Source organism: Pedobacter sp. PF22-3, from assembly GCF_026239555.1.
Lineage (GTDB): Bacteria > Bacteroidota > Bacteroidia > Sphingobacteriales > Sphingobacteriaceae > Pedobacter.
In genome coordinates this window covers 1-115343 of the sequence record NZ_JAPIVP010000004.1, presented here as the reverse complement: position 1 = coordinate 115343, position 115343 = coordinate 1, and the positions used below count along the sequence as shown (strand labels likewise).

The following is a 115343-nucleotide window of genomic DNA, read 5'->3' as shown; positions in this document are numbered from 1 at the left end:
AAGGATTTTGGTCCTGGCATTGATGAAGAAAATCAGCGTCATATATTTAGTCAGTTTTACCAGGCCAAAGAAAATAAAGATGGTTCGTCTGGATTAGGTCTGGGTCTTTTTATCTCAAAAGATATCATTGAACGTCATGGAGGTCAGATTTGGGTAGAAAGCGAGCCTGGTAACGGTGCTACCTTTAATTTTACTTTACCATTAGCCTAAAGTATTTGGGCTTAAAATAATTAGGTGTGTATCGTTTATTAAAGAAGGATTTATAAAGTAAAACCCACTGTATAAACCTGTTTCTTATAGGCACTGGGCGACATACCCGTAAGTTTTTTAAAAGATTTTGAAAAGTAAGAGAGATTGTCAAACCCGGTTTGTATGGCAATATCGGAATAGGTAAGCCTGCTTGTGGCGAGTAAATACTGCGCCCGCTCAATCCGTTTTTCAAGGATATAACTAACAGGGCGCTGGCCGGTAAAGGTTTTGAATAACCGGGAGAAATAATCGGGATGCTGATTCACACGGGAGGCTAAACCGGTTACAGATAATTCCTGATGTAAATTCACCAGGATATAACCAACTGTTTCAACTATTTTGGGCGGAACATGCTGCTCTTCCTGTTTGCGATGTAACTGTGGTTGGATCAGGCGGCCCATCAGTTGAAGCAGTATACCCTGCGTTTCAAGGTAACTGGGCAAACTCTGCATATTGTTAAGCTCCTGATATTCTTTATAATAAATGTTTTTCTCGTAAATTTTAGGATCATCAGATCGGTTAATGCCACGGCCCGGATTTATTTCAAGCAATCGCTTAAAAATATCAATGTCCATCTGCTTCGCTTTAACTTTTGAAACATTACGGTTTCTGGCAAAGAGAGATGAACCATCTACAGATTCTTCAAAAAACTGCACAAAATACTGGCTTAAATATCCATTGCAATGTAAATTACAGAGGGTAAAACTGGGTATAATATACAGGTATCCGGGTTCAAGCTTTAAAGAGCCTGATTGGTCAGATAGCTCACCGCTACCTTCATCTATATAGTATATCCGGTAATAAGGACTGATCACATTCAGGTAGTTCCATTTTTCAGTCAATTTCACATAATCTACATTGAGTAGTGAAAAGGTATTTTGCAATACTCTCTTAATCATTTTTTAAATGTCGGATTTTTACAATAAATAGTCTATTTTATTTAAAAATAGATCGGATAACATGTTTATTTTTGACAATAGTAACCAAATATTAAACTCTTATTACACGAATGAAAAAAAGAATATCCTTAGGGGTTATTGCAATTTCCAGTTTATTAAATGCGCAGGCTCAGCAAAACACTAACCGCTTTTTAATGGACTTGCGGCTTCACTTGCACCTATCATTAAAGATCTTAAAGAGGATACCGAACCGGGAAGTAGTTTAATTATCATGTCAATTGTAGGAGGTGCAATATTACCACGATTTTTTGGATATTTGATTGATGGAACAAGCAATATCCATAATGGATATTATGTGCCGCTGGTTTGTTTCCTGTGATTATGTTTTTTGGCTTAATGGGGCAAAAAATAACCAGAAAAGACATCATTAATCAACCTAATTAAATTTTGTAATTAAAAATGAATAGATACTGTTTGGCTCTCGATCTTGTTGATGATGAGAAACTTATTGCAGAATATGAAGCTTACCATGTTAATGGATGGCCTGAAATTAAACGGAGCATGATCGACTCGGGGATATTAGATATGGAAATCTATCGCATCGCTAACCGCTTGTTTATGGTGATGGAAACAGAAGACGATTTCAGTTTCGAAAAAAAGGCACTTATGGATGCTTCCAATCCAAAGGTGGAGGAATGGGAAACTTTGATGTGGAAATATCAGCAAGCGCTGCCCTTTGCAAAACCGGGAGAAAAGTGGGTATTAATGAAAAACATATTTCAGTTAAATGGTTAACGATAATAAACAGCAAGATCCGGCCCAAAAACTACCTCCGGTTATCTTCGGAACCAGTAGTTTGGGAAATCTCTATCAGGCCGTAGATTATGGCGTTAAACTTGAAGTTGTAAAAGCATGTGTAGCCTCATCAAAACCGGTTGCGTTTTTTGATTCTGCCGGTAAATATGGGGCAGGCCTCGCTTTAGAATCGCTGGGTAAATGTTTGGCAGATTTAAAGGTAGATCCGCAGCAGGTGGTCATTAGTAATAAACTGGGCTGGTACAGAACACCACTTTTAACTCCAGAACCTACATTTGAAGCAGGGATCTGGAAAGATATTGAACATGATGCGGTGCAGATGATCAGTTACGATGGGATATTAAAGTGTTTTGAACAAGGTAATGAGCTGCTGGGCAATTACCAGGCACAGATGGTATCGGTACATGATCCCGATGAATATCTTTTTGCAAGCCATAGTGAAGAAGATTATAAAGAACGTTACCAGCAAATCCTTGATGCCTACATGGCATTGGCCGAACTAAAAGCTGCTGGTTTAGTGTCATCCATTGGGGTAGGCGCAAAAGATTGGAAAATTATCCAGGCCATAGTTGCAGATGTAAAGCTTGACTGGGTAATGATTGCGAACAGTTTAACCATCAAATCGCACCCTGCTGATCTAATTGCATTTATAGCGGAACTTAACCAAAAAAATATTAAAGTTATTAACTCGGCCATATTTAATGGCGGCTTTTTAACGGGTGGAGATTTTTATAATTACCAGCCGGTTGATGGAGATAGTATAAATGGGAAGGCACTTTTAGACTGGAGGGATAAATTTTACCAGATTTGTAAAACGTTTGAGATACTTCCTGCCGAAGCTTGTTTCAGTTTCTCCGCTGGTTTTACCGGCGTAAAAAGTATCGCCTTAAATACTACAAGGCCAGAGAAAGTAGCTATTAATGCTGCGCTGGCCCAAAAAGAAATTCCTGCAGGGTTTTGGCAGGAAATGAAAAAGCAGGGATTGATTTAATTTAAAAATTAAAGATGAAAGCATTAGTTTGTAATACACCAGGAGAATTTAGCTATATCAATAAAGAAATACCATCAGTTGAAGATGGTATGGTATTGCTTAAAATGAGAAGATTGGGGATTTGCGGTACCGATTACCATGCATTTGAAGGAACACAGCCATTTTTCGAATATCCAAGAATCCTTGGGCATGAGATTGCTGCCGAAGTAATAGAGGTAGGAGCAGGCTTGAACTTTAAAACCGGTGACCTGGTTACCATTAGTCCATATTTTTATTGCGGCACCTGTATTGCGTGCAGAAGCGGCAGAACGAATTGCTGCGTAAAGATAAAAGTTTTCGGCGTTCATATAGATGGTGCCATGCAAGAGTACATTACGGTTCCTGCATCTGCAATTGTCAGTGGAGAAGGATTAACTGTAGATGAACTGGCATTGGTAGAACCATTGGCCATTGGTGCACATGGCGTTGGCCTGGCACAGTTGAACAAAGGAGACCATGTGGTTATACTCGGCGCCGGTCCAATTGGTTTGGGTACCATTGCTTTTGCCAAAATAAGTGGAGCTGAGGTGATCGTTATTGATGTAAATGATAACAGGCTATCTTTTTGCAGCGAGCGTTTTGGGATTACACACACCATAAATCCATTAAAAACAGATGCTTTAGCACAGCTATCAAAAATTACCAATGGAGAAATGGCGAAGGTGGTCATTGATTGTACAGGAAATTTAAAGGCCATTAACAATGCCTTCACATTTTTGGCACATACAGGAAAATTTATTATGATAGGTCTTCAGAAGGGGAATATTGAGGTGGTACATCCTGAGTTTCATAAGCGGGAAGCTGTACTGATGAGCAGTAGAAATGCTTTACCGAATGATTTTGCCTATGTAATTGATTGCATCAGAAAAGGCTCGATTAAACCAACTGATTTTATTACCCATAATGTCTCATTTTCAGAGGTAAAAGAAAAGTTTAATCATTTGCTAAATGCTAATGAATCGCTGATCAAAGCATTGATCAATTTCGATGAATAATACATTTTCATGGAGTTCTAAAAAAGAATTAGCATAAATTTAAAGAGCAGGACTAAATTTGCATTTCATATTTAGTCCTGTTTTTTTTATAATCTTAATTCGATCAATATTTACAATTATTGATCAATTTTAGCCCATTCTCCTGAGGCGATAGGATTTAACTATTACGGTTGCTATGCGATAACTATTGATCTCGCTCACGCAGGAACCCCAAATCGCCCGCATTAGATTATTTCAAGCTTATATCCCTTAGCCCTGATTACAACAATATTGATATTGGGATCAGGTTCTAATTTTTTTCTAAGTTTTGATATAAACATATCCAGGCTACGCCCTACAATAATACCTTCATCTTCCCAGATCTCTTTTTGCAATCGGCTTCTCTCTATGGTTTCATTAGGAGATTGTGCGAAAATGAGCAGTAATCTTGTTTCAGTACCGGTTAATTCTATCACCTTTTCATTTATATTGAGTTTGCGATTTTTCGCATCGAACACAACTGAACCCAAGGTAATCAGGTCTACATTTACATCATTATTGGGCAAAGCCCTTCGTGGTTTAACTGATCTGAAAAAAATAAAACCAACAAATGCTAAAAATGGCAGGCCGCCCAGAAGATATCCATTCTTTTTAGTGATTATGCCTGTCGGTTTTAATTTAATGTCGATCATGTAATGAGCTTTTGGCTGTTTTCTGCCTATGCAAGCTATAATTTCATCCTTTTTATGTTGCGATACTGCATACCCGTAGACTACACTGGAATCTTTTAAGTTCAAGACTTTAACCACATAATCATTTGCCAATGGGTCTTGGGCCAACAAACGTTTAGTCGTATTCACCAGGGAGATGGAGTTAAAAGTAAACTCATGCTCAAACCCGATTTGATGCTCATTTTCTGCAACCTTTTTTATAGGGAGTACCCTGGATGTACTATCGCCCGATTGTAACAGCAGTTCATGCCCGATCCGGCGGAACAAAATTTCCCTTCTGGCCAAATCAAAGTCCTCCTCGCCAGTCATGCTGAAAGCTGCACCAATAACAGCGATAAACAAAACTAGCATGAATCCAAAAAGGTATTTACCTTTCCCGGAGAAGCGATTTAAGCTATCAAACATAGTGTCAAGTTTTTATTTACAAAGTTTACATTTTTATTTACAATTCTGCTTCTTCATACGGAAAGATTTGCCGGTAATTTTGTTGCACCAACATTAAATAGATATGAAAAATAAACAAAATGCCTTAAACGAATCTGATTTATCAACAGATAGATCAATGTTAATCAAACCTACAAAAAAGATGAATAAAATGATGTATGTGTTGATCTTACTGCTGGTAGTGGTAAGCGGATTAGTATTTGCTAATCAAGAAATTAAAAATGAATCTACTAAAAGGCCAAGCCCAAAATCTCTTTCTGCTGCACAAAGCGATGCCGAAAAGAAAAAATGGGAGGCTAGCCCTGATGGTGTAAAGTTCAAAGAATGGGAAACCTCCCCAGCAGGTAAAAATGTACGGGCCATTGCTGCTAAAATAAAGGAGGATATAGGTGCCTTTACCACTATGGAGGCTGTGATAACTGCTTTATCTCTTCCGCCTGGATCAAGATTAGGTTTCGGTGTAATGGCCAGGATTAATGGCGCTGATTATATTGTGAATTTTGAAGCGGAAAAGTCTCAACTCGAGCAATTACAGCGCCTAAAAGTTAACGATAAGATAATGGTAAAAAGCCGTAACCTATCATACGCTCCTAAGTATTCATATCCAATAGTATCGGCCGAATATGTAGAACGGGATGGTAAAGTAATTTTTAAACGTGTTCCCCGCCAGGGCGGTTGCTAGGCAAATAATAATGTAATCATTATCCTTGTAATAAACCTTTTGTATAGGGAGCAGTGAGGAATATTAGCGAAAAAATGGAAGACGGTCTCTAAAAACTTTCTTCCATTTTTTACTCATAACTTTTATCAATCAAAAACGAAATGGCATTTTCAATTTCCGATCGGCCAGCTGCACTTTTAAGGTTTAATCCGCAGAAAGTAGAGTCGTTAGTGGTGGCGTAAATGTCAAGGTAGTAAATTCCTGATATCAGCAATGCGATAATGGCCCTGTATCGTTTGGCATTTTCCTTAAAATGTGGATCGGTCAAACCTTCAAATAAGCGTGCCCCATTTTCTTCACGATCGTTTGCGAGTTTTTTTAATGATTTACGGTTCTCTATCAATCCCCAGAGAAGAATTTTTTGTACGTTTTTATTCTTGAAAATATAATCAAATTGAGAGAGAAGCATGGTTTTACAAAATGTTTTTCCTCCATCGTTTACTGAAGTCTCGGCCGAATCATCTTTTATATTGCTCCAGAAATCCTGCGAGCGGATATATTCATCAATGAGGCCGTCCTTTCCACCAAAATAATTATAGATTAATTTCTTGTCCAAACCTGCAGTTTGTGCAATGTCGTTAACCTTTAGGCCTGAGAAACCTTTTGTATGAAGTATCTTTTCTACCGCATCTAAAAATTTCTGTTTGCTTTTTTCTTTGTTTCTTAACGATTTAACCCCTGTTTCCTGTTCCATATCCGTAAAAAATAACCGTGCTGAAAATTACGAAAACATTTTAAATAATTTTATCACTATTTGGTGATATATTGTATATTTGTGTAGTCGGGCAGACATGTAAAATAATGGCGGAGCCCTCCACAAGAACCAAACTATATTAATCTAAGCAAACAATATGAGAAAGGAAGCTTCCCTTACGGAAATATCTATACAAGAGTTGGATAAAAAGAAAAAAGGCCTGCTAGGTGCACTAATCGGACTTGGCGTGGTTTTACTCATTGCGAGTGTAATCATATTTTACCTGGCCTTTACATCTAAAATGCCAAAAGTACTAATTGTGGTTCCGATTTGCAGTTCGCTAACACTTTTGCCAGCTTTCATCAGCTTGTCTCAGATTAATGCTGAACTTAAAAACAGAAAAGCCAAACCATAGTTAGCCATGTCAACAGATTGTCTAAATTGTACAGCTCCCGTTACAAATAATTACTGCGCTAACTGCGGACAAAAATCTTCTACACATCGTTATTCTGTCAAACATTTTATAGTCCATGATTTTGTTCATGGTGTATGGCATGTTGATAAAGGCATATTATTTACCCTAAAGGCACTTTTTACAAGACCGGGCCATAGCGTACGCGAGTATATTCAGGGCAAAAGGGTTCCATTTTTTAGTTTTATTACGCTCATCCTGCTCATTCTGACGGTATCAGGTCTCATAGCGCCATACGCACATGGCAGTATGTCCGATCTGATGCCAAAGGGGAGCAAAATAATGATGAACGATCTCGAAAAATTTATCTCCCATTACCCAAAACTGATACTCATCATCGCTATTCCTATTTATTCATGCTTCAGTTTTATGTGGTTTCGAAAAGCGAAGCTTAATTTTTCAGAACACCTGGTATTAAACTCATACCGTGTTATTGTTGAACTGATTCTCGGACTGTTTGTTTCAGCCCTGACTATTTTTTACCATAATACCCAGGTACTCCTATTTTTGTATTTCGGTGTGATGAGTATTTTAGGCATTGTCTATAGTGTCTGGTTTTATTATCAGTTTTTTTCTGCCTTTAATTACAGTAAAATAGTATTGGTTTTAAGAAGCATCCTTGTTCCGGTATCGTACAATTTACTTACGCTTGTACTTGGAATAGTTTACGCTATTATTGCAAAGAATAGATTTTAAAATGTCAAAGCGATAATACAATTCTATATATTTTACTTGGGATGTAAACTTTTAGAAGTTATAGTGCTTATCTTTGGCGCGCAATGTATAAAAGGCTTGTCGTTATTGTGCTGTTAGCTTCCCTGTTTGGATCAAATATGTCTGCATATTTTATTTATGTAGGATTTGAGGTGAACCAGAAGCAATTGACCGAGAAATTCTGTGTTAATAAAAACAGACCTTGGATGCATTGTAATGGGAAGTGTTACCTGATGAAAAAGCTGAAACAGGCAGAGGAGAAAGAGAAGAAACAGGAACGCGAAAGTCAGCGTGCCGCATTTCAGTTAGCCATGCCTTGTTCTCCGGTTGCATTCCATTTTACACCTATACTTTCAGAACGCCATTATTCTCCAGCTAAGGTAGAAAATCCGATTAGCGGTCATTCCTCCATATTTCAGCCACCAAAGCAAAGCTGTTAACCTTGTTTAATTAGTAATATACCTTTAATTTTCCTGCGCAAAGTATGAAGATTTACATGGGCATGCTAAAAATGGATTACTAATCGAATGAGGGATATTAATATTTGGAGTATATAACTTACTTATACTCCTGAATTCTGATCTTTTTAGAAGCTTAATTATCTTTTAACCTTAATATCAGAACAATAATAATATAAACCAGCTTTTGATAATTCTTATGAAATTTATCTTTTCTTATCTGCCAGCCATGGTAATGGTGTGTTTATGGCTTTCCTGCAAACAGGAGCAGGATTATAAAGACATTAGATTGGAAGTGGTTGCCATACATGATAAAGTGATGAGTGATGCCGACCTGGCGAATAGTCAGAAATCGGTACTCGATTCCATTTATCGCTCATTTAAATCTTCTGGTGAGGATACTGTTAAACTAGCTGAAACAATCAGAAAAGTAGACGAAGCCAACCAGCAGATGGAAAATTGGATGAACCGTTTTGAACCTGATGTTTCGGGGAAAAGTAACGAAGAGGCTTTGCACTATTTCAAATCGGAATTGAAAAAGATAAATGATCTGGATAAACAGTTTAAGACGGTAATTAGCCTTTCAGACCGTTATCTGGATAGCCTTCATATAGAAAACAAGAAAACGCTGCATTAACAGAATTTTTCAGGGACTACTGTCTCCAATAATATGACAAACAGATTTATTCTATTTGCTTTTCTGGCTATGCCTTTTGGTGTGCTGGCGCAGAACGGCAATATAAAAAATACAGATACCGCAAAAACGGATAGTGTTAAACACCTGCATACCGTTGAGGTTAATTCGAGATATTACCGCAGGTATAATATTGGTAAATCATCTGCAACATTAAAGCAGACTACGCCTTTGCTGCAATTGCCACAGAACATTCAGGAGATTGATAAAAGTATTCTTTTGGATCAACAGGCCATTAATATCAACGAAAGTGTAACGCGCAACGTGAGTGGTGCAATCCGTAACAATACGGCAGATTTTTATGGACCATTCATTTTTATGCGTGGTGCTGGGATAAATACGCTCCGTAACGGTGTAGATCTTTCGATGATCTATTATGGCCCCATGCCAGAAGATGCCGGCATTATTGATCGTATGGAATTTATTAAAGGCCCTGCCGGTTTTATGAATGCCATTGGCGACCCGGCTGGTTCTTTTAATATCGTAACCAAAAATCCAACCGGAACAACAAACAACAACGTCAGTTTTACTGCAGGGAGTTTCGATCTTTTTAGGTTAAGTGGCGATTTTGATGGAAACCTGGATAAAAATAAAAAATGGCAATACCGTTTAAATGTTGTCGGACAAAAAGCCAAATCTTTCCAAAAATTTGCCTTTAACGATAAGTTTGTCATCGATCCGGTACTGAAATACAACATCAACAGTCATTCGTCTATTACTGCCGAATACATTTATCAAAAACAGAAGTTTCTACAATACCTGCTTACTGTATTTACACCCGATGGATTTGCTTCGCTGCCGAGAGATTTTAGTATCTCCGACCCCAATAAAGAGCCGGTTAGGGGATCAGAAAACAATGCTTTCCTTACGTATGAAAACCAAATAGCCAAAAACTGGCATTTAACGGCAAAAGCTGTTTTTGCTGGCAGCCATTTGGATGGGAACTACTTTTTTGTATCCAGCTATAATAAGGCTGCTCCAAATTTATTACCAAGGCGGGTAACTTATGAGCGCTTCAACACCGATGTATATGCTTTTCAGGCCTTCGTAAACGGTGAAGTTAAAACAGGAAATATTATACATAAACTTTTGGGCGGCATAGATGCCAACCGTAAAAATCTGTTAGCTTATTCGGGTTATAACGATAAAACGGCTAATCCAACTTTATATTACCTGGATATCAATAATCCGGTTTATGGGATCAATTTCGATCCGAACAAAAGAGAGGGTGCATTAAACGATATTGCCACCAATAAGCAGTCGGTTGAATATTATGCCGGATATGTTCAGGATGAACTGAATTTGCTGAATGATAAATTGAGGATTACTTTGGCGGCAAGGTTAACCGGATCAAAAAGTGCTATTGCAGTTCCAACCGTAAGCGATGTAAAAGATTGGGTGATTACGCCTAGGGCTGGGATGAGTTATTCAATTCAGAGCAATTTTGCCGCTTATGCCGTTTATGATAATACGTATACCCCTCAAAGTGGTTTAAGTAAAACCGGTACAGTTTTTAAACCTTTAAAAGGAGAAAATTTTGAATTCGGGCTTAAAAAAGACTGGGCCAATGGTAAGTGGAATACAACTTTATCTTTTTACAGGTTAACGCGGGATAATATCATTGTAACCGATCCTTCAACTTTATTGCAATCGCAGATTGGGCAGACTAAAGCTAAAGGAATTGAGTTCGACCTGAAAGGAGAAATCGTGAAAGGATTAAATGCGGTGATCAATTATGCTTATACTGATGCGGTTATTTCAAAAGATGCTAATGTAGCAATGGTTGGACTTCCTTCTCCTTACCTCACCAAACACATCCAGAATACCTGGTTGAATTACAGACTTCCGTTGGGATTACCAGGATCATTTACGGTTTCTGGAGGTTATCAGCTTCAATCTGGTCGTTCTGGCCGCTATTCTGTAGAAAATAATTTGGCTATTGCACCAATCTTCAGGTTAGATGGGGGCATTGGTTGGACCAATAAGCATATTACTGTGAACGGCATTGTAAACAATATACTCAACCGCAACAACTACGGCAGTGCCTGGGTTACCCCGGTATCTTCAAATCCAATTGGGTTAAATGCCTATGTGCCATTTGCACCAAGAGAATTCAGGTTAACGGTTGGTTATAATTTTTAATGAGATGAAAAGAAAGAACAGCTTTACAAAATGGGCATTCAATCTGCATGGATGGCTCGGTCTGATGGCCGGGCTGTTCTTTCTCTTTTACGGGATAACCGGTTCGATACTGATGTTCCGCGGTGAATTGGACCGGTATTTCAATCCTGAACTTCATCATCTTACACCACAGGGTAAGGTTCTGGGTGCTGATGCTATTTACAGGGATTTGGTTTGTTCTCATCCTAACCTTAAGAAAATTGTGCTGCATGATTTTCCGGTTAACGCTTTCGATAGCTATGAGTTTATGTTATTCCGGAACCAGCAGCAGATAACTGAAAACTATCTTTACTATATCTGCGTTAATCCCTATTCAGGCAAGATATTGAAAGAAGGTAGTTATGCAGATCTTCAGCCTTCGTTTTTTCGCTGGCTGTATTCGTTGCATTATAGTCTGCAGTTAGGTATGCCCGGCAAGCTTTTTTCAGCCATAATCGGTTTAGTTATGCTGCTTTCATTAATTACTGGCATAATCATTTACCGGAAACATTTCTGGGACGCACTTCGCTTTAAAGCAGGCCTCAATTTTAAAAATTCGAGGACGGCTATTTCCTCCTTGCACCGCATTATTGGAGTATGGGCAATGCTGTTCACCGCATTATTGTTTTTTTCTGGTTTTTGGTTGAACAGGGAGCATTTTAGTCCTGAAACATGGAAAATAAACCCACCAACTGAGAATATTTTGGTAAAAGTAAATATCGACTCGCTTGTTGCTGCCTCGCGGAAGCTGGTAAAAGGCTTTGAACCTATCGCGGTGAACATACCCACTACACCTGGAATTCCAGTACTGGTTCGGGGGCATATGCCGAGTAGCGGAAGTCTGCTTTATAGAGGCAAGGCAAGCGGATTTACTTTCGATCAAAATACAGGGAAGTTAATGAAGACCAACATCATCGAAAAACAACCTTTTGCTGCTCGTTTCGATGTTTGGATGTACCAGTTGCATATTGGTGCTTTTGGTGGCGTAATACTTAAATTATTCTATGTCTTGCTTGGTTTATTGCCAGGATTCCTTTCTATTACGGGGGCATTACTTTGGCTTAAACGGCGAAAGAAATTTAAAAAGCAATATAATTTCTGAATTGGCATCCTGAGGGATAATTTATTGTATAAAAATCAATATGAGTGACAGTAGCATTTAATGGAAATAAACCTTCCTGAGGGATCGTTATTGCTGAGAAGGTTTTTTCAGCCGACGGAGCCTGCCTGCTGCTGGCAGGCAATCTTTATGGCAAGAATCGCTAGCATGAAAGATTGCTTCGTCGTTCCTCCTCGCAATGACGATTTTTTTTGGGAGTCCGTCAATGGTAGCGGAGTCGAATGATCTTTTGACAGTACTTTATTTATAAAAGATTCATTACTGCGTTCAGAATGAAAGCTATGGATTTTAAATAGACTTATAATTGAAACCTCACCTACATCCTATAAGATTTGGTTCATATTTGCTAACTTACAGTTATGATTAATGTTAGTCCAGAAGCAAAGCAAAAAGCGTTGTTGTTTCTTTCAAAAAACCAGAAAATAGCAGCAGTTAAAGTAATTAAAGACCTTAGCGGATGCGGTTTAAAGGAAGCCAAAGATTATGTCGATGGCTTAGAAGGAGTACAGCAACCTATAACCAAAATGGCAGATTTGGATGCAGCGCTATTGGTTATTTTAAATCGAGGCAATAAGTTAAATGCCATTAAACATTATAAGGATGCTACGGGTTTGGGGCTGGCAGAAAGTAAGGACTATGTTGAAAAGCTGATGCAGTTTAAGGTTAGCGGCAATATGGCGCAGCAAAGCAGGGATACCGATATTAAAAATATCATTGCTGAAAATGCAGGGAATAACCAAAATCCATTCAAAAATTTTTTGATAAAACTGTTGATCATTATTTTAGTTGCAGCAGCTTTAACCTACTTTATGTTTAAAATTTAGTAAAAAAAGATGCAATATTTCTGATGGAATTAAAATGCGTGAATAAAAATTCTTAATTTGTTTTTACACACAAATAAATCTTAAGAATATGAAAATCACATTGGATTCCAAATCCCTTCTGTTGGGATTTTTGGGCGCTGGCTTAATGTTCACCGCCATCAGTTTTAAAAATAGTCAGGATCAAGTAGGCGGAAGGTACCGTACCGAAGTAAATGCCACCAACACGGTTGTGATCCTTGATAGCGAGACCGGAAATTACATCATTGCGCCAGAGATAAGAGACTTCGGTAAGGTGCAATGGGTAAAGGGTGAGTTCAATAAGACATTTAGTACTGCAATAGACAATAGAAAGGAAGCGAAATAACACATTGGTATTTTTGCACTGGATATATCCTCTTCTATATAGTCATCCTGAATGCAACGAAAAATCTTTTTACTGTAATTACTATTTTCTAAAAGATTCTTCACTGCGTTCAGAATGACAGTAGGGGACGCTATTTAGCGGAGAAATCTTTTAGATTAGATTTCAATAACCCGGTTCAAAGATCTCTCCATTTCGCTGCGCTAAAGTTGAGACGACGACCGGACTAGTAGATTATGTTAGGATGTAATTGAAAAATTTGTTGAAGAATTTAAGAAAGTTGATGCAACTTACATTAAAGCTTATCCAACTTGAAATAACCTAAATGGATCTCATCTTCAGGTAAATGGCCTGGGGATGGTTTTATTTCAATATGGTATTTTTGTTTTGATTCATCGCTTAAAATATCTTCGATCTTATAAATGTCGTCTACATCGATGCCATATTTTTCGTCGATATGCGAATTAGCACCTTTTATCGAATTGGTTTTAAAGAATACCGTCTTCTTTGCATCCTGTATAGCTTTGGCCCTTTCATCATGTACAGATAGCACAATATGGTGCTGTTCATATAATTGATTAGTTAGATAGCCGCCAAGGTTAATAAAGAACAATTTATGCAGTGATGGAATGGTATGCTCGTCACGCAACCCGATATTGATTTCATAACCATCAACCTTATTTACTTCCCGCCAGCCGTCAATATGCAAACTTGTACCCGTTCCCGGCCAAAATGCTTTAATCTCGGGTACAAGATCTTTAAGCGAATTGGCGATGCCGAAGAAATAATCGTGCTGCTCAACATTTCGTTTTGGGGCTTTTGAGCCCAGTAAAATCATATATAATTTTAAATCGTTCATTAGTATACTAGTTCATTGTTACCTTCCGGCTTTTATTTTCAAGAATTCAATCTCTATAAAACTTATATCTTTTAACAGCATTAAGCTAAATAGGTTCTTGAATTTTACGATTTTCTCTTTTTACCACGGAGGACGCCAAGAAAAGCAGAGCACTACAAACAATGGAAAAGTTAAGGTTTCGCTATCTAACAGTATCTTTATAAGCTGATCTTAACTGATCCTTCGACTCTTCCTCTATTCAAAGCGTCCAATATTATATCTTATCGATTAGTTTATCATCGATTAAATAAACAGCTTATCTGGAAAATGAGCGAATGTGGTTCTTAGCGGTATGCAGTCCCGCCATTCGCTATAGCTCCGATAGAAAAATCGGAGGCTGCCGCTATTGTCGGGTTTAGGAACAAAGGTTTATGCACCCTGCCACCACTAATATGAAATACTGCTAAAGCCACTTAGCCCTGGCTGAAGCGTTACCCTGCAGCAACGAGGCACGAGGGAGCGAAGCGTAAAAGCGAAAGACGGGAACAATCGCCTGCATTTAGCAAAAGCCCTGCGCTCCAGATAAAATTTGATCAAATATTGATGCCAAATAGAAAAAGCCAATCGGCGGCGATGGATCTGTGCCGTTATTGAAATAAATACCGCATTGGGATTACGAACTAGAACGAATATATTATTTAATCAACATCTCATTTTAATTTTCCATCAATCCAAAACAATTTCCTTTTTAAAAGATTGTATGAATTACAAATGGATACGAAAACAGCAAAAAAGAAAATTGCCATCATTGGTGGCGGCCCGAGTGGTCTGTTCATGTATAAAAGATTAGTTGAATCTAAACTTCCCAGCTTCGAAATAGAAATATTCGAACGCAAAGATTACTTAGGAGCTGGTATGCCTTATAGTGCTGAAGGGGCAAATGTAGAACACATTACAAACGTATCTGATAATGAAATTCCGATAATATTCAACTCCATTGAAGATTGGGTGAAAATTGCACCACAGGAAATTTTAAAAAAGTTTGATATAAATGCTGATAAATTTAACGAGTATAAGGTATTGCCACGATTGTTTTTTGGCGAATATCTTTCAGCACAATTTAATCTATTAAAAGAAGTTGCGGAAAATAAAGGCATTAACACCCATGTACACTTAAATTGTGTAGTGGATGATATTATTGATTTGCCTGCAGACAATCAGGTAGCGGTAAGTGTTAAAGGACAAGATAAAGCCTGTTTCGACCAGGTTATTATCTGTACAGGCCATAATTGGCCAAAAAAATATGAAGGTAAAATTCCTAATTATTTCGATTCGCCATATCCACCCAAAAAAATTGCATTACAGGTAAACCACCCGGTTGGTATTATGGGTTCTTCATTAACTGCTATTGATGCCTTAAGAACCCTGGCCCGACAAAACGGAAAGTTTACACATAACGAAGATGGTACCTATTCTTATCAGTTAGCCAACAAAGGTTTTAAAATCGTGATGCACTCGCGCAGTGGGCTGTTGCCGGCAGTTAGGTTTCATCTGGAAGATTCTCATCTGGGCAAGCAAGAAACACTGAGTAAAGCCGAGATCCAGGAAAGCATCAAAATTAATGGAGGCTTTTTGCCTTTGGATTTTGTATTTGAAAAGAATTTTAAAGAAATGTTCATTGAAAAAGATCCTGTTTTTTATCAAAAGATCAAAAATATGAACCTTGAGGAGTTTGTAGGTGCCATGATGGATTATCGCGAAAAAATGGAACCATTCGATCTTTTCAAGAAAGAATATGATGAAGCAGAAAAGTCGATTGACAAAAGGAAATCTATCTACTGGAAAGAAGCACTCGCCATTTTAAGCTTCGCAATGAACTACCCTGCTAAATACCTTTCTGCCGAGGATATGGAACGCCTGCAAAAAGTGTTAATGCCCCTCATTTCAATTGTAATTGCATTTGTACCCCAAAGTTCGTGCAGGGAACTGTTGGCTTTGCATGATGCTGGTATTTTAAGTATTGTAGGTGTTGGCGATGATGCTGAAGTAAAACCTTTAAAAACAGGTGGGGCAGATTACCATTACAAAGTAGAAGATAAAAAGGTAACTGTGCATTTCGATACCTTTGTTGATTGCATTGGCCAACCGCATCTTTCTTTTGAAGATTTTCCTTTTAAAAGCTTAATCACCAATAAGACTATTAGTCCGGCGAAATTAAAATTTCAGTCTGCTAAAATAGGAGAGGAAGAAAGGAAACACAATGATTTAGTAACCAAAAAGGGCGATGATTACCTTTTAACAGTTCCTGGTATTACCATAAACGATCATTTCCAGGTGGTTGATGAAGCCGGACAGGCAAATAACAGAATTTATATTATGGCAGTTCCTTACATTGGTGGTTATAATCCTGACTATTCCGGTATCGATTTCTGTGAAGCCGCATCTGAAGTGGTGCTGGATGGTATCTTGAACTAGAAATTTATTTTTCGCTAAAATAGACTATCATTATTTATACTATAAAATGAATTTGATTTAAAGTGAATTTAAAATAGCTCCTTTACTTATTTAACATGTTCCTTAATGAAATTTTGAGGATTGTAAAACCGTTCATTCAGTTGCTTATTATTAAAGGTTAACCAGCTTGCACAGCCATAATCATCAAATTTTTTCCTGATTTCCAAATGAAGATGATGGTAATCGCCTCCATATTTTTTGCTTTCCTGCGGTGTAAATAACCTGGCTAGTTTGGTATTCTGATCCACCTGCTGACCATTGCTTACATAAACCTCTTTCAGGTGTTTATAAGAAGTGAACATCGTTTGGCCGTTAGGCAGTTTATGCTTAACCACCACAGTACGTTGATTTTCGCCTAAATGTACAGAGCAAACTACTCCGTTGGCCATAGCATAAATGTTAACCAGTTTTGCTTTTGGATGAGCAGGATTAATATCAATAGCGGTGTGGATATGACCTTTAACATAACTATCCCGGTGATCGCCAAAAATGCTGATGATTTTAATGTTACTTACTTTTTTCCGGTTGGCCACATCAAAGGGTAGAAACCATTGATCGGCTGTTTTTGCAGGAGCTGTATCAGTATAATAAGGTTTCCATCGGTCACGGTCTTTCTCAATGGTGGGCGTTTCAAATAATAGCGTCGATAAAAAGAGGAATAATAATGTTTTCATGGCATAGCATAATTTAAGGCAAGATAATGATTTTATTAGAATAAACTATTTTTGTAGTTTAAAAAAGTTAGACCGTCATTGCGAGGAGGAACGACGAAGCAATCTTAATGCGGTCGCTAGTAGCGATAGTTGTAAGATTGCTTCGTCGGCTGAAAAAGCCTTCTCGCAATGACGAAATTTTTAGTGGTGGCAGATGTTACCATCTGCCAGGGAGAAAAATTTATTTGATTTTATAAAATCATCTGAATGCACCTTACGCTAAAACATCTTCTTTCAATGCTTCTGCCGCCGGGTTAACTAATGTCCCGATCAACTCCGGTACCGGTACGTCGGTACTTTCGCTATAACCATGGGTTAACAGCCTGACACGGTTAATGCACACCCTGATGAATTCGGGTACGAACAGATCGAATTTTTGAAATTTAGATCCAAGCTCTGGATTTTCCTGTTGGAATGCTAAAATTACATCTGCCACCTGTCTCCAGAATTGTTTTTCATCCAGGCCAACATAACTGTGAAAAATATTGCTGAGGTATCTGAAAACGGCATCAAATATCCCCGATAGGATAAATAAAGGCGCCAGTTCGTCGTTAATTTCCCTTAAAACATCTACCAGATCATTTGGTAATTTTGCTTTTGATTCTTCTGTTAATACAATTTCCTCTACAAAATCTTTAATGATAATGCGTTCTGGTATGCCATTTTTCATGACTAAAATGGTGTTTTCGCCATGTGGACTAAAGAAAAAAGCATGTTTGTAAAAAATCCTTAACACTGGTTTTAGATAGGCCAATAAATAGGCATTTAACCAGGCTTCGGCAGTTAAACCCGACTTTTCGATCAAGGCCTCAACCATGCTTTTGCCATTGTCATCTATATAAAGCAGGCTTGCCATGGTCATAATGTTTTCACCTTCTAAAAGATAATTTTCAGCACTTTCCCGCCAGATTGCACCTAAAAATTCCTGATATTGATATGGTGAACCTGGTATTTCACTGTATTGCGGATGTGTATAGGCTACCGTTGCTACCTCCCCTAAAAGTACCACCCGGGTTTGTTTTAAATACTCATCGCCTTGCAGCATATCTTTTGCCCACTGGGTTACTTTTGGTGCAATAGCCAGTTTTTTAGGCGATAATCCTCTGAAAATGGATGTATTTAAGATCGAAATGGCCGTTTTTACATAATGCTTTTTAGGCTTACTGACATTAAAGAAGGTGCGGATACTGTTTTGACACATGTATTCATCGTGTCCTACACCAACCGGTACAATTAACTGATGGGCAATATCATGCGCTAGCTGCAATACGATTTTATTGTTCCATTGCCATTCATGCACAGGGATAAAAAAATAATCTTCTGGGTTTAATTCCTGCTGAATCAATACCTGATTAAAATCGTGAACCTGCTTTAAACTTAGTTCTTCATTATAAAAAGAAAATGGAGAAATACTTTCGATACTTTTAAAGGCTGCCCTTGATTTGTGCACGGCTAACCAGGCCAATTGTGTTTTTTGTGCAGCTTCTGGCGCATATTTGCCTTGATCACTGTGGTTAAAACCGATCCGCCCTTTGTTGATTGTGGCCCAGGGATGTCCATCCATCTGGTGTTCAATGGTCTGGTAATCAGCATCAGCCAGTTCATCAGCAGTTAACCGGCCTTTTTCGTGGATATAAGCATCGGCGTATAAAGTGTTAAGCGTTTCTTCAATAAAATGTGCCAGGGTAAAGGGTTTAATCCCAAAGGTTAGCTGTAATTCGGTGTAAAAAGCAGGGGCATTGTTTACTGCTATGCTTTTGCCGTTCACAAACTTTTTAATGCTCTGTTTATCAATATGAAGATAATCTAGCGCACGCAGTTGACCAGAGAAGGTGTAATAAATATCATCAGCATCTGTAGCAAGATGGAAATCAGAATTTCCCTGTTCATCAGTATTGATCAGCTTTGGCTCAGCTAATTTCTCGTGCATCAGCTCCACGATAGATTTTGCAATATAGTTGAGGTTTACCTTATCCCAAACTTCTTTTTTTAAAGGTTTTATATGATTGAAACTGTTGTAATTCATGTTGTTAATTTTTTAAGTTGTTAGTCCAGATTTGTAATCTGGACTTTTCGTATTCCGGATTTTAAATCCGGTTCTCTATGGTCGGGATTACAAATCCCGACCAGCCAATTGTAAATCTGCTTCAGCAAACTCAGCTTCCTGCAGCTCGTCATTTACACTAAACTGCTGGAAAGCAATTCGTTTTTCTACTTTATAAATTTCGAAACCCAAAATGGCATTAATAATGGATGCATTGCGATAAGCCCCCATGCCCAGATCTGGCGTTACGAATCCATGGGTATGCAATTCTGCATTTTGAACAAAAATTTCGTTTCCGTTTACATCAATAGCATAGTTTCTGTGTACCTGGAAAAGTCCATCTGGATTACGCCTTATCCGATCATTGATATCGGATAAAAAGCCTGGTTCATTATATTTGTAACCAGTTGCCAACACCACAAAATCGGTGTCAACAGCAAAGTCTTTTTCGCTTTCGGTATGATAAAAACCGAGCTGGTATTTGCCGTCGGTACCTACTGTTAAGTTGTTCAACTGGCAGTTGGGCATAAGTTGTGCATTAACTTTTTCGCCATCAACACTCAATTCGTAAAGTTTATCGAAAATCTGGTTAATCAGTTCGAAATTTATACCCTTGAATAAAGAATTTTGTTTACCTAACAGTTGTTTGCGTTTGTCATCATTCAAATGATAAAAATGGTCTACATATTCCGGCGAGGTAAGTTCCAGTGTCAGTTTCGAATATTCCATGGGGAAAAAGCGGTCTGGTCGTGTAAACCATTTCAGTTGTAATCCATTTTCAGTTTCTGGCAAAAGATCGTAGAAAATTTCTGCGGCACTTTGTCCTGATCCGATAATCGCTACCGTTTTTTGATTCAGCAACGTAGGCTTGAACTTTAAATATGCTGAAGAATGTATCGCATTTTTGTGTTCGATCGGACGAATAAAACCGGGTACTTTTGGTCCGGTACCTGTTCCAAGTACAATTTTTTTAGTTAGAATGATTTCTGTGGCTCCCGTCGTCTGATCAATTTTTTCTAGCTGATAAATACCATCAACGTAATTGATATGGCTTACTTTCTGCCCGAAATGGCAGTTTTGCAGGTGGTTGATTGCCCATTTACAATAGGCGTTATACTCTTTGCGGAGCACAAAAAAATCTTCCCTAATGTAGAATTTATACAGGCGATCGGTTTGTTTAAGATAATTTAAAAAGCTGTACGGGCTAGTTGGATCTGCCATGGTAACCAGATCAGCCATAAAAGGAACCTGTAAAGTAGCATCGCTCAACATCATGCCGGGGTGCCAGTTAAACTCGCTCGCCTGGTCTAAAAATAAGGTAGATAAACTGTTGATAGGCGCACATAAAGCTGCCAAGCCTAAATTGAAAGGACCGATTCCGATCCCTACTATATCGTATATTTTCTGTTCCTGCATTATATTTCCTCCGTTTCAAATTGTGCTGTTTTCAACATGGCATAAGCTTTGGCTTCAGGAAATTTATCCCAGTACCAATCGCGGTAACAGAAAGTTAGGTTGGCCATTTTATAAGGCATCTGGATCACTTTTTCCAATTTAAATCCTAGTCTGGTTACAAAAATGTGCATGGCACGACTTTCCACTGCGGCTTCACCGATGCATTTACCTACTTCGGGCTGTTCAAAAATGAAATCCATTAAGGCCTGGCCGGTTTCAAAACTGAATTTTTTGTCCTTATCTGTTGGGGCAATCAATAAATGTGCGCCATAATCAGTCGTTAAAGCTTCGTAGCAGGCACCTACGCCATCGCGCATAGGCCAATAGGGCTCTATGGTAAATGTTGGTTCACCATTTATTTCGCCAATAAAACTGTGCGATGAATCGTTGGGCAATAAAGTTCTATAGAATAACTCCAAACCTCTGATCGGGCCATCCATTTTCCAGATCGGTTTCGCATGTTCCTGGTTAAACCAATCGTGAACCATTTCCAGGTCGCGGTCTATATTAAACGGACGGATGTTGATCGTTATATTTTCTTTAGGGAAAAACCTGCTGTATAATACCTCGTTAGTTTTGGGTTTGATCAGGTTTTCGGAGAAGAAATATTTAGATAAGGGATTTGGAAACTCACGGTAAATAGCTGGATTATCGATAGGAGCACTTGCCTCATCAATATTACAGAGATTGGTCAGCAGGTTACCCTTTACTTCCCAGCTTCGGCGATTAATGATATAATCTATCAAACCGGTGGTATCACTATTTTCGAATTGTTTAAATTCGAGGTATACCAGCTCAATCAGAGCTTTTTCATCGGCCAAACCATTGCTGGCAATGGCATTTACCACACCCAAAATATTGTTGATGAGCAGATAATAGGTGAGTTTTGGCAGGATGTATGCATTGGGAACAATTGAGCCGCTTTCTAAAGCAATGCCTGGAGATGCCTTTTCCAATGCTTCAGCTTTGGCATCACTAAAGAAAAAGCCCTGATTATCTCTGAAATAAAGCTTGGCAGGGTAGAAATTTTTATCCAGTTCAACCATCACATTTTGCTGATGGAATTCAAAAGCCATCCCAAAATTATTGTAAAGGCCAACAATTGGTGCCACACAAAGATGTAGGTACTGCTTAAACCAGCTTATAGCGGTCTGTGCAACCGTTTTGTTTTTGCTGATTGCAGCTTCTTCGATCAGATTTACAATTCTTGGCTTTTGGCCTAATAAGGAATCCTGGCAAAGTGCCGCTAATAATGTTACATTTTTTTCCGTTCCTTCTCCTTTAAAAGGATTATGCCTGATGCTGATGTTAAAGCCATCAATGGTTTCACCTTTATAATTTACGGTAATAAAGGCAGGATCGGTAATAAATTCAATTTCCGGGAATTCTGCTCTGGCGGCTTTGCCATATGCAGTTTTTAACAGTTTACTTACATCATAACCACGGTGAAGTTCCCGGACCAGGTTAACCCTTTCTGAGTTGGTTATTTTTACGTGCAATGAAAATTTAAGCATCCAATCACTTGCTGCGTTGTAAACTGTTCTCACTGATGATGTTGGTGTATAGCGTTCTCCAGAATGCCCGAGATAGAAAAGGAGCTTTTCTTCCTGCATCGCTATTACCTTAGGGAGAGTAAGCAAATATTCGGCTTCCCAAGGATGCATGGGTACCACTTTATAATCCGGATGTTGATCGAGCAAACTTACAATTTCTGCGTTATTGCTGTCTAGCAATTCGATTCTGAAAAGATCGGTCATGTCGAAACCCTCAGCATTTTTCTCTACAATGTTTTCTGCTGAAATCAGGAAATGGGCCAGCTGGAAATGCCCCTGTGTTTCTGGCGAATATTTAAAAAGTTCTTCATTATTGTTAAAACCTGCTCTTCCTTTAGGAAAGGGGTGCGCATTGTGGCCTAAAAACAAAGATTGCTCTGCTTCAATAAAGCTCATTTTAGCGAAATTTACAGGTTTGCCATTCTGCTTAAAAAACGATAAAAATGCTTCGAGGTTTTCTACACTATTGGTCAAACGTTGTTTTACCAGATCCGCATCAACAGCATTAAATTCCTGGGCGCTGAATTGAATGGCCAGTTCCGTAAACCTGTAAATGGTGATCGGATTGATGGCATCTGTATCAATATTTCTTTCGATTACAGGAAAATCGAATACATGGCGGCCACTATCGGCATAAAATTTTAAAGGTGCATATACTTCGAAACCAATTGCCGTAAAGTCAAATCTAACATGCAAAAGATCATTTGTTGTAACCAGGTAATTGGCTAGTGGTTCGTCATATTTAGGGATGCCTACATAACGGCTCCAGTTGGTAAATTCTCTGCAGTAACTGTTTAGTAGGGCGTTAAAGTTAGTTTCTTCTGAAATCTGCTGAAACTTGGTTGAGTCTAACGTATTCGTTTCCATGTTTTTTTATGATTTTAATAATGTTTTCAATATCGCTTATGGTAGTTAGCGGGTTAAGTAGGGTAAATTTGAGGTAGAACTGTTGGTTAATCTTGGTACCGGCCACCAAAGCCTTTCCTTGATTGAACATAGTTTTTTTGATGTATTGGTTCATGGCGCAAACGTCTAAGCGCAGGTTTTTGGGACGATAACGAAAAACCAATGCACTGATGTCTGATTCGTTCATTAACTCAAAATCGTGATCTGAATGTAACAAATCGGCGATTTTTGCCGCGGTTTCGATAATTGTATCGAAATAGCCACCGAGTTTTTTCCTACCCATCATTCGGAGTGTAAACCAAAGTTTTAAGGCATCAAATCTTCGGGTGGTTTGTATCGATTTGTTCACTTGGTTTGGCAAACCATCTTCATCATGGTCTTTTGGATTTAAGTAATCAGCATGGTGCGTAATCAGGTTGAAAAAGTTTTTATCCTGTACCAGGAAACCGCTGCTGCTTACCGGCTGGAAGAACGATTTATGATAATCAACGGTAACCGAATGGGCGCATTCGATCCCATCGAGCAAGCTTCTGTACTTGTCTGTCAGCAATAATCCACAGCCATAAGCGGCATCGATATGGAACCAGGTATTGTATTTTTTACTTATACCAGCAAGTTCTTTAAGCGGATCAATATTTCCGAAGTCGGTAGTGCCCGCTGTACCTACAATGGCAATGGGAATATTGCCCTGAGCAATTTCCCGCTTAATGGCATCTTCCAGTAAAACGGTATTCATTCTGAAACCGCGGTCGGTTTTGATCTTGATCACAGCGTTTTCACCCAGCCCCAGGAGCGAGGCATTTTTCTGGATGCTGAAATGCGCTTTTTCAGAAACAAATATCCGGAAACGGGAGGCTTCACGAGGTAATCCTTCAACTTTAATATTGTGGTCCAATGCAGTAATGGAATAATGATCACGGGCCAGTAAAAGCCCCATTAAATTGCTCTGCGTACCACCACTGGTGAAAATACCATCAGCTTTTTTGCTGTAACCAACCTGATCGCAGGTCCATTCGATTAGCTTTTGCTCAATTAAAGTACCACCGGCACTTTGATCCCAGGTATCGATTGAGGAGTTAATGGCCGAAATCATCACTTCTGCAGCTACTGCCGGAATTACGATTGGACAGTTTAAATGGGCGATATAAGCAGGATGGTGAAAGGCAACCGCATGACTGGTATAAAGTTGTTCAACCTCTTTAAGTAAAGCATCGTAGTTGTCGTGCGTTTTTTCAAATTCAATCGAATCAAACAGCGGTCTTAATTTTGCCGGCGATATTCCACTAAAAGGTTGTTGGTTGTTGTTGAGGAATTTTTTTACCGCTTGGGTAACTTTTCCTACAGCATGCAGGTATTCTGCTTCATTTTCGTGATGAAAGATTTCCTTGGTCGGACTTTCCGTAAGGAAATCAATGAATTCATGTTTTTCTAGGTCTGATGTGAACATTAGGTTTTCAATTTTTCAAAAAGTCAAGTTTAAAGGGCAATAAAATTATAGGGCATAACAAGCCCTATTTTTGAAATAATATCTGGTTGGATCGGCTAAAACAGAGTAGCGGTTTCAATTTTAATTCTGACTGCTAAGGTATATTTTTATTTAGATTGATTAAAAATAATTTTAATATTATTTTTAATCAATTTTTTGTAACTGGCTAATTATGCAATGCTTAACCGTTTTAGTATAAGAAAATATAAAAAATTAAAAATTTTATTTGGATTTAATCTAAATAAATTATTGCTTTGCGCAAAAAATAATACCGTACACACCAAATAAATAAGAATGAAAAATCTATACTTAATTGCAATCCTCATCGGTGGATTTATTTTTACCGGTAAAGCGCAAACGGTTACTGGAAAGGTAATAGGCGAAACGGCTCCACTTGCGGGAGCAAATATTAAAGTTGAGGGTAAAAATGCTTCGGCAACCACGGCTGCTGATGGTAGCTTTGACCTAAAGTTAACCGAAGGTTCCTTTCAATTACAGGTTAGTTACGTAGGCTATACCACCATACTACAGAAAGTGAGTTTGGCTAAAGATCAGACGGTTAACCTCACGCTTTATCTAAGCCCTACCGCTAATATGCAGGAGGTTGTGGTGGTTTCATCGCGTAAACCGACCAAAATAAGTGAGATACCGGGCACGGTTTGGGTAGTTGATGGTGCAAAAATCCAGGAACAGGCCAGAGCCGGAATCCCACTTAAACAATCTTTGGCGCAATTGATTCCGAGTTTGGATGCCGGCCCGGAGGGGCGTACCAATTACGGACAGAACCAACGTGGCAGAGATGCATTGGTGATGATTGATGGTGTTTCGTTAAATAGCACGCGTGGTGTAAGCCGTCAGTTCGAATCTATTGATCCATTTAATATCGAAAGAATTGAAGTTTTATCTGGTGCAAGCGCGGTTTATGGCGGTGGCGCAACAGGTGGTATCATCAATATCATCACTAAAAAAGGGCAGGATAGTCAACCCAGTTTTACTACACAGGTTGGTGTACGCAGTGGTTTGAAGGAAAAAAGCGATCATGATGTACGCGTAGCACAGGCTATTTCTGGCGGTAGCAAAGATTGGAACGGGCGTATTGGAATGGCTTTTCAAAAAAACAATGCAGCCTATGGCGCAGATGGAAAGCAGATTTTTACTGATATTACTCAAACCGATTTACAATATAACCAATCGTTCGATTTTTTCGGAAGTACCGAATTTAAATTAACGGATTATCAAAAATTATCAGTGAATGCTCAATATTACAATTCGGGTTACCGTGGCGATAAAGACCTTTTCCTGGGTGCAAATTATGGGGGATTATTATCAAATCCGGCACTCTTAGAAATGAGAAATGGTTATTCATCAGATGTTGACCCAAAAACAAGCAGAGCCAACATTAATGCCAATTATCAGGCAAGCGATATCTTAGGCGGACAAACTTTGTATGTACAGGCAGCTGCCAGGAATGAGCAGTTTAGTTTTCACCCATTCCCGGGGCAAGCGGCTATACCACAGCGACTTTACAGTGGTTCATCCATTCAGAACACCAATTACAGTGCTTTAAAACTGGTATTGAATAAAGATTGGAATAGACTGAATCTTACATACGGTATTGATGCAGATCACGAGAATTTTAACGCGCGGCAAGCTTTGTTTGATAGGGCAAAAGCCTTTGCATCTGGTGGTTTAAATAATACTACAGTGGCTACTATTGCACGTTACCCAAACTTTAGGGTAAATGGTTTATCTGGTTTTTTACAGGCACAGGTTAAAGTAACCGACTTTTTAAGTCTGTCGGGAGGTGTGCGTCAGCAACGTATGTTTGTTAAAGTTGGCGATTTTGTAGGTACTACCGCTTCTGTACCTTTGGCTTATGGTGTAGGTAGAACCGCTACGGCTATTACTGGTGGTGAAAACCATTATGATGTAAACTTATTAAATGGTGGTTTGGTATTTAAAATCAACGCAGCTCAACAAGCATGGGTTAATTATTCGCAGGGATTTAACCTGGCAGATCCAGCTAAATATTACGGACAGGGTACTTATACTTTAGTTGGTACCAACTATAATTTAGGCAACTCAATTAATGTGGGAAGTTCTCCTTTAACCGGTATCAAAACAGCACAATACGAAGCAGGTTACCGTTACCGCACAGGAGTATTTAATGCGCAGGTAGCTGGCTTTTATGCCTTATCTGATAAAAATGTAAAAACCAACAGCACATTCAATATTGAAGTTTTCGATGAAAATGTGAGAAATTTAGGTGTTGAAGGTTCGCTATCATTAAACCTGAAAAATGGTTTTGAAGCTGGCATGAACGGTTTGTACATCAAAACACAAAAACAAAATGCCGATGGTACATGGTCATTACAGGATGTAACTGTTGCAAGTCCGTCAAAAATTGCAGGTTACCTGGGTTATAACGGAAAAGTTTTTGGTATAAAAGCCCAGGCTTTCCATTCATTTGATTCGAAAGGTTATGCTACAGTTGGAAATGTTGTGGTGCAAAATGAGTTAAAAGGCTTTACCACTGTTGATTTATTGGGATCAGTAAAGTTATTTACCGGAAGTTTATCATTTGGTGTACAAAACCTGTTGAACAAAAATTATCAGACCATTTGGAGTCAACGTTCGGTATTTTTGTACCAGGCTTTGGCTAAACCGGAAACGTTTTATTATGCAGGCCGTGGCCGTACGTATAACTTGACTTATACGCTTAATTACTAAGTGGTTCGTCATTCCCAACTTGATTGGGAATCGTAATGCCATAGCCAGGCTTGCAAGCAGCGTTAAGATTCCCGCCTGCGCGGGAATGACGATCACCTAAACAATAATGTCCCAATTTGGGGCATTGTTGTTTATTTCCTCTTCAATTCAATTACCGTAATCTCTGGCCAGATCCCAATCCGGCCCGAAAATCCCAGAAAACCGAAACCTCTGTTTACGTTTAAATACCTGCCATTTTCGGTTTTAATGCCTGCCCAATGTTTGTAACGGTATTTTACCGGGCTCCATTTAATCCCAAAAGCTTCGATGCCAAACTGCATACCGTGGGTATGGCCGGCCAACGACAATTGGATTTTGGAAGGATAATTTTTTACCTGTGCATCCCAATGAGAAGGATCATGAGATAAAAGAACTTTAAAATCGTTCACCCCCGTATTTTGAAGTGCTTTATTGAGATCACCACGTTCCCCAAAACCGACGCCCCAGTTTTCTATTCCGACCAAAATAATTTTCTCGCCGTTTTTATGCAATTCAACATGTTCATCCAGCAAAAGCTTAAATCCCAGTTCTTCGTGGTATGCTTTTAACTGGTTTAAATTCTGGATTTTATCGGCTTCGCTTGGCCATTTGATGTAATCGCCATAGTCGTGGTTACCTAAAATAGAAAACTGTCCGAAAGGGGCCTTAATCTGTGAGAAATGGCCGATGTAAGGCACAATCTCTGCAGCGGCATTGTTGACCAAATCACCGGTAAAAACAAACAGGTCGCTTTTTTGCGCATTGATCATATCGATCCCTTTCTGAACCGCTTTTGGGTTGGTAAAACTCCCGGCATGCACATCAGAGATTTGCGTTAAGGTAAAACCATCAAAGCTTGCAGGCAGATCATCAAAATATAAAGTGTGTTTAATCACCCGGTAAGCATATTTCCCCTGGGTAATGCCGTAAGCAAATAAAGCGATGGTTAAGCAGAACATTACAAAGGCAAAATCGACCCAGTAGTTGCTACGGCCAGCTATATGGAATCCGCCAGGTTCAAAATTAGTAGCAAAGCCAATTAATAAGCGGTAAACATCGCCAAGCAGGAGAAAAAAGGCAAATACAATTTCTGCGGCAAAAATAATCAGAAAAGCGTGACTAACGATCTGGAAAAACTTATTGATGCCCTGAATCCGCATTTGCTGAATGGCAAAAAATAAGGCAAAAGTTAAGCCGATAATAAATACCCAAAAAATTGGACTGAGTAGACTGGATTGATTGATGGTACCCAGGCCAGATAATACATAAGCGTTGAGTGCAAAAAATATTATTGCAACTATTAGGAGCGGCAATAGATTGAGTTTTCTTTTCATTATTAAAATCTGTAATTCAGAATAGGGGGGTAAAAATAGAATTTAAACGCAGAGAATCATCTACTGTTACGATGGTTGGTTATTTTTACGCTTCTTTGATTAAAGCAATCATCATAATTATGCATTATATTTATGAATATGATAGTATGATGAATTAAAATCTACTTACTGTTGCATATTTTATAATTTACTTTCTTTTATTAGCTTTGTACAAATATGCTATCCAAAAAAACAAAATATGCCATAAAAGCGCTTGTTGCGCTGGGTAAAAATTTAGATAAACCACCAATGCAGATTTCGAAAATTGCAGAGGAGGAGCATATTCCTAAAAAATTCTTAGAACAGATTCTGCTCGATCTGCGTAACGCCGGCTTTTTGTACAGTAAAAAAGGTGCCGGAGGTGGTTATAGCCTCAATAAAAAACCCGAAGAGATTTTATTGGTACACGTAATGCGCGTAACTGATGGTCCTATTGCGATGGTTCCCTGCGCGAGTTTAAACTTTTACCACAAATGTGATGAATGTGTGGATGAGAAAACCTGTGGCATTAGAAGTGCCTTTATTGATGTAAGGGATGCTACGCTAAAAGTTTTAACTGAAACGAGCATTGCAGATGTAATCGGTCGTGAGGATAACCTGAAGATCGGTATCGTTAATTTATAGTATTTACTTACTCGATAATGCTTGCGCTCGTTTCCAAACGAGTGCACCAATAGCTACATGATTCTATCGTTTGTAAACGATAAATTATTCAACTCTCGTTAGAACAATCGTTAGCGCTAGATTTTATCGCCACCGATGTACTATTTATTGCATTAAAAATGCAAGTCTCGTGAATCCTCGTTACAAACGAGGACTATTTAACGTAAAGACTTCCGAAGTTTCAAAGAAGTAGAATGTACGTAATTTCCGAAGTCTGGTCATTTTTTGCAATAATTAAGCGTTAGGGATTGTAAGGATTCAGTACCGATTTTTCATCGGTACCGGAGCGAAGCGCAGCCCTGCAAAGCCCGATCCTTGGGGAACGCCCAAATTAGTTGGCAGTTTTCGGTTTTCAGTTGGCAGTTTTCGATTAATAACTTTCATTTTTCAATTGGCAGTTTATTAATCAGCCATAGGAAATAGATCCTGAAACAAGTTCAAGATGGTTTTAAAGCTAAAACCTACGAGGTTTAACAAGATATCGTAATTTTTTTCATAATAAATTACGACTATTCCTATATACTTTATATATTTGACGTATGAACTTCAACTTTATACCTAACCAGTTAACCGCTAAGCAAATGATGTGCTGTTGTTGTAAAACGCAGTAACAGGAGCCTACAGATAATTTTATGTATAAAATATGGAATGCTTCTCGGTAACAGGGAAGCATTTTTTGAATAAAGCTAACAACACATATGCAAAGTTTCAGAACAGAACTCGAAAATCCGATTGTCGAGCAGGACATCATCGATTTAGAGAATAAGATTAAAGCTTTTAGAGATGGAACCATCCACGACGAAAAGTTTAGGAGCCTCCGTTTGGCCCGCGGTGTTTACGGACAAAGGCAGCCTGGCGTGCAGATGGTACGGATTAAATTGCCTTTTGGGAAGGTAACTTTTAAACAGTTGTTGCGCATTGCCGATATTGCCGATGAATATGGAAGCGGTAACCTGCACTTGACAACCCGTCAGGATATCCAGATTCATTATGTAAGTTTAGACCGTACGCCAGAGCTTTGGGCTAAACTGGAACAGGATGATATTACACTTCGTGAAGCTTGTGGAAATACCGTACGTAACGTAACCGCTTCTCCAAATGCTGGAATCGATGCTGAAGAGCCATTTGATGTTTCACCTTATGCACAAGCGGTATTTGCTTACTTTTTGCGTAACCCGATCTGTCAGGAAATGGGTAGAAAGATTAAAATCTCCTTTTCTTCGAGCGATAGAGATACTGCATTTAGCTACATTCACGATTTAGGATTTATTCCAAAAATTAACGAAAATGGCGAACGTGGCTTTAAAGTATTGTTTGCCGGTGGTTTAGGTGCACAGCCATTTTTGGCCAATGCCGTTCACGAATTTTTACCTGAAGATCAGTTAATCCCTTTTACCGAATCTGTTCTTCGTGTTTTTGACCGTTATGGCGAGCGTACGAACCGAAACAAAGCACGTTTAAAATACCTGGTTCAGAAACTAGGCTTAGATGAAGTGCTACGTTTGGTAGCTGATGAGCGTATCGCGAACAAAGTAAAAACCTTTAACATAGATATTAATACAATACCTCAGCCAACGTTACCTTTAGAACAAGAATATCCTGCGGTAGAAATATTAAACGAAGCCCATTACAAACATTGGTTAGCCACTAACGTGATTGAGCAAAAACAGACCGGGTTTTATGGCGTTTATGTAAAAGTTCAGGTAGGTGATATCAAAACAGATAAGGCAAGAGCGTTTGTTGACGCCATCAGATTATATGTGGCTGATGAAATCAGGATTACCCAGAATCAGGGCTTACTGCTCAAGTTTGTACGGAAGGAAGCATTACCGTCTCTGTATACTGCTTTAAATAAAATCGGTTTTACCACAGCAGGTTTTGATAGCTTAGCCGATATTACCACCTGTCCTGGAACCGATACCTGTAATTTAGGTATTTCGAACTCGATGACCCTTGCTGAAGTTTTGGAAGAAGTAATTTATACCGATTTTCCAGAGTTTATTTATGAAAAAAACATCAAGATCAAAATTAGTGGTTGCATGAACTCTTGCGGTCAGCATGGCTTGGCTGAAATTGGTTTCCATGGGAGTTCAGTAAAAGCCGAAGGGAAAGTGGTGCCTGCTGTACAGGTTATGCTTGGTGGTGGTACGGTTGGTAATGGTGTTGGTCGTGTTGCAGAACGCGTAATCAAAGTTCCTTCTAAAAGAGCAACAAGTGTTTTACACTATATTTTAAACGATTTTAAAGCCAACAACCTGGCTGATGAAAATTTCCACCAATATTATGATCGAAAAGGTAAAGACCATTTTTATCAATTATTAAAACCACTAGCCGATTTAACAAACCTGCAGACAGAAGAATTTGTAGACTGGGGACATGTTGAAGAATTTGTAACCGCTATTGGTGTTGGAGAATGTGCAGGTGTAGTGATCGATTTAGTGGCTACTTTACTGTTAGAAGCGGATGAAAAATTCGGTTGGGCAAAACAGAATTTAGATAATGGTGCTTATGCCGATGCCATTTACCATACCTATGCAACTTTTGTAAGTGCAGCAAAATCATTATTGTTGGATAAAGGTGTAAACAGCAGTACACAAGTTGGCGTGATCCGTGAGTTTGATAACCATTATGTAGAAACCGGCGAATTTGATTTACCAACCAATTTCTCTGACCTGGTTTTACAGATCAATAAAAATGAACCAACGGCTGAGTTTGCAAAGAAATATTTTGAAGAAGCCAATCAATTTTTAAATCAGATTAAAGCGAAAAGAGCGGTATTAGCGAAATGAGATTTGAGACAATAGATATGAGATTTGAGAACTGCGGACGCTAAACGCCATGCGCCAAACAACTCTTCATCCAGTCATTCAAAATTCAATAATTAAAAGAAACATGGTTAATCAAAATAAAGAATCAAAAATAACCCTTTTAGGCGCAGGTCCTGGCGACCCGGATTTATTAACCTTAAAAGGGGTAAAAGCATTACAAACTGCTGATGTGGTATTGTATGATGCTTTAACCAACGAAGCTTTATTGGAGCATGCTCCTGCAGAAGCCATTAAAGTTTATGTAGGAAAACGTTCTGGTGAGCATTCTTATCCTCAGGATACCATCAATAAATTAATGATTGATTATGCGTTAAACTATGGTCACGTAGTGCGTTTAAAAGGTGGCGATCCATTTGTTTTTGGAAGGGGATATGAGGAGTTGGATTATGCAGCATCATATAGTATTCCGGTAAGTGTGATTCCGGGTATTTCAAGTTCGATCGGTGTGCCGGGTTTACAGCAGATTCCGGTTACGCACCGCGGCATGAGTGAAAGTTTTTGGGTAATTACCGGAACCACCACTTCTGGAGAAGTTTCGGCTGATATTTATCAGGCAGCACAATCAAAAGCTACGGTTTTAGTACTGATGGGACTTAAAAAATTATCTAAAATTGTAGAGATTTTTAAAGCTGAAGGCAAGAACAATTTACCTGCTGCAGTAGTGCAGAATGGATCTGCAGCAGATGAAAAATTAGTTGTTGGCATGGTTGAAACCATAGAAAGTTTGGTACAGCAAGAAAATATTAAAGCACCTGCTTTATTAATTTTTGGAGAAGTTGTATCATTACACCCATCATTTAAGCAATTAATTAAACAATATGCAAGTATTGCCTAACCAACCTTATGATGCAGCGTCTTTTTCTGAGGAGGAAAAAGGTAACCAGCTTTTTCCGGTTTTTATAAAGCTGAACAAGCTGCGTACATTATTAATTGGAGCAGGAAATATTGGGCTGGAGAAGTTAACCGCTATTGTAAATAACAGCCATAGTGCTACCATTACCATTGTGGCAGAAACGGTATCGCCGGAGGTTTATGCACTTGTTGCAAATTATCCGCTGATAAAAGTTAAGCAAAAAAGTTTTGATGTAGAAGACCTGAATGATATTGATATCGTTTTTGCGGCAACCAATAACTATATTTTAAATGATGAGATCAGAAAGGTGACGCACGAACGTGGTTTGTTGATCAATGTGGCCGATAAGCCAGAACTCTGCGATTTCTATCTGGGATCTATCGTTCAAAAGGGCGATTTAAAGATTGCCATTTCTACAAACGGTAAATCGCCAACCATCGCCAAACGTTTAAAGCAGATTTTAAACGAAGGTTTACCAGCAGAGCTTGATGAGACCTTGCAAAATATGAGTGCTTTGCGCCAAACCTTAAACGGCGATTTTTCTGCAAAAGTTAAAAAACTAAATAAGGTTACCCAAAGTTTAATTAATCCTAAAAAGAGTTTTGCCGAGCGCAATATTAAATGGTTAATCTGGGCGGCTGCAGTTTTACTCGTTTGCGCTATCGGATTTTCTTTGTGGAACACCGAGCCAGAATTTCAAACGTTTTTGATCAATATTGATCCATTATTCTACTGGTTTTTGGGTGCAGGATTTTTATTCGCATTAATAGATGGTGCAATCGGCATGTCTTATGGTGTTACCACCGCATCATTTTCGCTGGCCATGGGCTTACCTCCCGCATCAGCAAGTATGGCCATCCATATTTCGGAAGTGATGAGCAATGGAATTGCAGGCTGGATGCACTACCGGATGGGTAATGTAAATTGGAAGTTATTTAAAATTTTAATTCTTCCTGCCATAATCGGGGCAGTTTTAGGTGCCTACATTCTCTCTTCATTAGAGCATTATAGCAGTTATGTTAAACCAGTTGTTGCCATTTACACGCTATTTCTGGGTGCTGTTATTTTAATGAAAGCTTTTAATATCAAGCGTAAAAAAGCTGATCAAAAAATTAAAAAAATTGGTTTATTGGGCTTTGTGGGTGGTTTTATCGATGCTGCCTTTGGCGGCGGCTGGGGTTCAATCGTATTATCAAGCTTAATTGCAGGTGGCAGGCATCCCTTGTTTTCTTTGGGAACGGTAAAAATCAGTCGCTTTTTTATTGCCACATTAAGTTCGCTTACCTTTTTTACCATGTTGGGTGGCAAACACTGGGAAGCAGTTGTGGGTTTAATTATCGGTAGCGCAATCGCATCGCCAATAGCCGCAAAAGTATCCAACAAAATTTCGGCAAAAACCATTATGGTTGCTGTGGGGATTATTGTGATGATTGTAAGCTTAAGGAGTGTAATTATGTTTATTTTAAAATTAATTTAGTGATGGGGAACTTAGAGGAGATCAAAGCAGCACTGGAAGGTTTAAGTACCATTGATAAACTGAAATTTTTGGCAGATCAATACGCCGGCCGTATTATATTTTCGACCAGTTTTGGCTGGGAAGACCAGGCCATTACTCATTTAATTTTTGCCAATAATATTCCGATCAAGGTTTTTACTTTAGAAACCGGACGTTTGTTTCCAGAAACCTATTACGTTTGGAACCGTACATTAGAAATTTACAACAAACCCATTCATGCCTATTATCCTCAGAACGAACTGTTACAGGATATGGTAAATACAAAGGGCCCCAATAGCTTTTACGAATCGGTAGAAAACAGGAAAGAATGCTGTTACATCCGTAAAATAGAACCTTTAAAAAGAGCATTGAAAGGTAACGAAATCTGGATAACAGGCATTAGGGCAGATCAGAGTGCCAACCGCGAGGATATGCATGATTTAGAATGGGACGAAGGCAATCATTTGATCAAATTTCATCCTATTTTCGATTGGACTTTGGATGACGTAAAAACTTACATTAAAGAGAACAACATTGTGTACAACACTTTGCACGATAAAGGTTTCCCTAGTATAGGTTGTGCTCCGTGTACAAGAGCTGTACAGCCAGGGGAAGATTTTAGGGCCGGAAGATGGTGGTGGGAAGACCAGAGCAAAAAGGAATGTGGCTTACACGCAGCTTCTTAGCAGATGTAAAATGGAAGAGGTAAGATGGAGATATAAGATGTGAAATGGATGAGTGTAAATTATAGTGTCAGAAAATAAATACAACATTTCAACTTTCAAACCTTTCAACTTTACAACAATTTTTAGTAACAAGACAATACTTAATAATGAGTACATATAATTTTGATTATTTAGACGAACTAGAGGCTGAGGCTATTCACATATTGCGTGAAGTAGCAGGCCAGTTTGAAAAACCGGCGCTGTTATTTTCGGGCGGTAAGGATTCAATTACTTTGGTTCGTTTGGCAGAAAAAGCTTTCCGTCCAGGGAAATTTCCTTTTCCTTTGGTACATATAGATACCGGACATAATTTTGAAGAAACCATTACCTACCGTGACCAAATGGTAGAAAGAATTGGCGAAAAATTAATTATTGGTTCAGTGCAAGAATCTATTGATCAGGGTAAAGTGGTAGAGCAGACTGGTAAAAATGCCAGTAGAAATGCTTTGCAGACGGTAACCTTGCTTGATACCATTGCCAAATATCAGTTTGATGCCTGCATTGGTGGAGCACGGAGAGATGAAGAAAAAGCTAGGGCAAAGGAGCGTATTTTCTCTGTCCGCGATGAATTTGGTCAATGGGACCCAAAGCGCCAACGTCCTGAACTTTGGAACATTTACAACGGTAAAATTCATAAAGGTGAAAATATCCGTGTATTTCCGATCAGTAACTGGACAGAATTAGATGTTTGGAATTACATCCGCAGGGAGAAAATAGAACTTCCTAGCATTTATTTTTCGCACGAGCGCGATGTAATTACCAGAAATGGACAGCTTATGGCTGCTTCTCCGTTTTTAAATATGGATGACGAGGATATTGTTGAACGCAAACAGGTTCGTTTTCGTACTGTTGGCGATATGTCTTGCACCGCTGCGGTAGAATCGGATGCATTCTTGATCGACGATATTATTTCAGAAATCAGCGCCTCCAAAATTTCAGAACGTGGTGCACGTTTAGACGACAAAGTTTCTGAAGCCGCAATGGAAGACAGGAAAAAGGGAGGATATTTTTAAGAGAGACGTGTGATTTTAGATGTGAGATTTGAGAACCTTGCATCTGTCTAATCTCATATCTATTATTTTAAGGGAGACGTGAGATTTGAGAATCTTGCATCCGTCTCATATCTATTATCTCATATCTCAAATCTAAAAAAAAATGAACATATTAAAATTTTTCACAGCAGGCAGCGTAGATGATGGTAAAAGTACCTTAATTGGCCGTTTGTTATATGATACAGATTCTATTTTAGCCGATCAATTAGAGGCTTTGCAGAGCTCTAACCGCAAAAATGACGATGGAACAATAGATTTAGCCATTCTTACCGATGGTTTAAGAGCAGAGCGCGAGCAGGGTATTACCATTGATGTAGCTTACAAATACTTTCAGACAGAAAAACGTAAATTTATTATAGCCGATACCCCAGGCCACATTCAATATACCAGAAATATGGTTACGGGAGCTTCCACAGCTAATTTGGCCATTATTTTGATCGATGCCCGTAACGGTGTAGTTGAGCAGACTATCCGTCACTCTTATATTGTTTCCTTATTGGGCATTAAACATGTAGTGGTTTGCATTAACAAAATGGATATGGTTGATTATAGCGAAACCATTTACAATTCAATCATAGAGAAATACAAAATCCTGGCACAACAGTTAAAACTGACTGATGTAACCTACATTCCGGTGAGTGCATTAAAAGGAGATAATGTGGTTCAGACATCTGAAAACATGGATTGGTATGAGGGCGAAAGTTTGCTGCATTTCTTAGAGAAAGTAGATACCGATAGCTTAGACAAATCGCAATTGGCCCGCATGCCTGTACAATGGGTGGTTCGTCCGCAAACAGCAGAATTGCATGATTACCGGGGGTATGCCGGACGTGTATTGAGCGGAACCTTTAATTTAAATGATAAGGTTACTGTTCTTCCTTCAGGAGCCAGCTCTATTGTAGAGAAGATTGAGTTTTTCGATCAAACACTTGATGCAGCACATGCCGGTCAATCGGTTATTATCCATTTAAAGGATGATGTAGACATTAGCCGTGGCGATACGATTGTAAATGCTTCGGCATTACCACAGGAAACAAAATTGATTGAGGCAGATCTTTGCTGGATGGATACCCGTGCCCTGGACACCTCGATAATGTACAACATTCAGCATAATAGCAAAATTACTAAATGTAAAATCAGCGAAATTCTGCATAAGGTAGATATCAATACACTAGAGAAACATGCTGCAGAAGAATTTAAACTAAATGATATTGGTCGCGTGATTATTAAAACCGCTGATGCTTTAGCTTTTGATTTATATGATGATAACCGTGCAAATGGTTCTGCTATTTTGGTTGATACCCGGACTAATTTAACCATTGGCGCGCTGATGTTCAGGGCAGCAGTAGAGTAAGGTGTAAGATGGAATAATGTAAGATGGATGATGGGGAATAATCACCAAATATAATAATGAATGCTTTAGATTCATCTAAAGTGAAAGCAATTTCGACGGGGCACCAAAGGTAGCCCCGTTTTTCGTAAAAGGGTTTTTTGTATATTTAACTTATGGAAATGGTTAAAAATTTTCATCAGCTTATTACATTATAAATTGAAATCCCAATTACAAACCACGTGAAAAGAAATTTTTTATACCTCGTTTTTGCTACTGTTCCATTTATTTTTGCCTGTAACCAATCAGATAAAAAGGCTGATACCGCAAAAAAGGATTCGGTAATCAATCAAACCTGTTATGCCGCTTTTTTTGAAAAAGACAGTGCCGCTATGATAGTGAAAACTATGGCATCTGGTAAAGTAACCGGTTCATTACTGGTGAAGTATGCTGACAAGCCTCAAAATAACGGCAAGATAAGCGGTAAGTTTAATGGCGACACTTTACTGGTCGATTATCGGTTTAATACGGGTAAAGATACTACAAAGGCATTTACCAATCCATTGGCCTTTTTAAGGAAAGATGGTAAACTCATTATGGGTGTTGCGCAGATTGAAACCACTTTGGGCAGATCGTATTTTGTTAAAGGGAAACCCATTAATTATGAAGCCGGGAAATTTACCTTTTCAGAAGTAAATTGTAAATAAACCCCAATATTGTCATCCTGAGCACAGCGAAGGACCTTTTAAGTCAAGGTTTCTATAGTTCATCCCTTTGGTATCGTTATTTCGAGCGAAGTGTAACGCAGTCGAGAAATCTTAATGTGTAGATCTCTCCATTCTACTGCGTTCCATCCGATAGCTATCGGATCGAGATAACGAAAATTTATTGCTATTTTTTACTTATAATACAATATCTGGTCTTGGCATCCAGCTAAGACCTAATTTTATTTCCTATTTTTCTGTCGCTCCGGTTCAGATACAGAAGATGAAGGTTTTGCTTTATTTAGCTCAATTTGTCATCCTGAACGGAGTTAAAGGATATCATGATGCTAAAAACCACTTTTAGAAGATTCTTCACTTCGTTCAGAATGACAGTAAAGAAAAATATTTTAAAATAAATTACTACAATTCCCATAGACTTTATATATTTGTATTGTTGACATACGTATAACAAGCTTAAATTATCTGTTATGATTTTGAATAAAGTAAAAAAAGCGAACATTGAACCAAAAATTACTTTAATAGGTGCAGGTCCTGGTGACCCGGATTTATTCAGTTTAAAAGGGGTTAAAGCATTAAAAACAGCTGATGTTGTTTTGTATGATGCAAATGTGAACGAGGCTTTGTTATGTCATGCGCCAGATGGTATTCCAAAAGTTTATGTAGGTAAGCTTAGTGATAATGAATCATTCTCTCAGGATGCGGTGAACAAGCTAATTGTTGATTATGCTTTAAACTATGGCCATGTTGTACGTTTAAAAAGTGGCGATCCGTTTTTCTTTGCGAAAGGATATGAAGAAATAGATGCGGCAGAATCTTACAGTATTCCTACTGAAATTATTCCGGGTATTTCGAGTGCAACAGGTGCTCCAAGTTTACAGAAGATCCCGATGATTTATAAAGATTTGAGCGAAAGTTTCTGGGCGGTAACCGGAACAAATTCTAAAGGTGAAATTTCAGCGGATTTGTATATTGCTGCGAAAACGAAAGCCACCATTGTTGTTTTAAACGGGATTGAAAAGGTAAAAGAGATTGCCGCCATCTTTCAGGCAGAAAATAAAAATTTATTACCTGTAGCTGTGATTCAAAATGGTTCTACACCAGAAGAAAAAATTGCAGTAGGTATTGTTGATACGATTGCCGAGATTGTTGAAGATAAAAAAATAACGGCACCGGCTTTATTGGTTTTTGGTGATGTAGTATCCTTACACCCTCAATTTCAACCCATTCGCGATTTTTACGAGATTATCGCCGAAGAATACTAGCTATTTTTAAACCAAAAAAATATATTTGTTTTGTTGTTAAAAACCGTTTATGGATTTAAGCGGTTTTTTTTGTTTCTGCATATTTAAGATTAAATAGACGTTATCCTGAACTTGTTTCAGGGGCTTTGTAGAAATAACTGTTAAGAGAAATCCTATTCGTTTATCTGTGGAATCAGCAGGAAATTATTAACCGTTTGTTCCCGCAGATTTAAGATGATCATCCCTGAAAAACTACATTTCCTGCATTTGATAGAAACCAACGCTGTTAATAAGCCTGATTGGAGCGGAAGCCCGGAGCGCAGCGAGGACTTATAGCGTAAAGCAGGGCTACAGGCCGCCACAAAGAACCAAACATTCACTTTCTAATAAAAAAAATATCTGAATTTTATCTCTCCATGCCGCTTTGCTTTAGTCGAGATGAGGTTTTTTCCTTTAAAATAATCAACTAAAAATATAATTTACATTATTTGCAAAGCTCAAAACAATTAGTAACTTACTTGGGTTATCTACACCAAATAGTTGATGGAAATTATACATATAAGCGCCGAGTGTTACCCTGTTGCAAAAGTTGGTGGTTTAGCCGATGTAGTAGGGGCTTTACCAAAATATCAGAATAAACTAGGCCATATTGCCAAAGTTGTTGTACCTGCCTACGATACCAAATTTATCCGCGAAAGCGAATTTGAAGTTACGTATGATGCCTGGGCAAACTACGGGAATAACCACTTTCAATACCGTATTTTAAAAGAAAAGACCAATAAACTGGGTTTCGATTTATACCTGGTTCATATACAGGGTTTAACCGATCGCCCGAATGTTTATGGTTACAGCGATGATACAGAACGTTTTGTTGCTTTCCAGATTGCTACACTAGACTGGATTGTACAATGGGAGCATCGCCCTGATGTAATTCATTGTCACGATCACCATACTGGTTTAATTCCTTTTATGGTTTCAAATAGCGTAAAATATAAGCCAATTAGTGGTGTGCCAACGGTTTTAACCATTCATAATGCACAATATCAGGGACAGTTTGGGTGGGATAAATTGTACTATTTGCCAGCATTTGATTTATGGAAAGGCGGTTTATTAGGTTGGGATGATGCGATAAATCCTTTGGCTTCGGCTATTAAATGTGCCTGGAAAGTAACCACGGTATCACCAACTTACCTGGAAGAAATGATGGGACAGGCACGCGGACTGGAAAGTTTGTTGAGGCAGGAACGGTGGAAATCAGTGGGAATATTAAATGGAATTGACAACGAAGTCTGGAATCCAGAGACAGATTCGATGTTGAACAAAGGTTACAATTTAAAAACAGTTGAAGCTGGAAAATTGGCAAACAAAAAAGCACTCTGTGATGTTTTTCAATTAGATTCATCCAAACCACTTTTTACTTTTATCGGAAGGTTGGTTGATGAAAAAGGTGCCGATATTTTACCCGACATTTTTTATACCGCTTTGCAACAGCATGGCGATAACATCAATGTTCTGGTTTTAGGCTCGGGAGATAGTTGGGTAGAAGGAAGGTTAAACCAGTTGAAGGATTTCTTTGGCGGCAGATACAATGCTTATATCGGGTATAATGAACAGGTTTCGCATCAAATGTATGCTGGTGCAGACTTCCTGATCATGCCATCAAGAGTGGAGCCTTGTGGATTAAATCAATTATATGCCTTGCGTTATGGCACCGTTCCGATTGTGCGAAGGGTAGGTGGGTTGAGAGATACCGTAATCGATATTGGCGACAATGGTTTCGGGATCTGTCATGATCAAACGAGTATTTGGGATGTTACACATTCCATTAACCGTGCAGTTGCATTTTACAATGATAAAAAAGCCTTTAAAGCTGTAAGAAAAACCATGATGAAAATCGATCATTCATGGGACAGGGCAGCCTTGAATTATATAGAATTATACCAAAATTTAAAATAAGCTTAAGCATGACTGACAAAGTTTTAGGCGTTATCCTTGGCGGTGGCCAGGGCTCTAGATTATCGCCACTAACACAAACACGTTCTAAACCGGCAGTTCCGATAGCTGGTAAATATCGTTTGGTAGACATTCCAATCTCGAACTGTCTCAATTCGGGTATTCATCGCATGTTTGTGTTAACGCAGTTTAATTCGGCATCACTTAATAAACACATTAAAAATACCTATCATTTTAGTCATTTCAGTACGGCTTTTGTTGATATTTTGGCTGCTGAACAAACCGTGCAAAACTCTGGCTGGTTCCAGGGTACGGCAGATGCTGTCCGCCAGTGTATGCATCACATTGTTTCGCACGAGTTTGATTATATCTTAATTCTTTCCGGGGATCAGCTCTACCAGATGGATTTTAAAGATATGATTGAGAAACATATCGAAGCCAATGCCGAGATTACCATTGCTACCATTCCGGTAACGGCTAAAGATGCTACTGATTTTGGTATTTTAAAGGCTGATGAAGAGAACATGATCACTTCTTTTATCGAAAAACCAAAAACCGGCTTGGAGGATTGGGTTTCTGATACAGGTGAAGAAATGCAAGGCGAAGGACGTAACTTTCTGGCATCGATGGGTATCTACGTTTTTAACCGCGATTATCTGATCAATATTTTAAACGAGAACGAAGAGGAAAAAGATTTTGGTAAGGAAATTTTGCCAAGAGCCATTACAGAGAGTAGAGTTCTAAGCTATCAGTATGAAGGTTATTGGACCGATATTGGTAACATTTCATCTTTTTTCGAAGCCAATTTAGGCCTAACGGATGAAATACCTAAATTTAATATGTTTGATAGTAACCATGCTATTTTTACCAGGGCAAGGATGTTACCACCATCAAAAATTTCGGGTACTACGTTAGATAAAACCATTATTGCTGAAGGCTGTATTATACAGGCCAGCAGGGTAGAACATGCTGTTTTAGGGATTCGCTCGAGAATTGGAAAGGATACGGTAATTACCAATGCGTATATTATGGGTAGCGACAGGTACCAGACTTTGGAAGAAATACAGGAAGAAAACAATAAAGGGAATTCTTTGATCGGTATCGGCGACCGTTGTTTTATTAACAATGCCATCATCGATAAAAATTGTCGTATCGGAAACGATGTTAAAATTAATGGAGGCGACCATTTAGAAGATGGAGACTTTGAACTTTACGCTGTTAAAGATGGTATAGTGGTAATTAAAAAGGGAGCAGTGGTACCAAGTGGCACAGTGATTTAGATACACTATTATTCTGACTGCAGAGAAGAATCTTTCCAGACCTCGTAGGTTTTAAAGCCTGCGAGGTCTTTTTGTTTGTCATTCTGAACGAAGTGAAGAATCTTTGAAAGCAAAATGTCTAAATAATATTGTGAGGTCAATTGTGTGGTTCCTGGCTTGCAGATTCTTCGTTGCACTCAGAATGACAGCCTTAGTTAAACCTAGAAGGTCTTTTTCTTTTTCTACCAACATTTTCCCCATAAGCTTGTTAGTACATAAACAAAAAATAGTTTATGACCGAAAAGCACCTTTATCAAACAGGAATTATAGGAAATTGCGCTTTCATTGCTCACGTAAATAAAAACACTAATATATCTTGGCTTTGCTGGCCACGCTTTGATAGCCCTTTTGTATTTGGCAATTTATTGGATGAGAAAAAAGGTGGCGAATTTTCAATCTTGCCACAGGGCGAATTCACTTCTGATCAATATTACATCGAAAATACGAATGTTTTAAGGACAGAGATTACCGCTGAAGATGGGAAATACCGAATAACAGATTTTGCACCCCGTTTTCATTTATACGATCGCTATTTTAAACCGCTGATGTTTATCAGAAAGATCGAACCTTTGGAAGGCAATCCGCGTATTACCATTAAGTGTGAGCCGGTTTGTGATTATGGAAAAAGTAAAATGCGATCAAGCAGGGGCAGCAATCATATTGATTATCTGGGTTGCGATGAAAATATCCGCTTAAGCACCAATGTGTCGCTAACGTATATTTTTGACGAAAAAGCATTTGTACTGAATGAGCCTAAATACCTGGTGATGACTTATGGACAAAATTTAGAGGCTCCAATAGTTAGTACAGCAGAGAATTTTTTAAGAGAAACCATTTCTTATTGGCGTTTATGGATTAAACATTCGTCGATAGCAGGTTTTTACCAGCCATTTGTAATTAGATCGGCCTTGGTTCTAAAAATCCACCAATATGAAGACACTGGTGCCTTTATAGCTGCAAGCACAACCAGTTTGCCAGAATCGCCAGGTAGTACCCGAAACTGGGATTACCGCTATTGTTGGCTACGCGATTCGCATTATGTGCTCACCTCTTTAAATCATATCGGGCATTTTGAAGAAATGGAACGGTATTTTAATTACCTGTCTGATATTTCTCAGGCTGAAGACGTACGTTACCAGCCCTTGTATGGCATAGCAGGCGAAAGACAAATTACCGAGCGTACGTTAGATCATTTGGAAGGTTATAAAGGCGAAAAGCCGATCAGGATAGGAAACCAGGCTTACGAACATATTCAAAATGATATTTATGGGCAGGTTTTAATCTCTATGTTGCCACTGTATACCGACCATCGTTTTGTTTTTTCGGAACGTGGCGATTCGGTAAAGTGGATTGAAAGTGTACTTTCTAAAATTGAGCGCACCATTGATGAAAAGGATGCCGGGATATGGGAATTCAGAAATATTGCCAATGTGCATTGTTATAGTAACCTGTTTCAATGGGCTGGCGCTCAGGCCGCGCTAAAAATGGCTAAAACCATCGGTAATGAAGATTTCGAAAGGCGGGCAGAAATTCTAATTGAAAAGGCAGCAGCACATATAGAAGCCTGCTATGATCCGGAAAGAAAAGTATATACCAACGCCATAGGAAGCCCGCATTTAGATGCCAGCACGCTACAGTTGATTATGATGAATTACCTGGATCCGGCTTCTGATCGGGCAAAAGATCACTTAATTGCATTAGAAAAAGAACTGAAAACTGAAGATGGACTTTTCTATCGCTACATACATGCCGACGATTTCGGTAAACCAAAAACAACGTTTTTAATCTGTGCTTTTTGGTACGTGGAGGCTTTAGCTTGTGTAGGGCGTATTGATGAAGCCATTAAAGAATTCGAAAACATCATTAAATATTGTAATCATTTGCTTCTGTTCAGCGAGGATGTTGATGCTAAAACAGGTAGTCAATGGGGTAATTTCCCGCAAGCTTATAGCCATGTAGGTTTAATGAATGCAGCTTACCGTATTGCAATTAAACTGGATAGACCGATATTTTTGTAACATCTTAAATGTTTCGTCATCTCGATCCGATAGCTATCGGATGGAATGCAGTAGAATGGAGAGATCTATCCAGCAAGATTTCTCAATATAGATTTTGCTTCGCAGCGCCTTCGGGTTCTCAACTGCGTTGCACGCTGCTCGAAATGACGATTTATTTAGTAAAAAACTTTGACAACTTTAAGTGCACAATGCATATTAAAGTTGTCAAAGTTATTATAATTTATTTTTAACTTATAGTTGTTAAAAAAGGTCTGTGGAGACACAGACCCTGGTTTTATAAAAATATTTCTATTTAAGTTACGTCATTCCCGTGCATACGGGAATCTTAAAGCAATAAGCATTAAGATCCCCAATCGAGCTGGGGATGACGCTACCGAGAAGTTAACCCCGCTCCACAAATTCTTCCTTCACCAAACTCCAAAGCAGCTTTCTAACCTCTCTAAAATCATTCAGGTAGTACTTTGCTTCCGAAATGTTATTGCCAACTTTTATGGTAAAGGCTTCATCTGGCAATACTTTGAAAATATCTTCGTCAGTATGGTCATCGCCTAATGCCAGAATAAAATCAGGGTTTTTATCGTATAACCAGTTTAAAGCAGCTTTTCCTTTATTAACCTCTATATTTTTAAACTCGATTACTTTATTACCTGGCATTAACTGCAGGCCTTTATCTGCAGCAAGGATTTTCATGTGGCTAACAATTTCATTGGCTCTTAAATCACCTAATCCCTCTTCCGCTTTTCGGTAATGCCACACCAATGAATAACTTTTTTCTTCAATAAACGATCCTGGAGTACGGTCTGTATAGGTTTCTAATAATGTCTTTATTTCCTGTTTCCATTGGTCGGTAAGCAGGGGTAAACTGTTCCACTTATCTCCATGCGATTTTTGCCATGCACCGTGCTCAGCAATAAGGTCAACCTTTAAATGTCCGAACCATTGTTCCAGTGTTTCATGTCTTCTTCCGCTAATAATCACCACTTTGTTGGCATGATCAATGGTCAGGTTTTCAATTAAATCATAAAGTTCGTCATCAGGAGAGGCATCATCAATATTTCCGGTAAAATCTACCAGTGTGCCGTCGTAATCTAAAAATAGAACTCTATCGCTTGTTTTCGCATATTTAGCAGCAATTACTTCATTAATCGAATTTACTGCATGTTTGGTTAATAATGATTTTTGAGAATCTTTCACTTCGTTTAATCTTAAAATAAAATTGTTAACCCAATGTTTAACGTTAAATTTTTCTACTATTGCCCGCATGGCTGTCATGCGTTGCTTTTGCTCTTCCAAAGGCATTTTTAGAGCAGTCACAATTGCTTCCATAATGTCGCCCATATTATTTGGGTTAACAATTACAGCATCAGTTAATTCTTTGGAGGCACCGGCCATTTCGCTTAAAATCAATACACCATCATTTTGGTTCCTGCTGGCCACATATTCTTTACTTACCAGATTCATTCCATCGCGCATAGGCGTTACCAGGCAGATATCGGCCGTAGCGTAAAGTGCAGAAAGTACTTCAATGGGGAATGAGCGGTAAAAATAATTTACGGGAATCCAGTTCATGGAGCGGTACCTTGCATTTAAATTTCCAACAAACTGATCAATCTGATCTCTTAGTTCACTATATTGTGGCACGGTATCCCTTGAAGGGACTACAATCATGAAAAGTTCGATTTTGCCAATATATTCGGGATGGTGTTGAAGTAATAATTCCATCGCTTTCAATCTTTCGAGTATGCCTTTACTATAATCTAAACGATCGATAGAAAGGATTACTTTCATCTCTTCTTTCCCTGCCCTGAAATAATCAACTTCTTTTTTTACTTTTTCTGTGGCTGGTAATTCCGAAAATTTATCAAAATCAATCCCCATTGGGAAAGCTTCTACCACAATTTGCCTTTCCTGACTATTTAGTACGTTTGATGATGAATGTACGGGAAGCAAACGTGTGGCTGTGCTGATAAAATGTCGTACATCATCGTAGGTGTGAAAACCGATTAAATCGGCACCTATAAGGCCATTTAACAATTCTTCCCGCCAAGGGATTAACCTGAAAATTTCATATGATGGAAAAGGAATATGCTGAAAAAAACCGATGGTAGCATTTGGGAGTTTTTCTCTTAAAATACCTGGTAAAAGGAGCAGTTGATAGTCTTGAATCCAGATTTTATCTTTTCTACCCAATACCTGCATGGCACTTTTTGCAAATTTCTCATTAACAGATTGGTAGCAGTCCCAATAACTTTGTTCGTAATGAGCATAAGTAACCAAATAATGAAATACAGGCCACAATACCTCATTAGAAAAGCCTTCGTAATATAAGTTAATTTCGTTTTGGGTGAGAAAAACCGGATAGAGGTTTAATTCGGCGAGTTTTTGTGTAACTTCTTCCTGGCGTTCTGCCGGAACCTCAATTCCTGGCCATCCGATCCAGATGGAATTGCCTGATTTGTATACGTCGCCAAGGCCGGTGGCAAGGCCGCCCTCGCTGGGAATAAACGTGTATTCGTCATTCTCTTCGATGATTTTAACGGGGAGTCTGTTCGATATTATAACTGTCTTCATGCTCTTATTTGATGTATCTACATCTTTAAAAGCATATCAAATTGGTTTTGTTTGAATTTTTAGGTCAAAAAAACATTCAGATGATTAAACGTAATTAAATACCAACGAAAAAGTTGTACTACTTTCAGGAGTAGAAACTACTTCGATGCTGCCTCTGTGCATCTTCATAATGTTGCGGCTAATGGTTAATCCTATGCCCGATCCATTTTTCCTGGTGGTGTAAAATGGAACGAATATTTTTTCCAGATCAGCAGCACCTATGCCTCTTCCATTATCGGTAACATCTATATACAGTTTGGTGTTTTCTAAACGATAATTTACATTTATATAAGGCATTTCCTTATTTTCGACTGCATAAATACTGTTGGTAATCAGGTTGATCAATACCTGTTCTATTAATTTCAGATCCAGCTGAATGGTGATTTTTGATGAAGTCTGTTCTACATCCAGTACTACATTTTTAACTTTGGCAAATGGCTTCATCAGCACCTTAATGTGTTTTAATATTTCGCCAATGGTATGTGGCTCGAGGTTTGGCGTGGGCAGTTCAGCAATTAAGCGGTAATCTTTTACAAAATCCAATAAACCAGACGAACGCCTCTGGATAGTGTGCAGCGCTGTTCGAAGATCGTCCATTTCATCTTCTGTTAAATTCTCTTTATCGGTTACCATTTTATTGATCGTATCTGATAACGAGCTGATGGGGGTGATGGAATTTAAAATTTCGTGCGAAATAACGCCAACCAACCTGTTCCAGGCTTCCGTTTCTTTTTGCTCAATTTCATCCTTAATATTCTGAAAACTGATGATGAAATAGTTCTTCCCGTAAAGGTTTAAGGGAATAACCTCTGTAGACAACTGGATCAGCTTATCCTGGATTTTAAGTTCCAGAAACCGCTTTCCACCTGTTAAAATCTGCTCTATTTCTGTTCCAAATATGGGAAGATGTTGTTTTAACCGATGCCAATATTTATAGGCGGGTACACCCAAAAGGTTAGAAGCTGCCTGATTAAAAAAGGCAATTTCGTCATCTTTTTCTGCTGTTGTATTGCTCACTACTATTACACCAACAGGAACCTGCTCTAGAATGGTTTTGATCAGCTGAAACATGGCTTCCTGTTCCAACCTGATCTGTTTATGTACCAGTAAAATATCACCAAAGGACTCATATAACTCCGGAAAACTGCCTTTAGTTGCCTTGTTTTTAAAGTTTAAGGTATGATCTCTTGTTTTTACGGCTAAAATGAAACGGTTAATATCCGATCTGATCTGATTGATATAGTAGTAAAGTGAGATAATAGTACCCAATAAAATCATTGCAACCCCTATGATGGTAAACCAGAGCTGGGTGTTTTTGATGAGGTAGAACAAAAGATAGCCCAGCAGATTGATGATCAGCAAGCGGAATATTAAACGGAAGGTAAAGCGTTGGTAGAACATGTTTTTAAAGCTGAAAGCTTAAAGGCGAAAGACTAAAGCTTTAAGCTTTGGTCTTTTAGCTTTCAGCTTAGATTCCAAATTTTTCGATTCTTCTGTAAAGTGCCGCACGTGTTAAACCCAGTTCTGCTGCGGCTTTTGATATATTTCCTTTGTGTTTATCAATGGCTTTCTGTACCATCATTTTCTCCATATCCTCTAGAGCCATTTCATCTGGTATGGTATTGTTCTGTACATAGCGTTGTGGGCTTAACTGCAAATCATCTTCGGTAATATCAGCACCATCGCTCATAATAACGGCTCTTTCTAAAACGTGTTGTAACTCGCGTACGTTGCCTGGCCATTTATATTGCAATAATGCTTCTTGAGCCTTATTATTTAGTTTTTGTATATTTTTATGGTATTTTGAACTAAAAACCTGCATAAAATGATTCGCCAGTAATAAAATATCGGTTCCGCGTTTCCGTAATGGTGGCAATAAGAGTTCAACAGTATTGATACGGAAAAGTAAATCTTGCCGAAACGTGTTTTTAGCTACCATTTCATTTAGTGGCATGTTGGTGGCAGTGATTAGGCGTACATTTACTTTACGTTCTTTGCTTTCGCCTAAACGGGTAACTGTACGGTTCTGTAAAATGCTTAATAATTTGGCCTGAAGCGGTAGCGTTAAATTTCCAATCTCATCTAAAAAAATTGTTCCACCATCTGCAAGTTCGAAACGCCCGGGTTTATCCTCTTTTGCATCGGTAAAAGCACCTTTAGCATAACCAAATAATTCGCTCTCAAATAAATTTTCATTTAAAGCACCTAAATCAACATGCATAAACACCTGGTTTTTGCGTTGCGAATTACCATGGATTTCATAAGCAAAAACCTGTTTTCCTGTGCCATTTTCGCCTAAAATTAACACATTTGCATCTGTAGGTGCAACTTTGACCAACGTGGCCTGTAAGTGCTTTATGCCATCAGCCTGGCCTACAATATTCTCAAAACCACGGGTAAGGTCTTTTTGGAGCGATGAATGTATTTTTTCCAGCTTTTTTACCTTTTTGGTCGATTCGCGTAGTTTAGAAGCGGATGAAATGGTAGCAAATAGTTTTTCATTTTCCCAGGGTTTAAGAATAAAATCGGTAGCGCCTTTTTTTATGGCTTTTACGGCCAGTTCAACATTACCGAAAGCAGTCATTAATATCACTACATAATCTTTATCGATAGATAAAATGTGTTCGAGCCAATATAATCCCTCGCGACCATCACTGGCACCTTTTTGATAGTTCATATCCAGCAGGATGATATCTACCTCATTTTTACTCAATAAAACATTGATTTCTTTAGGCGATTTACAAGTGATTACCTGCTTAACCTGCTGTTTTAGAAACAAACGGGCACTCAGTAAGATATCGTCATCATCATCAATAATTAAAACTGTGGCGTCTAAACCCCCAGCCCCTAAAGGGGAGCTTTCCTTTCTATTGTTCATACCAGAATTTATAATTAAAATTTCAATTATTTGAATATGGCTATATTATTTTTAAATGCCGTTTTCGAGTGCAATTTCTTTTGAAATGTCATTTTCAACCTTCCATATAAATTCCCCCTTTAGGGAATGGAGGGTAAATTTACTCAAACTGTCCGCTCCCGCACATCAACTGTCCGATAATGAACAGGTAAAAATAATAAAAACTTTTAACTTGTTGATTATTAGTGTTTTAATTGTGTTTTTAGCTTTTGGCACAAGCTTGGCATAAGGGAAACCGAATACTACAACCGAACACATGGATAAGAAAATAGAGAAAAAGAGATTTAGCACTAAAAGCCTGTTACTAATAGGTGGAGCAATTGCTTTTGTAGCAGTTGTAATTTATGGCTATACTTTATCCCTCAAAAAAGTTTATAGTGCCGATGCCGATAAATTAACCATCAGTAAAGTAGAATATGGCGATTTTGAAGATGTAGTACTGTTAAATGCCAGTGTAGTTCCCTTAACCTCCGTTATTGTAAGTTCATCTGAAGGTGGAACAGTTGCGGAGATTTTTACTGAGAATGGGGCTTCGGTTGTGAAAGGAACGCCATTATTAAGAATCTCCAATTCAAATGCCATGTTGAGTTATACCTCAAGTCAAACAGCAGCAACCGAGCAGATTAATCAGTTGCGGAAATCACGGTTAGATTTAGAGCAAAATCAGCGGGTTTTAAATCAGGATGTTTTAGATGTAGAAAATAGCTTAAGAACAGCAACCCGTCAATATAGATTAGATAGTGCGCTTTTTGCTAAAAAAGTGATTACGCTCCAGGAATTTAACAAGTCTAGCCAGGATCATGAATATTATCAAGGCAAATTGAAAATTGTACGTCAGGCCATTAAACAGGAAAATCAAAGCCGTAAAATGCAACTGGCACAGATTGATCAATCGATGGGGCAAATGAACGAAAGTTTGGAAATGATCCGCAAGAACATTGAAAATATGACCATTAAAGCTCCGGTTTCTGGTAAACTCTCTTCTTATGATCCGGTAATCGGTAAATCATACAATTCGAACGAAATGATCGGAAAGATAGATGTGTTGCAAGGTTATAAACTTCAGGCCGGTGTTGATGAATATTACATTAACCGGGTAAAAGAAGGACAAACTGCTAACTGTGAATTTAATGGTAAAACTTATAACTTAACCGTAAGTAAAGTAATCCCTGAGGTTACAGCAGGGCAGTTCCAGGTAGAAATGGTTTTTAAAGGTGCAGCACCTGAAGGTTTACGCCGTGGATTATCATTGCAAACAAAATTAACTTTGTCTGATAATAGCAAATCGCTGCTGCTTGCTCAGGGACAGTTTTTCCAGAGTACAGGTGGCTCCTGGGTTTTTGTGGTAAACAATGGGAAAGCAATCAAGAAAAATGTTAAAATCGGTCGGAAAAACTATCTGTATTATGAAATATTAGGTGGTTTACAGAAAGGCGACGAAGTAATTACTTCATCTTATGATCAGTTTAACCAATATGATCAGGTGGATATTAATAAATAAGTTTGGCGTTTGGCGTTTGGCGTTTGGAGTTGGGAGTTGGGAGTTTGGAGTTTGGAGTTTGGAGTTTGGAGTTTTTGAATAATGGACTATAAAGTTAACAATATAATCAGGTCTTGATACCTGGTACTATATACTTGATACTAAAAAGCTATGATAAAAATAGAAAATCTGGAAAAAGTTTACAAAACGGAAGAAGTAGAAACGACTGCACTTAATGGAATTAACCTTCATGTGGCAGCAGGAGAATTTGTTTCCATTATGGGGCCATCAGGCTGCGGAAAATCTACCTTATTAAATGTGATGGGTTTATTGGATAAGCCAGAAAGTGGAAGTTATAAATTTATCGATACCGAACTTTTAACGCTTAACGATAGGGAACGTTCAAATTTCCGCAAAAGAAATATGGGATTCGTTTTCCAGAATTTTAATTTGATCGATGAATTAACCGTTTTTGAAAATATTGAACTGCCTTTAATTTATAATAAGATTCCTGCTGCAGAACGTAAACAATTGGTAAACGAAATTATTGAGAGAATGAATATTGTGAACCGGAGCGGCCATTTTCCTCAACAGTTATCTGGTGGACAGCAGCAAAGGGTAGCAGTAGCAAGAGCGCTGGTAACCAAACCGAAATTGGTTTTGGCCGATGAGCCTACCGGAAATCTGGATAGCTCGCATGGTAACGAAGTAATGGAGCTGCTCTGCGAGCTGAATGAAACCGGAACTACCATTGTAATGGTTACACACTCCAGTCACGATGCCAGTTTCTCTAACCGGATCATTAACCTGAAAGACGGGCATGTGATATCTGAAAAAATAAATAAAAGCAGAAACGAAGAGCTGATATAAGGAGAAAAGGCTGAAGGTTGTAAGGTAGACGGTCGAATTATTTCAGCCTTTAACCATTGCCTTCCTGCCTTCAACCTCAAAAAAGATTTTAGTTTAGTTAATAATAAGTCTACCCAAAAATCTTCCTGGATGGGAAGATTTGGGAAGGCGAAATAGTAAAAAACACCAGATAGGCATTTTGAACGCCACACGCTAACCACCTATCTCCAAACAATAACAATATGTTCAAATTAAACCTGAAAATAGCCCTGCGCAACCTTTGGAAAAACAAAGGCTTCTCTCTGATCAATATAGGCGGCTTAGCCCTTGGTTTAGCCAGTTGTATGGTTTTATTGCTCTATGTTGCTTATGAATGGAGTTATGATAAGCAATTTTCTAATCACGATAAAACTTATGTGGTTTATCAAAACATGGAGGCAAGTGGTAAAACTTTTAGCTGGGCGTGGACACCTAATGTGATGGCTAAAGAAGTGCAGGAGAAAATCCCCGGCGTTAAATATGCCGCTCACACTACCTATCCTAGAAAACAACTCATTACCGTTGGCGATAATAAGATCAATAGCAGTGCGATATTTGCCGATCAGAATTTTACTAAAATACTGGATTATAAGTTTCTTGAAGGTAATGCGGCCACAGCGCTAAAAAATGTAAATACCATTATTCTGACCAAGTCTTTCGCAACAAAATTATTTGGAAAGGAAGATCCGATTAATAAAATGGTAAAGCTGGAAAATCAGGACGTATTAAAGGTTGAAGCGGTAATAGAAGATGCACCAGCAAACAGCAGCTTAATTTTTGAATGTATTATGCCATGGGCTTTGTTCGAAAAACGAGAACCCTGGGCAAAAGATGGCAATTGGGGGAATAACATGTGTTTAACCCTTGTTCAATTACAGGATAATAACTTTTTCTCTGCTGCAAATAACTTAATGCATGATATTTACAAGCGCAATCAGAAAGATAATTTGTCGGTAGCACTATTGCATCCATTAAACAAATGGCATCTGTACGACGATTTTGTAAATGGTAAATCAGTAGGTGGTAAAATAGATCAGCTTAGAATATTCTTGTTGCTGGCCTTTTGCATCTTGTTGATTGCCTGTGTGAATTTTATGAACTTATCTACGGCACGGTCAGAGCGCAGGGCAAAAGAAGTTGGCGTTCGTAAAGCAATCGGCTCAACACGCAAATCTTTAATCAATCAGTTCTTTTTAGAATCCCTGCTCATCACATTTATCGCTACAGTTTTAGCTTTTATTTTAATTGAGGTGAGTTTACCCTATTTTAATAGTTTGTTAGATATTAAATTAACGATAGATTATCATAACGGCGCATTTTGGTTAACCTTATTTGGATTGATGATTTTAACCGGCTTAATTGCTGGCAGTTATCCGGCACTGTATCTCTCTTCTTTCGAACCGATTAAAGTTTTAAAAGGTTTCACCCTTAAAACAGATTCATCCACTTCGGTGAGGAAAGTATTGGTAGTTGGCCAATTCGTTTTTGCTGCAGCTTTAATTGTTTGTACAGCAGTGATTTATCAGCAGCTCAATTACGTAAAAAATAAGCCTGTTGGTTATGACAAGTCTAATTTGATTCAAATAGCTGTAACAGGTAAAATAAACGATGCCGTTAAATTGGAATTGCTGAAAACCCAACTACTAGCCTCAGGTGCTGTAAGCAATGTCACTTCCTTTAGTACAGATTTTACCGAGGGTGGAAATAATACTACAAATGTAGAATGGGAAGGTAAAAACCCAAATGAGAATATTTCTTTCAACCATAGGTCAATAGGATATGATTTTGTTGAAACCATTGGTACAAAAATGATTAGTGGTCGGGAATTTTCATCGAAATTTCCCAATGATACAAATAGCGTGTTGTTAAATGAAGCTGCTGTGAAAATGATGGGATTAAAAAAACCGATCGGCAAGGTGATTACCTTCTGGGGTAAAAAACTAACCACAGTTGGTGTGGTAAAAGATTTTGTGGTAGAAAGTGCTTATCAAAGAGTAGCCCCGATGATTTTCAGGACAAGTACAAATGGCGATGCCAGCGTGATGATAGCAAGGTTAAGTCCAAATCAGAACATCAGTTCATCACTGGCTAAAATTGATGAGCTGGTAAAGCAGATGGAGCCTAATTATCCTGTTAACCGCAAATTTGTGAACGAATCTTTTGAAGTGAAGTTTAAAAATGAAAAATTATTAGGTTCGCTTTCCAACTGGTTTGGTGGTTTCGCCATTTTCATTTCTTGTTTAGGATTATTAGGCCTGGCGCTTTTTATGGCAGAGCAACGCAAAAAGGAAATCAGTATCCGTAAGGTTTTAGGTGCCAGTACAGGCAATATCCTCGTATTACTCAATAAAGATTTTATAAAACTGGTTGCCATTGCAAATATAATTGCATTTCCTTTAGCCTATATTATTATCAATAAATGGCTTTCTGCTTTTGAATACCGTGTTTCCATTTCATTTCTACCCTTTCTGCTGGCTATCGTCATCTCGGTTTTAATCGCAGTTTTAACGGTCAGTTTGCAATCGGTTAAGGTAGCGAAGGCTAACCCGATTGATGCACTTAAATATGAATAAGCCACGCGCTTAGCATTTGGCGATCAGCGTGGATTTACCGCTAACCGCCAAACGCTTTACGCTAAACCTCAATAATATGTTTAGACTTAACTTAAAAATAGCACTACGTAACCTTTGGCGAAACAAGGTGAGCTCCTTTATTAACGTAACTGGGCTGGCCATTGGCTTGGCTGCCTGTTTAATGCTGCTTTTGTATGTTACTTACGAATGGAACTTTGATAAGCAGGCTAAAGAATCGGCTAATGTTTTTACCACGATGACCAATATTCCGGGCGATAACGGTAAAATTTCCGTAACTTTTGAAGGCTCAACCACTGCTTTCGGTCCGGTAATTAAACAAAGTTTGCCCGAACTGAAGTATATGGCGAGAATGGATTATGGAGGTAAAAATTTAATTGCCAACGGACAAAATGCATTTAAGCGTCAATCCAAATTTGCAGAGCCAGATATCCTTAAAATGTATGATTATAAGTTTATCCAGGGAAATGCCAATACCGCCTTAAATTCTCCAAATTCGGTTATTTTAACTGAATCTACTGCTAATGTATTATTTGGAACAACCGATGTGCTGAATAAGATTGTACGTTTTAAAGACCGTTTCGATCTGAATATTACCGGCGTAATTAAAGACCGGCCTGATAATAGCTCCAATAAATTTGATTATTTAATGCCCTGGACTTTATATGAAACGATTGATCAAAGTGCTAAAGATTTAAACTGGAGCAATTTTAGTTTCGTAACACTGGTGATGTTAAAAAATGGCACAAACTTAGATTTGGTAAACCAAAAAATCAGTCAGATAGAGAAAAAAAATAATACAAACAATCAGGAATCGCAGGTATTGTTCCCACTGGCAAAGCTACATTTATATGGTAAGTTCGAAGATGGCAAAAGTATTGGTGGAGCAATAGAACAGATTTATCTGTTTGTTGGACTAGCTTTCGGCATTCTTTTAATAGCCTGCATTAATTTTATGAACATGGCTACAGCCAAGTCCGAAAAACGCGCAAAAGAGGTTGGCATAAAAAAGACTATTGGCGCCAACCGCAGTTCGCTGATTGTACAGTTCTTAACCGAATCGATGATGTTAACTTTTATTGCGGTGATTTTTTCGATTGCCATCCTCGAGATCTTTTTGCCCGCTTTTAACAACCTGTTGAATATAAAATTGAATATCTCTTATTTCAACGGCACCAGTTGGATAGGCATTGTTGGAATAGTTTTAGTTACCGGATTAATCGCGGGCAGTTACCCTGCATTTTACCTCTCATCTTTTAACCCCATACAAACCTTAAAAAGAAAAATAAAATCAAAAGGCTTATTTTCGGTTAGTTTAAGGCAGGTATTGGTAGTAGGGCAGTTTTGTTTTGCTATCATTCTCATTATTTCCACTTTAGTTATCTACAAACAGATTCAATATATTAAAAACAGGCCGGTAGGATTTGATGTAAATGCCCTCGTAGAAATGCCGCAGGATGGGGAACTGAAAACAAAATATGAGCTGTTGCGCAATGAGCTGCTAAAATCTGGGGCGGTTACTTCGATGTTCCAATCATCAGTTAGCTTATCGCATCATGGAAGAAATTTTTCGGGTATAGAATGGGAAGGAATGTTGAAAGCGACAAATAACCAAATGTTTAACCAGGTCATTACCACTTACGATTTTATCAAAACCAATGGCATCAAATTAACTAAAGGGAGAGATTTTTCAGAAAACTTCGCTTCAGATACAAGTGCTGTGATGGTAAGTGCTTCGGCAGTTAAAATTTTTGACTATAAAAATCCGGTAGGCAAAACCATTACCATTTTTGGCGATAAATTTAACATCATTGGTGTTTTCGACGATTATGTTTGGGATTCGCCTTATAAATCGAATAACCCGATGGTGGTGTTTTTTGACAAGAAACAAACCGGAAATATCACGATGCGTCTAAATGAAAATAACAGTCTTCAAAGTAATATGGAAACCATCAGCAGGATTACAAAAGCTTTAAATCCGGCTTATCCATTAGAGATTAGTTTTTTAAATAACGTTTACGCTGAAAAATACAATGCCGAAAAAACTTTGGGCATCCTGTCTAACCTTTTCGGCGGACTAGCCATTTTTGTTTCCTGTTTGGGCCTTTTTGGTCTGGTAGCTTATAGTGCTGAGCAAAGAACAAAAGAATTCGGTGTGCGCAAGGTGCTAGGTGCCTCCTTACTTAATTTAATGCAATTGCTATCGATCTCTTTTATAAAGATGATTGTAGTATCCATCATAATCGCGATCCCTTTGAGTTACTTTTTAATGAATAAATGGCTGAATAATTTTGAATTCCATACGCAAATCACTTGGTGGATTATGCCTGTAGCTACCTTGGGTACTTTATTAATGGCATTAATTACGGTAAGCTTTCAGGCTTATAAAACGGCAAGGGCTAACCCTGTTGATGCGTTGAAATACGAATAATACAAGGCGGAAAGGTAGAAGGTAATAAGGTGGAAGGTTTAAACGCCCAATCCCTCAACCCTCAACCTTTTTACCCTCAACCTCAAAAATATGTTCAAATTAAATCTAAAAATCGCCTTACGCAACCTCTGGAAACACAAAGGCTTCACATTAATTAATGTTGGTGGTCTGGCCATCGGCATGGCTTGTTGTTTAATGTTGTTGCTATATGTAAATTACGAATGGAGTTTCGATAAACAGTATAAAAATGCAGAGAAAGTTTATTTTGCAACTTTAAACCTGAAATATAATGACAAACTGGCTACAACCATGGCGGTGCCGAATAAGTTAGCCAATGCTGCTGTGATAGAACTGCCTGGTATTAAAAATGCTGCACGCATCACCATGCCCGGCAACTCAAGGCTTTACAGTCACGATCAGCATCATTTTAAACTGGAAGCATTGAGCGCAGATCCCAGTTTTTTGAAAATCCTTAGTCAGAAATTTATTTATGGTAATCCAGAAACAGCATTGGCCGAACCGAATAATATATTGATCAATGCCTCTACAGCCAAAAAGTTGTTTGGTAATCAAAATCCAATGGGACAGCGCATTACTTATGATAATAAAATCGCCTTGAAAGTAAGTGCAGTAATTGAAGACCTGCCTAAAAACCAGACCATTCGGTTTGATGTTTTACAACCCTGGGCATTCTTTGAACAGGAAAATCCGGGCGAACGAGAAAACGGATGGGGTGCTATTACCTGTTTAACTTTATTACAGCTGAAAGATCATGCCGATTTAAATGCGACTAATACAGCTATTAAAGACTTTATTGTAAATAAAGAACCTAACCTAAAAGAAATGACTTATCAGCTTTTTCTTTTTCCTTTGGCTAAATTCCATTTGTACGATCATTTTGAGAACGGAAAATCGGCCGGAGGTAAGATAGATCAGTTGCGGTTATTTGTTTTTCTAGCCATTTGCGTATTATTTATTGCCTGCATCAATTACATGAACCTCTCTACGGCCAAATCAGAAAAACGGGCTAGGGAGGTCGGTGTGCGCAAAGCTTTGGGCTCTACGAGGAATACCATTATGGGGCAGTTTATGATCGAATCGCTATTGTTGTCAGTTATAGCTATGGCCATTGCTTTCATTACGCTCGAACTTTCCTTGCCCTATTTTAATAACCTGCTTAATATTTCCATTAAGATTGATTACAGTTCTTACCCATTTTGGGTGCTGTTGCTATCGATGATATTGATTACAGGCTTACTTGCCGGAAGCTACCCGGCATTTTACCTTTCTTCTTTTATTCCGGTAAAAGTGCTTAAAGGTTTTAAAAGTTCAACGGGCTCCTTATCTATCCGCAAAACATTGGTGGTGTTACAGTTTAGTCTTTCCATCTGTATGATTATCTCTGCCATTGTAATTTACAGCCAGATCCAGCACCTCAAAAATAAGCCGTTGGGTTTCGATCAAACGGCACTCGCTCAGATCGACCTGGAAGGCGAATGGACTAAGCCAGAGAAACTAGCATTGTTTAAAAATGAATTACAACTAGCAGGAGCCATTACAGCAGCTACCGAATACGCTGGTTCTTTTACCAATAGTGGTTCTATTACCAGCGATATTTCTTGGCCCGGTAAACCAAAAAACGACGTTTCTATCATTAATTATAGAAGTACCGGTTTCGATTTTGCCAAAACTACAGGCGTAAAAATTGTAGCTGGCAGGGATTTTGACCCCAGGTTTCCTGCAGATACTGCTACCTCGCTTTTGCTCAACCAAACAGCTGTTAAAGCCATGGGCTTAAAAAATCCGGTGGGTACAGTGATCCATTGGGGTGATAATCCACAGCTTAAAGTGGTAGGGGTGGTACAGGATTATTCAAATGAGTCTCTTGCTTCGAAAATACAGCCCACCGTTTACTATTACAATATCAAAACGAGTAGAGCTTTATTGCTTAAATTAAATCCGGCACAATCATTAAGTACTTCAGTTGAAGCAATCAAATCGGTAAGCAGTCGCTTAAACCCTGCTTATCCAGTGGAGGTAAAAATGATTAGTCAGGGGATGGCCGAAAAACTACAAAGCGAAAAATTACTAAGCGTGCTATCTAATCTGTTTGGTGGTTTTGCGATTTTTATATCCTGCCTGGGTTTGCTTGGCCTGGCTTTGTACACTGCCGAACAGCGTAGCAAAGAAATCAGCATCCGCAAAGTATTAGGTGCTAACCTTTCCGATATTTTAATCCTACTGAATAAAGATTTTATGAAGCTGGTGGTTATTGCCAACCTGATTGCCATTCCGGTAGCTTACATCCTCGTGGCTAAATGGCTCGAAAAGTATGATTATAAAATTTCGATTAACCCATGGCCTTTTTTGCTGGCACTTTTCACTTCCATACTAATTGCACTCGTTACCGTAAGCATGCAAACTTTTAAAGTTGCCAAAGCCAACGCCGTTGATGCACTTAAATATGAATAACACCTGCGTGAGGCGTTTGGTGCTAAGCGTTTAAACGCTACACGCCAAACACTTTACGCTAAACCTACGCCTTATGTTCAAATTAAACTTAAAAATCGCATTCCGAAACCTTTGGAGAAGTAGAGGTATTACTTCAATTAATGTTGGTGGTTTAGCCATTGCTTTGGCTGCTTTTATTTTAGTTGTGCTTTATTTTACTTACGAAACCAGCTTTGATAAAACCAATCCAAACTACAACAATATTTATGTAGTTGGACGGATTTATCCTGATTTTAAAACGAACTACACTTCGCCGCCATTTGCAAAAGCAATAAAACAGAATTTCCCGGAGGTAGAAAATGCCGGGATTACTAAACGCGGTTTTTTCGAATTCACCATGAAGAATGGCAAAAATACATTGTTTGCCAAAAACTTTATGCAGGCTGATTACAATGCCGCTAAGATTCTTGATTTGAAACCTACGGGAGGCTTAGAAAAACCTGCAGGTGATGCTGACAGACTTTCTTATCTGAGCGAGGAAAACATGAAAGTGCTTTTTCCAAATAAAACAGATAACAAGCCTGAAATGGTAGGAATGGGAGCAAGCAATTCGGGCATTACCAGTAAAATTAATGGTTCAATTACAAATAATTTGCATTCAAATATTACTTTCGACGGCATTTCAATCGGTAATGAAATAGGACAGGGAGAGAATTATGGATATAACAATTACACGACCTATATTCAGGTAAAACCCGGAACTGACATCGCAAACCTGGAACAAAAAATTACAGACTTATACCGAAAAGAATTATTAAAAGGCGAAACTGACCAAAAAACCATAGAAGAAATAAAGGGTGTTTCAACATTTTTAGACCCGCTTGCAAATTTGCACCTCAGGCCAAAGGCGGGTAATGATGCGCCATATAAAATACTAATCGCCCTTTCTGTACTTGGAATTCTGATCCTGGTTATTGCCTGTATCAATTTCACCAATCTAAGCATTGCTCAGGCTACAAAAAGGGCCAAAGAAGTCGGCATAAAAAAAGTAATGGGTGCTTATCGTTTCCAGCTTACCACACAATTTCTGACCGAAATATTTATTCAATGTTTTGTCGCTACAATTCTTGCCTTAACAATAGCAGAATTAGCCCTGCCATATTTCAACAACCTTTTTCAGGTTAATTTATCCATCTGGAATATTGAAAATAACTTATTCTGGCAATTGCCCTTAATTTTATGCCTGATTACATTTGTGGCAGGTACTTATCCAGCTTTAGTATTATCAGGTTTCAAACCTGCGTTGGTACTAAAAGGTAATTTTTCGACCAGTAAACAAAGCTCATGGCTGCGAAATGGCCTACTGATTTTTCAGTTCAGCATTGCGGTGATTTTTATAATTGGTTTGTTCATTATCAACGCACAATTGAAATATATGCGGACTCAGGATCTGGGTTTTACAGCAAATCAGGTTGTTTATATTAAAAACATAAGTCTTTTCAATAAACCTGAAAAATTTGCCCCGGTTAGAGATAAAATCTTAAAAATCCAGGGAATAAAATCAGTAACTGTAGCTACTGGTGTTCCTGATGGGAGCGAAAACGGAGGTAACGGTTATACCGTAAATGGTATGCAGAAAAGCATTGATTTTGTCGATGTGGATTTTGATTACTTTGAAACACTTGATATTAAATTAAAAGAGGGGCGGTTTTTCTCCAAGTCATACAGTACCGATACTACCAATTCTGTGGTGATAAATGAAAGTGCTGTTGCGAAATATGGAATTAAAAATCCAGTCGGACAGACGATAAGAGGCTGTAATATAGATTATAAGATTGTAGGGGTAGCAAAAGATTTTAAAGCACAAGGATTTGAAAGTGCCGTTCAGCCTACTATTTATGCAATTAAAAATCCTTGCGGTAATTCAAAAACGCAAATCATGGTTAAAGTTGAGGAAAATAAAATGGTTGATGCTTTGGCTGCTTTGAAAGCACAATGGCCACAAATAAATCCCCAGGACGGCGAAGATTTTAGATATGAATTTTTAGATGAACTTTACGGTAAACTTTTCAAAAAACAGGAGCAGTTACAATCCGCGTTTTTCGCAGCGGCATTGCTCACCATCTTCATTGCTATTTTAGGTTTGTTTGCCTTTGCAAAATACATCACCAACGGACGCGTCAAAGAGATCGCAGTGCGCAAAATTTTGGGAGCAAGTGATCTTCAAATCTTCAAATTAATTAACAGTTCATTTTTTATCATGGTACTCATAGCTAACGTAATTTCCTGGCCGGTTGCTTATATCCTAACTAAAAAATGGCTCGAAACTTTTGCTTACCGAATTGATCTACCTGCGCTACCCTTTGTTAGTAGTGCATTAATTACGATTTTATTAACTGTAGTAACCGTAAGCATTCAGGCAAAAAAAGCGGTTAAAGCAAACCCTGTTGATGCCCTTAAATATGAATAAGACCTGCGAGTGGTGTTTGGCGATAATTTTCGCTAATCTCCAAACGCTTTACGCTAAACTACACTCAAGATGTTCAAACTTAACCTAAAAATCGCCTGGCGAAACCTCTGGAAAAACAAAGGCTATACGTTTATTAATGTTCTAGGCTTGTCAATCGGGATGGCCAGTTGTATTTTGATCTTTATTTTTATCCGCTATCAGATGAGTTTTGATCAGGGATTTAAAAATGAGGACAGGATTTTCAGAGTAGTTACCGACTGGAATTACAATGCGTATGATGACTTTTCAGCTGGCGTGCCAATACCTTTTTCTGCCGCCGCCAGAAATGAGATCGCAGGATTTGAAAAAGTGGGATCCATTTTGAAAAGAGGTGGTGTTATCAGTATAAAAGATGCAGTTGGTAAAGAGAAACTTAAGTCACGCGAAGCCGTTTATTATACCCAGCCTGATTTTTTTGATATTTTTAGTGATATAAAATGGATTTACAGTGCTCCTGAATTGGCATTATCAAAACCAAATTCAGCTGTTTTAACGGAAAAGTACGCTATTAAATTTTTTGGTAGTGTGAAAAGTGCTATCGGGAAAACCATTACTGTTGGAAATAAAACAGATTTACTGGTTGCAGGAATAATTGAAGACCAGCCACAAAATAGTAGTTTTCCACTTGGTATTGTAATTAGTTACGAAACCTTTGCCGGTAGATTTAACGAGAATTGGGACTCTGTAAATTCAAGTACTTCAAGTTATGTATTATTAAAAGATGGACTTACAGCCAAAGATGTTCAGGCATCATTAAAAAGGTTCAATCAAAAATATTATCCGATTGAAAAAATAGCTGGTAATCAAAAAAATAAGCTTCAGCCATTAAGAGATATACATTTTAGTGAAAAATATGACAACTTTGCCGATTCATCAATCAATAAAAGTGAACTTTATGGACTTGCTGTAATTGGCCTGTTTCTCATCATCACCGCCTGTATAAATTTCATTAATTTAAGTACAGCACAATCTGTTAACCGCTCAAAAGAAGTTGGCGTTCGTAAGGTGATGGGAAGTAAAAGGAAGCAGCTCGTAAGTCAGTTCCTAACGGAAACTTTTGCAGTAAGCCTGGTTGCATTACTCATAGCTTGTGTTATAACTGAACTGGCCATTCCGCCGATGCAGAATTTGTTTAAAGGCACCATCGAATTCAGCCTGTTCGCTCATCCGGTAATATTTATTTTCATGGCCATTCTCGTTTTGTTTGTGAGCTTTCTGGCAGGTTTTTATCCGGCAATAATTATTTCGAAGTTTAATCCCGCACTTGCCATCAAGAACAAAATTTCGCTCAATAACGGAGGTTTAAGTCTCCGTAAAATTCTGGTTGTGGTTCAGTTTTCAATAACCGTTATATTGATTATCGGCACTTTAGTAATCATTAAGCAAATGCAATATGTTCAGGAAAAACCCTTAGGATTTAATCCGAACGCTGTCGCGATAGTTGGCATACCTACTGATAGTTTAAGCAAAATCAGATACAACACTTTCAAAGAAAAAGTACTTAGAATTCCAGGTGTAAAAGAAATGAGTTTTTGCCAGTCAGCACCATTATCAAGCGATATTAATTCCAGTGATTTTACTTACAATGGTATTAAGAATGGGGATTTTGAATTGAGGAATATGCGAGCCGATGAAAATTTTTTCAAAGTTTTTGATTTGAAATTGATAGCGGGAAAAATCTTTCGTAAGAGTGATACCGCGAATGCATGCGTGGTAAATGAGACTTTTTTGAAGAAGATGCATATCCTTAATCCGCAGGATGCGATTGGAAAAGTGATTAGTGCGAGTGGAAACACCGTTCCGATTTCAGGTGTGGTAAAAGATTTTAACGACCAATCTTTAAAAGAGCATATTTCCGGATTGGCAATTTTTCCAGGTAACGATCAATATTGGAATGTTGCCATAAAAATGGATTCTGAACAATTGGTTTCTTCCATGAAAGATATTGAAGCCGTTTGGAAAAACAATTTCCCCAATGGAATTTTCGATTCAGGTTTTGTAAATCAAAGTATAAATAGCTATTACGAAAGTGAGCAAATTATGGGCACCCTATTTAAAGTTTTTGCAGGTGTAATCATCTTTATTTCGTTTATCGGTTTATTCGGCTTAATTTCTTTTGTTACTACGCAACGAACCAAAGAAGTTGCCATTAGAAAAGTGTTAGGTGCCTCAACCATCGAATTGGTGAAAATGCTGAACGGTTCATTCCTGATAATGGTTTTTATCGCAAATATGGTGGCCTGGCCGCTAGCGTATTTATTCGTTTTCAAATGGCTTTCGGGCTTTGCCTATCGGATTGATATCAGTATCTGGCCATTTGCCTTGGCAATGGTAATATCCATGGCAATAACTTTAATAACAGTAAGCATCCGTTCTTATAAAGCGGCCGCTGCAAATACCATTGATGCACTTAAATATGAATAAAGAACTGCTGTTAGCGCTCGGTGTTTGGTATAAATTTACCGCCGGTCGCCAAACGCTCTTCGCTAAACCTTCCAAATATGCTTAAATTAAACCTCAAAATCGCCTGGCGAAACCTCTGGAAAAACAAGGTTTATGCCGCCATTAATATTCTCGGACTAGCACTTGGCCTAACTGCTTTTGTACTCATGATTTTGTATATCAATCATGAAGAAAGTTACGATAAGTGGTCTCCGGAGTTAAAAAATGTCTATCAGATCAGGGAAAAACATGATTTTTTTACCCCTGATAATAAGGAGCACTGGAATGAGGTTTCGAACAGCCGCATCGCAAATCTGATCAGAACAAAATTACCACAGGCAGTTGCAGTAACCAAAGTAGATAACGACTGGGATTTTGGCAGTGGCTACTCGGTTAAAACAGAAAACGCCGATCCGGTAATGGTTAACAACATAAAAGATTCGGATAGCAGTTTCTTTAAGGTTTTCGACTATCAGTTCGTGCAGGGCAGTGCTGATAAAGCACTTGAAAATAAGAATACCATCGTTCTGAAAGAAGACCTGGCCTTAAAGCTTTTTGGTACGACAAGAGCTTTGGGTAAAACAATCAGAATGATACGCTGGAGGGATGACAAGGGTAATTTATTAACCGTTACTGGCATAGTAAGTGAACCCAAATCGCCGCAAAGTGTCGGTTTTAGTGCTATTGTGCGAACTGGAAATAAAGATAAAGATCCAGATGAACCGACAAATAATAATTACTGTCTGATGTATGCAAAACTTAACAAAGCCAGCGATACACTGGTGTTAAACCAGACTTTGCAGAAATTATATGTTGATTTCAAGAAAAACTTATTGAAAGGGCAGAAGCAGGATGATGAAGATATCCACAAACCTGAAAAAGTACCTGGCTTAAAAGTTATCCCGTTAGAAAATGTGCATTCCAATCCGCCGTATACCCTTAGCTGGTTCGAAAAGTTGAAACCAGTAATGGCCATATCGGCATTTTTGCTCCTGGTTTCGATCATTAACTTCATCAACCTGGCCACGGCACAGTCTGTTCAGCGGGCCAAGGAAGTAGGCGTTAAGAAAGTACTTGGTTCTTATAAAAGGCAGTTGACCGCTCAATTTTTAATCGAATCCGGGTTGCAGAGCCTGATTTCACTTTTTCTCTGTATCGTTTTAATTGAAATGGTATTACCAACTTTCAACCAGCAGTTTAATGTGGCCTTAAGTTTTTGGCACAATGCCAAATTATTTGTCCTGATTGCCCAGCTGCTAGGCCTGTTTGTCTTTGTAACATTACTTTCTGGTTTATACCCGGCCTGGATTTTATCCAACTATAATCCTGTAGCTGTTTTAAAAGGGAATTATGAAAATGGTTTGCGTGGTATAGCACTTCGGAATGTGTTGGTTGTTTTTCAGTTCGTCATTTCCGTAACTTTCATTATATCCATCGGTGTAATGGAAATGCAGTCCAGGTTTATGAGCAATAAGGATTTAGGCTTTGAAAGAGGAAATCTGATAAACATAGAAACCGGTTATGAAGATAAATTTGCCGAGAGGCTGAAGAAAATTCCCGGTGTTCAATATGTTGCAACGACTACCCAGGTATTGGGAAATAGTTTTAATGTGCCTGAAGAAATTCAATACAAGGGTAAGCCTATAAAATTAAATACCGTAACTGTTACAATGGATGCATTGCCCGCGCTTGGTATGAAAGTATTGCAAGGCCGGATTTTTTCAAAAGAATATAAAAGCGATACCGTTAATACTGTTGTCTTAAACGAGGCAGCGGCAAATTTATTTGGAAAAAATCTTCTCGGGCAGACCTACCAAAAAACCGATTGGCAAGGCAAAAACAATATTTTTCAAGTGGTAGGTATTATTAAAAACTACCATAACGAAGGTTTTGACAAAGCGGTTTTGCCAACGGTTTATAAGGTGACTAAACTTGGAGGGACTTCCAATACAAACAATTTACTGGTACGTTTCAATACAGCTCATTATAGAGAGATCATCAGCAAAATTGAAAAGGAATGGAAAATAATGTATCCGAACTTCCCGATGGTGTACACTTCCCTTGAAGATGCTTTTTCAAAAAGCCTGGAAGAGAACAGGCAGTTTATGAACATGATTATCCTGTTCAGCCTGGTTTCTGTTTCCCTTTCATTACTTGGTTTATTTGCACTTTCTACATTTGTAGCTAAGCGGAAAACCAAGGAGATTGCGGTAAGAAAAGTACTTGGTGCATCAAACATCCAGATTGTAAGCCTGCTCAATAAATCATTTTTAATCCTGGTTATCGTGGCAAACTTAGTCAGTTGGCCTATCGCTTATATTATTATAAAAAAGTGGCTCGAAGGCTTTGCTTATCGAATAGAAATGCCTTTTGTACCTTTTGTTACTGCTACGTTAATTTCGCTAATTATCGCCATACTTACAGTAAGCATACAGGCAAGGAAAGCCGCTATAACTGATCCGGTAAATGCACTTAAATATGAATAATAACGGCGTATAGCGTAACTTTCCAGCTCATCGCTAAACCCTAAATCCTATACCTTAAACCTCATACCCTAAACCTTAAACATGATACAACTTACCAATATCGAAAAGTACTACGCCAATAAAGGCGTTAAAAATTATGTGTTGCGCTTAGTCACCACTACCATAAACCAAGGCGAATTTGTTTCCATCATGGGTCCATCTGGTGCCGGAAAATCGACCTTGCTTAATATTATTGGCATGTTGGAAGAGCCTACCTATGGTATTTATAATTTCCTGGGTGAGGATGTAACCAATTTGAACGAGCGCAAACGGATAGAACTATATCGTAACCACATTGGTTTTGTGTTTCAGGCCTACCACTTAATTGATGAGATGACGGTTTACGAAAACATTGAAGCACCGCTTTTGTATAAAAAAGTGGGTAGCGGCGAGCGCGCCAGTAGAATTGCTGATTTGTTAGACCGTTTTAACATGGTGGCTAAAAAGGATTTATTCCCGAACCAGTTATCAGGCGGGCAGCAACAGTTGGTGGGCATCGCCCGGGCTTTAGCAGCACAGCCTTCCATTATTCTTGCCGATGAGCCTACAGGAAATTTACAGTCAGCCCAGGCAGAAGAAATAATGAGCCTGTTTAAAAAACTCAATGAAGAAGAGGGGATTACCATTATCCAGGTTACCCATTCAGAAAAGAATGCACAATATGGCTCCCGGATATTACACATTGCTGATGGGCTTATAAAAGAAGATGTGGCGGTTACAGCCTGACATAATTTCCAAAGGTATTAACCCTTTTTAGCTGTGGTTAATTACCTTTGCGCTATGCAAAAAACATTCAAAGACCAAATGGGAAGGGAGGTTGTCGTTAATTTCCCGCCCAAACGGATCATTTCTATTGTTCCTTCGCAAACCGAGCTTTTATTCGATTTAGGTCTTGATCAGGAAATTATCGGATTAACTAAGTTTTGCATTCATCCGATAGAAAAGTTTGCCACACGTACCAAAGTAGGCGGAACAAAAAAACTCAATATTGATTTAATTAAAGATTTGAAGCCTGATCTTATTATTGGCAACAAAGAAGAAAATACGCAGCGCGATATAGAAGAATTAGCTGAATGTTTTCCAGTATGGATGAGCGATATCTTTACTTTGGATGATGCCATGAAAACCATTGGGCAGATAGGGGATCTGGTAAACCGGCAACCAGAAGCGAGTTACCTCAACCATTTAATATCAGCTGGATTTAATGACCTAAAAACACTTGCGCTTCAAAATAAAATTGATAAAAAGGTCGCCTATCTCATCTGGCGAAAGCCTTATATGGCCGCTGGAAAAAATACATTTATTAATGATATTTTACTAAGCAACGGTATGACTAATATCATCAATCAGGAACGCTACCCTGAAATAATACTTGAGGAACTGGAAACTTTAAACTGCGAACTGATTCTGCTTTCATCAGAACCTTATCCTTTTAAAGAAAAACATATTGAAGAAATTCATAAAGCAATTCCAAATGCTAAAATTATGTTGGTAGACGGCGAAATGTTTAGCTGGTATGGAAGCAGGCTGGTTAAAGCCGTTCAGTATTTTTTCGAATTCCAAAAACAACTTTATTAATCATCCCGTTTTAATTTGTGTAAATTGTAGCATAAAATTAAATTACCCCGTTTACACTACCATGAAAAGAATATTAATATTATCCCTGTTTGTTGCTATAATTTCTGGCTGTAGCCCTTTGAAAGATGCAAACCATACCAGTTCTGTTACCGCAAGCGGAACTATCCAAAAACTTGGAATGACAACCTTTCAATATGGTACACATTTATTAAAAGCCGCCAATAAAACCTATGCCTTAAAAAGTGAAACCATAAATCTTGATACGTATTTAGATAAAAAGGTTACGATTAAAGGAAAAAAGGTTGTAGGTTATCCTGTTGACGGTGGCCCCGAGCTGATCGATGTAACGCTGGTGAAATTTTAGGTAAGATGGAAATGTAAGCCAGCTAACAGGTTGAGTACACGCTCACACCCATTGACCGTGTATCACAAATTAAATTTTATAAGTAATAAAATTTGATTTTTCGATTTAGTTTCTATCTTTGCAATCCTTAAAACATCCTATCTGCGGAAGTGGCGTAATTGGTAGCCGCACCAGACTTAGGATCTGGCGCTTCACGGCGTGGGGGTTCGAGTCCCTTCTTCCGCACAATAAGATCAACCGTTCCGATTTAAATATCAGAACGGTTTTTTTTATGGCATAGCCGTTGATCTTGTGATTTGTATTGCCTCTATTTATAAAGTCTCCCACGTCTCAACGGGCAATGTCATTAAGTTAAGCATTGTGGTTGTCAGTCTGAGCGTAGTAGAAGACATATAAAGGATAATCGATTAAAAGAAATACCCTTCTACTACGCTCAGGGTGATACCAATTTTAGATTTTCTTCTGAATTAATGACATAGCCAGGGGGACGACTCCTCGGTAGTAGCCAATTGCAAAATTGGCGTTTTCGTTCCGTAGGAAGGTTTGGTATTCAAACATTAACCACTCTACTGGCTCTGCCATCTAAACCCGATGGAAGCGGTCCCGATTTTTCATCGGGATAAAGCGTACAGCGGGACTTTATCATCCTAAAAGCTACTGAACCTGCTTTCCAAGAAAAAAGGCATATATTGATTTGAAACAAAACTTATACCTTTATTTAGTAATAATACTGCTTTAAGTTACAAGTCTCCATGGTCTGTGTCTCTACAGCACATCGCGAAAGCGCTTAGTAAATCTGCTGAATAATTTTTTTCTCCTTAAAAACTAATTAGTTAGCCTTTTTTGATCAAAATAATCAATAAAATATCTTCAATGCCTTTTGATTATTCAATCTTGTTTCTATCTTTGCAGTCCTTACAACATCCTAACTGCGGAAGTGGCGTAATTGGTAGCCGCACCAGACTTAGGATCTGGCGCTTCACGGCGTGGGGGTTCGAGTCCCTTCTTCCGCACAACAAGATAAAGGCCGTTCCGATTTAAACATCGGAACGGTTTTGTTTTTAAAAACATTGATTAATAAAAATTGATGTGCTGTGCCGGTTGTGGCGATATATGGTTTTTCTCAAATCTCATATCTCCTATCTCCCGTCTAACTGTACATCATACTATATCTCAGAAAAAATGAATATTACACAGGAAAAAACCGGCAACTTAAATGCTGTTGTAAAAATCAAGATTGCCCCTGCTGATTACACTGGAAAAGTAGAGAAAGCCATTAAAGATCAAGCTAAAAAAGCACAATTACCTGGTTTCCGTAAAGGAATGGTTCCTGCTGCCCACATTAAAAAAATGTATGGCAAAAGTATCTTAGTAGAAGAGGTAAATAATTTGTTAAACGATACCTTATCTAACTATATTACCGAGCAAAAATTAGAAATTTTAGGTCAACCACTTCCTAAAACAGACGATGAGCGCGAATTTAAATGGGATAATACAGATGATTTCGAGTTTGATTACGAGTTAGGTTTAGCACCGGCTTTTGACGTAAATCTTTCATCTAAAGATAAATTTACAGAATACGTAATCAAAGCTGATCAGCAAACATTAGAAGAGCGTATCAAAAATATCCGTCGTAGCTATGGTAAAATGACCAATCCGGAAGTTTCGGCTGATGATGATGTACTTTATGCAGAATTAACACAGGTAGCTGAAGATGGTACTGCTGTTGAAGGTGGTATTACCAGTACTGCAAGTGTTCGTTTAGATCAAATTAAAGATAAAAAAATTCTTAAATCGCTAATTGGTGTAAAGAAAGACGATGAAGTAACCATCGATATCCAAAAAGCCTTTGAAGATGATGCTGTAATTGCAAAAGCTTTAAATATTTCAGAAGAAGAGGCCGCTGCTTTAAAAGCAAACTTCAAACTTCACGTTAAAAACGTTAACCGTTTAGAAGAGTCAGACTTAAACCAGGAGTTTTTTGATAAATTATTTGGTGAAGGTACGGTAACTGACGAAGCCGGTTTCAGAGCTAAAATTACGGAAGAAGTAGAAGGTATGTTTAAACAAGATGCAGAGCGTAAATTATCAAACGATATTTATGAAGCACTTTTAGCTAAACACAGTTTTGAATTGCCTGATGAATTTTTACGTCGTTGGTTGAAAGCTACAAACGAAAAATTAACCGACGAAGAATTAGCTGAAGGTTATGATGATTTCGCAAAAAACCTTAAATGGACTTTAATTGAAAATAAAATCATTAAAGATAACAGCATCGAAATCAAATATGAGGATGTAGTTCAGGCGGCTAAAGCTAAATTAGATGCACAGTTCAGAATGTACAGCCCAAGCCCACTTCCTGAGGATCAATTGGCTCAATATGCTGTTCAGTTTTTACAGGAAAAAGAAAATGCAAACCGTGTTTTCGAAGAGGTAAAAGCATTAAAAACATTCGAGCAAATCAAATCTGTTGTTACTTTAGAGCAAAAAGATATTGATTACGATAAATTTGTTGCACTGGTGGAGAAAAAATAAAGCGGTTGGCGTGTGGCGTTAGGCGTTTAACATAATGCCCAAGCTGTTTTGGAAATGATGATGCTATTGCTATATTTAGTTATGGCACAATTTAAATTTCAATCGCTCGAAGTTTGGCAGTTATCAATCTTGTTAACTGATAAATTACTAGATATAGCTGACCGATTGTCAGTTGATAAAAAATACAGATTTGCAGAGCAGCTCAATGGGGCTGCTCTTAGCATATCCAATAATATCGCCGAGGGGTCAGGTTCGGTTTCTAATAAGGAATTCGCTCATTATCTGAATATTGCACATCGTTCTACGTTTGAGAATGCAAATATTTTAGTAGTTTTAGAACGGAGAAAATATATTTCTGACACAGAGTTGAATGAATATCTGGAAGAATTAGATAAATTGGCACGGAAATTAACCAACTTCAGAAAATATTTATTAAAGTAACCAGCGTTTTTGGAGGGTTTAACGCTCACCGCAAAACGCCAAACTCATAACTCATGAACATAGATTCACAAGAATTCAGAAAATTTGCCGTTAAACATCAGGGAATTGGCGGTTTACACGTAGATAAATTTATTGCTCAGGCTAATTTGAATCCTAAGAGCATGACGCCATATATTATTGAAGAACGCCAACTAAACGTAGCACAGATGGATGTTTTCTCCAGGTTAATGATGGATCGTATTATCTTTTTAGGTGATGCCATTTATGATCAGAATGCCAACATTATCCAGGCGCAATTATTGTTTTTACAATCTGCTGATGCCGATAGGGACATTCAGATCTATATTAACTCGCCAGGCGGTTCAGTTTATGCAGGTTTAGGTATTTATGATACCATGCAGTATATTCAGCCTGATGTAGCAACCATCTGTACCGGTATGGCTGCATCAATGGGAGCCGTTTTATTGGTGGCAGGCGCAAAAGGAAAACGCGCTGCATTGCCTCACTCAAGAGTAATGATCCACCAGCCATCAGGAGGTGCACAAGGTGTGGCATCTGATATGGAGATCAACTTGAGAGAAATGTTGAAATTAAAAAAAGAATTATACGATATTATTTCAGAACACTCTGGTCAAACTTATGATTGGGTAGAGAAAGCTTCAGATCGCGATTACTGGATGACAGCCGATGAGGCAAAAGGATTTGGTATGGTTGATGAAGTGTTATCGAGAAACGCAAAAAAAGATGGCGAAACAAAATAAAGAATCCCGTTGCTCGTTCTGCCATTCTGGCAAGCATGAAACATTAATGCTGATTGAAGGTATGGATGCATTTATCTGTGATAAATGTGTTACCCAGGCCAATCAGTTGCTTGCACAGGAACTAGGAACCAAAGGGACTAAAAATATTCAGGAGGCGATAAACTTATTAAAGCCTCTTGAGATTAAACAACATCTTGATCAATATGTTATTGGTCAGGATGATGCTAAAAAGGTACTTTCTGTTGCCGTTTATAACCATTACAAGCGTTTAAATCAAAAAGTTGATAAAGACGAGATTGAGATTGAAAAATCGAATATCATGTTGGTGGGCGAAACCGGAACAGGTAAAACGCTTTTGGCTAAAACCATTGCTAAAATTTTGCATGTGCCTTTCTGTATCTGCGATGCAACTGTTTTAACAGAAGCTGGTTATGTAGGCGAAGATGTAGAGAGTATCTTAACGCGTTTGCTTCAGGCTGCAGATTATGATGTAACTGCTGCGGAACGCGGTATTGTTTACATCGATGAGGTAGATAAAGTGGCACGTAAAAGCGATAATCCATCCATCACCCGCGATGTATCAGGCGAAGGTGTTCAGCAGGCCTTATTGAAGATTTTAGAAGGTACGGTAGTTAATGTTCCACCTCAGGGCGGACGTAAACACCCAGATCAGAAAATGATCCCGGTAAACACCAATAACATCTTATTTATCTGTGGTGGTGCATTTGATGGTATCGAACGTAAAATTGCCAACCGTTTACGTACCCAGGCTGTAGGTTACAAAGTAAAGAAAGATGAAACCGTATTGGATCTTAAAAATCTTTATAAGTATATCACACCTCAGGATTTAAAATCTTTTGGATTAATTCCAGAATTAATTGGTCGTATACCGGTTCTTTCTCACTTAAATCCATTGGATAAAGAATCTTTAAGAAACATTTTAACCGCACCTAAAAACTCATTGATCAAGCAGTATGTTAAGCTTTTTGCTTATGAAGATGTAAAGCTTGTTTTTGATGAAGATGTTTTAAATTTTATTGTGGATAAAGCAATGGAATATAAATTGGGGGCGCGTGGTTTAAGATCGATCTGTGAAGCGATTATGTTGGATGCGATGTTCGATACACCAACGCAGACGGATGTCAAGGAACTGCATATCAATCTCGATTACGCGATAGAGAAATTTGAAAAGGCCGATTTTAAAAAGCTTCAGGCCGCTTAAAAAATCAAATCCTTCCCGTAATTCGGGAGGGATTTTTTGTAATATAGTATTGTTAACGCTATGCGCCATGCGCCAGGCTCTAAACCAAAAAGTATGAACGAAGAAAAAGACATAAAAAAAGACGAGGAAATTGTAGAGAAATCGAAAAAAGTAAAAGAAGTAGAAAGTCCTGTTAAATCAGGATTAAAATCGAAAGATGAAATTGTTAAAAACTGGTTACCACGTTATACTGGCAGGCCATTAGATCAATTCGGCGATTATATCCTGTTAACCAATTTCAGTAAATATGTAAGCATGTTTTCGGAGTGGAATGATAACGCGCCGATCATGGGTTTAGATAAGCCTATGCAAAGTGTTACCGCTAATGGTATCACCATCATTAATTTTGGTATGGGAAGTCCGTTGGCAGCAACCATGATGGATTTACTAACGGCGATTAAACCTAAAGCTGTGCTGTTTTTGGGTAAATGTGGCGGTTTGAAAAAGAAAAACCAGTTGGGTGACTTAATTTTACCTATTGCGGCCATCAGGGGAGAAGGTACCTCAAATGATTACCTGCCGGCAGAAGTACCTGCATTGCCAGCTTTCGCCTTGCAGAAAGCGATTTCTACCACTATACGTGATCACGGAAGAGATTATTGGACCGGAACGTGTTACACTACCAACCGCAGGGTTTGGGAGCACGACAAGGAATTTAAAAAGTATTTGAAGACTTTACGTGCAATGGCTGTAGATATGGAAACGGCAACGATTTTTACTACGGCCTTTGCCAATAAAATTCCAGCTGGTGCATTGCTTTTGGTTTCCGATCAACCTATGATTCCTGAGGGTGTTAAAACTGCGGAAAGCGACAGCAGCGTTACCGAAAAATATGTAGAAACGCATTTGCGCATTGGTATCGATTCATTAAAACAATTGATCAATAATGGGCTAACGGTTAAACACTTGTTGTTTTAGGATGGGGAAAATCGTCATCCTGAACTTGTTTCAGGATCTTTTAATTTAAGTTGTTGAAAGAAAAAGATAGATGCTGAATAAATCCGATAGTCATCGGATCAGCATCATGCATTGGGTTAGGGCGATCGTCATCGTGTTTCAGGATCTTTTTAGTTAGTGGAAAAGATGCTGAAATAAATCCGATAACCATCGGATCAGCATGACGCCATCTTAGGAATTATTTAAGCCGTAAATCCTGATAAATAGCCATGTAATACCAGATCGTCCTCATTGTTAATGGTATAGTTGCATCTATTGTGCAAGAGTACAATACGATCAGACACGTCCAAGATTGATTTATAGAAATGATCGGTGATAATAAAGCCTTTATAGGCCTTCGCCAGGTTTATATGACTTTTTATTTCTTCTATCCATAAAGGCGATAATTGCGAGAATGGCTCATCAAGAAGTATATATTGCGCGTCGCTATAAATCATCAATAAACATTCTATAAACCTGCGTTCTCCACCAGATAGGTTATAAAATTTAGCATTTAAATAATTTTTTACAAATTCAAATTGCTGTAATTCAGCTTGCTGCTTTTTGCAAAAGGTATTAATGGCCTGCAAAACAGTGATCTTACCAGGGATAAAATTATCTTGAGGCAAATAGGACAGATTCTTAGATAGGTAACCTTTTTCATATACTTTATTATTTATATTAAGGTATTTGAAATTCGCTTTTACACTCCCAAAAATAATTTTTAATAAGGTTGATTTACCCGATCCATTTCTGCCCAATAAACCAACTACTTCGCCAATTTTACAGTTTAAGTAAACGCTGCTTAATACGTCCCGGTCTGCAAAAGATTGGTTAACACTGTCGATAGAAAGTTCCTGCATGTTGATGATACAATTAAAATTCCGGTAAAAACTATTAAATCATATAAAACCAGGTTTGTCATGATTTTTCTAAATCCTATGCCCTGATTTTTGAAATAAAATGCAGTGGATTGATAAAACATAAAGTAGATGCCTACAGAAAATAACCAGCCGATAAATTTGATGAATAGCGCAAAGGTGTAAACCCCTGGCTCCTTAAAGCCATTTAAAATGAAAAATACAGATGTAAGTAAGCTAACCGATATATTCCATAAAAAAATGGGTTTGTATATAGTTAAGGATTTTTTGAGTAAACCAACCGACATGATTTAAAGGTATAAAATCATAACGATAAATTTAGTTGTACATGAACAAAAAATGATCGCACCTGAGTTCGATTAATAATTTTTTCTGAAGATGTTTTATAAAGTTTTTTATTATCTGGTCGTCACCCTGAATTTATTTCAGGGTCTATTTTTTAGAAAAGATGCTGAAACGATTACTCTTTATAAATACCTAAAAATTAACTATTTATATTAGTGTAATCGCAATTAGGTTGGTAGGGTGTGATCGTTATTTCGACCGTAGCGGAGAAATCTACTAATAAACAAAAAAGACCAGCCTTAGCCGATCTTTTAATATTGGTATAAATCTAATCTCTTATCCTAAATAAGATTTTAAGATTTTGCTTCTTGAAGTATGACGTAAGCGTTGTAATGCTTTATCTTTAATCTGGCGAACACGCTCACGTGTTAAATTAAATTTTTCACCAATCTCCTCTAGCGAAAGGGGGTGGTTAGAACCTAATCCGAAGAATAAAACAATAATTTCTCTTTCTCTTTCAGTTAGCGTAGATAAAGAACGTTTAATTTCTTCTGACAATGATTCGTTGATCAATGAACTATCTGTGTTCGGCTCATGGTTTTCCAATACATCCAATAATGTATTTTCTTCACCTTGAACGAAAGGGGCATCCATTGATACGTGACGGCCGGAGTTACTTAATGTATCAGAGATTTTATCTACAGTTGTCTCTAAAATATCTGCTAATTCTTCCGGAGAAGGCTCACGTTCATATTCTTGCTCTAGCTTAGAAAAAGCTTTGCTAATTTTACTTAACGAACCTACCTGGTTTAAAGGCAAACGAACAATACGGCTTTGCTCGGCAATCGCCTGCAAAATAGATTGACGAATCCACCAAACTGCATAAGAAATGAACTTGAAACCTTTAGTTTCATCAAAACGTTTTGCCGCTTTAATTAAACCTAAGTTACCCTCATTGATTAAGTCTCCTAAAGTTAAACCCTGATTTTGATATTGTTTTGCAACAGACACAACGAAACGTAAGTTGGTTTTGGTTAAGCGCTCTAATGCAGCCTGATCGCCCTCACGAATCTTCCTTGCTAAAATTACTTCCTCTTCTGCTGTTATTAAATCTACTTTACCAATTTCGTGTAGGTATTTATCTAACGACTGACTTTCACGGTTGGTTATGGATTGCGTTATCTTGAGTTGTCTCATTTATACGTTTTGTGTGCTCTTTAATTATTGAAGTGTGCAAAGTTACGAAATTGTACGGCAATTCGAAAGGATAAAATGCTGAAAATGTTACCGTTTGCACATGTTTTTTACACTTTTACTTATAACAAAAATCATTCCAATAAAGTTTTTGACATGTTTTGGTCAATATATTGAGTTATAGTTGTATATCGATTATTATTTATTGTAATTCAATAAATATATTTTGATTTGTAATAATAAATTTTTTATGTTTGCACTATAAATGATTGAATAAATATGACGGTTCTTAATTTTTCAACTATTTAAAGCAAATAACAAAAGCCAATATTATTAGGTGTTTTTGATCATGTAGTTTTTGTCAGGTTGTATGTATAAAAATCAAAACAATAAAGCGGCTTAAATATTTAAACAGTAAATTAAAATCTCAGGCATTACATTTTAAACTGGTATGTATTATGGAAATTAAAATAACAACCAATCAGATTTTGAAAGTATTACAGATACTTTCCTGGATAATTTTTATAGGCTTGTGTGTCGAAGCAGGCGGGGTACTTGTTAATACAATTATTACAACGTTTATAAACCCAGAGGGTGTGTGGAATTTTTGGGATGGAGCAGATTATCTGTCAGGTGTATACAAATTTGATCAAGGGTGTTTTCTGGTCATTTCACTCGTTATAATTATTGTTGCTGTGCTAAAAGCAATCATGTTCTATCTAATTGTGAAATTGTTTGCCGATAAAAAACTCAGTATTTCTCAACCATTCAGTATAGAATTGAGGCATTTTATTCTGATACAGGTTTTTTTAGCTCTTGGGATAGGTTTATTTACTCATTTGGGCTATAAATTTACCGTTTGGTTCACAGAAAAAGGTGGTATGGCCGCTAATCTCCAATCGTTAAATATGGATGGGGCTGATGTGTGGTTCTTTATGGCTGTTGTGCTTTTTATAATCGTACAGGTTGTAAACAGAGGAATAGAAATTCAACAAGAAAACGATTTAACGATATAATTATGAAAACGCAGAATCAAATTAGGTTAATTAAAATGGGTTATTTGGTAACACTTTTAATCGTAATATTGTTTTCGCTTAAAGATGCATCCAAGAGCTTTGAAGAAGGATATACAGGCGCTGGGAAAGGCGGTCTGTTGGGTATGGTAGAGGGTTTATTTATATTGATCATTATGTTCTTTGGCTCAAGGGTATTGGTTTATCTCTATCGTTTTATTAATTCGATAGAGATAGGCAATGTTTTCAGTACCGAAAATACAGGGCGGCTTACGCGTATGGGATGGTATTGTACTATGATTCCATTCCTGCTGTTTATTAACAATGCTTTGGTTTATGCAAATCAATCAAATAATCAACAGGATATAGTATTCAGGATAATTGAAAATGTTGATTTTCAGATCTGGCTATTGATTTTTGGTTTAACTCTTTTAACAATAGCATTTGTATTTAGAAAGGGAATTGAGTTGCAACAAGAAAACGATTTAACCATATAAGCCCATGCCCATAATTATAAATTTAGATGTAATGTTGGCCCGTCGCAAAATGTCGCTTACCGAATTGAGTGAGCGGGTAGGGATTACGATGTCTAATTTATCGATATTAAAAACAGGTAAGGCGAAAGCAATCCGTTTGGAGACGTTGGAGTCTATTTGTGCGGTTTTGGATTGCCAGCCTGGAGATATCCTTGAATTTAGAGGGGAGTAAGTAAAAATGATTGATGATATATAATATTTTATGTTTTTAATCGATAAATTTCTTACAACAAAGCGAAAAAAGGACACCTTCTCATTCTTGTTCATTTCAACAATTGGAACTGTATTATTTGCATGTTTGAGAGGAGCTTTCATGTTGGCTTCTCCTTTGGTTTTTAGTGTAGCAATTTCGCTTTCCAATGGGAAATATAGAAAGTATGATTACAATTTTCTTCTGATTACGTTTTTATTCTACATGCTTTATTTTGGGGCTACTGTGCCTTTTTATTTACCGCATGCCCAATTACAAGATTTTTATGATAAAAATCCTTTTTTTAAGTTCTTAGCCGCTTGGCTTGGTTGTTTTTGTGCGATTTCATTTGTTGTAATAGTTATGAAGTTTACGTTTAAAGGGATTAGAATTGGTATGGTTCAGATTTTATTAACAGTGCTCTTGAGTTTAATTTCTATTGGCTCTTTAACTTTATTATTTAAGGGTAATACCCATGATGCTATTGAGAATTTTTGGAGTATAATATTCTTTTATCAAATAAGTATGACGATTGTAATCGTGTCTTCACTAAAGAAAGATATTGATCCGGGTTCAAGGTGATATTTTAGAATTGAACAGGCGATAAATACCTGCGAGGTTTGATCAGACCAAGAACCACAAACCTTTCTTATTAAACCTGATAGAACGGAAAGCCCGGAGCGCAGCGAGGACTTGAAGAGATAGCAGGACTGTCGTCTGCTATTAACAAAGGAACTTACATTTCCAAAAAAAAATGACCACCTAAGGCATCTTTAGTACATTTAAGCTAATTGCCATTAGATTTAGATCTATCGGGTTTTCTGACAATGATAGTTTAAGGAACACCCCGTCCTGCAGACACCCCTCTAAAAGAGGGAAATAAAAAAACCTTCCAGTTTTCACTGAAAGGTTTTGAAATATGATATTGCTTTAAGCTTTGGTCTTTAACCTTTAGTCTTAAAAATTACGCTTGTTCAGCCAAAACCTTAGTTACTAAATCAGCTGCTTCTTTTAAAGCGATTGCTGAGTAAACCTGTAAGCCAGACTCATCAATTAATTTTTTTGCTTCTTCGGCATTTGTACCTTGTAAACGGCAGATAATTGGCACAGGGATATTTCCGATTTCTTTGTATGCATCGATAACACCTTGCGCAACACGGTCGCAACGTACAATACCACCAAAAATGTTGATTAGGATGGCTTTAACGTTAGGATCTTTTAAAATGATGTTAAAAGCGGCTTTAACGGTTTGTGCATTTGCAGTTCCACCTACGTCAAGGAAGTTAGCAGGCTCACCACCAGCTAATTTAATGATATCCATGGTAGCCATTGCTAAACCGGCACCGTTAACCATACAACCTACGTTACCATCAAGGTTAACGAAGTTCAGGTTAGAGGCACTTGCTTCAACTTCCATTGGATCTTCTTCGGTAACATCGCGCATTGCAGCATAATCAGGGTGACGGAATAAACCGTTCTCATCAAGGTTCACTTTAGCATCTACCGCAATTACTTTATCATCAGAGGTTTTTAATACCGGGTTGATTTCGAACATTGAAGAATCGGTTGCTTCGTAAGCTTTATATAAGGCAGTAACGAATTTTACCATTTCTTTGAAAGCATTACCGCTAACTCCTAAATTAAAGGCAATTTTACGGGCCTGGAAGCCTTGTAAGCCAACTTTAGGGTCGATTTCTTCTTTAAAGATTAAGTGTGGGGTGTGCTCAGCAACTTCTTCGATATCCATACCGCCTTCGGTACTGTACATGATGATATTACGGCCTTTTGCACGATCTAACAATACAGAGATGTAAAATTCTTTTGTTTCAGAAGCACCTGGATAGTATACATCCTGAGCTACTAAAATCTTGTTCACTTTCTTACCTTCTGGTCCGGTTTGAGGGGTTACCAATTGCATGCCGATGATATCGGTAGCACGTTGTTTAACCTCGTCAAGGTTTTTGGCCAATTTAACACCACCACCTTTACCACGACCACCAGCGTGGATCTGCGCTTTAATTACAACCCAGTCAGAATTATAATCAGTTTTCAGTTGCTTAGCAGCCTCAACAGCTTGCTCAGGAGTGTCGGCAACTATTCCTTCTTGAACGTTAACACCGAAACTTTTTAATATTTGTTTACCCTGGTATTCGTGAATATTCATCTGTTTATATTTTTGTCTTTATCTGTCAGATGGAGCCTTTTGTCGTTAAAATAATCATTTTAACAGCAGCGGGTTCATTTGCTACAAAATTTGCCCAAAGCTACAATTTCAAACCCTTTAAACAAATAGCATTTGCCGATTTTTTCAGAAAATGAACGTTTTATGTTAATCGGGAAAAAGAGTGTGATGAGTAGGGCTAATCATTTATTATAAACCTTGTTTGCACTTTTTATCATTTAAAATCAAAGTTTGCTTTATAGTAGCTCTACAGCACTTTTTTAGCTAAATTTTTAATGTCATCCTTAAATTTCTGATCAAAAACGGCTTTTAGAGTTCCTGTTTTTAAATTATAAACAAAATATTCAACTTCATCCATATTGCTAAATTCTTTATCGCCATTCGAGTCCTTTACCAAATCCATTAATATGGAATCATGCTTATCATCTATTTTCCAGGTTCTCAGGTTATAATTGTTCGGCGATATTCTGGTAAAGGACTTTCCTTCCAGGTTAGAGATATAAAGCTTCTTAATATCATTGGCCGTTAGTTTTTTATCACCATCATAGTCCGAATCAGTAATATCGTAGTAGATAAACTGATCAGATAGGGTTGCCTGACTATTTGGCCTGTTTTCTGAATTGCCAATGCTGAAGGTATTAATGATGATCTTTTCTTTTGTTAACAATTCACTTTTACCTGAAATAATGTTGTAAAAAATGAGGTTCCAATAATTAGCACTCACTTCCCTTTTATAACTGTCGCTGTCATCATTATCGTTTAATTTTAGTGGGTATAGAAGGATATCTGTTTTATTAATAATGATAGGAGAACTATATTGGACTTTCGGCTGACTCTTTATTTGTGTGCTACTGGTTTCATCTGTAGAGATGGTTTTAATATCTTCGGTACAGGCTGAAGCAAATATGATTAGGCTTAATAGCGTTATTGTGATTATTTTTTTCATTGTCGTTGATTTTGATGAATGTAATTTAAACAAAAATAAAGGTGTTGGGTAATTTTGCCTGCCAGGTCACATAATATAGCAGAATGATAAAACTATAGTTACATCATAATCTTAGTTTCCCGCAAAGGGAGTTCCGAAGATACCAACCGCTAATTCCGCCCAGATGAGGAATAAAGCCAATAAAATAACCACTAAAATTATGGTTCTTAATGTGCCGGTTTTTAGGTTTCTGATAACGAGTTCAATGGCCAGGCCAGTGCTGCATAATAGGGCGCCAGCGACCATAAAATCGGTTAAATTCCATTTTACTTCAGTAGTAAATTGCATGGCGATCAGCGGAATGCTTAAAATTATTGCTGCAACACCAAGTATAATTGCAATCCGTGTTGCTGGCGAGCTAAATGTTGACTGTAGATTTTTCATGATTTTAAAAGGTTTTATATACGATTAATTAATTTTAATTTTCCCCCGATGCTATTTGCATCAAGGGGAAAAGTTCCAACTGAAGTTGGTGAAGTGGAGCGGTTAATTATTGTGATGTCTTTTGGTAATTTAAGCGGTACCTGTTCTTTTCTATTTTATAATTATTTCCTTTTACTGTTGACCCCATGTGATCTTTTATGCGTTTAATTTCGTTTGGATCATTGGTGTAAACAAATGTTGAATTTCTAATCTTTTCTGTTAACCCCAAAATATTCTGCCGTATTCCAATCCTGTAAATTCCATGATAACCAGCTTTCCTGGTTATAACGTTCTCTAAAATAATCGATCCGTTGATCCAATTTTCTCATTAAAGCTTCTTCTGGCTGGTATACCTTGGCGATTTCCGAATTGTTATTGGTTGAAGGGTGTATTTTTGACCGGTTTTTATCTAAAATAGGTAGTGTCTTTTCTGATAGAGAAGTGAGGTAGTAAGGGTCAATAGAAACAGCATCAACGTGATTGAGGTTGTATTTTACAATTAAAACATCCCAATTGATAAGGGTAAAGGTCAAAAGGAGTGCAAACCAGATATTTCCATTCACTTTGAAAAGATAGAATATGGTTTTCTGTTTGGCTACTTTAATATAAACCGTTGCCAAACCAATAATGCAAAGGATGGCAAATACCAACACGCCAATCCTTTTATGTGTTAAACCATGAAATTCGATGTAATAACCATCACGGATGAATACTGATATGATCAGGATGAAATTCTGAATCATCCAGAAATAGGCCAATGTCCTTAACGTTTTACTTTTGTGGTAAAAGTTCAAATTCCCCCTAAAATAGTAAAGGATTACTGCCATCGCCATTACAATGCTAAAAATCAATGAATTTGTACCTTGGTGCAGTTCTCCAGAAAAATTGCCTGAAGGTTCGTAGCCAAACCAAAGTGTGGTAATATCGATGGCATTTAACATCAGCAATAACAGGTTAAGTGCGGCGAAAGAAATGATGCCTACAATGTACTCTGTTTTTAATGCCATTTTCCGGGTTAACAGGTTGCCTGTAAAGGTTTCTACTATGTTGTACCATACCGTTTTCTGTCCGATACGTCTTCTAATCCGTACTAATTGTTCTTTGCACTTCAGTTCTGCTTTTTCGAGACTTTTATCAAAAAATGCAAGCAATAAACCTCCTGTTAAAAACAGTCCCAAGCATACATGCATGATTCGCTCAAAGCTCAAGTCTTTAAAAAAGAAGTGCAGTAAGTAATCTAAAAAGTCGCCAATGTTGGTTAAGATGGTTCCTGCATAGTGTGCAAAAACATTACTTGCTGCTGCATAAAGGCATGAAAACAAGATTACAATGATAAGGGGGATGAAGAGGTATTTAATCAAAGTAAAAAATGGCTTAAGGCTTACCTTGCCTATACTGATTTGGCTTAGTTGTTTAATCGCATTAAACGGCACTGTGACCATCTGTAGAATGGCTGCTAAAAAAGCAGTGAAAATGGTTCTAATTTGTTGTTGATGACCAAAACCAATAAATAACAGTAAGCTGATGTAATATGTTACAAGGGATAAATCGGAGTTGTTAATCACCACAAGTACTGCTGCCAGCAGGTGTGCCGAACCGTAAATTTTCAATTTGAAACTTTTAACCACATCCGGATTAATAAAGGTGGTTGCTAACAGGTATATACTGTAAATAAGCAGATTGAGTGCAAGTCTTTCTTCCCAAAAGAGAAAAGTAAACAGCAGACCACCCAATAGGGTAGAGAGGATTAAAAAGTTGGATTTCATTTTCATTTTTGTTAAGGTTTATAAATGGAAATAGCTTAGGGCGAAGATGTAGAGCAACACTAAGGGAATATTTAACAGCATACTGATGATGGTAATTAAGGCTCTTCTCCAGTGATTTTGGTAACTGATAAGTTCTACTATGATTAATGCAATTACAATGATATTAACAATTGCTGCACTCAGCGTAAAAACAGCACCTGCAATTATTAGAAAAAAAGAGTTTGATATTAAGTAGGTTAGAAATATTAGCGTGCCAATAATCGCAGAATAGTATGCGATTTTTTTGCCTACATAACTCATTTGAGGTTCTGGTATTTCTTCCATTTTTGTTTTTTAAAAGTGCTTTGTATTTCAAAGTAATTGATCAAAAAAAATAGTTTACAGCTTCCTGATCATTTTTTCAAGTGCATCCAAATGTGATTTAAAGGCTTGCTTGCCCAACGCCGTAATAGAATAGGTGGTACTGGTTTTTCTACCGATAAAACCTTTGTGTACTTTAATAAAATCAGCCTGCTCTAATGTGTTTAAATGTGAGGCCAAATTGCCATCAGTTAATTCGAGCATTTGTTTTAAGTCGTTAAAGCCAATTTCGTTATTTACCACCAGGATAGACATGACGCCCAACCTGATCCGGCTATCGAATATTTTATTTAAATCTGCTATCGGGTTTTTCATCCTTACTGACCTCTCTCATATTTAAAATACATTAAAAGACCATAAACAATGTGTAGTATGCCGAAGCCAAAAGCCCAGAAAATTAATCCGTAACCTACGTAAAACATACAGATCAAGCCTAATATTACTTCGCAAATGCCTAAATAGCGGATATCACTATAGGTAAATTTACTGGCGTTGATAAGTGCTAAACCATAAAAAATCAGGCAGCTGGGCGCAATAATACTATAGGTATTTGGGTGGTTAATTAATAAAGCAATAATAAATAATCCTCCGGCAAACAAAGGAATAAATAAGTTAATTAAAAGTGATTTAGAGGTTTTATCCCAAATTGGAAGATTGTTTTTCTGACTTTTTCTATAAGTAAATAAGACACCGCCAGCTAGGGCAATCACTAAAACAAAGATGCCCAGTTTGATCAGGTTAAATTCCAGGTCCATTTCACCATCTACGCCATAGCCATAACCCCTTTTACTGATGAATTTATTAATTTCATCATTTGCAAAATAAGCACCAATTAAGGCAATCGCACCTGCAAAAATACCAGACAAGCCACTCAAAGAAATAAATCTTGATGACCTATCCATCATATTCCTGATATCTTTTAAGGTATTTAATTGTTCTTCCGGCGTGTTCATTTTAAAAGTGCTTTGTTTTTCAAAGTTAAATAGAAAAATGATATCCACAAATCTTTTTTGTTTTTTCTTTAAGATAATTAAACGGTCTGTCCGCTTTGGTATTTAATCTTTCCCCTTTGGTCTTTGGTTTTTAGTCTTTCCCCTTTAGTCTTTCCGCTTTTTTGCTAAATTTGAACCATGCTAAAAGCCACTGGAATAAGAAAATCGTACGGAAATCTGCAAATTTTAAAAGGTGTAAATTTTGAGGTGCAAAAAGGGGAGATTGTGAGTATTATTGGACCATCTGGTGCAGGTAAAAGTACTTTGTTACATATTTTGGGCACATTGGATAAGCCTGATGAAGGAACTGTAGAATTAAAAGGTACTGTTATGAATAAGTTGCATGGCGACTTATTGAGTACTTTCAGGAATCAGAATATAGGTTTTGTATTTCAATTCCATCATTTATTGCCAGAATTTAGTGCCATCGAGAATATCTGTATCCCTGCATTTATTGCCAAGACCAATAAAAAGCAGGCTGAGAACAGGGCGCTTGAACTATTAGATCTGTTCGGACTTAAAGACAGGGCACAACATAAGCCCAACCAGTTATCTGGTGGTGAACAGCAACGGGTATCTATCGCCAGGGCATTGATCAATAGCCCTTCAATTATATTGGCTGATGAACCCTCGGGGAATTTGGATTCTGAAAATGCAGCCGGCCTGCACCAGTTGTTTGTGAGTTTACGTGATAATTTCGCCCAAACTTTTGTAATTGTAACGCATAACGAACACCTGGCTAAAACGAGTGACAGGGTAGTAAGTATGAAAGATGGTTTGATTGTATAAAATTATGGCCATTCTTTCATTCAATATTACATCATTCACTAATTTATTCATTTCAATCATTAAATTTTGAAAATACTCATTACAGGCGGTAATAATGCAAAAGCTTTAAAGCTGATGAAAGCGTTTCCCAGCCATTTTGTGCTACTGGCCGATTATGGTGATGTACCGGGGATAATTACTGAAAATTATGCCTTTTCATCGCTGGGGCCGCTTAACAAAGATAGCATAGCTCATATTTTATTAAATTTTAGTATTACAGAGGGGATAGATTGTATTATCCCGCTGCACCAATATGAAGTAGAGCCAATCGCTAAATCGGCTGTGCTTTTTGGCGAATATGGTATCCAGGTTTTATTACCTGATGCCAGTTTAATGGCCAAATATCTGCCTAAGGAACAAAATACTTATCAGAATTTTGCTGTTTTTGTGGCAGGCGAATGTGTATTTGCGAGTGGAAAAGAAATTTTTGTCAGAACTGATGAAAAATTAAACGGTGTATTCGGGTACAACGTTGCCGATGATGACCTAAAACTTTTTACGATTTAATATGGATGCCAGTCAATACGTTAAAGATAAACAGCTGGTAATTTTTGAGCTGGATGATGTTTTATTTCCAGAGAAAGATTATTTACTCCAGGTTTATTATCTGTTTGCCCAATTTATAGAGTACACTGAGCAAAAAAGCGCACAGCCCATTCTGGAGTTTATGCGTAATGAGTACGAGAATAATGGTGCAGAGAAGCTTTTTGAAAAAACAGCGAACCAGTTTGGTATCGATACCAAGTATGAGTATAATTTCAACCTCCTGCATCAAAATGCCCGTTTGCCCTTAAAGCTTTTGCTTTATAAAAATATGCTCGAATTTATGCAGGAACTTGTGGTAGACCGTAAAAAAATTGTAATTGTAACAGCTGGCATTCCAGAGCAACAACTTAATAAAATTAAGCAAACAGAATGGAATGGCCTGGAGCAATATCTTACAGTATATTTTGCTGATGAATTGGGACAGGCTAAAGCAGAAGTCTTTCAGAACATCTTAAGCGACAACAATTTGTCAGTTAACCAGGCATTAGTTGTTGGTGCAAATAAATTTGATGAGCAACAATCCAAATCAATTAATTTGCAGTATATTGTATCATTAGAAATTTACAAATAATATGCTTAGAAAATTTATTTCGCAAAACACATTTCTATGTGCTTTGATCATTGTGCTTGGGTTTACAGCATCATGTAAAAAATCAAGTAATAATCCTGATAGCAATACTGATGGTGAATCGAATCTTTTGCAAACACCCACCAACGATCGCGCATTACTCACTAAAGACTCTATCTTTCTGTACGCCAAGCAAACTTATTACTGGAATAAAAGTTTACCAACTTACGATGCATTTAATCCAAGAAGTTTTTCATCTAATGATAAGTTGCTGTATGCCATGTCTCAGATTGCAATTAATCCACAAACAAACAAACCTTATGAATATAAAGAACGGTCAACGTCTGCTAAATATTCTTTTATAGATGATGGTTCTGTTGCTGGTCAGTTAGGGGGGGTGAATGGTGATTTTGGGTTCTCCGTATTTTTTGCAGGAGATAACGATTTAAGAATTAAATATGTTTATGGTGCTTCACCCGCGGCCGCTCAGGGATTAAAAAGAGGATATCAAATTACAAAAATTAATGGCAGTTCAGATATTAATACGAGTGATGCCAGTATTAATTATGTGGTAAATGCCATTTTTGGCTCCAGCACAACGGTTGCATTAACAGTTTTAAAACCTGATCAGACTACTCAGGATATCACGGTAACTAAGGCTGAATATAATGTTAATCCGATATTGTTTAGTAAAACTTATACCGTTGGTGCTAAAAAAGTTGGATACATTGTTTTTAACACTTTTACCACAAATTCTGCGACCTTGTTAGATCAGGCTTTCAATCAATTTACTACGGATGGTATTACCGAGCTGATTGTAGATTTAAGATATAATGGTGGCGGATCTGTACAAACATCCGAAGCTTTTGCCAACCTCATTGCGCCTTCGGCACAAAACGGTAAAGTAATGTATACCACTTACTGGACACAAACCATGCAAGACAATAAAGCAACCATTCTTCAAAATCAGAAGTTTTATGCTAAAGGCAGCGATGGTGTTACCCGTTTGTACTCGTATTTCGATTATCCATATGTTCCAACCATAGCTGCAAATAACCAGGAGGTTTTTGCTAAACGTGGTTCGCTTAATGGTTTAACCAGGGTTTATTTTATTGTAACCAGCGGTACTGCATCTGCAAGCGAATTGTTGATTAATAATTTAAAACCTATAATGAATGTTAAATTGATAGGGAAAAAAACTTATGGTAAACCAGTTGGCTTTTTTGCTATCCATATAGATAAAAGTGACCTCTATATTCCACAGTTTGAAACCAGAAATCAATTAAATCAAGGTGGTTACTTTGATGGAATGGCTGTTGATAAGGATATTTTTGATGATGTAACCAAAGATTTTGGTGATCCTACAGAAAAACTATTATCACAGGCCTTATACTATTCGGCCAATGGAAGTTTCTCATCTGTATTGAAAGATAATAATACCATCAGCAGTACCTCACCACTATCTAAAGCCCAGGTTGGAGATCTGTCTGGTAAAATGGATCATGAATTTAAAGGAATGGTTGAAACCAGAAAACTCAGGTTTAAATAATTGATCAGTTTTCTTTATCAAAAGGGCCAGTTTTGTATTTCAAATCTGGCCTTTTTTTATGTATTTATTGCAAATTTTGAGTAAATAGGTATTGCTTTTTTTTAAAAAATTTGATAAGCTTGTTTAACATTAATCGTTAAAGAGACCCATGCCAATAGAAATCGTAGAAAAGGAACACATTAGTTATTTAAATATCATCAATGCGAAGGAAGATCATTCTCATGAATTGCAGACCAAACTTGATGAAGCACAAAGATTAGGTAATGAATTTAAATCAAAAGCCGTTATTACTTTTAATACCACCATCGGCCCAAAACGTGTCGATACAACTGTTTGGTCAGTAACAGAGAAATATATACAGCTAAAAAACAATATTCATATTCCATTAAAAAGTTTAATAGATATCGATTTTTAAGCTTGCTTTAAGGAAATAAATCATCCCGCATTTATTTAACCTTATTAAATTATGAGCACGCTACACAAAATTGCCTTAACTTTTATTAAGTCTATTGGTCCGGTAACGGCCAAAAACCTTCTTGCCTACTGCGGAAGTGCCGAAAATATTTTTTCGGCAAATAAAAAGCAGCTTTTGCAGATTCCGGGCGTTGGAGAAAAAACAATCGAAGCCATTCGGGGTACCGATGCGCTGGCAAGAGCCAGGCAAGAATTGGATTTTATTGAAAAACATGGGATAGAAGTATTATTCTTTTCAGATGAGAAATATCCCAAAAGATTAAAGAATTGTATCGATTCGCCTATACTGCTTTATGCAAAAGGGACAGTTGATTTTAACCAGCAGCGTATTATCAGTATTGTTGGAACCCGCAATGCCACAAGTTATGGAAAAAACCTTTGTAAAGAATTATGCGAAGTTTTAGCGCCATTCAATGTTTTGATTGTTAGTGGCCTGGCTTATGGCATTGATGTAACTACCCATAAAGAATGCCTGGCCAATCAGATCCCTACAGTTGGGGTACTTGGTCATGGCTTAGACCGGATGTATCCAAAAATTCATAAAACGGTTGCGCAGAAAATGGTTTTGAATGGTGGCCTGCTCACCGAGTTTCCAATCCTGACCAATCCCGACCGGCCCAATTTTCCGCAAAGAAACCGGATTATTGCGGGCATTGCAGATGCTACGGTGGTAGTGGAAGCATCAATAAAAGGAGGTGCCTTAATTACTGCAGAAATAGCTAATTCTTATAATAAAGATGTATATGCTTTTCCGGGTAGAACGAATGATGTTTTTTCTGAAGGATGTAACTTCCTGATTAAGACCAATAGGGCAGGATTAATTAATAATGCTAACGACTTGATTTATTACCTGGGCTGGGATGCTGAAATAAAGGTTAAACAAAATATGCCGCAAACCACGTTGCAGCTAAATCTTACGCCTAACGAGCAGCGGGTTATTGATGCCTTAAAAAACGGTCAGCTTTCTATAGATGAACTTTCGCTTCAATTGAATATTCAGCAAAGTAAACTGGCCATTGTAATCCTGACATTAGAGATGCAGGGCATTATTGTTTCATTGCCAGGGAAGATTTATAAATTGGCTTAAATCCGCAAATGGAACCTGAAAGCATTCTTCTAGAAATTCGGATCATAAAAGTTATATTTTCCATCTCAGCATACTTCAGCCGTATAAAAGACCGACAATAGAAATAACATTTTGCCCAATAATCAATCTATAATGCCTATCATAGTTGTAGATTATGTAATTAAATTCTTTTAAATTTTGATTTTCAAAATTATGTTTCGAATAAAATATAGTTCGTAAAATACTTAATGCCTTTTCATAATTTTGTAGTATGTGGTACAATAATATTTTAGAAACCATCGGCAATACGCCTTTGGTTAAATTAAATACGATAACAAAAGGAGTTCCGGGAACAATTCTGGCAAAAATAGAGACTACTAATCCAGGTAATTCAATTAAAGACCGTATGGCGGTTAAAATGATTGAAGATGCCGAGAAAAGCGGTAAGCTAAAGCCAGGCGGAACCATTATCGAAGGAACATCAGGAAATACCGGAATGGGCCTTGCTATGGCAGCCATTATTAAAGGTTATAAATGTATTTTTACCACCACTGATAAACAATCTAAGGAGAAGGTGGACGCTTTACGTGCCTTTGGTGCCGAGGTAATTGTTTGTCCTACAAATGTTGAGCCTGAAGATCCCCGTTCCTATTATTCTGTTTCTTCGCGTTTAGAACGCGAAGTTCCAAATTCCTGGAAACCTAATCAATATGATAATTTAGCCAACTCGCAGGCTCATTATGAGCAAACTGGTCCGGAAATATGGGCACAAACGGAAGGTAAAATTACACATTTAGTGGTTGGGGTAGGTACTGGAGGAACCATTTCCGGAACAGGGAAATATCTGAAAGAAAAAAATCCGAACATTCAAATTTGGGGAATTGATACTTATGGTTCGGTTTTTAAAAAGTACAAGGAAACCGGCATTTTTGATAAGGATGAAATTTATCCTTACATCACCGAAGGTATCGGGGAAGATTTCCTTCCTGCAAATGTAAATTTTGATGTAATCGATTTATTCGAAAAAGTTACCGATAAAGATGCTGCCTTAATGACCCGTGATATTGCGCGCAAAGAGGGTATTTTTGTGGGTAACTCTGCTGGTGCTGCCATTGGTGGATTAATTCAGTTAAAAGATAAACTGAAGCCAGAAGATGTGGTTGTGGTTATTTTTCACGATCATGGCAGCCGTTACATGGGCAAAATGTATAATGAAGATTGGTTGCGTGAACGCGGATTTTTACAGGACGAAAAACTAACCGCAAAATCAATTTTGTCTAAGAAAGAAAGCACAGAGATTGTTACCCTTGATACACAAAAATCTGTACTGGAAGCCATCAATACCATTAAATCGATGAATATTTCTCAAATTCCGGTAACACAGCAGGGTATGATTGTGGGTAAAATTGCTGAAAGTGATATTTTAAGTGCTTTATTGGAAAATCCGGGATTGAAATCGGCTCCGATTTCTGAAATTATGACGGCTACTTTTCCATTTGTAGATCTGAATACTTCTATTGATAAAATTTCGTCGTTAATTAATAAAGAAAATTCAGCTGTATTGGTTGAAGATGAAACCGGTAAGATCGAAATTATTACACAATACGATATTATTAACGCGATATCAGGTTAAGAAATAAGATAGAGCATTCTGAGGTCGTCACCCTGAATTTATTTCAGGGTCTTACGACAAGATAGATGCTGAAATGAATTCAGCATGACGATTTCGATTAAAAATTGAGTTAATTAATGAAGAAAATTCAACTGTATTGGTTGAAGATGAAACAGGAAAGATTGAGATTATTACCCAATACGATATTATTAACGCAATATCAGGTTAAGAATGTAAGATGAATGATGTGAGATGGAATTAGATTAATTCCTGCGATCGTTCTCCAGAACTTGTTTCAGGATCTTAAAATTGAAATTCTTCGTCATTACTTAAAAAACGGGATTGCAAATGCCACTAGCGAGAATGATGGAGTAATCTCATGTTCGTCACCCTGAATTTATTTCAGGGTCTTAATGTTAAGAATAATAGATGCTGAAATAAATTCAGCATGACGATTCTCCTTATAAGGTAACCATAGAAAACGCCCTGGTAAATTTTTACCGGGGCGTTTTTCGTTATGCTATTTTCGTTTTTACCTTAAGCCTTAAATCTTCTGCCTTCCACCTTATTAGTGACTAGGCGCATCAGCATTTACACGTTTGATCTGTGCACCTAAAGCACGCAAACGGGTGTCGATATCCTGGTAACCACGCTCAATTTGTTCAATGTTGTAAATAGTCGATTTACCTTCTGCAGATAAAGCTGCAATTAACAAAGATACTCCAGCCCTGATATCCGGAGAAGTCATGCTGATCCCGCGAAGTTTATATTTTTTATCAATACCATTAACTGTAGCACGGTGTGGATCGCAAAGAATAATCTGCGCGCCCATATCGATCAGTTTATCCACGAAGAATAGGCGGCTCTCGAACATTTTCTGGTGGATGAGCACGTTTCCTTTTGCTTGTGTAGCTACAACCAACACAATACTCAATAAGTCAGGCGTAAAACCTGGCCATGGTGAATCGGCAATGGTTAAAATAGAACCATCAATAAAAGTATCGATTTCGTAGTGTTTTTGCGATGGTACATAAATATCATCGCCACGGCGTTCTAGTTTGATTCCCAGTTTTTTAAAAACCTCCGGTATTACGCCAAGTTCATCGTAACAAACATCTTTTATGGTAATTTCTGATTCTGTCATCGCAGCCATACCAATAAAAGAACCAATTTCGATCATATCCGGTAACATTCTATGCTCGGTTCCGCCTAAAACTTTTACACCTTCAATGGTTAATAAATTAGAACCAATGCCCGAAATTTTTGCGCCCATGCGGTTCAGCATTTTGCAAAGTTGTTGTAAATAAGGTTCGCAGGCGGCATTGTATATGGTAGTGGTACCTTTAGCCAAAACAGCGGCCATAACAATGTTTGCCGTTCCGGTTACCGATGCTTCATCTAATAAAATGTAAGCGCCTTGTAAATCGGTGGCATCCACATTAAAGAAAGCTTTTTTGCTATCGTAAACAAATTTTGCACCCAGTTTCTCGAAACCGATAAAGTGGGTATCTAACCTTCTGCGACCAATTTTATCACCACCCGGTTTCGGGATTGCTGCTTTGCCAAAACGGGCCAGCAATGGGCCTACAATCATGATTGAACCACGCAAACCACCACCTTTAGCTTTAAAAGTATCCGATTCAAAGAAATTTAAATCGATGTTTTTGGCTTCGAAGGTATAGGTATCTTTATTAATGCGCTCAACAATAACACCTAAATCCCCAAGTAGTTCAATCAGTTTGTTTACATCTTTAATGTCAGGAATATTACTGATGGTTACTTTTTTTTCAGTAAGCAATACAGCTGATAAAATCTGTAAAGCCTCATTTTTGGCTCCCTGAGGGGTAATTTCGCCTTTTAATTTAATTCCGCCAGTTATTTCAAATGCGTTCATATATTTTTCTTTTGCTAACCGGTTCGTCATGCTGAATTTATTTCAGCATCTGTTATGAAGATTCTGAATCAAGTTCAGAATGACGCATGGTTATTAATATTTAGGTTTATTGTTATTATTGCGTTGACGATTATTATTATTATTATTGTTTTGACGGTTTTTTCCGTTGTTGTTGTTATTATTGTTTCTTCCCCGGTTATTGTTGTTATTGCTTTGACGAGGATTTGGTGCTCTAAATTCTACCTTTGCCAGGTTAACACCTTCATCAAGTGATAACAATCCGCCAGAAAGGTATTTTAGATCTTTAATAATGGTATCATCACTCACGTTATCCTTATTCCAGGTAACATAAGCCATTTTCATAAAATTTGCGATGCTCTGAACCATTGCCTTCTTAATTTCGGCATTTTCTTCACGCATGGCTTTTTCGATCAGATTTTCAACCGTTTTACCATAGTGTTTGTAGGTAATTCTTTGTTGAGGATAGGCTAGGGGTGCTGGTTTAATGTAAGCATTTTCGATTAATGGCTTTGGGTATGGGCTATCAACATCAATCTGGTAGCCAGAAATAATGTGCAGGTGATCCCAAAGTTTATGCTTAAAATCGGCAACATCACGCAAATGTGGTTGCAAAAATCCCATCAGGTCTATTACCGCCTGGGCATATTTATTACGTTCTTCGATGGTGGGTAATTCGCAGATATACTTCACCATGTTTTGTACGTTGCGACCATATTCAGATAAAATTAAATGGCTACGCGTAGTATTATAGTCAAAATTCATGTACAGATAAATTAATGGATAAATTTTCTGGCGATACGAATTATGAAATAACCAGAGGAGTTTAGGTTATGAATTCACCGAAATGTCTATTGCCAGATTTTCGTTTTATATGTTCAAAGATAATAAAATTATTTGATTTGTGATAAGCTTATCTAAATTGTGATATACGTATCGGATTTGTGATATTTTAAATCGATGTAATATTTTTTGGAAATGTTTGTCAGTAGTTCTTGGCTTCTTCAGTCCCGTTATTCGCTATAGTTCCGATGAAGGATCGGGAGCTGCCGCTACTACCGGGTTTATTTAACTGTGGGTTGTGCCTGTCGCGAAGAACCTTTCTAGCGCCAACTATAAATTAAACTTAATAATCTCAATCCCTTAATGGTAAAAAGCCTTAAACTTCATCACTATTCTTAGGGTAATCAAAAAACACCAATTCTCCCGTTCCTTTGCTAACCATCTGCCACGAATCAAAAGGAAAAGAAATTAACACCATGCCTGCTGTTGGGATGTTGTAAATGTCGGCATCGCACAACTCATTCGCAAAATCGGTAAAACCAGGATTATGACCAAACATTATGATATGATCTGCACCATTATTCAGGTTATTAACCACTTTAAGTAAAGCGGTTGTATTAGCCTCATAAACAGATTCGTCGAACTGGATATGGTCTATATGATAGGCTTCTGCAAAATATTTGGCAGTAGATTTGGCTCTTTTTGCGGGGCTGCTCACCATCAGATCGATTTTGAAACCGCGATTAATCAATCTTTCGGCCATTTCTGGCGCATTTTCTTTTCCACGTTTGTTCAGCGGGCGGTCGAAATCGCTTAAATTTATATTTCCCCAATCCGATTTGCCATGGCGGACGAGAAGTAGTTTTTTAGCCATTTAGTTTCTCTTTAATTTTTTTAACTATGGTTTCGGGCTCAATTAAATCTATACAGTTTTCAACACCGCAAAGGCAGGGTTTGTTTCCATAAATAGAATTTGGCCTGGCTGGATGATCAATCTGTATGCAATCACTTTCCTGTTGCCCATACCCCAAAAAGCCAGCGTAAGGGTGTGTTGGCCCCCAGATAGATACGACAGGTATACCAACAAGTGATGCCATATGCATGCCTGATGAGTCCATACTTAACATTAAATCTAAGTTTGAAATAATGTCAAGCTCTTCCGTTAAATTAAAGTTTCCTATTAAATTGTTGGTATTTTGGTATTTTTTAGCCCAGTTTTCGGCCATGTGCTGTTCCTTTTCGCCACCACCAAATATAAAAAGCTCATAACCCAATCGGCTTAATGAGGCTATAACGGCTTCCATTTTTTCTAATGCATATACTTTATAAATATGCTGTGCAAAAGGAGATATGCCGATTTTTTTTGTGGTTTGATCACTAAATAAAGCCTGGGCTTTTTTAGGTAGCGCTTGTGCTGATTTACTAATTTGGTGACTGAGTTTAACGCTGAAACCTAATTCGCGGAAAACATCAGCATAACGCTCAACGGTTTTTCTAAGCGGCTTAAATACCTTATTAATGGCACGGGTTAATGCTTTTTTCTCAGCCCTTCCCTTATTAATCCGTCTAATTTTTATGCCGGTTAAACGAAAAAAAGTAGAAATTGCCCTGCTTCTTAAATTATCATGTAAATCGGCTATAGCACTTGGTTTGTAGCTGCGGAGTTCCTGATAAAGTTTATATAATCCATTTATGCCTTTGTGAAGGGTTTTTGGCTGAATAGGATGAAAGATCAGATTGGGAATATGGTCAAAAAATGGCTTAAAAGCTTGCCGGCTGACCATAATGAGCTCAGCCGTTGGGTTTTGTTCTGAAAATTCTTGTAAAACAGATGCGACCATGGCCACATCGCCCATTGCCGAAAAACGTAAAACGATGATTTTTTGGGTTGTTAACATGAATTTCGCTTTCCGCTTTGGTCTTTTTGCTTTCCTATGCTTTATTATACAATACCGGGTTTAAACTCGGATCATTGTACATTTTCATTTGCTTGTATACTTTCATGTATTTTTTTCCTGCTTCAATATCTGCCAATAACTCGTCAATACTGGTTGAAAGATCTTCGCGTTGAGATAACAATATATTTAATTTGGTTTGGCATTGTGCGCGGTGCTCGGCTGATGCACTGTCGCGTTCGGCTTCTTCCTGCATATGGTAAATTTTTAATGCCAGGATAGAAAGTCTGTCTATTGCCCATGCCGGACTTTCGGTATTGATTTTTGCGTCTGGCAAAGCCGTAATTTCCTGATAAAGGTTTAGGAAATAGCCATCAATAAACTCCACCATATCGGTACGTACCTGATTTTGGGCATCAATGCGTCTTTTCCAGCTTAAACCTTCAACAGGATCAATCTGAGGATTGCGCACCACATCTTCCATGTGCCATTGTGCAGTATCAATCCAGTTTTTGATATAAAAAAGATGCTCTAAACTTTCAGCATCGTATGGGTTTTCAACCGGATGGTCAATATCATCAAACTTATGGTAGTCTGTAATAACCTGATTAAATATGCGGTTGGCAATTTTACTGATCATGTGGCAAAGATATTATTTTTGGCTATCTCTTTTATATCAAATTGAGATAGGTTTTAGAGTCGCACTGATTTTTTCCTTGTGGGTTGATTGCACAGATTTAGGGATTACACCGGCTTTTCTTTGCAAAATTTAAAACAAGATCATTTAGTTCCCGTTTTACCCTAAACCCTAAACCCTAAACCCTAAACCCTAAACCCTAAACCCTAAACCCTAAACCCTAAACCCTAAACCCTAAACCCTAAACCCTAAACCCTAAACCCTAAACCCTAAACCCTAAACCCTCTTACTATCAAAATACGCCGTTATCTCCTCCAAAGTAAATGCATTTAAACATTTATCGGCGCTTAGGCCACCTTTGCGTGCCACTAAAATACCATAATGCATATCGTGGAAACCTTCGGTACGGTGGGCATCTGGGTTCACAGATAATAGAACACCTTTTTCCAAAGCATAACGGTGCCAGCGCCAGTCCAAATCCAAACGTAAAGGATTGGCATTGATTTCAATCACTACTTTATTGGCCGCACAGGCATCAATAATTTTTTTGTAATCGATCGGATATCCAGCCCTGCTTAACAATAAACGGCCGGTTGGGTGGCCTAAAATGGTGGTGTATGGATTTTCAATAGCTTTTAATAAACGTGCCGTTGCTTTTGCTTCGTCCATGCGTAAATTGCTGTGAACAGAAGCTACCACAAAATCAAATGTTTTTAGGATATCATCCGAATAATCGAGCGAGCCATCACTTAAAATATCACTCTCAATGCCTTTGAAAATTTTGAAAGGCGCGAGTTTTTTATTGAGGTCGTCTATTTCCTGGTGCTGGCCGAAAACGCGTTGTTCGTTTAATCCTTTGGCATAAACTGCGGTTTTAGAGTGATCGCAAATCCCCAGATATTGCAGGTTTAAATTTTCTTTACAGTAAACGGCCATTTGTTCTAGCGTGTGTACGCCATCGCTCCAGGTAGAGTGATTGTGCAAGCTGCCCTTTAAATCTTCGTATTGGATTAGCGTTGGGAGTTTATTTGCTTTGGCCAGTTCTATTTCATTAAAATCTTCGCGTAGTTCAGGTTCGATAAAAGCTAATCCAGCCTTGCTGTAAATTTCTTCTTCATTTGCGAAAGGTCCATCACCTGCTAATGCTAATACTTTCTCTACGTGTTCTTTATTTCCGGATAATGTAAACCATTCTAAATAAAAAGCTGATTTTTCTACAACGTAAATTTTGATCCTAAGGCCGGCCTCAGTAGTACAGATAAACGAGTTTTCAGCTTCGATAAGCGAAAGTGGACCGAAAGTAGGTAAGTTTTGTTTAAGGGTACCAATTTGTTCGGTACCGATCACAATTTCAAGTTCATCAATGATCTCACAGGCGCGGCGGTATTGACCAGCGAAGCCTAAAAGCGCACCTTTATCAATTTTTACAGCCCAATCTGCAAGCTGTATAAATAATGTTTTAGCAAAACCTTCTACCTGTGCATATAAAAATCTGCCATTGGCAGCCAATTTAAATTCAATGGCATTTTTAATCTCTTCCTGCGTTTTTAAACCAAAACCTTTGGCCTCAATCAAGCGGTTTTCGTTGCAGGCATAATATAATTCGCCTATGCTTTCTATTCCTAAAGTACGCCAGATAATTAATATTTTTTTCGGTCCGATGCCCTTTATAGCCAGCATTTCTACCACACCTTCGGGTGTTTTTTCAAGAATTTCGTTAAGTTCTTTTAATTCTCCCGTTTGGAGGAGTTCTATGATTTTGGATGCCAGTCCTTTACCTATGCTATCAATTTTATCCAGTTCATCCAGAGGTTTGTCTTTTAAAGCAAAAGGCAGTTTATCCACCTTAAAATAGGCATTTGCAACCGATTTAATTTTGAAGGGGTTTTCTTCGTGCAGTTCCATAAGCTGCGATAAGAGGCGTAAGGTGCGGGCGATGGTCTTATTTTCCATAAGGGGTAAAATTAGGAAATAATGCCTCAAATCTTACCTGGCAAAGAAATTAAAACACAATTTTATTAATTGTTGTTTTACACTCATGAAAAATGTAAAATTTGCCCTTTTGGGATTAAGCATAGGTTTGGCAGCATGCCAATCTGCCAATAAAAACGATGAGCACAAAACGGATTCGGTAAGTAACCTAAAAACAACCAAAATACAAGATGTAGATGGGCGGTTTCTGATTGTAGCTGGTAAATCTATTGGCGAAATTTCTTTAGGAGAAAATATGGAACAGGTAGTTGAAAAACTGGGGAGACCTGACGCCGGCGATGCTGCAATGGGTAAAGCCTGGGGCATATGGTACGGCGGAGATTCGACAGCAAAGCAAAGGGATGAAATTGCCATTTATTCTTCTTATCGCGATACCAGTATGCGGGTAAAAGACGTAAAGCAGATCAGAATTACCTCAAATGAATTTAAAACCCAGGATGGTTTGACTACAGGCGCTACTTTAGAAGATATCAAGCTAAAATTCCCTGATATCAAAAAGCTTTCTTCTTATTTAAATGAAAAGAATGATACCGTAGCTGTTTATGATGCGAAAAAAGAGGGGATTGGTTTCGAATTTTTAAAAGGGAAAAGTACTTCCTTAAGTGTACATCAGGTAAATACTGCGGTTAACAATACTTACTTAACCCTGCATCCAGAATGGAAGTTGATAGATTGATGTAAGAGGTAAGGTGTAAAATGGATAATGGGCTTTTAGCTCATGGTTTGATAGTTCATGGTTAATGTTTGGTATTATACCTACGTGGCTATTAACCATAACCATTTTATATAAATGCTATGATTCCATCATCCATTTTCCATCTTACATCATTCCCTATTTAATAACTGCTTCAAATGGCATCCTGGCCTGAATTCCAGAACTTGCGATCACTTTTTTCATCTGTTGGTAAAGCATATAATTATCACCCAGTTCTTGTTTGGTGTAATAAGTTTTAATCCTGTCTGTACCTTCGTCCAGTAATGATTTCCATGGGTCTATTACATCCGGATATTCTACTACTTTATAAGTCTTTAGCTTGGCTTTTTTAGCCGCAGCCTTAATAGCATCATTAAAACCTCCAATTCTATCCGCTAAACCAATTTGAACGGCATCAGTTCCAATCCAAACATGGCCACCGCCAATGCTATCAATATAGGCTTTACTTTTCTTTCTGCCGTCGGCCACGCGACTTACAAAACCGCTGTAAATTCTGTTTAATTCATTTTGGATGATAAATCTTTCACCTGCAGTCATAGGGCGGTTTGTAGCCATGATATCGGCATATTTACCCGTTTTAACACCATCAAATGTAATGCCTAGTTTATTGGTCATTAAGTTCTGGAAGTTTGGAATAATACCAAATACCCCTATAGATCCTGTAATGGTATTCGGCTGTACAAAAATACTGTCGGCGGCACAACCAATATAATAACCACCTGATGCGGCTACATCACCGAACGATGCAATAACCGGTTTTTCCTTTCTGGTCAATACAACCTCTCTCCAGATTACATCCGAAGCTAAAGCACTACCTCCTGGTGAGTTTACACGCAATACAACCGCTTTAATATCATCATCTAAACGGGCTTTTCTGATTGCTCTGGAAATGCGTTCTGATCCGATCTGGTTATCAGAACCTTCTCCGCCGTTAATTTCACCATTGGCATAAATCACCGCTACTTTGTCTTTTCCTTCGTTTGTATCGCTATTATTTTTGGCATAATCATTAATCGAAACAGCGCGAATATTCTCTCCTCTGGTTCTGCCAGATAATCCTTTTAATTCCTCTAAAATCTGATCTTTATATTTTAAAGCATCAATCATTTTAAAGTTTACCGCATCTTGTGGCTGTTGTACTTTGTAGTTGTCGGCTATGCTATAAAGGCTATCTTTTTGGATATTTCTACTCGCTGCAATATCGCTCAAGAATGTATTGTACAAACCACCAACATAAGCCGTAACTTGTTTACGGTTATAATCGCTCATTTTATCTAAGATAAAAGGCTCAACCGCACTTTTATAGTTTCCTACACGGATAACCTGCATTTCTACGCCAACTTTTTCTAATGTTCCTTTAAAAAAGGTAAGCTCGGAGCTAAATCCTTTAAACTCTAAAGCGCCTTCGGGATTTAAATATAGTTTATCAGCTACCGAAGCTAAATAATAAGCTCCTTGGGTATACACTTCGCTATAGGCAATAATTTTTTTATGCGATTTTTTAAAATCGATCAGTGCATTCCTGACTTCACGTAGCGTAGCAAAACCCGCATTCGGACTACTTACATTTAGGTAAATACATTTGATATTATCATCTGTTTTGGCTTTTTGCAAAGCTTTTAAGAAGTCGTTTAAGCCTATCGCATCTTTTTCGTCACCCCCAACAATTGGAAGGTTACCAAATGTTTTTTTAGGTGTACGCTCGGTAATGGCTTGATCTAAATTTAGGAATAGTACCGAATTGTTAGATACAGTAATGGTTTTATCGCTATCAATAGAAGATATTAATCCCACAACCACTATGAAGCAGATAATAAATACGATTATGATTGATAAGAAAAAGCCTAACATAGAGGCAAATAAATACTTAAAGAATTCTCTCATTTAAATGTTTTAATTTTGTGCTGTAAAGATATAAAAATACATGATGCTTAATCAAGCTTTAGAGTACAGTACGGCTTATTTGTTACTGGGAGGAAATTTAGGCAATAGAGAGGCAAATTTGAAGCAAGCCATTCAACTATTGAATGATAAAATTGGAAAGGTAATAGCCTTTTCATCGCTTTACGAAACAGCCGCATGGGGCAAAACCGACCAGCCTGCATTTTTAAACCAGGCAGTAGCGGTGCAAACTAATTTAAGTGCTGTAGAAGTTTTAGATCTGGCCTTAAGTATAGAGCAGGAACTGGGCAGGGTAAGGAAAGATAAATGGGGGGAGCGCTTAATTGATATTGATCTGATCCTTTTTGGAGATCAGGTTATCAATATTCCCGATAAACTTCAGGTACCCCATCCGCATATGCAACACCGGAAATTTGTAATGGAGCCATTGGCAGAGATTGCACCAGATGTTGTGCATCCCGTGCTGGGAGAAACGATTTTGTCGATCTGTCGCAATATTAACGATCCGCTTGAGGTTAAAAGGCTTTAACTAACCTGGACTATATCAGGATCAGTCAGCCCGAATCCTTTAAGAAGCTAGAGACTAAACCTTTTGATTTGAAGTTGCGCCCTTAAAATGCAGAAAAGATAAAGCGATATACAATACCAGAACAAAAGGTATCGCCGCAAATTGTAGAAAGGCAGTTAATATTGCCGATAGGATGAGGAAAATAAATTTGATTTTGTTTTTCGCCCAGCTCAAATTGCTGAATTTTAAAGAAAATATTTTTATTTCGCTTACCAGTAAGAAGCTGGTGATTGCCGTAATGGCTATTAATAAAATACTGGAGGAAATAATTTGTGGATAATCTTGCGCAATAAAAGGCAGCGAACAGATAAACAAAGTATTCATTGGCGTATTCAAGCCGATAAAATCTTCCGTTTGCCGGCTATCATTATTGAATTTGGCCAATCTAAGTGCCGAGAAAATAGTAATGATAAAACCTAGGTAGGGAAGGTATTCAGATGAATAGTCGCTGGCTTTTAATAGGTGAAACATAATTACACCCGGTAAAAAGCCGAAACTCACCATATCTGCCAAAGAATCGAGATCTTTTCCAATGGCCGATTTTACATTTAATAAACGGGCAACCATGCCATCGAAAAAATCGAATATTCCGGATAAAATAACGAAATAAGCTGCGGTTTCTAAATGGCCTTTAAATGCAAAAACGATTCCAATACAGCCAGAAAAAAGGTTTGCACACGTAATTGCATTAGGAAGGTGTTTTTTTAGCATGGGGTTGGGCGCTAAGCGCATGGGGTTTGAAACGCATGGCTCCAAACCCCAAACGCCAAACTTATTTAGCTGTTCATCGAAATTAAGAACTCTTCGTTACTTTTTGTTCCTTTTATCTGAGATTGAACAAATTCCATTGCTTCCTGGCTGTTCATATCAGCAAGGTGGTTACGTAAAATCCAAACGCGCTGTAATGTGTCTCTGTCGTGCAATAAATCGTCGCGACGGGTGCTTGATGCTGTAATATCGATAGCCGGGAAAATACGTTTGTTAGATAGTTTACGGTCTAACTGAAGCTCCATGTTACCGGTTCCTTTAAATTCTTCGAAAATTACCTCATCCATTTTAGAACCTGTATCGGTTAATGCAGTAGCTAAAATGGTTAATGAACCTCCGTTTTCGATGTTGCGCGCCGCACCAAAGAAACGTTTTGGTTTGTGCAGGGCATTGGCATCAACACCACCTGATAATATTTTACCTGACGCTGGTGCTGTAGTATTATACGCTCTGGCTAAACGGGTAATCGAATCTAACAGGATTACTACATCATGTCCGCTTTCTACCAGACGTTTTGATTTTTCTAATACAATGTTGGCAATTTTAACGTGACGTTCAGCTGGCTCATCAAAAGTTGAGGCAATTACCTCAGCCCTTACGCTACGTGCCATATCGGTCACCTCTTCCGGGCGCTCATCAATTAATAAGATGATTAAATAAACTTCCGGGTGGTTTTTAGCAATTGCGTTTGCAACTTCTTTTAATAGGTTGGTTTTACCTGTTTTAGGCTGCGCAACAATTAAACCACGCTGGCCTTTACCGATTGGTGTAAATAAATCCATAATACGGGTAGAATAATTATTCGTATCCGTAAACAGGTTTAATCTTTCAGTCGGGAAAAGTGGCGTTAAATAATCAAAAGGAACGCGGTCGCGAACCTCAGCAGGGATTCTGCCGTTAATGGTTTCTACACGAACCAATGGGAAATATTTTTCTCCTTCTTTTGGCGGGCGGATACTACCTTTTACGGTATCGCCGGTTTTTAATCCAAAAAGTTTTATTTGAGACTGAGATACATAAATATCATCAGGAGAAGTTAAGTAGTTGTAATCTGCCGAGCGCAAGAAACCATAACCATCAGGCATAATTTCTAAAACACCCTCATTTGTAATTACATTATCAAAATCCAGGTTCGAATAGCTGTTTTCGTTTTTGTGGTGATTGCCACCGCCCGGTTGTTTTTGTTGTCGATTTTCGTCACGCTGCGGTTTTTCCTGTTTTTCTTTAGGCTCTTGCTTTTGCTTTTGAGCCACCGGAAGCACTTCTGCACTTTCTTCGATCAAAGCTGAGATCGGTTTTACACTTTCTTCAGCTTCAACAATTCTGTCAGGCTGTTTCTCCGGCTGTTGTTGGTGTTGAGGCTCGTCAAACAACGTTACAGCATCTCTTCTTCTTTCAACTGGCGCTGCAGGTTCATCTTTCGTTAGCCTTGCTCTTTTTTTAACAGGTTTGTCGGCTGTAGTAGCTGCTGGCTTATCTGTTGCCACTGTAGAAGCAGCGGCTGCAGCTGCGGCAGCAACTTTTGGTGTTTTTACAGCTTTGGTTTTAGGCGCAGGAGTAGCTGCAACAGGTTCAATTTCGCTGTAAGGGTCTGCACCGGCTTTAGCGGCATTTATAATTTCTTGCTGGTGTAAAAGTACTTCAACAAGGTCGATTTTTCTTAGGGAGTCGGCACCTTCAATGCCATAGCTTTTTGCCAGCTCACGTAATTCTGTTGTGAGCTTATCATTTAATTCTGTTTTACTAAACATTCTAAATATATATGTTTCAAGAAATTTTTCATTTGTTTATAACGGATGTTTTCTGTTATAAATTTACACGGGCTTTAAAAATATTTGTATTAACGTAAGCCCGGCTTTTTATTGTGCATAAGTTCTTAAGGCTATAAAACATTAAATGAGTTCATTAGGGATAATGCTCAAATTGTTTCATAATTGTTTACAAGCTGAATAAAAAGCAATATTTGCTTTTAAAAAATGGTAACAAAAAACAAGTCTTGATAAATTTTTCTGGGATATTCAGATAAACGATTGAGAAATTATGGTGCAATTGTATGTATTTGAAACGTAATCTGCAAGCAAAAGTTTAAAATGTTTATAAAAATAATTATTGTGCGCATTATTTTGTCGCTCTAAAAACTTAAAAATCTTCATATTTGCAGCAAATAAGCCAATATATGACCAAACAACAACTTTTCGAGCAGATACAAAAAAAACGTTCATTTTTATGTGTCGGATTAGATTCTTCGTTAGATAAGATACCACAACACTTATTAAAGTACGAAAATCCTATTCTGGAATTTAATAAACAGATTATTGATGCCACTAAAGATTTGTGTGTTGCTTATAAACCCAATACTGCTTTTTACGAATGTTATGGCAAAAAAGGTTGGGAAACCTTAACCGAAACCTGGAAATATATCCCGCATGATATTTTTTCTATTGCAGATGCTAAACGCGGCGATATTGGAAATACTTCTGCCATGTATGCCGAAACATTTTTTAACGCTGCATCGTCTGAAATGAGTTTTGATTCGGTTACCGTTGCACCTTATATGGGCAGCGATTCGGTAACGCCGTTTTTAACTTTTAAAGATAAATGGGTAATCCTATTGGCTTTAACCTCGAATGCTGGGCATGCCGATTTTCAATTGCAGGAAGTTGGAGCAGACAGGCTCTTCGAAAAAGTGATTAAAACTTCGCAAACCTGGGCAACAGATGAACAGCTAATGTATGTAGTTGGGGCTACACGCGGTGCGGCATTTGGCGATGTACGTAAACTGGCGCCAGATCATTTTCTTTTGGTACCAGGTGTTGGTGCACAGGGTGGAGATTTAAGTGAAGTGTGTAAATATGGATTAAACTCACAATGCGGATTATTGATCAATTCATCAAGGGGAATTATCTATGCCAGCCAGGGTGAAGACTTTGCCGAAAAGGCCAGAGAAGAGGCTTTAAAACTACAACAGGAAATGGAGCAGATTTTGAATAAAGCAGGGTTGGTATAAAAAAAACTGAATATCGGTTGTTGCTTTGAGAAACAATTTATCGTACAAAATCCAATAGTAATATTAGTTTGATTGCTTTTTTTTTGTGTAAAAATTCTTATATTTAATTGTTTAGACTTGACCTATGGCTAACCCTTTTGATAATATGGACTTTAATTCGTTACTTGAGCATGTAAAAAACCTTTCAGCTGCCGAAAAAAAAGAGCTAATGCAGGTTTTAAATGAAGGCCAGCTTCCGGTGGTTAATGAAGAGCAGGTAGCTTATGTAAAGACGCCCGCAACACATACTTCTTTTGATGCTAAGTGGGAGGAAAGTTTATCGGCTTCTGAATTTAAAGCAGCAGCCATTCAGCATATTAGTACCCTGCCTTGGAAATAGTACGCTTCAGTCCCTCGGTTCTGCTTTATCTTAACGAATTGGTGGATGTGCTTTTTTACGAAAATTATTTCAGTATCCACGAAAGTGCTATAGATTACGTGATCAGATTGATTGATATTGCTGAAAGTAAAATCGTGAAGAAGCAACATTACAATGTTCCTAAGGCAATTTCTCATCATGGCAGTTGGCTAATCCATTTTAATATTAGTGAGAAAACAACCTGGTATTTTGTATTTGAAAAAAATGAGAATCGTTATTTGGTCACTTATGTTTTTAACAACTACTCCAAAGAAGCTAAAAATTTAAACTTATAAGTTAGTTATAGCTAAATAAATTTATTATCTTCAAGGATGAATTTTCCGGAAGATTTTCTACATTATGTATGGCAGTTCAGGTCGTTTGATTATAACGGGCTGCAGACTTATAATGGTGAAAACCTGGAAATCATCAATACCGGATTGCTCAACCGGAATGCAGGTCCGGATTTTAACCATGCCAAGATTAAGATAGGAGAAACCCTTTGGGCAGGTAATGTAGAAATTCATTTAAAATCATCTGACTGGTTAAAACACAATCACCAGGTTAACCCTGCATATGAAAATGTAATCTTACATGTTGTTTACCAGCACGATGCCGAAATAACCAGGATGGATGGAAGCATTTTGCCTGTTTTAGAACTGAAAGACCGCATCTCCTCAGATCTGATCAGCAAGTACGAAAACCTTTTCCTCACCTTAACCGATTTTCCTTGCATTGCCCAAATAGGGCGTGTAGATGAGTTGATCGTAGATTCTTTTTTATCCAGAACGTTGGTTGAGCGTTTTGAGCAGAAAACAAATGCGGTTACAGAAACCTTAAATGAATTAAATGGGAATTGGGATGAGACTTTCTACCGCTTTGTGGCGCGTAATTTTGGTTTCAAAATAAATGCCTTGCCTTTCGAGTTGTTTGCTAAAGCAGTTTCGCAACATATTTATGCCAAGCATAAAAATAATCCACATCAAATAGACGCATTGGTTTTTGGTGCGGCAGGGTTTTTAAACGATCATTTCGAAGAAGAATATCCTAAAAAGTTAAAGGCAGAATTTCAGTTTCTCCAAAAGAAATACAACATTAAACCCATTGATGTTTCAATGTGGAAATTTATGCGCATGCGCCCTCAAAATTTTCCGACTATCCGTCTGGCGCAATTTGCTGCATTAATTACAAAAGCCAATCATCTTTTTTCTAAAATTATGGAAATCAAGGATGTAGCAGCGCTACGTACCTTATTTGAAAATCTACCAGTAAACGATTACTGGAAAACACATTATCATTTTAAAAAGACAGCCTCTTCAGTTAACACTCAAATAGGTCAAATATCAGTAGACAACATTCTGCTAAATACCGTAGCCTTGTTTTTATTTGCTTATGGAAAACATACCGCAACACCATATTTTATCAGTAGGGCAATAAAGTTGTTAGAAAGTTTGCCCGCTGAGCAAAATGCGATTACCGATAAATTTACCGGGGCGGGAGTGAAGATGGCAAACGCCTTTGCCTCGCAGGGAATTTTGCAGCTAAAAAAGCAATATTGTGATGAGAAAAAATGCCTATCTTGTGGTATTGGAATTAAAATTTTGAAACAGGCCTAAGCTGTATGCACTTTTCGGTAAAACTTTATACTTTATTATCTGTTTATTTATTATGGAATTTCCACACGAACTAAAAGAACTATATCCGAATCAGATTATTGAGGTAAGAGGTAATGCCGATGCCTTAACGATTATTTTAAATAGTGATGTTAATATCCATCAATTTATGGCGGAACTGATCACAAAATTTTCGGGATTGGAAGAACAACAAACGCTTTTTATAAAACACGAAGATAAACAGGATTTCGAAAAACTGATTTTGGAATAAAGAGTTAAATTATACCATTGCGTTTAACCAATTAAATTTCTTAAATTAGAATCTCTAAGCAAATAATGATTCCAGTTTTGGAGTGTTATTATTTAGTGCAGAGCAATAAGATTTTAAAATAAGCTTAAAATGTTCCAGAGAATTATAACTTATTTTGAACAGCAGAGTTTTGGAGTTTCTACCTATTTGGCCAATAAGCTGAATATGAGTACCGCTAAAGTGCGTCTGTTTTTTATTTATTCGTCATTTTTGGCGGTAGGTTTTCCTATACTGTTCTATTTTTTGGCTGCCGTAGTGCTCGATATCAGGACATACATGAAAAGAATGCGAATGCGGATCTGGGAATAACTTCAGTAGGCAATTTTCAATTGGCAGTTTTCAGTTTAAATCAACCGAAAATTGTGAACTATAAGCAGTTTTCAATTGGCAGTTTTCAGTTTAAATCGACTGGAAATTGTGAACTACAAACTGTGAACTGTCTAGTCATCATCTCTTAAAATTTCTGCAATTTCATTAAAACCTTTTTCTGCGGCTAAATCTGCCGGGAGTTTTCCGCCTTCCATGCGTAAAGAAACTTCTGCTCCGTGTTCTAACAGTAAAATAATCAATTCAATATTTCCCAATTGAGCAGCGGTATGTAAGGGAGCTAAACCTGCTTTCTGACAAACATTTGGGTATGCGCCCGCATCTAAGAGCATTTTAGTGATATTAAAATTATTGGCTGCAACTGCTGAGTGGATCGGAAATACATTAAAGCCGTTTTTTGATGCCAGGTTAACCTCAGCACCTTTTAAAACCAGAAAACGGGCTAAATCTTCGTGTCCGAAATAGCAGGCTAAACCAAGCGGTGTAAAGCCATCTTCAGAAAATTCATTGATACTGGCAGGGTGCTGAAAAATCAATAGCGTAGCCGCATCGAATTTGCCAACTGCACAGGCCTCAAACAAGGTTAAATGATCTACAAATTCAGCAATCAAGTTGGCTATTTCCTGTTTTTTGTAATAACAAGCCAATAACAATGGCGAAATATGATGAGAAGTATCCATATTTGCCAATTTTGGATTTTCAACCAAAATTTCTTTTACTGCCTGGATATTTCCGGATTCAATTTGTTCTTCGAGTTGCGCTATACCCATAATACTTTTTGAAAAATCGCTTTAAATTAACGAAAATTAAGGAATTGTAAACTTTATTGCCTAAATATATAGAGCGTGCAGCAAATTAACAAAGATTAGACCTCGCAGGTCTTTAAAACCTGTAAGGTCTTGGTGAATTTAATCATGCTCCTAAGGACCACTGTCCCAAGTTAAATAAACCTGATCGAACGGAAAGCCCGGAGCGCAACGAGGACTTGAAGGGAGAGCAGGACTAAGGCAACCGAAGTGCGCAGAACCTTGCTTTTCAGATGATATCGAATAGTTCTTAAAAGGCTATTAACTAAATTGTTAACTGCCAACTGATTTGGGCGTTCCCCAAGCTACGCAAGGGTCTGGCTTTTCAGGGCTGCGCTTCGCTCCGGTACCGATGAAGTATCGGCACTGAACCCTTGCAATCCCTAACGCAAACCCAGTTCAAGTAATTTTACAGCAACGACGATCCCCTCTGGTAGGTTTATTTCCATTAAATACTACTGTAAATCCTATTGATTTTTATAAAATAAATTATACTTCAGGATGAAAAAAATCCCGTTTTGCCCCTCCAGGCAAAACGGGATAAAACCTAAAACAAAATCCGTTTCATTTAATAAAACGTTACAACTTGTGCGTTGTTAAAATAATAGACCAAAATTTCTGTTTAAGGTTTAATGCCTGATGAATATTTTTATTTAATTTAAGGCATATTATAAAATAAATTATAACATATATTTCATCAGGTTTAATACTTTGTTTTAAAAATAGGGGGCGTAGCAGAAAGTGAATAAAAACAATGCTTACAAAATGTGATTAATTTTTTTGTTAGGCTTTCGTTAATGCTGCGCAGTTTTATCTAAGTTTGTTCCATATTAAATTATTTAGGATAGAAAATGTCGGTAAGGGGTAACCAGTTTAAAGCCAATACATTCAGAGATAAAGGTGCAGAAAGTGCACCCGGCAGATCATCATCAGGCAGGCAACCGAAAGGGAAAATGGATTTTTTGCCAAGCTTTGATCTGGCAGATGGGCGTGCAGTTAAAATTGTAGGACTGTTTTTTGTAATATTGTCACTATATTTTCTAATCGCTTTTACCTCGTATCTGTTTACCTGGCAGGATGACCAGAGTTATGTAATAGATGCCAATGGTGGTTGGAGCAACCTCTTTAAAACCGCAGAAGAGTTAAAGGCAGCAGGCGTTTCTACCCCTGTGGTTCAGAACTGGTTAGGTAAGTTTGGTGCGCTGTTATCACACCAGTTTATTTACGAATGGTTTGGTATAGCCTCTTTCTTGTTTGTTTTGGCCTTTTTTATTATCGGTTACCGTCTGTTATTTAAAGTTAAAATCCTTTCCATCTCTAAAACATTAGGATACAGCTTTTTCTTTTTGCTATTTATTTCATTAACCTTAGGTTTTGCACATGGTTTCTGGTCAGAATCGCCACATTATTTAGAAGGTGAGTTTGGGTATTGGAGCAATAAATTATTAGGGGCCCAAATTGGCGCTGCCGGTGTTGCCGGATTAATTGCTTTTGCCGGACTAACCATTTTAATCATTGCATATAATATCGATTTTAAATTTCCGGAACGTAAAGCAAAAGAAGTATACCTCGATAACGAAACGCCAGATTATGTAAACGATATTAGGGAGCAAGCCGTAAAAAACAAAACTTACGAAGAACCTTCAGCACCTATTGAATTTCCGGTGCGCGATAAGCCCGTAAGTAATGAACGCAAGCAACAGCACGTCGTATTACAGCCAAGCCGTTTTGAAGAAAAAGAGGAAGAAGAAACTGTAGCACCCGTTGTATTATCTCCACTGGCTGCTAATTTGCCAATGGCTGCTGCGGCTTCATCATTGCCTTTAACAGTAGAACCACCAGTCGAAGTAGAAAAGGAACCCGCATTTACGATCGAAAAAACCGAAGAAGATAAAAAATCGGATGACCTGGTTGAGCAATTTGGTAACTATGACGAAAAACTGGATTTATCTGGTTATAAATATCCAACCATTGATTTGTTAGAAAATTATGGTACCAATAAAATTTCAGTAAATGCGGAAGAACTGGAAGCCAACAAAAATAAAATTGTAGAAACGCTTAATCATTACAATATCGAAATCGATAAGATCAAGGCAACCATTGGTCCCACGGTTACGCTGTACGAGATTATTCCGGCACCGGGTGTGAGGATTTCTAAAATTAAAAATCTGGAAGATGATATTGCACTTTCTTTAGCCGCATTGGGGATCCGTATTATTGCACCAATGCCTGGCAAAGGTACCATCGGTATTGAAGTGCCTAACCAGCATCCGGAAATGGTGCCCATGCGCAGCATCTTAAATACCGAAAAATGGAGTCAAACCACTATGGATTTGCCTATTGCATTAGGTAAAACCATTAGCAATGAGGTTTTTATAGCTGATTTAGCTAAAATGCCTCACTTATTGGTAGCAGGGGCAACCGGTCAGGGTAAATCGGTGGGTATTAACGCCATTCTGGTTTCGCTGCTCTTTAAAAAACACCCCGCGCAACTTAAATTCGTACTGGTTGACCCGAAAAAAGTAGAGTTAACTTTATTTAACAGAATAGAACGCCACTTTTTGGCAAAATTACCCGGTGAGGCCGATGCCATTATCACAGATACCAAAAAAGTAGTGAATACGCTAAACTCGCTTTGTATCGAAATGGATCAACGTTATGATCTATTGAAAGATGCGCAGGTTAGGAATCTAAAAGAATACAACGATAAGTTTGTAAAGCGCAAGCTTAATCCAAATAATGGTCACCGCTTTTTGCCTTTCATTGTTTTAGTGGTAGATGAGTTTGCCGATTTAATGATGACAGCAGGTAAAGAGGTGGAAGCACCCATTGCACGTTTGGCACAATTGGCGAGGGCTATTGGTATTCACCTGGTTCTGGCTACTCAACGTCCATCGGTAAATATTATTACGGGTACAATTAAAGCCAACTTCCCGGCCAGGCTGGCCTTTAGGGTATTGTCGAAAATCGATTCGAGGACCATTTTAGATAGTGGTGGTGCCGATCAGTTAATTGGGCGTGGTGACATGCTCTTATCTACCGGGAGCGACTTAATCAGGCTACAGTGTGCTTTCGTTGATACACCTGAGGTAGACCGCATTTCTGAATATATTGGTAACCAGCGCGGCTATGCTGATGCTTACCAGCTGCCAGAATATATAGATGAAGCAGGGGAGGGAAGTAAAGCCGATTTTGATCCTAATGAGCGCGATAAATTCTTTGAAGATGCAGCAAGGCTGATTGTAATGCATCAGCAGGGCTCAACCTCATTAATTCAGCGTAAACTTAAATTGGGTTATAACCGAGCCGGGAGGATTATTGATCAATTAGAGGCCGCAGGTATTGTTGGACCTTTTGAAGGAAGTAAAGCAAGAGAAGTTTTATACCCTGATGAGTATTCTTTGGAACAATTCTTGAATGGTATGGATAACAAGGATTAGATTAAACCATTTAACAACAATCTACTCTAACGTTTCAAAGAAAAACTTAAAAAAGAAAAGATGAAGAAATTAATTTCAGCATTAATGGTTGTAGTTGCTTTTACAACTTCAACTTATGCTCAAACTGATGCGAAAGCTAAAGCCATTTTAGCTGAAGTGAGTAAAAAATACAAATCGTACAACGTAGTTAAAACAGATTTTACCTTTACTTTGGATAATCCAAAAGCTAAAGTAAAAGAAACCCAGCAGGGTACTTTGTATGTTAAAGCCAATTCTAACAAGTATAAAGTAGCCATGACTAACCAGGAATTGTTTAGCGATGGTAAAAGCCAGTGGACTTATTTGAAAAAAGACAAAGAAGTGCAGGTAAGCAATGTAGACAACAGTGGCGATGCCATTAATCCGGCTAAGATTTTCACCGTTTACGAAAAAGGATTTAAATACGTTTATACCGGCGAAGAAAAAGCTGGTGCTAAAACCTATCAAATGATCGATTTAACACCCGTAGATGCTAAAAAATCGATTTTTAAAGTACGTTTAAGTATCGATAAAGCAGCTAAGCAAATTGCAAACGTGGTGTTGTTTGATAAAAACGGAAACAAATACACCTACAATGTGAAAACTTTTTCTCCTAACGTGAATATACCAGAAACTACTTTTGCTTTCGATGCAAAAAAATACCCTGGTGTTGAAGTGGTAGATTTAAGATAACAGATTTAGCAGGCAGCGCACAGTTTTAGCGCTATCTATAAAAAAGCGATTTAATCAGGGCATATCCCTGGTTAAATCGCTTTTCTTTTATATCCCCTTTGTTTACTTTTTTGTGATTTACAAACTTGAGTTCGATAAATAATGTGGCTTTTAGAGCTATTCTTTAGGTATTTTAGTATTAGTGTCGTCACCCTGAT

The 115343-nt window shown here is 37.8% G+C and carries 96 protein-coding genes and 2 tRNA genes (1 of these 98 running past the window's edge); 66 read left to right on the top strand and 32 right to left on the bottom strand.

All coding sequences use genetic code 11. The features are described 5' to 3' along the window. Positions 1-210 carry the 3' portion of a PAS domain S-box protein gene (locus OQX63_RS06980; protein ID WP_265850181.1) on the top strand. Its footprint begins 1755 nt before the window's first position, so 210 of the gene's 1965 nt are visible here — the last part of the coding sequence; its start codon lies off the left edge, out of view; its stop codon occupies positions 208-210. Positions 211-260: 50 nt separating this feature from the next. On the opposite strand, the gene OQX63_RS06975 is transcribed toward OQX63_RS06980, so the two are convergent. Next, positions 261-1148 (bottom strand): helix-turn-helix domain-containing protein, encoded by an 888-nt coding sequence (locus OQX63_RS06975; protein ID WP_265850180.1) that lies wholly within the window; start codon positions 1146-1148, stop codon positions 261-263. Positions 1149-1607: 459 nt separating this feature from the next. On the opposite strand from OQX63_RS06975, the gene OQX63_RS06970 reads away from it, so the two are divergent. Genes OQX63_RS06970 through OQX63_RS06960 form a run of 3 tightly spaced genes read left to right on the top strand, consistent with a single transcriptional unit; the run spans position 1608 to position 3989 of the window. Beyond that, positions 1608-1943 (top strand): L-rhamnose mutarotase, encoded by a 336-nt coding sequence (locus tag OQX63_RS06970; RefSeq protein ID WP_265850179.1) that lies wholly within the window; start codon positions 1608-1610, stop codon positions 1941-1943. Continuing rightward, the gene (locus OQX63_RS06965; protein WP_265850178.1) at positions 1936-2955 is read left to right on the top strand and encodes an aldo/keto reductase; all 1020 of its coding nucleotides are present in this window, start codon (positions 1936-1938) and stop codon (positions 2953-2955) included. The genes OQX63_RS06970 and OQX63_RS06965 overlap by 8 nt, the downstream gene beginning before the upstream one ends. A gap of 14 nt (positions 2956-2969) precedes the next feature. Beyond that, positions 2970-3989 carry a zinc-binding alcohol dehydrogenase family protein gene (locus OQX63_RS06960; RefSeq protein ID WP_265850177.1) on the top strand — a complete coding sequence of 340 codons (1020 nt, stop codon included), beginning with the start codon at positions 2970-2972 and terminating at the stop codon, positions 3987-3989. 224 nt (positions 3990-4213) lie between these two features. On the opposite strand, the gene OQX63_RS06955 is transcribed toward OQX63_RS06960, so the two are convergent. Beyond that, entirely contained in the window at positions 4214-5050 is an 837-nt protein-coding gene (locus OQX63_RS06955) for a winged helix-turn-helix domain-containing protein (RefSeq protein ID WP_265850176.1), read from the bottom strand. Positions 5051-5207: 157 nt separating this feature from the next. Here OQX63_RS06955 and OQX63_RS06950 point away from each other — a divergent pair, with 157 nt between their 5' ends. Next, a complete protein-coding gene (locus tag OQX63_RS06950) occupies positions 5208-5825 on the top strand; it encodes a hypothetical protein (protein WP_265850175.1) in 618 nt (205 codons plus the stop codon). A gap of 109 nt (positions 5826-5934) precedes the next feature. Here the strand turns inward: OQX63_RS06950 and OQX63_RS06945 are convergent, their stop codons facing one another. After that, positions 5935-6558: a TetR/AcrR family transcriptional regulator gene (locus OQX63_RS06945; RefSeq protein WP_265850174.1), complete on the bottom strand. Its 624-nt coding sequence runs from the start codon at positions 6556-6558 to the stop codon at positions 5935-5937. 157 nt (positions 6559-6715) lie between these two features. On the opposite strand from OQX63_RS06945, the gene OQX63_RS06940 reads away from it, so the two are divergent. The 8 genes from OQX63_RS06940 (at position 6716) to OQX63_RS06905 (ending at position 13364) form a co-directional block, all read left to right on the top strand. Continuing rightward, positions 6716-6973: a hypothetical protein gene (locus tag OQX63_RS06940; protein ID WP_265850173.1), complete on the top strand. Its 258-nt coding sequence runs from the start codon at positions 6716-6718 to the stop codon at positions 6971-6973. Between the two features lie 6 nt (positions 6974-6979). Next, on the top strand, positions 6980-7726 hold the full coding sequence (locus OQX63_RS06935) for a DUF3667 domain-containing protein (RefSeq protein ID WP_265850172.1): 747 nt from the start codon (positions 6980-6982) through the stop codon (positions 7724-7726). Positions 7727-7863: 137 nt separating this feature from the next. Continuing rightward, positions 7864-8184, top strand: a complete 321-nt coding sequence (locus OQX63_RS06930) for a hypothetical protein (protein ID WP_265850171.1) — start codon at positions 7864-7866, stop codon at positions 8182-8184. A 217-nt stretch (positions 8185-8401) separates the two neighbouring features. After that, positions 8402-8839 (top strand): hypothetical protein, encoded by a 438-nt coding sequence (locus OQX63_RS06925; protein WP_265850170.1) that lies wholly within the window; start codon positions 8402-8404, stop codon positions 8837-8839. Between the two features lie 33 nt (positions 8840-8872). After that, positions 8873-11038 (top strand): TonB-dependent siderophore receptor, encoded by a 2166-nt coding sequence (locus OQX63_RS06920; RefSeq protein ID WP_265850169.1) that lies wholly within the window; start codon positions 8873-8875, stop codon positions 11036-11038. 4 nt (positions 11039-11042) lie between these two features. After that, positions 11043-12158, top strand: a complete 1116-nt coding sequence (locus OQX63_RS06915) for a PepSY-associated TM helix domain-containing protein (RefSeq protein WP_265850168.1) — start codon at positions 11043-11045, stop codon at positions 12156-12158. A gap of 377 nt (positions 12159-12535) precedes the next feature. Continuing rightward, positions 12536-13000 carry a ribosomal protein L7/L12 gene (locus tag OQX63_RS06910; RefSeq protein WP_265850167.1) on the top strand — a complete coding sequence of 155 codons (465 nt, stop codon included), beginning with the start codon at positions 12536-12538 and terminating at the stop codon, positions 12998-13000. Between the two features lie 88 nt (positions 13001-13088). Continuing rightward, complete coding sequence (locus tag OQX63_RS06905; protein WP_265850166.1) at positions 13089-13364, top strand: hypothetical protein; 276 nt, start codon at positions 13089-13091, stop codon at positions 13362-13364. Positions 13365-13656: 292 nt separating this feature from the next. Here the strand turns inward: OQX63_RS06905 and OQX63_RS06900 are convergent, their stop codons facing one another. Beyond that, the gene (locus OQX63_RS06900) at positions 13657-14220 is read right to left on the bottom strand and encodes a DUF1543 domain-containing protein (RefSeq protein ID WP_265850165.1); all 564 of its coding nucleotides are present in this window, start codon (positions 14218-14220) and stop codon (positions 13657-13659) included. A 750-nt stretch (positions 14221-14970) separates the two neighbouring features. On the opposite strand from OQX63_RS06900, the gene OQX63_RS06895 reads away from it, so the two are divergent. After that, complete coding sequence (locus OQX63_RS06895) at positions 14971-16674, top strand: FAD/NAD(P)-binding protein (protein WP_265850164.1); 1704 nt, start codon at positions 14971-14973, stop codon at positions 16672-16674. An 86-nt stretch (positions 16675-16760) separates the two neighbouring features. Here OQX63_RS06895 and OQX63_RS06890 read toward each other — a convergent pair whose 3' ends face one another. From OQX63_RS06890 to OQX63_RS06870, 5 genes are all read right to left on the bottom strand, one after another. Further along, positions 16761-17387: a M23 family metallopeptidase gene (locus tag OQX63_RS06890; RefSeq protein ID WP_265850163.1), complete on the bottom strand. Its 627-nt coding sequence runs from the start codon at positions 17385-17387 to the stop codon at positions 16761-16763. 253 nt (positions 17388-17640) lie between these two features. Further along, entirely contained in the window at positions 17641-19452 is a 1812-nt protein-coding gene (locus tag OQX63_RS06885) for an IucA/IucC family protein (protein ID WP_265850162.1), read from the bottom strand. An 87-nt stretch (positions 19453-19539) separates the two neighbouring features. After that, on the bottom strand, positions 19540-20886 hold the full coding sequence (locus tag OQX63_RS06880; protein WP_265850161.1) for a lysine N(6)-hydroxylase/L-ornithine N(5)-oxygenase family protein: 1347 nt from the start codon (positions 20884-20886) through the stop codon (positions 19540-19542). Further along, on the bottom strand, positions 20886-23345 hold the full coding sequence (locus OQX63_RS06875; protein ID WP_265850160.1) for a GNAT family N-acetyltransferase: 2460 nt from the start codon (positions 23343-23345) through the stop codon (positions 20886-20888). The genes OQX63_RS06880 and OQX63_RS06875 overlap by 1 nt, the downstream gene beginning before the upstream one ends. After that, complete coding sequence (locus OQX63_RS06870; protein ID WP_265850159.1) at positions 23290-24831, bottom strand: pyridoxal phosphate-dependent decarboxylase family protein; 1542 nt, start codon at positions 24829-24831, stop codon at positions 23290-23292. Before OQX63_RS06870 ends, OQX63_RS06875 begins: the two co-directional genes overlap by 56 nt. Positions 24832-25164: 333 nt before the next feature. Between OQX63_RS06870 and OQX63_RS06865 the strand changes: the two genes are divergently transcribed. Further along, positions 25165-27600: a TonB-dependent receptor gene (locus OQX63_RS06865; protein WP_265850158.1), complete on the top strand. Its 2436-nt coding sequence runs from the start codon at positions 25165-25167 to the stop codon at positions 27598-27600. A gap of 131 nt (positions 27601-27731) precedes the next feature. Here the strand turns inward: OQX63_RS06865 and OQX63_RS06860 are convergent, their stop codons facing one another. Beyond that, on the bottom strand, positions 27732-28952 hold the full coding sequence (locus OQX63_RS06860) for a metallophosphoesterase (protein ID WP_265850157.1): 1221 nt from the start codon (positions 28950-28952) through the stop codon (positions 27732-27734). Positions 28953-29168: 216 nt separating this feature from the next. On the opposite strand from OQX63_RS06860, the gene OQX63_RS06855 reads away from it, so the two are divergent. The 12 genes from OQX63_RS06855 (at position 29169) to OQX63_RS06800 (ending at position 45193) form a co-directional block, all read left to right on the top strand. Further along, positions 29169-29615, top strand: a complete 447-nt coding sequence (locus OQX63_RS06855; protein ID WP_029275042.1) for an RrF2 family transcriptional regulator — start codon at positions 29169-29171, stop codon at positions 29613-29615. Between the two features lie 737 nt (positions 29616-30352). Continuing rightward, positions 30353-32443, top strand: coding sequence for a HEPN domain-containing protein (locus OQX63_RS06850; RefSeq protein ID WP_265850156.1), 2091 nt, complete (start codon positions 30353-30355; stop codon positions 32441-32443). Positions 32444-32546: 103 nt separating this feature from the next. Beyond that, positions 32547-33317, top strand: coding sequence for a uroporphyrinogen-III C-methyltransferase (cobA, locus tag OQX63_RS06845; RefSeq protein WP_265850155.1), 771 nt, complete (start codon positions 32547-32549; stop codon positions 33315-33317). After that, positions 33301-34812, top strand: coding sequence for a TSUP family transporter (locus tag OQX63_RS06840; RefSeq protein WP_265850154.1), 1512 nt, complete (start codon positions 33301-33303; stop codon positions 34810-34812). The genes cobA (OQX63_RS06845) and OQX63_RS06840 overlap by 17 nt, the downstream gene beginning before the upstream one ends. Positions 34813-34814: 2 nt before the next feature. Continuing rightward, a complete protein-coding gene (locus OQX63_RS06835; RefSeq protein ID WP_265850153.1) occupies positions 34815-35516 on the top strand; it encodes a phosphoadenylyl-sulfate reductase in 702 nt (233 codons plus the stop codon). Between the two features lie 146 nt (positions 35517-35662). Next, entirely contained in the window at positions 35663-36568 is a 906-nt protein-coding gene (gene cysD, locus OQX63_RS06830; RefSeq protein ID WP_265850152.1) for a sulfate adenylyltransferase subunit CysD, read from the top strand. Between the two features lie 142 nt (positions 36569-36710). Then, positions 36711-37961, top strand: coding sequence for a sulfate adenylyltransferase subunit 1 (locus tag OQX63_RS06825; RefSeq protein ID WP_265850151.1), 1251 nt, complete (start codon positions 36711-36713; stop codon positions 37959-37961). Positions 37962-38179: 218 nt separating this feature from the next. Next, complete coding sequence (locus tag OQX63_RS06820) at positions 38180-38644, top strand: hypothetical protein (protein WP_265850150.1); 465 nt, start codon at positions 38180-38182, stop codon at positions 38642-38644. Positions 38645-39129: 485 nt separating this feature from the next. Continuing rightward, positions 39130-39924, top strand: a complete 795-nt coding sequence (cobA, locus tag OQX63_RS06815) for a uroporphyrinogen-III C-methyltransferase (RefSeq protein ID WP_265850149.1) — start codon at positions 39130-39132, stop codon at positions 39922-39924. A gap of 522 nt (positions 39925-40446) precedes the next feature. Then, entirely contained in the window at positions 40447-41859 is a 1413-nt protein-coding gene (locus OQX63_RS06810) for a glycogen synthase (protein ID WP_265850148.1), read from the top strand. Between the two features lie 8 nt (positions 41860-41867). Further along, entirely contained in the window at positions 41868-43136 is a 1269-nt protein-coding gene (locus tag OQX63_RS06805; RefSeq protein ID WP_265850147.1) for a glucose-1-phosphate adenylyltransferase, read from the top strand. Between the two features lie 272 nt (positions 43137-43408). Beyond that, positions 43409-45193, top strand: coding sequence for a glycoside hydrolase family 15 protein (locus OQX63_RS06800; protein ID WP_265850146.1), 1785 nt, complete (start codon positions 43409-43411; stop codon positions 45191-45193). A 381-nt stretch (positions 45194-45574) separates the two neighbouring features. Here the strand turns inward: OQX63_RS06800 and OQX63_RS06795 are convergent, their stop codons facing one another. The 3 genes from OQX63_RS06795 to OQX63_RS06785 all read right to left on the bottom strand — a co-directional run bounded on the left by OQX63_RS06795 (position 45575) and on the right by OQX63_RS06785 (position 50681). Continuing rightward, the gene (locus tag OQX63_RS06795) at positions 45575-47764 is read right to left on the bottom strand and encodes a bifunctional alpha,alpha-trehalose-phosphate synthase (UDP-forming)/trehalose-phosphatase (protein ID WP_265850145.1); all 2190 of its coding nucleotides are present in this window, start codon (positions 47762-47764) and stop codon (positions 45575-45577) included. 84 nt (positions 47765-47848) lie between these two features. Then, positions 47849-49204, bottom strand: a complete 1356-nt coding sequence (locus OQX63_RS06790) for a sensor histidine kinase (protein ID WP_265850144.1) — start codon at positions 49202-49204, stop codon at positions 47849-47851. A 67-nt stretch (positions 49205-49271) separates the two neighbouring features. Next, a complete protein-coding gene (locus tag OQX63_RS06785) occupies positions 49272-50681 on the bottom strand; it encodes a sigma-54-dependent transcriptional regulator (protein ID WP_265850143.1) in 1410 nt (469 codons plus the stop codon). Positions 50682-50976: 295 nt separating this feature from the next. Here OQX63_RS06785 and OQX63_RS06780 point away from each other — a divergent pair, with 295 nt between their 5' ends. The 18 genes from OQX63_RS06780 (at position 50977) to OQX63_RS06695 (ending at position 75895) form a co-directional block, all read left to right on the top strand. After that, complete coding sequence (locus OQX63_RS06780; protein WP_265850142.1) at positions 50977-52221, top strand: efflux RND transporter periplasmic adaptor subunit; 1245 nt, start codon at positions 50977-50979, stop codon at positions 52219-52221. Positions 52222-52371: 150 nt separating this feature from the next. After that, positions 52372-53070 (top strand): ABC transporter ATP-binding protein, encoded by a 699-nt coding sequence (locus OQX63_RS06775; RefSeq protein WP_265850141.1) that lies wholly within the window; start codon positions 52372-52374, stop codon positions 53068-53070. Between the two features lie 221 nt (positions 53071-53291). Next, the gene (locus tag OQX63_RS06770) at positions 53292-55661 is read left to right on the top strand and encodes an ABC transporter permease (protein WP_265850140.1); all 2370 of its coding nucleotides are present in this window, start codon (positions 53292-53294) and stop codon (positions 55659-55661) included. 76 nt (positions 55662-55737) lie between these two features. Further along, positions 55738-58110, top strand: coding sequence for an ABC transporter permease (locus OQX63_RS06765; RefSeq protein WP_265850139.1), 2373 nt, complete (start codon positions 55738-55740; stop codon positions 58108-58110). 90 nt (positions 58111-58200) lie between these two features. Further along, positions 58201-60582: an ABC transporter permease gene (locus OQX63_RS06760; RefSeq protein WP_265850138.1), complete on the top strand. Its 2382-nt coding sequence runs from the start codon at positions 58201-58203 to the stop codon at positions 60580-60582. Between the two features lie 73 nt (positions 60583-60655). Further along, positions 60656-63031 (top strand): ABC transporter permease, encoded by a 2376-nt coding sequence (locus OQX63_RS06755; protein ID WP_265850137.1) that lies wholly within the window; start codon positions 60656-60658, stop codon positions 63029-63031. Between the two features lie 69 nt (positions 63032-63100). Then, on the top strand, positions 63101-65494 hold the full coding sequence (locus OQX63_RS06750; RefSeq protein ID WP_265850136.1) for an ABC transporter permease: 2394 nt from the start codon (positions 63101-63103) through the stop codon (positions 65492-65494). A 77-nt stretch (positions 65495-65571) separates the two neighbouring features. Then, positions 65572-67998: an ABC transporter permease gene (locus OQX63_RS06745; RefSeq protein ID WP_265850135.1), complete on the top strand. Its 2427-nt coding sequence runs from the start codon at positions 65572-65574 to the stop codon at positions 67996-67998. 81 nt (positions 67999-68079) lie between these two features. Further along, positions 68080-68763 (top strand): ABC transporter ATP-binding protein, encoded by a 684-nt coding sequence (locus OQX63_RS06740; protein WP_265850134.1) that lies wholly within the window; start codon positions 68080-68082, stop codon positions 68761-68763. Positions 68764-68817: 54 nt separating this feature from the next. Then, the gene (locus OQX63_RS06735; protein ID WP_265850133.1) at positions 68818-69615 is read left to right on the top strand and encodes a helical backbone metal receptor; all 798 of its coding nucleotides are present in this window, start codon (positions 68818-68820) and stop codon (positions 69613-69615) included. Between the two features lie 61 nt (positions 69616-69676). Continuing rightward, a complete protein-coding gene (locus OQX63_RS06730) occupies positions 69677-69979 on the top strand; it encodes a hypothetical protein (protein ID WP_265850132.1) in 303 nt (100 codons plus the stop codon). Positions 69980-70122: 143 nt separating this feature from the next. Then, positions 70123-70204, top strand: a tRNA-Leu gene (locus tag OQX63_RS06725). Between the two features lie 706 nt (positions 70205-70910). Further along, positions 70911-70992, top strand: a tRNA-Leu gene (locus OQX63_RS06720). 169 nt (positions 70993-71161) lie between these two features. Beyond that, entirely contained in the window at positions 71162-72514 is a 1353-nt protein-coding gene (gene tig, locus OQX63_RS06715; protein ID WP_265850131.1) for a trigger factor, read from the top strand. A gap of 81 nt (positions 72515-72595) precedes the next feature. Further along, positions 72596-72955, top strand: coding sequence for a four helix bundle protein (locus tag OQX63_RS06710; RefSeq protein ID WP_265850130.1), 360 nt, complete (start codon positions 72596-72598; stop codon positions 72953-72955). Positions 72956-73008: 53 nt separating this feature from the next. After that, on the top strand, positions 73009-73716 hold the full coding sequence (gene clpP / locus OQX63_RS06705) for an ATP-dependent Clp endopeptidase proteolytic subunit ClpP (RefSeq protein WP_138822840.1): 708 nt from the start codon (positions 73009-73011) through the stop codon (positions 73714-73716). Further along, the gene (gene clpX / locus OQX63_RS06700) at positions 73670-74938 is read left to right on the top strand and encodes an ATP-dependent Clp protease ATP-binding subunit ClpX (protein WP_371823028.1); all 1269 of its coding nucleotides are present in this window, start codon (positions 73670-73672) and stop codon (positions 74936-74938) included. The genes clpP and clpX overlap by 47 nt, the downstream gene beginning before the upstream one ends. A 93-nt stretch (positions 74939-75031) precedes the next feature. Further along, positions 75032-75895 (top strand): AMP nucleosidase, encoded by an 864-nt coding sequence (locus OQX63_RS06695; protein WP_265850129.1) that lies wholly within the window; start codon positions 75032-75034, stop codon positions 75893-75895. A 221-nt stretch (positions 75896-76116) separates the two neighbouring features. Here the strand turns inward: OQX63_RS06695 and OQX63_RS06690 are convergent, their stop codons facing one another. Both OQX63_RS06690 and OQX63_RS06685 read right to left on the bottom strand, forming a co-directional pair. Continuing rightward, on the bottom strand, positions 76117-76776 hold the full coding sequence (locus OQX63_RS06690) for an ATP-binding cassette domain-containing protein (RefSeq protein ID WP_265850128.1): 660 nt from the start codon (positions 76774-76776) through the stop codon (positions 76117-76119). 639 nt (positions 76777-77415) lie between these two features. Further along, positions 77416-78276: a sigma-70 family RNA polymerase sigma factor gene (locus OQX63_RS06685; RefSeq protein ID WP_010601359.1), complete on the bottom strand. Its 861-nt coding sequence runs from the start codon at positions 78274-78276 to the stop codon at positions 77416-77418. Between the two features lie 455 nt (positions 78277-78731). Here OQX63_RS06685 and OQX63_RS06680 point away from each other — a divergent pair, with 455 nt between their 5' ends. The 4 genes from OQX63_RS06680 to OQX63_RS06665 are packed head-to-tail and all read left to right on the top strand — an operon-like array spanning position 78732 to position 80594. Next, a complete protein-coding gene (locus OQX63_RS06680) occupies positions 78732-79289 on the top strand; it encodes a hypothetical protein (protein WP_265850127.1) in 558 nt (185 codons plus the stop codon). Between the two features lie 2 nt (positions 79290-79291). Then, positions 79292-79783, top strand: a complete 492-nt coding sequence (locus OQX63_RS06675) for a DUF2975 domain-containing protein (RefSeq protein WP_265850126.1) — start codon at positions 79292-79294, stop codon at positions 79781-79783. A gap of 4 nt (positions 79784-79787) precedes the next feature. Beyond that, positions 79788-79994, top strand: coding sequence for a helix-turn-helix domain-containing protein (locus OQX63_RS06670; RefSeq protein WP_121282765.1), 207 nt, complete (start codon positions 79788-79790; stop codon positions 79992-79994). A 30-nt stretch (positions 79995-80024) separates the two neighbouring features. Further along, positions 80025-80594, top strand: a complete 570-nt coding sequence (locus OQX63_RS06665) for a hypothetical protein (RefSeq protein WP_265850125.1) — start codon at positions 80025-80027, stop codon at positions 80592-80594. Between the two features lie 382 nt (positions 80595-80976). On the opposite strand, the gene sucC is transcribed toward OQX63_RS06665, so the two are convergent. From sucC to OQX63_RS06630, 7 genes are all read right to left on the bottom strand, one after another. Then, the gene (gene sucC, locus OQX63_RS06660; RefSeq protein ID WP_090499796.1) at positions 80977-82176 is read right to left on the bottom strand and encodes an ADP-forming succinate--CoA ligase subunit beta; all 1200 of its coding nucleotides are present in this window, start codon (positions 82174-82176) and stop codon (positions 80977-80979) included. Between the two features lie 265 nt (positions 82177-82441). Further along, complete coding sequence (locus tag OQX63_RS06655; RefSeq protein WP_265850124.1) at positions 82442-83140, bottom strand: hypothetical protein; 699 nt, start codon at positions 83138-83140, stop codon at positions 82442-82444. 111 nt (positions 83141-83251) lie between these two features. Next, the gene (locus OQX63_RS06650; RefSeq protein WP_265850123.1) at positions 83252-83563 is read right to left on the bottom strand and encodes a hypothetical protein; all 312 of its coding nucleotides are present in this window, start codon (positions 83561-83563) and stop codon (positions 83252-83254) included. A 245-nt stretch (positions 83564-83808) separates the two neighbouring features. After that, entirely contained in the window at positions 83809-85374 is a 1566-nt protein-coding gene (locus OQX63_RS06645; protein ID WP_265850122.1) for a DUF4173 domain-containing protein, read from the bottom strand. 12 nt (positions 85375-85386) lie between these two features. Beyond that, the gene (locus OQX63_RS06640; protein WP_265850121.1) at positions 85387-85692 is read right to left on the bottom strand and encodes a hypothetical protein; all 306 of its coding nucleotides are present in this window, start codon (positions 85690-85692) and stop codon (positions 85387-85389) included. Between the two features lie 54 nt (positions 85693-85746). Further along, positions 85747-86043 (bottom strand): winged helix-turn-helix domain-containing protein, encoded by a 297-nt coding sequence (locus tag OQX63_RS06635; RefSeq protein WP_265850120.1) that lies wholly within the window; start codon positions 86041-86043, stop codon positions 85747-85749. Between the two features lie 2 nt (positions 86044-86045). Further along, positions 86046-86681, bottom strand: a complete 636-nt coding sequence (locus tag OQX63_RS06630) for a hypothetical protein (protein ID WP_265850119.1) — start codon at positions 86679-86681, stop codon at positions 86046-86048. Positions 86682-86858: 177 nt separating this feature from the next. Here OQX63_RS06630 and OQX63_RS06625 point away from each other — a divergent pair, with 177 nt between their 5' ends. The 7 genes from OQX63_RS06625 (at position 86859) to OQX63_RS06595 (ending at position 93384) form a co-directional block, all read left to right on the top strand. Continuing rightward, positions 86859-87509 (top strand): ABC transporter ATP-binding protein, encoded by a 651-nt coding sequence (locus OQX63_RS06625; protein ID WP_265850118.1) that lies wholly within the window; start codon positions 86859-86861, stop codon positions 87507-87509. Positions 87510-87575: 66 nt separating this feature from the next. Continuing rightward, entirely contained in the window at positions 87576-88055 is a 480-nt protein-coding gene (locus OQX63_RS06620; protein ID WP_265850117.1) for a hypothetical protein, read from the top strand. 1 nt (position 88056) lies between these two features. After that, positions 88057-88665 carry an HAD family hydrolase gene (locus OQX63_RS06615; protein WP_265850116.1) on the top strand — a complete coding sequence of 203 codons (609 nt, stop codon included), beginning with the start codon at positions 88057-88059 and terminating at the stop codon, positions 88663-88665. A 1-nt stretch (position 88666) separates the two neighbouring features. Beyond that, entirely contained in the window at positions 88667-90211 is a 1545-nt protein-coding gene (locus OQX63_RS06610; protein ID WP_265850115.1) for a S41 family peptidase, read from the top strand. 148 nt (positions 90212-90359) lie between these two features. Then, on the top strand, positions 90360-90626 hold the full coding sequence (locus OQX63_RS06605; RefSeq protein WP_193424894.1) for a hypothetical protein: 267 nt from the start codon (positions 90360-90362) through the stop codon (positions 90624-90626). A gap of 51 nt (positions 90627-90677) precedes the next feature. Then, the gene (gene dprA, locus OQX63_RS06600; RefSeq protein WP_265850113.1) at positions 90678-91772 is read left to right on the top strand and encodes a DNA-processing protein DprA; all 1095 of its coding nucleotides are present in this window, start codon (positions 90678-90680) and stop codon (positions 91770-91772) included. A 250-nt stretch (positions 91773-92022) separates the two neighbouring features. Continuing rightward, positions 92023-93384, top strand: coding sequence for a pyridoxal-phosphate dependent enzyme (locus tag OQX63_RS06595; RefSeq protein WP_265850111.1), 1362 nt, complete (start codon positions 92023-92025; stop codon positions 93382-93384). A 547-nt stretch (positions 93385-93931) separates the two neighbouring features. Here OQX63_RS06595 and murA read toward each other — a convergent pair. The 6 genes from murA to OQX63_RS06565 all read right to left on the bottom strand — a co-directional run bounded on the left by murA (position 93932) and on the right by OQX63_RS06565 (position 100543). Next, positions 93932-95257: a UDP-N-acetylglucosamine 1-carboxyvinyltransferase gene (gene murA / locus OQX63_RS06590; protein ID WP_265850411.1), complete on the bottom strand. Its 1326-nt coding sequence runs from the start codon at positions 95255-95257 to the stop codon at positions 93932-93934. A 93-nt stretch (positions 95258-95350) separates the two neighbouring features. After that, on the bottom strand, positions 95351-96040 hold the full coding sequence (locus tag OQX63_RS06585; protein ID WP_265850110.1) for a DUF4290 domain-containing protein: 690 nt from the start codon (positions 96038-96040) through the stop codon (positions 95351-95353). Between the two features lie 394 nt (positions 96041-96434). Beyond that, complete coding sequence (locus tag OQX63_RS06580) at positions 96435-96932, bottom strand: SixA phosphatase family protein (RefSeq protein WP_265850108.1); 498 nt, start codon at positions 96930-96932, stop codon at positions 96435-96437. Next, positions 96925-97956, bottom strand: coding sequence for a glycosyltransferase family 9 protein (locus OQX63_RS06575; protein ID WP_265850106.1), 1032 nt, complete (start codon positions 97954-97956; stop codon positions 96925-96927). Before OQX63_RS06575 ends, OQX63_RS06580 begins: the two co-directional genes overlap by 8 nt. 34 nt (positions 97957-97990) lie before the next feature. Continuing rightward, positions 97991-98593, bottom strand: a complete 603-nt coding sequence (locus OQX63_RS06570; RefSeq protein ID WP_265850104.1) for a DUF4254 domain-containing protein — start codon at positions 98591-98593, stop codon at positions 97991-97993. Between the two features lie 273 nt (positions 98594-98866). Then, complete coding sequence (locus tag OQX63_RS06565; RefSeq protein WP_265850103.1) at positions 98867-100543, bottom strand: DNA polymerase/3'-5' exonuclease PolX; 1677 nt, start codon at positions 100541-100543, stop codon at positions 98867-98869. Positions 100544-100628: 85 nt separating this feature from the next. Here OQX63_RS06565 and OQX63_RS06560 point away from each other — a divergent pair, with 85 nt between their 5' ends. Next, a complete protein-coding gene (locus tag OQX63_RS06560; protein ID WP_265850102.1) occupies positions 100629-101258 on the top strand; it encodes a hypothetical protein in 630 nt (209 codons plus the stop codon). A gap of 156 nt (positions 101259-101414) precedes the next feature. On the opposite strand, the gene sppA is transcribed toward OQX63_RS06560, so the two are convergent. Continuing rightward, positions 101415-103181, bottom strand: a complete 1767-nt coding sequence (sppA, locus tag OQX63_RS06555) for a signal peptide peptidase SppA (RefSeq protein ID WP_265850101.1) — start codon at positions 103179-103181, stop codon at positions 101415-101417. Positions 103182-103221: 40 nt separating this feature from the next. Between sppA and folK the strand changes: the two genes are divergently transcribed. After that, positions 103222-103728 (top strand): 2-amino-4-hydroxy-6-hydroxymethyldihydropteridine diphosphokinase, encoded by a 507-nt coding sequence (folK, locus tag OQX63_RS06550; protein WP_265850100.1) that lies wholly within the window; start codon positions 103222-103224, stop codon positions 103726-103728. A 54-nt stretch (positions 103729-103782) separates the two neighbouring features. Here folK and pssA read toward each other — a convergent pair whose 3' ends face one another. Both pssA and rho read right to left on the bottom strand, forming a co-directional pair. Further along, on the bottom strand, positions 103783-104478 hold the full coding sequence (gene pssA / locus OQX63_RS06545; RefSeq protein ID WP_265850099.1) for a CDP-diacylglycerol--serine O-phosphatidyltransferase: 696 nt from the start codon (positions 104476-104478) through the stop codon (positions 103783-103785). Between the two features lie 65 nt (positions 104479-104543). Then, entirely contained in the window at positions 104544-106286 is a 1743-nt protein-coding gene (gene rho, locus OQX63_RS06540; protein ID WP_265850098.1) for a transcription termination factor Rho, read from the bottom strand. A gap of 425 nt (positions 106287-106711) precedes the next feature. Between rho and pyrF the strand changes: the two genes are divergently transcribed. The 6 genes from pyrF (at position 106712) to OQX63_RS06510 (ending at position 110171) form a co-directional block, all read left to right on the top strand. After that, entirely contained in the window at positions 106712-107542 is an 831-nt protein-coding gene (gene pyrF, locus OQX63_RS06535) for an orotidine-5'-phosphate decarboxylase (protein ID WP_265850097.1), read from the top strand. Between the two features lie 124 nt (positions 107543-107666). After that, positions 107667-107921, top strand: a complete 255-nt coding sequence (locus OQX63_RS06530; protein WP_265850096.1) for a hypothetical protein — start codon at positions 107667-107669, stop codon at positions 107919-107921. After that, positions 107912-108235, top strand: a complete 324-nt coding sequence (locus OQX63_RS06525) for a hypothetical protein (protein ID WP_265850095.1) — start codon at positions 107912-107914, stop codon at positions 108233-108235. The genes OQX63_RS06530 and OQX63_RS06525 overlap by 10 nt, the downstream gene beginning before the upstream one ends. Before the next feature lie 36 nt (positions 108236-108271). Then, on the top strand, positions 108272-109555 hold the full coding sequence (locus tag OQX63_RS06520) for a DUF2851 family protein (RefSeq protein ID WP_265850094.1): 1284 nt from the start codon (positions 108272-108274) through the stop codon (positions 109553-109555). Between the two features lie 52 nt (positions 109556-109607). Beyond that, positions 109608-109823: a hypothetical protein gene (locus OQX63_RS06515; RefSeq protein WP_265850093.1), complete on the top strand. Its 216-nt coding sequence runs from the start codon at positions 109608-109610 to the stop codon at positions 109821-109823. Positions 109824-109952: 129 nt separating this feature from the next. Beyond that, positions 109953-110171 carry a PspC domain-containing protein gene (locus tag OQX63_RS06510; protein ID WP_132401036.1) on the top strand — a complete coding sequence of 73 codons (219 nt, stop codon included), beginning with the start codon at positions 109953-109955 and terminating at the stop codon, positions 110169-110171. Between the two features lie 131 nt (positions 110172-110302). Here OQX63_RS06510 and OQX63_RS06505 read toward each other — a convergent pair whose 3' ends face one another. Beyond that, positions 110303-110959, bottom strand: coding sequence for an ankyrin repeat domain-containing protein (locus OQX63_RS06505; RefSeq protein ID WP_265850091.1), 657 nt, complete (start codon positions 110957-110959; stop codon positions 110303-110305). A gap of 887 nt (positions 110960-111846) precedes the next feature. On the opposite strand from OQX63_RS06505, the gene OQX63_RS06500 reads away from it, so the two are divergent. Together OQX63_RS06500 and OQX63_RS06495 are read left to right on the top strand one after the other, a co-directional pair. Further along, positions 111847-114435: an FtsK/SpoIIIE family DNA translocase gene (locus OQX63_RS06500; protein WP_265850090.1), complete on the top strand. Its 2589-nt coding sequence runs from the start codon at positions 111847-111849 to the stop codon at positions 114433-114435. 60 nt (positions 114436-114495) lie between these two features. Next, entirely contained in the window at positions 114496-115146 is a 651-nt protein-coding gene (locus tag OQX63_RS06495; protein WP_138822909.1) for a LolA family protein, read from the top strand. Positions 115147-115343: the final 197 nt, after the last annotated feature.

Bases quoted from the DNA above. Each gene is read 5' to 3' on its own strand.
- OQX63_RS06975 (WP_265850180.1), bottom strand. From the start codon at position 1,148: ATGATTAAGAGAGTATTGCAAAATACCTTTTCACTACTCAATGTAGAT.
- OQX63_RS06970 (WP_265850179.1), top strand. From the start codon at position 1,608: ATGAATAGATACTGTTTGGCTCTCGATCTTGTTGATGATGAGAAACTT.
- OQX63_RS06965 (WP_265850178.1), top strand. From the start codon at position 1,936: ATGGTTAACGATAATAAACAGCAAGATCCGGCCCAAAAACTACCTCCG.
- OQX63_RS06960 (WP_265850177.1), top strand. From the start codon at position 2,970: ATGAAAGCATTAGTTTGTAATACACCAGGAGAATTTAGCTATATCAAT.
- OQX63_RS06955 (WP_265850176.1), bottom strand. From the start codon at position 5,050: ATGCTAGTTTTGTTTATCGCTGTTATTGGTGCAGCTTTCAGCATGACT.
- OQX63_RS06950 (WP_265850175.1), top strand. From the start codon at position 5,208: ATGAAAAATAAACAAAATGCCTTAAACGAATCTGATTTATCAACAGAT.
- OQX63_RS06945 (WP_265850174.1), bottom strand. From the start codon at position 6,558: ATGGAACAGGAAACAGGGGTTAAATCGTTAAGAAACAAAGAAAAAAGC.
- OQX63_RS06940 (WP_265850173.1), top strand. From the start codon at position 6,716: ATGAGAAAGGAAGCTTCCCTTACGGAAATATCTATACAAGAGTTGGAT.
- OQX63_RS06935 (WP_265850172.1), top strand. From the start codon at position 6,980: ATGTCAACAGATTGTCTAAATTGTACAGCTCCCGTTACAAATAATTAC.
- OQX63_RS06930 (WP_265850171.1), top strand. From the start codon at position 7,864: ATGTCTGCATATTTTATTTATGTAGGATTTGAGGTGAACCAGAAGCAA.
- OQX63_RS06925 (WP_265850170.1), top strand. From the start codon at position 8,402: ATGAAATTTATCTTTTCTTATCTGCCAGCCATGGTAATGGTGTGTTTA.
- OQX63_RS06920 (WP_265850169.1), top strand. From the start codon at position 8,873: ATGACAAACAGATTTATTCTATTTGCTTTTCTGGCTATGCCTTTTGGT.
- OQX63_RS06915 (WP_265850168.1), top strand. From the start codon at position 11,043: ATGAAAAGAAAGAACAGCTTTACAAAATGGGCATTCAATCTGCATGGA.
- OQX63_RS06910 (WP_265850167.1), top strand. From the start codon at position 12,536: ATGATTAATGTTAGTCCAGAAGCAAAGCAAAAAGCGTTGTTGTTTCTT.
- OQX63_RS06905 (WP_265850166.1), top strand. From the start codon at position 13,089: ATGAAAATCACATTGGATTCCAAATCCCTTCTGTTGGGATTTTTGGGC.
- OQX63_RS06900 (WP_265850165.1), bottom strand. From the start codon at position 14,220: ATGAACGATTTAAAATTATATATGATTTTACTGGGCTCAAAAGCCCCA.
- OQX63_RS06895 (WP_265850164.1), top strand. From the start codon at position 14,971: ATGGATACGAAAACAGCAAAAAAGAAAATTGCCATCATTGGTGGCGGC.
- OQX63_RS06890 (WP_265850163.1), bottom strand. From the start codon at position 17,387: ATGAAAACATTATTATTCCTCTTTTTATCGACGCTATTATTTGAAACG.
- OQX63_RS06885 (WP_265850162.1), bottom strand. From the start codon at position 19,452: ATGAATTACAACAGTTTCAATCATATAAAACCTTTAAAAAAAGAAGTT.
- OQX63_RS06880 (WP_265850161.1), bottom strand. From the start codon at position 20,886: ATGCAGGAACAGAAAATATACGATATAGTAGGGATCGGAATCGGTCCT.
- OQX63_RS06875 (WP_265850160.1), bottom strand. From the start codon at position 23,345: ATGGAAACGAATACGTTAGACTCAACCAAGTTTCAGCAGATTTCAGAA.
- OQX63_RS06870 (WP_265850159.1), bottom strand. From the start codon at position 24,831: ATGTTCACATCAGACCTAGAAAAACATGAATTCATTGATTTCCTTACG.
- OQX63_RS06865 (WP_265850158.1), top strand. From the start codon at position 25,165: ATGAAAAATCTATACTTAATTGCAATCCTCATCGGTGGATTTATTTTT.
- OQX63_RS06860 (WP_265850157.1), bottom strand. From the start codon at position 28,952: ATGAAAAGAAAACTCAATCTATTGCCGCTCCTAATAGTTGCAATAATA.
- OQX63_RS06855 (WP_029275042.1), top strand. From the start codon at position 29,169: ATGCTATCCAAAAAAACAAAATATGCCATAAAAGCGCTTGTTGCGCTG.
- OQX63_RS06850 (WP_265850156.1), top strand. From the start codon at position 30,353: ATGCAAAGTTTCAGAACAGAACTCGAAAATCCGATTGTCGAGCAGGAC.
- cobA (WP_265850155.1), top strand. From the start codon at position 32,547: ATGGTTAATCAAAATAAAGAATCAAAAATAACCCTTTTAGGCGCAGGT.
- OQX63_RS06840 (WP_265850154.1), top strand. From the start codon at position 33,301: ATGCAAGTATTGCCTAACCAACCTTATGATGCAGCGTCTTTTTCTGAG.
- OQX63_RS06835 (WP_265850153.1), top strand. From the start codon at position 34,815: ATGGGGAACTTAGAGGAGATCAAAGCAGCACTGGAAGGTTTAAGTACC.
- cysD (WP_265850152.1), top strand. From the start codon at position 35,663: ATGAGTACATATAATTTTGATTATTTAGACGAACTAGAGGCTGAGGCT.
- OQX63_RS06825 (WP_265850151.1), top strand. From the start codon at position 36,711: ATGAACATATTAAAATTTTTCACAGCAGGCAGCGTAGATGATGGTAAA.
- cobA (WP_265850149.1), top strand. From the start codon at position 39,130: ATGATTTTGAATAAAGTAAAAAAAGCGAACATTGAACCAAAAATTACT.
- OQX63_RS06810 (WP_265850148.1), top strand. From the start codon at position 40,447: ATGGAAATTATACATATAAGCGCCGAGTGTTACCCTGTTGCAAAAGTT.
- OQX63_RS06805 (WP_265850147.1), top strand. From the start codon at position 41,868: ATGACTGACAAAGTTTTAGGCGTTATCCTTGGCGGTGGCCAGGGCTCT.
- OQX63_RS06800 (WP_265850146.1), top strand. From the start codon at position 43,409: ATGACCGAAAAGCACCTTTATCAAACAGGAATTATAGGAAATTGCGCT.
- OQX63_RS06795 (WP_265850145.1), bottom strand. From the start codon at position 47,764: ATGAAGACAGTTATAATATCGAACAGACTCCCCGTTAAAATCATCGAA.
- OQX63_RS06790 (WP_265850144.1), bottom strand. From the start codon at position 49,204: ATGTTCTACCAACGCTTTACCTTCCGTTTAATATTCCGCTTGCTGATC.
- OQX63_RS06785 (WP_265850143.1), bottom strand. From the start codon at position 50,681: ATGAACAATAGAAAGGAAAGCTCCCCTTTAGGGGCTGGGGGTTTAGAC.
- OQX63_RS06780 (WP_265850142.1), top strand. From the start codon at position 50,977: ATGGATAAGAAAATAGAGAAAAAGAGATTTAGCACTAAAAGCCTGTTA.
- OQX63_RS06775 (WP_265850141.1), top strand. From the start codon at position 52,372: ATGATAAAAATAGAAAATCTGGAAAAAGTTTACAAAACGGAAGAAGTA.
- OQX63_RS06770 (WP_265850140.1), top strand. From the start codon at position 53,292: ATGTTCAAATTAAACCTGAAAATAGCCCTGCGCAACCTTTGGAAAAAC.
- OQX63_RS06765 (WP_265850139.1), top strand. From the start codon at position 55,738: ATGTTTAGACTTAACTTAAAAATAGCACTACGTAACCTTTGGCGAAAC.
- OQX63_RS06760 (WP_265850138.1), top strand. From the start codon at position 58,201: ATGTTCAAATTAAATCTAAAAATCGCCTTACGCAACCTCTGGAAACAC.
- OQX63_RS06755 (WP_265850137.1), top strand. From the start codon at position 60,656: ATGTTCAAATTAAACTTAAAAATCGCATTCCGAAACCTTTGGAGAAGT.
- OQX63_RS06750 (WP_265850136.1), top strand. From the start codon at position 63,101: ATGTTCAAACTTAACCTAAAAATCGCCTGGCGAAACCTCTGGAAAAAC.
- OQX63_RS06745 (WP_265850135.1), top strand. From the start codon at position 65,572: ATGCTTAAATTAAACCTCAAAATCGCCTGGCGAAACCTCTGGAAAAAC.
- OQX63_RS06740 (WP_265850134.1), top strand. From the start codon at position 68,080: ATGATACAACTTACCAATATCGAAAAGTACTACGCCAATAAAGGCGTT.
- OQX63_RS06735 (WP_265850133.1), top strand. From the start codon at position 68,818: ATGCAAAAAACATTCAAAGACCAAATGGGAAGGGAGGTTGTCGTTAAT.
- OQX63_RS06730 (WP_265850132.1), top strand. From the start codon at position 69,677: ATGAAAAGAATATTAATATTATCCCTGTTTGTTGCTATAATTTCTGGC.
- tig (WP_265850131.1), top strand. From the start codon at position 71,162: ATGAATATTACACAGGAAAAAACCGGCAACTTAAATGCTGTTGTAAAA.
- OQX63_RS06710 (WP_265850130.1), top strand. From the start codon at position 72,596: ATGGCACAATTTAAATTTCAATCGCTCGAAGTTTGGCAGTTATCAATC.
- clpP (WP_138822840.1), top strand. From the start codon at position 73,009: ATGAACATAGATTCACAAGAATTCAGAAAATTTGCCGTTAAACATCAG.
- clpX (WP_371823028.1), top strand. From the start codon at position 73,670: ATGAAGTGTTATCGAGAAACGCAAAAAAAGATGGCGAAACAAAATAAA.
- OQX63_RS06695 (WP_265850129.1), top strand. From the start codon at position 75,032: ATGAACGAAGAAAAAGACATAAAAAAAGACGAGGAAATTGTAGAGAAA.
- OQX63_RS06690 (WP_265850128.1), bottom strand. From the start codon at position 76,776: ATGCAGGAACTTTCTATCGACAGTGTTAACCAATCTTTTGCAGACCGG.
- OQX63_RS06685 (WP_010601359.1), bottom strand. From the start codon at position 78,276: ATGAGACAACTCAAGATAACGCAATCCATAACCAACCGTGAAAGTCAG.
- OQX63_RS06680 (WP_265850127.1), top strand. From the start codon at position 78,732: ATGGAAATTAAAATAACAACCAATCAGATTTTGAAAGTATTACAGATA.
- OQX63_RS06675 (WP_265850126.1), top strand. From the start codon at position 79,292: ATGAAAACGCAGAATCAAATTAGGTTAATTAAAATGGGTTATTTGGTA.
- OQX63_RS06670 (WP_121282765.1), top strand. From the start codon at position 79,788: ATGCCCATAATTATAAATTTAGATGTAATGTTGGCCCGTCGCAAAATG.
- OQX63_RS06665 (WP_265850125.1), top strand. From the start codon at position 80,025: ATGTTTTTAATCGATAAATTTCTTACAACAAAGCGAAAAAAGGACACC.
- sucC (WP_090499796.1), bottom strand. From the start codon at position 82,176: ATGAATATTCACGAATACCAGGGTAAACAAATATTAAAAAGTTTCGGT.
- OQX63_RS06655 (WP_265850124.1), bottom strand. From the start codon at position 83,140: ATGAAAAAAATAATCACAATAACGCTATTAAGCCTAATCATATTTGCT.
- OQX63_RS06650 (WP_265850123.1), bottom strand. From the start codon at position 83,563: ATGAAAAATCTACAGTCAACATTTAGCTCGCCAGCAACACGGATTGCA.
- OQX63_RS06645 (WP_265850122.1), bottom strand. From the start codon at position 85,374: ATGAAAATGAAATCCAACTTTTTAATCCTCTCTACCCTATTGGGTGGT.
- OQX63_RS06640 (WP_265850121.1), bottom strand. From the start codon at position 85,692: ATGGAAGAAATACCAGAACCTCAAATGAGTTATGTAGGCAAAAAAATC.
- OQX63_RS06635 (WP_265850120.1), bottom strand. From the start codon at position 86,043: ATGAAAAACCCGATAGCAGATTTAAATAAAATATTCGATAGCCGGATC.
- OQX63_RS06630 (WP_265850119.1), bottom strand. From the start codon at position 86,681: ATGAACACGCCGGAAGAACAATTAAATACCTTAAAAGATATCAGGAAT.
- OQX63_RS06625 (WP_265850118.1), top strand. From the start codon at position 86,859: ATGCTAAAAGCCACTGGAATAAGAAAATCGTACGGAAATCTGCAAATT.
- OQX63_RS06615 (WP_265850116.1), top strand. From the start codon at position 88,057: ATGGATGCCAGTCAATACGTTAAAGATAAACAGCTGGTAATTTTTGAG.
- OQX63_RS06610 (WP_265850115.1), top strand. From the start codon at position 88,667: ATGCTTAGAAAATTTATTTCGCAAAACACATTTCTATGTGCTTTGATC.
- OQX63_RS06605 (WP_193424894.1), top strand. From the start codon at position 90,360: ATGCCAATAGAAATCGTAGAAAAGGAACACATTAGTTATTTAAATATC.
- dprA (WP_265850113.1), top strand. From the start codon at position 90,678: ATGAGCACGCTACACAAAATTGCCTTAACTTTTATTAAGTCTATTGGT.
- OQX63_RS06595 (WP_265850111.1), top strand. From the start codon at position 92,023: ATGTGGTACAATAATATTTTAGAAACCATCGGCAATACGCCTTTGGTT.
- murA (WP_265850411.1), bottom strand. From the start codon at position 95,257: ATGAACGCATTTGAAATAACTGGCGGAATTAAATTAAAAGGCGAAATT.
- OQX63_RS06585 (WP_265850110.1), bottom strand. From the start codon at position 96,040: ATGAATTTTGACTATAATACTACGCGTAGCCATTTAATTTTATCTGAA.
- OQX63_RS06580 (WP_265850108.1), bottom strand. From the start codon at position 96,932: ATGGCTAAAAAACTACTTCTCGTCCGCCATGGCAAATCGGATTGGGGA.
- OQX63_RS06575 (WP_265850106.1), bottom strand. From the start codon at position 97,956: ATGTTAACAACCCAAAAAATCATCGTTTTACGTTTTTCGGCAATGGGC.
- OQX63_RS06570 (WP_265850104.1), bottom strand. From the start codon at position 98,593: ATGATCAGTAAAATTGCCAACCGCATATTTAATCAGGTTATTACAGAC.
- OQX63_RS06565 (WP_265850103.1), bottom strand. From the start codon at position 100,543: ATGGAAAATAAGACCATCGCCCGCACCTTACGCCTCTTATCGCAGCTT.
- OQX63_RS06560 (WP_265850102.1), top strand. From the start codon at position 100,629: ATGAAAAATGTAAAATTTGCCCTTTTGGGATTAAGCATAGGTTTGGCA.
- sppA (WP_265850101.1), bottom strand. From the start codon at position 103,181: ATGAGAGAATTCTTTAAGTATTTATTTGCCTCTATGTTAGGCTTTTTC.
- folK (WP_265850100.1), top strand. From the start codon at position 103,222: ATGATGCTTAATCAAGCTTTAGAGTACAGTACGGCTTATTTGTTACTG.
- pssA (WP_265850099.1), bottom strand. From the start codon at position 104,478: ATGCTAAAAAAACACCTTCCTAATGCAATTACGTGTGCAAACCTTTTT.
- rho (WP_265850098.1), bottom strand. From the start codon at position 106,286: ATGTTTAGTAAAACAGAATTAAATGATAAGCTCACAACAGAATTACGT.
- pyrF (WP_265850097.1), top strand. From the start codon at position 106,712: ATGACCAAACAACAACTTTTCGAGCAGATACAAAAAAAACGTTCATTT.
- OQX63_RS06530 (WP_265850096.1), top strand. From the start codon at position 107,667: ATGGCTAACCCTTTTGATAATATGGACTTTAATTCGTTACTTGAGCAT.
- OQX63_RS06520 (WP_265850094.1), top strand. From the start codon at position 108,272: ATGAATTTTCCGGAAGATTTTCTACATTATGTATGGCAGTTCAGGTCG.
- OQX63_RS06515 (WP_265850093.1), top strand. From the start codon at position 109,608: ATGGAATTTCCACACGAACTAAAAGAACTATATCCGAATCAGATTATT.
- OQX63_RS06510 (WP_132401036.1), top strand. From the start codon at position 109,953: ATGTTCCAGAGAATTATAACTTATTTTGAACAGCAGAGTTTTGGAGTT.
- OQX63_RS06505 (WP_265850091.1), bottom strand. From the start codon at position 110,959: ATGGGTATAGCGCAACTCGAAGAACAAATTGAATCCGGAAATATCCAG.
- OQX63_RS06500 (WP_265850090.1), top strand. From the start codon at position 111,847: ATGTCGGTAAGGGGTAACCAGTTTAAAGCCAATACATTCAGAGATAAA.
- OQX63_RS06495 (WP_138822909.1), top strand. From the start codon at position 114,496: ATGAAGAAATTAATTTCAGCATTAATGGTTGTAGTTGCTTTTACAACT.